We start from the raw sequence: 91,179 nt of genomic DNA on the forward strand, positions 1-91,179 counted from the left end.
GACAAACCCGGTGAAGTGGGGCCGATCACCACCATCGAGTCACTGAAGGCGAAAGGCCATCCGGTGGCGTACGTCGGTGACGTCGTGGGCACCGGCTCCTCTCGAAAGTCCGCCACCAACTCGGTGTTGTGGTTCATGGGCGATGACATCCCCAACGTGCCCAACAAGCGTGCCGGAGGCTTCTGCCTCGGCGGTAAGATTGCGCCGATCTTCTTCAATACCATGGAAGACGCCGGTGCGCTGCCGGTGGAGCTGGACGTCAGCCAGATGAACATGGGCGATGTGGTTGAGATCTACCCCTATGAAGGAGTGGCCAAGAACGCCGACACCGGTGCAGAGTTGTGCCGGTTTGAACTCAAGACCGACGTGCTGCTGGACGAAGTCCGCGCTGGCGGCCGTATTCCGCTGATCATCGGTCGCGGCCTGACCGATCGTGCTCGTGAGGCCTTGAGCCTGGGCAGCAGCGACGTATTCCGCCGTCCCGCCGACGTGGCCGAAAGTGGCAAAGGTTACACCCTGGCGCAGAAGATGGTGGGTAAGGCCTGTGGCGTTACCGGTGTGCGTCCCGGCCAGTACTGTGAGCCGAAGATGACCACCGTGGGATCTCAGGATACCACCGGTCCCATGACCCGGGATGAGCTGAAAGACTTGGCCTGCCTCGGCTTCTCTGCCGATCTGACCATGCAGTCGTTCTGTCATACTGCCGCCTACCCCAAGCCGGTGGATGTGACCACCCACGCGACCCTGCCGGACTTCATCATGAACCGTGGCGGCGTGTCCCTGCGTCCCGGTGACGGTGTGATTCACTCCTGGCTGAACCGAATGCTGCTGCCGGACACGGTTGGTACTGGTGGCGACTCCCACACCCGCTTCCCGCTGGGGATCTCCTTCCCGGCCGGTTCCGGACTGGTGGCCTTCGCAGCCGCGACCGGTGTGATGCCTCTGGACATGCCGGAGTCGGTGTTGGTGCGCTTCAAGGGCGAGATGAAGCCAGGCATTACCCTGCGCGATCTGGTGCACGCCATCCCTTATTACGCCATTCAGCAAGGCCTGCTGACCGTAGAGAAGCAGGGCAAGAAGAACATCTTCTCCGGCCGGGTGCTGGAGATTGAGGGCCTGAATGACCTCACCGTCGAGCAGGCGTTTGAGCTGTCCGATGCGTCCGCCGAGCGCTCTGCCGCCGGTTGTACCATCAAGTTGTCTGAAGACTCCATTGCCGAGTACCTGAACTCCAACATCGTGATGCTGAAGTGGATGATTGCTGAAGGTTACGGTGACCGCCGGACCATTGAGCGCCGCATCCAGGCGATGGAGAAGTGGCTGGCGAACCCTGAGCTGATGCAGGCGGACGCCGACGCCGAATACGCCGAAGTGATCGAGATCGATCTGGCGGAGATCAACGAGCCGATCCTGTGTGCGCCGAACGATCCGGATGACGCCCGTCTGTTGTCCGAGGTGCAGGGTGAAACCATCGATGAGGTGTTCATCGGTTCCTGCATGACCAACATCGGTCATTTCCGCGCCGCCGGTAAGTTGCTGGACAAGTTCAAAGGCAGCCTGCCGACCCGCCTGTGGGTGGCGCCGCCGACCAAGATGGATCAGCAGCAGCTGGTGGATGAGGGTTACTACGGCATCTATGGCCGTGTCGGCGCCCGCACCGAACTGCCCGGCTGTTCCCTGTGCATGGGTAACCAGGCCCGGGTCGCGGAAGGTGCCTCGGTGGTGTCCACTTCCACCCGTAACTTCCCCAACCGTCTGGGCACCGGTGCCAATGTGTTCCTGGCGTCGGCGGAGCTGGCGGCGGTGGCGTCCATTCTGGGTAAGCTGCCGACCGTGGCGGAGTATCTTGAGTATGCCAAAGAGATCGACGCTCAGGCGGCCGATACCTACCGTTACCTGAACTTCCACAAGATGGAGCAGTACACCAAGCCAGCCGGTGAGGTGATCATTCAGGCTGCGGTCTGACTGAGCGGGGGCAATGGGCCCCCTTAAACAAAAAGCCCTGCAACAGCAGGGCTTTTTTGATCAGGGCTGAAGGACCATGGTGCCGGCCTCAGGGGTTGGTCTGCAGCTCGGCAGTGACCTTCTTGTGCAGCGTATCCAGCAGCTGGTCTTCATAGGCAAAGCGCTCTTCCATCGCCTGGCCGAGCCGGGACAGCTCCTCATCCAGCTCCAGCATGCGCTCATCCTCAGACGTCAGCTTGGAACCGAATTTATCGTTGAAATCCAGGGCTACGTCGGTACTTCTGGCGATCTGCGGTACCAGGCAACTGGCGGCCTGACGACGGTCATCGCTGTGTTTTTCACACTCGGATACCACCCGATCGTAGACTTCGAAATGGCCCTCGGACACGTAGTCCACCAGCATGTTGCAGAAGCTGTGTACCCCTTCTGGTTCAGGCAGGGAACTGTCTTTGTTGTCATAAGGGGGCAGGTTTGCCAGTTTGAAGTAGTGGATCAGCAGCGTACGGCGATTATGGAGCCATTGATCGATGAGCTTGTTCTTGCCGCCCCATTCGTCTTCAGCGCGTTGCAGTCTGGTGAGCATGGCCTATCCCTCTTGTTCTTCAATCCCGTTGATTCAAATTTAAGTAATTGAACGCATGTTTATCAATGTTTTTTTGCGGAATGAGACAGATTCATCACTTTAGAGGAAGAACAAAAAGCGGATATTGGTGGGATTGAGGACATAAAAAACCCCACAGCAAAGCTATGGGGTCCAAGATATGGTCTTTCAGGGCTCGCTTATCACGAGCTTCTGCGTTATTTGCTAGCGCGCTAATTTTATACCAAAGCCAGATTGCCGACGCAATACCTTGTTACGAATAAGTTCCCATTGAATTTGAGTCACAGTTCAAATTTTTTGCCATTAATTTTGAGAAATCGCTCACGCGGACAGGCCCATAATCCGTGCTCATGATGCTACAATACCGGCACTTTTATAACGCTTGCGTGTTAGGGATGAGCGAAATGTCCGAGTTGAAAAACGATCGTTATCTGCGTGCGCTTCTGCGCCAGCCCGTTGATAAAACCCCAGTATGGATGATGCGCCAGGCAGGCCGTTATCTGCCAGAGTACCGCGCCACCCGTGCCGAAGCCGGTGACTTCATGTCCCTGTGCCGCAACGCCGAACTGGCCTGTGAAGTGACTCTGCAACCACTGCGCCGTTACCCTCTGGATGCCGCCATCCTGTTCTCCGATATCCTGACCGTTCCCGATGCCATGGGTCTGGGTCTGTACTTCGAACAGGGTGAAGGGCCTCGCTTCCAGACCCTGTGCGACAGCAAAGCAGTTATCGAAAAGCTGCCGGTACCGGATCCTGAAGGGGAATTGAAGTACGTGATGGACGCGGTTCGCACCATCCGTCGTGAACTGAAAGGCGAAGTACCGCTGATCGGTTTCTCCGGCAGCCCGTGGACTCTGGCCACTTACATGGTTGAAGGCGGTAGCTCTAAAGACTTCGCCAAGATCAAGAAGATGGCCTTTGCTGAGCCGGCCACACTGCATATGTTGCTGGACAAGCTGGCCGACTCGGTCATCCTGTACCTGAACGCCCAGATCAAAGCCGGTGCCCAGGCGGTACAGATCTTCGATACCTGGGGCGGTGCCCTGTCTGGCCCGGCCTACCGCGAGTTCTCCCTGCACTACATGCACAAGATTGTCGACGGCCTGATCCGTGAACACGATGGTCGTAAGGTGCCGGTTGTGTTGTTCACCAAGGGCGGTGGTCAGTGGCTGGAAGACATCGCGGCCACCGGCTGTGATGCTGTGGGTTGTGACTGGACCGTAGACATGAAGTCAGCCCGTGAGCGGGTTGGCAACCAGGTGGCCCTGCAGGGCAACATGGATCCGTCCTGGTTGTATGCGCCAGCGGATAAGATTCGTGGCGAAGTCAGCCGTATCCTGGAAGAGTTTGGTCCTCACAACGGCCACGTCTTCAACCTGGGCCACGGTATTCACCAGCACGTGGATCCAGAAAACGCCGGTGCCTTCATTCGCGCCGTGCACGAGCTGTCCGAACCTTACCATAAGTAAGCGTTTGCCAAGACAGTCGAAGCCCAGCCATCGTGCTGGGCTTTTTTGTGCCTGTTTCACAGGCTGTTGCAAAAAGCCAAAAAGGACTTTATTTATCGGTTGAGATGATCAATGATGCAAACAGATGTTTGTATAGCGGACAAAAGTTTATGACCGATCGGGAACAACAGATTCTGGCCATTCTTCGTCAGGACCCCATGATTCCACAGCAGGATCTGGCGGATCGCCTTGGCATCAGCCGCAGCGCGGTTGCCGGACACATCATGAACCTGACCCGTAAGGGCGAAATTCAGGGGAAGGGTTACATCCTGGCCCCGGAGCGCTACGCGGTGGTGATTGGCGGCGCCAATATGGATCTCTGCGGCCGGGCAGACAACCCGCTGGTGAGCGGTGACTCCAACCCGGGTCAGCTGACCTGCAGCGCCGGCGGTGTGGGTCGCAACATCGCCGATAACCTGGGGCGCCTCGGCAGCCGGGTTCAGTTTATCGGTGCCCTCGGCGATGACAGTTGGGGCGAACAGCTCAAGCAGGCGTGCCGGGAAGCCGGCGTGGGCGTGGATCACAGCCTTACCGTTGGCGGTGCTACCACCTGCAGCTATCTGTCCATTCATGACCCGGATGGTGAGATGCAGCTGGCACTGAACGACATGTCGCTGATCGAGAGCCTCAATGCCGATCAACTGGCCAAACGGGAAGGGGTACTGAATCGCGCCTCGGCCCTGGTGGTGGATGCCAATCTCGGCGCCAGCGCCCTGGATTACCTGTTTCACTGCCATGGTGATAAGCCGATACTGGTGGATCCGGTGTCGACGGTGAAAGCTTCTCGGCTGGCGCCCTACCTGTCAAAAATTCACACCCTTAAGCCCAACCGCCTGGAAGCGGAGCTGTTGTCCGGCCAACCGCTGAAGCGGCTGGAAGATCTGCCGAACGTGGCTCGGGCGCTGCACGAGCAAGGGGTCACCCGGTTGCTGATCAGCCTCGGCAGCGAGGGCGCTTACTCCAGCTGTGAGAACGGCAGTCGCCTGATCCCGGCATCGGCCACCCAGGTCAACAACGTCACCGGCGCCGGTGATGCCCTGATGGCGGGACTGGCCCACGGACACCTGAATCAATGGCAATGGGACCGCAGTGTCGACTTTGCCCTCGGAGCCGCCCGCCTGGCGCTGGCTGCCGAAAAAACCATCAACTCAACCATGTCAGAGCAGTCGGTCACCCGCCTGCTAGAGGAAGCAAAATGATGTTAGAGCAATATCTGGATATTCAACCTGAAGTGGCTGCGGCCCTGGCCAATAACCAAGCTGTCGTCGCTCTGGAATCGACCATTATTTCTCACGGCATGCCTTATCCCCGCAACGTGGATACCGCGCTGGAAGTGGAGCAGGCGATCCGTGATCAGGGCGCGGTTCCGGCCACCATCGCCATCATCGAAGGCCGCCTCAAGGTGGGTCTGGATGAAGCTCAGATCCGTCATCTGGGTCAAGCCGGCCAGGCCGTTGCCAAGGTCAGCCGTCGTGACATTCCATTCGTTGTTGCGGCGAAAAAAGACGGTGCCACCACCGTGGCGGCGACCATGATTCTGGCTGCCATGGCGGGCATCAAGGTGTTTGCTACCGGTGGTATCGGCGGCGTACACCGCGGTGCGCAGGAGACATTCGACATCTCCGCCGACCTGCAGGAGTTGGCGCACACCGATGTGGCCGTGGTCTGTGCCGGTGCCAAGTCAATTCTGGACCTGGGCCTGACCCGTGAATACCTGGAAACTCAGGGGGTTCCGGTTGTGGGCTACCAGACCGACAGCCTGCCGGCGTTCTACACCCGCGAAAGCGAGCACAGCATCGATTACCGCCTGGATACGCCGGAGCAGATCGCATCGGCGCTGAAAGCCAAGTGGGCCTTGGGCCTCAATGGTGGCGTGGTGGTGACCAATCCGATTCCTGAGCAGTACGCCATGGCGCCGGAGCTGATCACCGAAGCCATTGAAACTGCGCTGAAAGAAGCGGAAGAGCAGGGCATCGCCGGTAAGGCGTCCACCCCGTTCCTGTTGGCGCGAGTGTGCGAACTGACCGGTGGCAACAGCCTCGATTCCAACATCCAGCTGGTGCTGAACAACGCCCGCCTGGGTGCGCAGATTGCGGCGTCTTACTGCAAGTAAGCCCGATCGTCGGGGCGGCGTTCGCCGCCCCGTTCTCTCTTCCCTTCAAACGTCAGTCGTGCTGAGCCAATGCGGCTCTGACCCGATGTTGTAACTCCGGTACCACCTCCTGCTCAAACCAGGGATTGCGTCTCAGCCACAGGTTGTTGCGCGGCGAAGGGTGAGGCAGCGGCAGACGTCCCTGATCCAGATGATCACGCCATTGGCGCACGTTGTCGGTCAGCGAGCGGAACTGTTCGAGGTAATGGCGCTGAGCGTATTGCCCCACCAGCAGAGTCAGCCGAACTTGTGGCAGTCGCTGCAGCACTTGGCGGTGCCATTGCGGCGCGCAGCGCGGATCCGGTGGGTTGTCACCGCTTTTGCCCCGGCCGGGGTAGCAAAATCCCATGGGGACGATGGCCACATCGCCAGGATGGTAGAACTGCTCCGGAGTCAGATTCAGCCATTGCCGCAACCGCTGGCCGCTGGGATCGTCCCAGGGAATGCCGCTGTGATGCACTTTCAGGCCCGGCGCCTGGCCGATGATCAGCAGCCGGGCGCTGCCGGAGAACTGCACCACCGGCCGTGGACCCAGTGGCAGTTGCGCCTGACACAGGCGACAGTCTCGAATCTCATTGACCAGAGGGTCATCGCTCAACCGTATCGGAACAGTGTGTGGAGTATCAGAAAACATATTGAATTTGCATTTCCCATTTAAAAGGAAACCGAATTTCGGTAACTTGGGTGGCATTCGAGATTCACAGCGGGCAATGCACCACTGCGTCAATGAGCATTACCAAGCGCTTCATACTACAACTCGGTGCCATCGCCTTGCCGATCCTCATCTTTATCGGCAGCTCGCTCTACTGGCAACTGGAAAGCGGATTGTCGTCGATGACGACGGATCTGCACAGTCGCACCCTCGCCAATGTCGTCAACGAGTTGGAATCGGATCTGCGGGATCAGATTCAGAACATCAACGACGTGGCCCTGGCTCAGCAACCCTTGCAAAACCAACTGCTGTCACAGCAACGTCAGCTGGGACGAGTGCTGCTGGTGATGAACCATCACGGTGAACTCAGGTTGCTGTTACCTGAGAATAGCCGACCCAATGGCATTGAGCAGAGCACACTGGAACGCTTTCAGTCGATATTCACCGTCGGCAGTTTCCAGTTTGAACGCAGTGGGGTGATGCCGGTTGCCCATCAATTTTATAGCGTCAGTGTGATTCCAGTACAAAATAAATTGTGGCGCGGTATGGCCCTGGTACAGGAATTGACCCCGGCCAAGCTCAAGGCGCTCGGCAATGCCAGTGAGCTGATTGGCAGCATCAGTGTTATGCCGGAGTCGCAGTTGGGACGCACCATCAGCATTCCCATCGCCACGTTTTCCGGAGAGCCGTTACGGTTGTCGGCGACCTTCCATCACTGGCAGGCGATGCAGAAGAACCAGCTGTTGCTGTCGTTGATGACGATGTTTGTCCTCGCCATTGTGCTGATGTTGGCGGTGATGGTGTTCCACCTGTGGCGGCAGCTGATCGCACCGGCCCAGGAGTTGTCGACCCTGCTCAAGCAGCATCAGGCCAATAAGGATTGGCACCGGCCGGTGGTGATGAAAGGCTCCGGTGCCACCAAGGGGCTGAGCCGGCTGATCAACAGCTTGACCATGGAGATTGCCAACAGCCACCTGTTTTATCACACCGCCCTCAATGCGGTGTCCGATGCCGCCATCATGGTGGACCGTCATGGGCGGGTGACTCAACTCAGCCCGGTGGCGGAGCTGCTGCTGGGCCTGAAGACGGACCAGGTCCGGCACAAGCAGTTGGCGGACATCATGCCCGGTAACTCCGGGGCTCAACTCGACGCCATGCTGGTGGCCCTGCTCAATGGCAGCCAGGTTCACGAAGAGGGGCGGGTGCAGCTGGCCAAGGCGCAGTTGGCCAAGATGGTGGATTTCAGCATCACTCGCGTCGATGACCGCAGCGGCAGTTGCCTCGGGGCGGTGGTGACCCTCAAAGACATCACTCGCTCGGAGCTGCTGAAACGAGAGCTGAAGCGCAAGGCCCAGTATGACGTGGTCACCGGCCTGTTTAACCGCCAGAGCTTCGATCAGCACCTGGCACAGCTTGAAAGTGACGACGGTCAGCACGCGATCTGCTACATGGATCTGGCCCGCTTTAAACTGATCAACGACAGCTGTGGCCACGAAGCCGGCGATCGCATGCTCAAGGACGTGTCCGATGCCATGCAGCGTTGCCTGCGCAAGAGCGACTTCCTGGCTCGCATCGGCGGCGATGAGTTCGCCCTGATCCTGACCAACACCACGGCACTGGAAGCGGCCCGTCAGCTGAAGATCCTGATGGACAAGGTGCGCGGCATTACCCTGTACTGGGATTCTGGCAGCTACACCGTCGGCCTGCATATCGGTGTGGCGTTCCACCGTGGCGAAGACAGCAGCCCCCGGGAGGTGTTCAAGGACGCCGAGCTGGCCTGCCAGGCGGCGAAGAGCAAGGGTGACAGCCAGATTCACTTCTTCGATTCCCTGGATCAGGATCTGGCACATCAGCGTAATGCCCCAGCCTGGGCAATGAAGATCAACGAGGCGATTCTCAACGACAACCTGGTGCTGTTCTTCCAGCCCATCGAGGCGATCTCCCATAAGACCCACAAGCGGCGGATGGAGATTCTGCTGCGGATTCGGGAGGAGAACGGCAGCATTCTGGCGCCGGCGCAGTTCATCGCCGCGGCCGAGCGCTTTAACCTGATGCCGACCGTGGATCGGGCGGTGGTGCGAAAAGCCTTTGAGTGGCTGGCCCGTCACCCCGAACTGTGGGATACCCAGGTGATGTCGGTGAACCTGTCCGGCACCAGCCTCTCCAGCGATGGTCTGGTGGATTACATCGACGAGCTGGTGAAAAGCCTCAATATTCCGACCCATTGCATCTGTTTTGAGGTGACCGAAACCGCCGCCATCTCCAACGAGAGTCGGGCGCTGGACATTCTGCATGCCCTGCGTCGCCGTGGCTTCGCGTTTGCTTTGGATGACTTCGGTTCCGGCTTTGCCTCCTACGGCTACCTGCGCCAGTTGCCGGTGGATTACGTTAAGATCGACGGCTGTTTCGTGCGTAACCTGGCCACCAACGCCAAGGACTACGCCATCGTCAAATCGATTCATGATGTGTGCCGGGTCATCGGCATCGAGACCGTGGCCGAGTTCGTCGAGGACCAGGATACCCTGGATCAGCTCAATGCCATCGGCGTTAACTACGCTCAGGGCTATGGCATCGGTCGTCCAAAAGACCTGGAAACCTACCAACCGGATCTGCCTCCCCCAGAGGAGGCGATTCAGGCCTGAGTCCGGCAGGAAGCCGGGGCCTTAACCACAAGGAGAGTGTGATGCACGCGGTAAAAGACAAGGTGGTGATTGTCACCGGTGCCTCCGAAGGGATCGGCCGGGCGCTGGCGATGCAGTTGTCTGCCGCCGGGGCCAGGTTGATGCTGGCGGCCCGCAACCAGCAGCGGCTGCAGGCGCTGGCCGAGCAACTGCCCGGCGAGGCCGAGGTGTGTCCCTGTGACGTGGCGCAGCCGCAGCAGTGCCAGCAACTGGTGGCGCAGACCCTGGCGCACTTTGGCCGCCTCGACATCCTGGTCAATAACGCCGGTATCACCATGTGGAGTCGCTTCGATGACAGCGACGACCTGGAGGTGTTTGAACGGCTGATGCGGGTGAATTACCTGGGGGCGGTCTACCTGACACACGCCGCCTTGCCAGCCCTGAAACAAAGCCGAGGCAGTGTGGTGGCGGTGGCCTCCCTGGCCGGCCTGACCGGGGTTCCTTGTCGCAGTGGCTACGCCGCTTCCAAGCACGCCATGGTGGGTTTTTTCGATTCACTGCGCATTGAGCTGAAGGATCAAGGGGTGGACGTGACCGTGATCTGTCCCGACTTTGTGGTGTCACAGATTCACAAGCGGGCCATCGGCGCCGACGGCCAGCCTCTGGGGCAGTCGCCGATGCAGGAGTCGAAAATCATGACCGCCGAGCAGTGCGCCCAGTTGTGCCTGACCGCCATTGGCAACCGCGATCGCCTGCTGATCACCTCGCTGCGGGGCAAGCTGGGGCGCTGGCTACGGCTGCTGGCCCCGGGGCTGATCGACCGCATTGCCGACCGGGCGATTCGACAGCGGCATTAATCTAGCTCCCCACCTCTATGGCAAGTGCGGCAAAGGCCAAACCGTTGTTAAGTGAGTGAAGCCCGATAGGCACCCAAAGTGAGCCGGTTTTATGCCGACTCCAGCCTAGAATCAGCCCAAACAGAAAGAGGTGGAACATTCCCACAATGGTGTATTGGCTATGTACCAAGGCCCAGGTCGCGGAGGTGAGCGATATGCTCAGCCAGGGGCGTTGCCATTGCTGCTGCAAGGCTTGCCAGAGGAATTGACGGTAAAATAACTCCTCAGCCAGAGGGGCGAGGATAACGAGGCCCAGAAACACCAACAATACATGGACATTGATTGTATGTTGCTCCATCCATTGGAGATCTTCCGTTGCTATGGGTAGCAGGAGCAGGCTTGCTCTAAGAAGAACCACATAACCTAGCAGTGAGCCGCAGAACTTAAGGCTGACTTTGGGAGTTATCAAAGCTGCTGCAGCAAGCCAGTTGGAGTAGTAGCGTCGAAAGACGGACAGAAGCACTGTAATCCAAATTAGCTGTGCCGCGATGTTGGCGACGTAAGTCGCTAGGGTGATGCCAGTAAAATGAACGGTGGCGGCGCTTAGAATAGCAATCAGTATCGTGCAGAAAACCCATACGCCAAAGACATAGTACAGCGGCAACTTAAATTCGGAGTTTGACATCTCTTGGCTAATGGCCTGGTTCACCTGTTACTTCCTTGAGTGACCTTAGCCGCCCAGTATCCATACACCTGCGCATGGGAGCAATGCTGAGAGGAATCCCCATATTGTGAGTGGTTAAAAGTTAACCGTCGCCAGTTCCCTCATCCTCTGCTACAATCCGCGCCCGGTACGCATTAAGGTGGCAGCATGATCCCAAAACCCAAAACCAAACTGTTCGACTACCCCAAATACTGGGCAGAGTCTTACGGGCCGGCGCCCTTTATGCCGACCTCCCGTGAGGAGATGGAGGCCCTGGGTTGGGACAGCTGCGACATCATCGTGATCACCGGCGATGCCTATGTGGATCACCCCTCCTTCGGCATGGGAATTGTCGGTCGGATGCTGGAAGCCCAGGGGTTTCGGGTCGGCATCATCGATCAGCCGGATTGGCACAGCAAAGACGACTTCATGAAGCTGGGTAAGCCGAATCTGTTCTTTGCCGTCGGGGCCGGCAACATGGACTCGATGATCAACCACTACACCGCCGATCGCCGCCTGCGTCATGACGACGCCTATACCCCGGATAACGTCCATGGTAAGCGCCCGGATCGGGCGGTGGTGGTCTACACCCAGCGTTGCAAAGAGGCCTATAAAGAGGTGCCGGTGACCATCGGCAGCATCGAGGCCAGCCTGCGCCGCATTGCCCATTACGACTACTGGCAGGATAAGGTGCGCCGCGCCATCCTGTTTGATGCTAAAGCCGACCTGCTGATCTACGGCAACGCCGAGCGCCCCATCATCGAAGTGGCCCATCGGCTGGCGGCGGGGGAGTCGATTCAGCAGATGCGCAACATTCGTGGTACCGGCTTCCTGACCAAGGAGCCGCTGCCAGGCTGGACCGGGCTGGACTCCACCACTCTGGACACCCCGGGAAAGATTGACCCCATTCCCAACCCCTATGGCGCCGATGACATGGGCTGTGAGCTCGGCAGCGGCAGTGCTGCGGTGGCGCCGTCGCAGCAGCAGGCCCAGGCGGTGGTGGTGCAACCGGCCAAGCCCAAGCCCTGGGACAAGCAGTACATCCTGTTGCCGGCATTCGACCAGGTGCGGGCCGACAAGGTGCTGTACGCCCACAGTTCGCGGGTGTTTCACCAGGAAACCAACCCCGGTTGTGCCCGGGCATTGATGCAGCGCCATGGCGATCGTTTTATCTGGCTCAATCCGCCGGCCATTCCGCTGGAGACCGATGAGATGGACTGGGTGTTTGGTTTGCCCTATCAGCGGGTGCCTCACCCTAAGTACGCCGGTCGCAAGATTCCGGCGTACGACATGATCAAGACCTCCATCAACATCATGCGCGGCTGTTATGGCGGCTGTTCGTTCTGCTCCATTACCGAGCATGAGGGCCGAATCATTCAGAGCCGCTCTCACGAGTCCATCGTCAATGAGATTGAGGAGATCAAGCAGAAGGTGCCCGGTTTTACCGGGGTGATCTCCGATCTCGGTGGTCCCACCGCCAACATGTATGGCCTGAGGTGCAAAAGCCCCAAGGCGGAGTCCACCTGTCGCCGTTTGTCCTGCATCTACCCGGACATTTGCGGCCACATGGACACCGACCACACACCCACCATCGAGTTGTATCGTAAGGCCCGCAAGGTAAAAGGGATTAAAAAGATCCTGATCGCCTCCGGGGTGCGGTATGACCTGGCGGTGGAGGATCCCCGTTACGTCAAGGAGCTGGTGACCCATCATGTGGGTGGCTACCTGAAGATTGCGCCGGAGCATACCGAAGAGGGGCCGTTGTCGAAGATGCTTAAACCGGGCATGGGCAGCTACTACCGCTTCAAGCAGTTGTTTGAACAGTACTCCGCCGAGGCGGGTAAGAAACAGTACCTGATCCCCTACTTTATCTCCGCCCACCCTGGGACCACCGATAAGGATATGGTCAACCTGGCGCTGTGGCTGAAGGCCAACAACTTCAAGTTGGATCAGGTGCAGAACTTCTACCCGTCACCGCTGGCGAACGCCACCGCCATCTGGCATACCGAGCACGACTCCATGCGCAAGGTCAGCTACAAGGGTGACAAGGTACCGGTGGCCAAAGGCGGTCGCCAACGTCGTCTGCACAAGGCGATTCTGCGCTATCACGATCCTGCCAACTGGCCGCTGATTCGGGAAGGGCTGCGGGCCAATGGGCTGGCGAAGTTGATTGGCAATGGGCCTAATTGTCTGGTGCCGGCAGAGGGCCGTGACGGCCAGCGCGGTCAGCAGGGAAAAGGCAAGCCGGCGTTGTCCAGGCACACTGGCCTCAAGCAATTTGATAAGCCGCGACGGGCCGCCAAAGGCGGCGGTCAGGGAGCCAAGAGCGCAGGGGAGGGGCGTCCCGGCCAGAGCAAGCCAACGGGGCGTCCTCAGGGCAACCGCACCGGCAGTAAGCCGGCCAACCGTGGGGGCGGCCGCCCGAAACCCTCGCGTCAGGGTCGCTAGACTCAAACGGACAACGGTCGCCGAGGGGCGACCGTTGTTGTATCGGCAGATCGGTTAGCGGTTGTAGCGGTCGATCATCAGGGTGACGCTGCTGCCGTTGTGGGTGTGGCAGGTACCGGCATCGTATTCCCGTTCCAGGGTAAATTCACACTCCCCCAGTTCCGGGGCACTGAGGCTGAGCCGGGTCGCCAGTTCATCGACGCTGATCACCAACTCCAGATGACCGGCGCTGCCGCGATCCAGTTTCAGGTAGTAGGGTTTGACCAGAGTTACCTGAATCTGCTGTGCGTGCAGCAGATTGCCGTCAGGGCCGTGAATGCCGTACAGCAGTTTCACCTGTGGCGAGGTGCTGTCGTAGGCCGCGGCCATGCTGCTGAGCAGCAGGGTGATGGCGAGCAGTAGTGTGCGCATAGGCAGTTTCCATTGGCAATGTAGCCTAAGCATAGGTGCCCGCCGTCCAGCTCGCCAATGGCCTAGCCTGTCCGGGAGGGGTTTATTCGAGGTGCGGCGGGATTACTCGGGAGGCCGATTCCGACCTTTGCCGGTTGCGGGAGTCTCCGCCCTGATGAGGCGATGGTGTCGGGGAGCTGGCGGGAGGATGTTTCAGAGCCTGAGCGGCAATGGCGCTCGTTGCCATGGTTCTGTCAGCTTGGGGAGCAGCCGCGGATTCCGCGGCCACAGCATCAGGCCAGGGCCAGCAGCAGGCCACCAATGGACAACGCCGCCTTGGCGTATTGACCGGCGGTGTAGGTGGGATCGTCAATCTCTTCGATGACGTCCGGGTGATCCATGCCCAGTGCACCGTAGGTGAAGCTGGTCACCTCGTCCACATTGCTGCCTTTGTCGGCTGCCGCCGGGGCTGGGGTGGTCGCGGCGGCCGGGGAGGCGTTAACCTGCGTGGCTGTGGATTCCGCGGCCTGGGGTTGTGGCCGTGCCGTTTTCGGCGTCAGGGACTGATACGCCTGAAGCGATGCTTGAGAACCAACCTGCACGAACGACACTCCTTTACTCTGACCAAATTTGGGCAACTTCAGCTACTGTACAGGTTATCGGTTTGAAATGCTGTGACTTTAGCAATCTTTGCATTGTCAGTATCGCTTTGGGGATAAATCAGCTCAGTTGCTAAGTAATAGCCGGTAATCGCAGTTTTGGGATCCCAAAACGTGCCCCAAATCACCCAAAAACGCACCCGATTAACGCTTGGGTAACGGTTTGGCTTCAAAGTGTGTGCATTTTCGCATCCAATTGGTTACCGTCTTGGTCGCTTTTGCTGCATGGATCACGGTTCGTTTTTTCGCCGTGTTTGCAACCGAGGTTGTCACGGTCTGTGGTTAGCCCGGCCAGTATCGTGTCCCTACCCAATAAAGGGTCCAATCAATGATGATGATTGAAAGGGATATGATGATGAACTCTCCAAAATTTAAGGTCGCAACCCTAGCGACCATGCTCACCCTGGCCTTGACGGGCTGTAGTGGTGACGACGGCAGTGACGGTGCCCCCGGTACTCCCGGTGAAGACGGCAAACCCGGACTGATCATTGCTGACAGTGCCAAGAGCCTGGCAGTGACCGTGGATCAGATCCTGGTGGCCGACGAGTCTAAGCTGACCTTTACCGTTCGTAATGAAGAAGATCTGCCGGTGGTTGGTCTGGATAAATTTGGCTTTATCCTCAGTGGACTGGAGCAGGGCAAAAACGGCGATGCCGATGCCTGGAAACTGCTGTCTTCCGAGGGATGCCCCGCCAGCAAGTACTCCAAGTGTGGCACTTTGGAAGACAACAAAGATGGCAGCTACAGCTATCTGTTTGACAAAGATGTAACCACTGAAGAGGCGTTTACTCTGGCCGATGACAAGACGCTGCGCCTGGTGGTTCGGGTTGGCGGTGAACAGGTGGGCGTGTCCGATGTGCCGTACATCAATGACGTTCATGACTTCCGTCTCGATGGCAATGCCGTGGCCTACACCAAGAATGTCGCCACGGTAGAGAACTGCGCCGGTTGTCACGATGACATCGCCATGCACGGTGGCAAGTACACCGAGGTGGAAACCTGCGTTGCCTGCCACGCCGATAACAAAGTGGGCGACGATGCGTTGTTTACCAACCTGGCCCACAAGGTTCACGTTGGGGTGATCGCCGCGCCAGTGGGCGGGTGTGACAACTGCCACATGGCCACCGATGGTGCGACCGACTTTGCCAACTGGAAACAGGTCCCAACCGCAGAATCTTGCTCGACCTGTCACGCCGATGTGGATTTTGAAACCGGCGCCAATCACGTCGGCGGGCCGCGAGAGGACAACAGTGCCTGTGCCGTGTGCCACTCCGAGTCGATGATCGAGATGAATCACCTGTCCACCTACAAGGGCCAGACCTCTCGTCGTGAGAACGTCCACCTGACGGTGACGGATGCCAAGATGGTGGCGGCGCCACAGGCACAGGAAAACATCGATGCCGGCCTGGATACCGCCAACACTGGCTATGTGCAACTGACCGTCGACATTCGTGACAAAGACGGCCAGAGCATGAACCTGCAGCTGGATAAGGCCGATTTCTTCTACTACTCCGAGTTTTACATCAACTGGGGTGGCCATGATATGGCCATGGAGCGCGGTAAGATTCTGCGGGTGTTTACCAATAAGGAGCTGTACCCGGGTTACGTGGATAAGCCTATCGTACTCAACTACGAAAACGGTGAAACCACCTTTGAGATTGGTCCGTTCGAGATGACCGATGCCTTCGATGGTGACTTGAGCGCCAGCTACGGCATGGTGACGCCGCGGATCTGGTTCTGCATGGATGAGACCGGCACCACCATCCAGTCTTGTTCTGAAACGGCCAGTGTCTGGGGTCAAGGTGCGGCGGGCTACAACTGGCTGCACTTCTTTGACGACCAGGGCATGCTTAACGAGCGTCCTCGCCGCCAGGTGGTGACCAATGAGAAGTGTGGTTCTTGCCACGGTACCACCACTCGCGAAAGCGACGGCATGGTACAGATGACCCTGAACTGCCGCAGCTGCCACCCGGTAACCAAGACCGATTCCGAGTTCTTCGGCACCACTTGTGCCTCCGGTTCGCTGGACAAAGACGGTGATGGCAGCCTGGACGAACAGGTAATGCTGAAAAACCTGATGCCTCGGGGCGAGCGTGACTGGACCACGGCGTCTAACGCCGGCGAAGAGTGTCTGGCCTGCCACAACGCCAACAACCCGCCGACTCAGGTGATCCGTGATTCCCACACTAAGCAAGGCGATGCGGACTACGTTGAGCAGCTGACCATGAGCCACCCGGATCATAAGGTCTGGATTCACGCCATGCACGCCAACAACCGCGCCAACCAGGGCGGCGAAGGCTGGGTTCGTAACGTCGAGTACTCCGCCGATCTGGCCAACTGCGTTAAGTGTCACGAGGGTGACAGCTTCGATACCAAGTACCTGGTCGGCCGTAAGCCTCTGGCACTGGATCTGGACTACATGGACACCTACGACGGCCTGGATCCGGCCGATGGCAAAGACACCAGCGGCAACAAGCGTTACGCCGTCGATGCCAAAGCCGATGCCTACGTGTCTCCGACTGCGGCCGTGTGCCTGAGTTGTCACGGTAAGCGTGCCCCTGAAGCCGGTGAAGATCGCCGTCAGGTACGCAAAGACGTGGTGGCCCACATGAAGCAAAACGGAGCCCAATTCGGCGTCACCGAAGGTGAGTACACCGGCGAGGAATCCTGCGCCGTGTGTCACGACCTGGGTAACCTGAAGACGGTCCATGGCCTGAACTAAGGCCTTTGGGCGGCCGTTGCCGGTCGCCCAGTTTTCCCTGTACTGCGATACTGGCCCGGGCTTCATCACCCGGGCCTTTTTTGCTCCGCCGAAAGAGTTTCGAAATTCAGAACTGCATCATGCTAAATCTGAAACAGAGCCCGTATGATTGGGCTGTGCGGCGGTTACCGTACGGTATCCCGGTGGTGAACACGGGGTTAGAGAGGATTGAATTGAAGTTATCCAAGCATCTGACTATCGACGAAGAGCGTCGCGAGCTTATTGATCATAAGCTGAATCAGACGCATCCCTTGTCCTTTGCCGAGTTGGCTATCCTGACGCTGTTGCTGCAGGAGCACGGCGGTGTGGTCGACAAACAGACCCTGACCGATGCCGGCTGGCCCGGACGGGTGGTGGCCCAGTCGTCACTGACGCAGTGTGTCAGTACTCTGAGGCGCAAGTTGGCCGGGCACCCGGAGGTTGAACTAAAAACCATTCCCCGCTATGGCTATAGCTTGTGCTGCACACAGGCGGCACCTGCTGAGGTGGCTCCGTCTCCGGAGCCTCGGCGACCGCAGTTGAATCAGGCCCAGCCGGGGCGAGCCCGTCCACGCTGGCGATGGCTGACCCTGCCTGCGGTGCTGATTCTGGTGGCCTTTTTGCACTTGAGTGGCACATTGACCCAGATCACCGACTGGGTATTGCTGATGAATCAGCCCGGTGTGGCGGAGATCGAAGCGGATCGGATGCGGGTTGGTTCCCACCCTAACCAGGTGCATCGGGTGGTGTTTGAAGATGAAACTGCGGTGGAGCAGGTGTCGCCGCAGCAGTTTATCGCCAACTGGCAGCGTGCCGATGAGATGCTGCCGGAGGTGCGTCCACAGCAGAGCTACCTGAAACAGAGCGCCGATTTTGACTCCATCGCCCTGTGCGCCGATTACGACGGCCAGTGCCGGGATCGGCAACCGCTGAACCTGGTGCGTCGCCATGATCAGCAGCCGCCGCTGGATCTGAAGTGGCTGCAGGAAACCAAGTTGCGCATGGAGCAGGTGACCTACAACAAGATTCTGCTGGATCGATTCGATGGCCCGACAGAGGGCATGTTGGAAGACGTCTACCGGGCCGATGTTTATTACTACGGCGACAGCGATAACGTGGTCCGTGGGGATCTGCGCTTTTCGGTGTTGTATCAGTCTGATAATCACGGCCAACTGCTGGTGGCGGCCTGTTTTACCGATGCGGTCAACAAAGAGATCAGCATGCGTTACGAGTTCTCTGGTCCGTTCCGGGTACAGCAACGCACCGTTGACGGCAAAGCGGTGAAGCGGTTTCTGATCGACGTCGACAACCAGAACTTCCGTCGACCCGAGCAGTTATCTGAAGAGGGGGCGGTGATCTACCGTGAGATTCAGCGGGCGGTGCTGTCGAAGAAGCAGATGACCCTGCACCAGCTGTATGAAGACGATCAGAGCGGCGTTTGGAGCCTGCCGCTGTGGGGTGAGACCGTGGTCTGGGCCCACCGCGCCAAGCTGACGCTGTAATCGACCGCAGCATGAAAAAAGGGCCCTCTGGCCCTTTTTTTTGGTCGGCGTAAGTCTCAGTCCCGAATCACCTTGATGTCGGTGAACCCTTTCTGACGAATGTAGGTGTCGCGGAAGTTGCGGACGGTTTTTTTGTCGCGGGTGGACATCTTCACCGCCTGCTCCATGTTGAGGTAATCACTGGTGTCGATTCCCTCGGCGGCGGCCACGGCTTCAAAGGCGTCGTGGTACTGGTCATTGGCGTAGCCGATGCTCTTATTCACTCCCTTGAAGGTGTAGTTGATGGTCAGGGCCATTACTGTTTCTCCTTCAGGCGGATACCATCGTTATCAATGCTGATTCTGCCGGATTTAAACAGGCCGCCGATGGTGCGTTTGTACATCTTCTTGCTGACTTTATACAGCCGCTTGATCGCCTCAGGATCCGCCTTATCCCCTAGCGGGCTGAAACCGTTGTTGCGCTGCAGGTGATCCAGCACCTGCTGGCTCAGTTGGTCCAGCGCTTCGTTGACCGGTGGATTCAGAGTCAGATCGATGCCGCCGTCCTCGCGTACCCACTTAACGTAGCCTTTCATCCGTTGACCCACCCGGGCGTCTTTAAACAACTCATTGTGGTACAGGATGCCCCAGTAGCTGTCGTTGACGATGGCCTTAAAGCCCAGATCGGTGTTGTTGGTCAGCATCAGGTCGACCTCCTGCATCTTGCGGAAGCGGCCGGGGCGCTCAGACACAAAGCGATCCAGTTTGCTGGAGGCGGCCAGACGTTCGGTGTGGCGATCCTGATAGACGTACACCACGTAGTGGCGGCCCTTTTCCATTGGCACTTTTTGCTGGTTATAAGGCACCAGCAGGTCTTTATCCAGCCCCCAGTCCATAAAGGCGCCGGCGTTGTTGATGTCCACCACCTGCAACAGGGCAAACTCGCCCAGGCAGGCTTTGGCCTTCTGAGTGGTGGCGATCAGCTGATCGTTGGAATCGAAATAGATGAACACCTCGATCTCGGTGCCGACAGCCGCGCCTTCGGGCACGAACTTGTTGGGAAGCAGGATGTTGCCAAAGCTATCGCCGTCAAGAAAGACGCCGTAATCGCTGAGGCGAACGACTTTGAGCCGATTGTACTGACCAATTTTAACCATGGTGATGTAACTGTCCGAATAATGCCAAAGGCGCGCAGCGTCGGTATGACCTGCCAGCGACGGGCCGCGTTCAGCCAGTGGTGGCGTCGCGGGGAGGAAGATCTGCGCCAGAATGGCACTGATTATATCAAACTGGTGGGGGATGTGCGCGGTTGAGGTCGCCACCCAGGCCGGATGGCACCGGCCTGGACAGGATGATGAAGTTGGCGGGGCTGGCTGGTTACAGCTTGATGCCCTCGACATGGAGATCGATCTGCACCTCGGCAGATTGAGGGCCCAGATCCATGGGAATGCCAAACTCCTTCATGGTCAGGGTGGTGCTGCCGGCGAAACCGACGCGTTCACCGCCCCAGGGGTCCTTGCCTTCGCCAATCTTGGTGACGTCGATGGCGATGGGCTTGGTGACACCGCGTAGAGTGAAGTCGCCATACAGGGTGCCGGACATATCGTCCTTAGCCTTGTAAGAGGTGCTGTTGAAGGTCGCTTTCGGATAGGTGCTGACCTCCAGGAAATCTTCTCCTCGAATGTGCTTGTCCCGTTCGGCGTGGTTGGAGTTCACGCTCTTGGTGTCGATGCTGACCCGAAAGGCACTGGGTTGGGTGCCGTCGTAGCTGAAGCTGCCGTTGAAGGTGTCGAAGCGACCGATGACCCAACTGTAGCCCAGGTGATTGATTTTAAAGTTGACCGAGGCATGAGCGCCCTTGGTGTCGATGGCATAGTCGTCGGCCAGGGCCAGGTTGCTTAGGGTCAGAGTGGCGCCCAGTAGGGCGGCGTTGATCAGTTTCATAGTGTTGCTCTCTCTTTAGTTTGCGGTGAAATCATTCGACCCAGGGTGTTGTCCCGGTCGAGGAATTGGTGTTTTACGGCCGCCAGTCCGTGTCCGGCGGCCAGGACGATCAGGCTCCAGGCGGCGTAGGCGTGCACGGTGCCGGCGAGCTCTTCCTGCTGTGGCAGGCCATGGATCAGCGCCGGAATGCTGAACCAATTGAAGATGTCGATGGCACGGCCATCGGCGGTGGAGATCAGATAGCCGGATACCATCAGCGTCAGCAGCAGCAGGTAGATGGCGCCGTGACCCAGTTTGGCGGCAACCTGGGTGGCCCGGCCCTGACCGGCGGGGGCGTTAGGCGATGGATTGCTGAAGCGCCACCACAGTCGGAACAGGGTCGCCAGCAGTAACAGCATGCCCAGGCTCTTATGGATCAGCGGCGCTTCCCGGTACCAGGGGTGGTAATAGGTCAGTTCCACCATGTACAGCCCCAGGCCAAACAGGCCGAACACCGCCAGAGCCGACAGCCAGTGCAGGGCGATGGTGATCCAGCCGTAGCGGTCTTGTGTATTGCGTAACATCACACTGTCTCCGTAATTTGAGTGTTGGCTGTCATTTTAATTGCATCAAAGAGAATGAAAATTGCAAAAATGCGGCCAAAACGTTCGATTTTGTTGGTTTTGTCTTGCGTCGTGGTGACGGTCGGAGTAGGGTGTTGAATATTGTATGCAAAGTGGGTGAGTCAACTATGTGGGGAAAATCAGGGCGTTGGGCGGTAGGACTGATGCTGACATCGACATTGGTCTGGGCTGAACCGGGGCCGACGTCAGCGACGGTCGATCAGGTATTGAGTCAGCAACATCGCTGCAGTGCGACGCTGCTGCTGCGTTCGCAGGCCCTGACTCGCGAGCAGCAGCATCAGGCTTGTGAGCGACTCCTGGTACAGGAGGCGCGCTTTCATCAGTTATTTGGCACCGAAGGTTCACCGGTTGCCGATGATCACAACCTGGCCATGCGGGCCAACGTCTACCGCGATCGCGACAGCTATGTGGCCCATGTAACGAAGCACTTCGATGTCCCCAGTGATAATGGCGGCATGTACCTTGAGGGCGCGCCGTCTCAGCCAGGCAATCAGGCAGAGTTTGTGGCCTACCAGAAACAGGGGGTGATCTGGAACCTCAACCATGAATACGTCCACTATCTGGATGGGCGTTTCAACTTGTACGGGGATTTCTGCATGAACCTGCACGATGACCACAGTGCCCCGGAGTATTGCCCGCAGCCGACGCCGCCGCTGCCGCATCTGGTGTGGTGGAGTGAAGGCGTGGCCGAATACATTGCCAAGGGGCAGAACAACCCCAAGGCACTGGCGCTGGCAGGTGAGGGAGGCTACAGCCTCAGCGAGTTGTTTAACACCAGTTATAACGTCAATGGCGGCAGCGACAGGGTCTACCGCTGGGGCTACCTGGCGGTGCGGTATATGATGGAACAGCAGCGCCCTCGGGTGGAACAGATGCTGACCCTGACCCGCCGTGGAGATTATTTGGGTTATCAGCAACTGGTGGCGGAATGGGGTCAGCAAATGGATCCGGATTTTGAGCGCTGGCTGATTGAGCTCGGGCGCATAACGAATTAATTCACAAAAGATTTATCTTAGTTTGCGCCGAGGCCGATGGAAATGTGACCCAGTTAATGGCAGTGGCGCGTGTGGCGCGGCATGCTGGGTTCAGGCAGATAAGATGGCGTGAAGGAGGGCAGGCATGGAGTCGGCGTTGACCGTGGTGTTGTTGTTGGTGGTGGCTACCGGTGCGGTGGCGTTTTTCGTGGTTCCCCGAAAGCGAAAGCACCGGGACATTACCCCGGTTTCCAATCGCAGTCGTAAAAAGCGCGCCCGCAAGAAGCACCACGCCTGAAAAAGGCCGCATTAGCGGCCTTTTCTGTGTTCGAACGGGTTATTGCTGTTCCCGGGCGATGGCGCGATAGGCGATGTCGCTGCGGCTAAAGGCGCCGTCCCAGTGAACCTGGCGGGCCAATTCGTAGGCCCGCTGCTGGGCGTCGGTTACCGTGGCGCCCAGGGCGGTGGCACACAGCACCCGGCCGCCGTTGGTCACTACCTGGCCGTCGACGCTGGCGGTTCCGGCATGGAACACCTTCTGGCCTTCGGCTTCCTGCTGTGGCAGTCCGCCAATGACGTCGCCTTTACGATAGTCGCCCGGGTAACCGCCGGCGGCCAGCACAATGCCTACCGCAGCACGGGGATCGTAGTCGGCGCGCAAGCCTTCTAACTCGCCCTTGCTGCCGGCCAGGCACAACTGCACCAGATCCGATTGCATGCGCATCATGATCGGTTGAGTTTCCGGGTCGCCAAAGCGGCAGTTGTATTCAATGACCTTGGGAGTGCCGTCGGCAGCGATCATCAGCCCGGCGTACAGGAACCCCTGATAGGGGTGCCCTTCGGCTTTCATTCCTTCCACCGTTGGCAGGATCACCTCATTCATGATGCGGTCATGAATCTCGGCCGTAACCACGGGGGCCGGAGAGTACGCCCCCATGCCGCCGGTGTTGGGGCCGGTATCACCATCACCGACCCGCTTGTGATCCTGGCTGGTGGCCATGGGCAAGACGTGATTGCCGTCTACCATCACGATGAATGAGGCTTCTTCGCCCTCGAGGAACTCCTCGATCACCACCCGGTGGCCGGCGTCACCGAAGGCGTTGCCTGCCAGCATGTCTTTTACTGCGGCTTCGGCTTCCTCCAGGGTCATGGCGACGATCACCCCTTTACCGGCGGCCAGGCCGTCGGCTTTGACCACGATGGGAGCTCCGTGCTGGCGCAGGTAAGCCAGTGCCGGTTCCACTTCGGTGAAGTTCTGGTAGCTGCCGGTGGGAATCTGGTGGCGGGCCAGGAAGTCCTTGGTAAACGCCTTGGACCCCTCCAGTTGGGCCGCGGCCGCGGTGGGGCCGAAGATGGCCAGACCGGCGGCGTTAAAGGCATCGACGACGCCTTCCACCAGCGGGGCTTCCGGGCCAACAATGGTCAGGGCCACATCGTGATCACGGGCAAAGGCCACCAAGGCTTCATTGCCGCTGACGGCGACGTTTTCCAGCTTCGGTTCCAGGGCGGTACCGGCGTTGCCCGGTGCCACATAGACGGTGTCGACTTCGGCAGACTGGGCGGCCTTCCAGGCCAGGGCGTGTTCGCGGCCACCACCACCAATTACGAGTACTTTCATGGTGCAATCCTTTAGTGTTTGAAGTGGCGCTGGCCGGTGAAGATCATCACCATGCCATGCTCATTGGCCGCATCGATGACTTCCTGGTCCCGCATCGAACCACCGGGTTGAATCACACACTTGATGCCGGCTTCGGCGGCGGCATCGATGCCGTCACGGAACGGGAAGAAGGCGTCGGAGGCCATCACTGACCCGGGCACTTCCAGCCCTTCGTCGGCGGCCTTGATGCCGGCGATCTTGGCGGAGTAGACCCGGCTCATCTGGCCGGCGCCGACGCCGATGGTCATGCCGCCTTTGGCGTAAACAATGGCATTGGACTTAACAAACTTGGCCACCTTCCAGCAGAACAGGGCGTCTTTCAGTTGCTCGGCGCTGGGCTTGGCATCGGAGACCACCGACAGGTCGGTTTCGCTGACCATGCCCTGGTCGCGATCCTGCACCAGGATGCCGCCGTTGACGCGTTTAATGTCGAACTCGGTGGTGCGGGCCTGCCACTGGCCGCACGCCAGCAGGCGGACGTTCTGCTTGGCAGCCACGATGGCCTTGGCGTCTTCGCTGATGGACGGGGCGATGATGACCTCGACAAATTGACGGTCGACAATGGCCTGAGCGGTTTCGCCATCCAGTTCGCGGTTAAAGGCGATGATGCCACCAAAGGCCGAGGTGGGGTCGGTCTTGAAGGCACGCTCGTAAGCCTGAAGCGGGCTTTCACCCAGGGCGACGCCACAGGGGTTGGCGTGCTTGACGATGACGCAGGCGGGCTGGTCAAACTCTTTCACACACTCCAATGCGGCATCGGTGTCGGCGATGTTGTTGTAGGACAACGCCTTGCCCTGAAGCTGCACGGCACTGGCCACCGAGGCTTCCTGCAACTGTTTTTCGACATAGAAGGCGGCGTCCTGATGGCTGTTTTCGCCATAGCGCATGTCCTGTTTCTTTTCGAACTGCATATTGAAGGTACGGGGGAACTTGGAGTCGGCATCGCCCTCGGTGTTGTCGCCATAGCTGGGCACCATGGTGCCAAAGTAGTTGGCGATCATGCCATCGTAGGCGGCGGTGTGTTCAAAGGCGGCGATGGCCAGATCGAAGCGGGTGGCGAGACTCAGACCGTTGTGGTTGGCGTCCATCTCGGCGATGACCCGATCGTAGTCATGGGCGTTCACCACAATGGTGACGTCTTTGTGATTCTTGGCGGCGGAGCGAACCATGGTTGGGCCACCAATGTCGATGTTTTCGACCGCATCGGCCAGGGTGCATCCGGCTTTGGCGACGGTGTCTGCAAAGGGATAGAGGTTGACCACCACCATGTCGATGGGGTTAATACCGTGGCTGTCCATCACCGCATCGTCCTGTTCGCGTCGGCCAAGGATGCCGCCGTGAACTTTGGGATGCAGGGTTTTGACGCGGCCATCCATCATCTCCGGGAAGCCGGTGTAGTCGGACACTTCAGTCACAGGCAGGCCGGCGTCGGCGATCAACCGGGCGGTGCCGCCGGTAGACAGCAGTTCCACGCCGCGCTCGGTCAGGGCCCGGGCGAAGTCGACCATGCCGGTTTTATCGGACACACTCAGCAGAGCGCGACGAATTGGACGTGCAGATTCCATGGGTACAGATCCTTTATGTAGGGTTAGCTCGTTGCCTCGGGGCAACGTTATTATGGGAAGATATTTCGCTAAACCGTCACCGAACGCCTTGGCGAAATACCCTCGTCAGGACCCTGTTATACCCTGCAGTCTGTGGCGCGCATTGTACGTGAAAATGCTCACAAAATCAGGTCTTATCCCGAAGTATCGTTCGCACATAAGAAAAGAGCGTTCCAATATAATAAAAAACATTTGACCTTTGACCTAACTCCAAGGTTTATACTGGCTGCCATAGAGTAAGCGGGAGTGAATCATGTACAAGATTGGTGAGCTGGCAGCGGCCTGTAAAGTAAAGCCAGATACATTAAGGTTTTATGAGAAGAATGGCCTGTTAAATCCAGCGAATCGCTCTGACAAGGGCTATCGCATCTACAGCGATGACGATGCTCAGCAGTTGCGCTTCATCCTACGGGCCAAGGCGATGGGCTTTAGCCTGTCGGACATCAGGGAGCTGTTGAATATCGAAGCCAGCCGCTCTGATTGGGCCTGCGCCGATGTCAAAGGGATGGTGGAAGCCAAGGCGCTGGAGCTGCAAACCAAGATTGATGAAATGACTCGCCTGCGTGATTCCCTGCAAGAGTTAGCGGATGCCTGTTGTGGTGGCCCGGAAAGCGCCATTCATTGCTCGATCCTCGACACTCTGGAGACCAAATGATGTTGTTGTTAGAGAATTTCCTCGATCTGTTTCTGGACTCGGCACCCTGGCTGTTGCTGGGGCTGTTCCTGGCGGGGATGCTGAAGATGTTCGTGCCGATGGAATGGATGAACCGTCAACTGGGCGGCCATGGATTCAAGACCACCCTCAAGGCGGCGGTCTTTGGTGCGCCGCTGCCGTTGTGTTCCTGCGGTGTGATCCCCGCCGCCGTCGGTCTGCGTCGCTCTGGTGCCTCGAAGAGCGCCACCACGTCGTTTCTGGTGTCCACTCCGGAAACCGGAGTGGACTCGGTGTCGGTGTCTTACGTGCTGCTTGGGCCCTTTATGGCGGTGGTTCGCCCCATTGCCGCCATTACCTCGGCCATAGTGGCGGGCCTGCTGGTGGGCAAAGACGATGAGCCCGACGCTAAGCCGCAATTGAAGATGACGCCGCTGCAGTCGGCCCCGGCGATGATGGCGGCGCCAGCCGCTGGTTTCAAGCCCGCTTCCAAGGCTCAGAGCAGTTGCTGTGGCAGCAAGCCGGAACCTCAGGCTCAGAGCAGTTGCTGTGGCAGTAAGCCCGAGCCTAAGCCTCAGAGCGGTTGTTGCAGCACTAAACCAGAGCCCAAGCCTCAGAGCAGTTGTTGCGGCTCTAAACCGGCGGCCAACGCCGATGCCGGTTGTTGCAGTGCCCAGTCTGAGCCCAAGGCCACGGACTCGGTGATGAGTCGAATGTGGCAGGGCGTTGTGTACGCCAGCACCGATCTGGTGAAAGACACCACGGTGTGGTTGCTCATCGGCCTGTTCTTTGCGGCACTGGTGAATACCTTTGTGCCACCCCAGTATCTGGCCCAGTGGGGCGATGGCATCCTGGCGATGTCGCTGATGGTGCTGGTGTCTGTGCCCATGTACATTTGTGCCACCGCGTCGACGCCCATTGCGGCGGGGCTGTTGCTGGCCGGCGTGTCGCCCGGGGCCGTACTGGTGTTCATGATGGCCGGCCCGGCCACCAACATCGCCACCCTTGGGGTGGTGCGTAAAGAGTTAGGTGCTCGGGCCCTGTGGGGCTATCTGGGCGGTGTCATCGGTACCGCCATGGTGTTTGGTTTCGTGGTGAATTTCCTGGTCAGCCAGTACGGATTTACCGTGACCCCCTTGGTGGGGGAGGAGCATCGCATGTTGCCTGAGCCACTGGTGTATGGCAGTGCCCTGCTGCTGGCGGTATTGATGTTCAAAACCCTGACCCAGACCGTTAAGCGGCGACTGATGCCGGCCCCTCAGGGTTAAGACTGCACCGATTCAGAGTAAGACAACGCCGCCTCGCGGCGTTTTTTTTTGCAATGGCCGGGGCGGTTGAGGTTGGCGATCGGCGATGGGCCGGGAGCCTGTCCTTGTCCTGACTCAAAGCGTGGCGCCGAGGGTGTGGTAGACTTTCTTTCTATAGACAGTTGGATTTGCTGTCTTTTTTGGCAGTGGGTGCGTTGAAAGTGGTTTGCACGTACCTGTTGAATCACCCTTCGGCACCGGATGTGGGGTCGGAATTCGGAGAGAAGCATGAGTGCGTTATTGGTATTGGTGACGGCCCTGGCCGTTGAACCCGGCTTGGACGGGGTAGAGAACGGGGTTGAGTACGTGTGCAGCAACGGCGACAACGAGCGCCGTATTCAGGTGATCTATCCAAAAGGGGCGCCTCTGCCCTGTGAAGTGCACTACATCAAAGGCAGTGACAGCAAGGTGCTGTGGCGGGCCAACAATGAGCCTGGTTATTGTGACGCCCGGGCGGCGGAGTTTGCCGAGAAACAAAAAGCGATGTATTTCCCCTGCACTCAGAATCAGTGATGGAGTGCCTTCATCAGCCTGAACCAGGCCGGCGCAGTGCGCCGGTTTTTTTTATCTCGAGTTGGGTGCCGGCCGATTGCCGAGGGAGTGGGGCCTTTGGGAACATCTTTTTTCACATCGGGCACAGACTGTGACGGTTTTTGCCCTCTGGGACAAAAATGAGAGGTTGAAATCGATGGAAAATCGTGCTGGCAAGGGCTGGGCGGAGTGTATGGCGAAGTTTGGGGTGAGCGGCATGAGGTGCCTGACTCTATAAAAGGCGGTTAAAGTCAGTCATCCCTGTATATAAATAACGGAAACAGTGGTAACTAAATCACCACTGAGTGATGTGTCTCGATTATTTGCCGATGAAAAACTGTCGCCAGTTACATTTTTTCATCGACAGTTACCAACACCGATGTTTGTGTGATCTGGATCGGCGCTAAAATAGTGGCTACCCAGCAGTGATGTGTATGCCTGAAATATGATTTACCTTTTTATTATTTAAGTCCTGTTTAATTAATTCCAGTCTATTTCTACAAAGCCCTTTGTTGTCACCTTTATATCGTAGGCTTATGACATCTGCCGGTCTGAGTTATAGCTTCGATCATCGGTTTTGATGTGGTTCTGGCCTGAAAGTTCACCCTCCGATGCCACTCAATCTCTCTAATTTAACACTCTCTGCACTTTGAGGTGCATTTGTGATCGCGGGCGCCTTTCTGTGTCGCATTGTGAGATTGATCCTGTTGGTGTCGTTGTTGGGGTGGGCTTCGTCGATGTTTTGTTGGGGTTTTGCGATCGCGATCGCGGCAGGGGTGGCCGGGTGAAGCCAGGGTGGGTGAGCCCTTGTTAAATTCCGCGGTGAATTGTTTCAGTCTGCGCGTGGCGAACGATGTGAGTTTGTGAGCTTGATTGGTGCGCTATTTACTTGTTGGCGCCGACTGCAACAACCGACACGAATGACTAACCCGGTGGCCCTTGATACGACGCCGGGCAACCCCTTCACCTTTATAAGGGAAACTGAGATGTTTGTTTCAAAAATTAAAAATGCTGCGTTAGTTGCCTCTCTTGCCGCTTTGGCTACCCCTGCAATGGCCGCTTATGAAATTCAACTTAATGATAATGATAAATTGATTTTCGGCGGTTACATTAAAGTCGATGCCCGTTATGTTGACGGTGATGTGGCTTATAAAGATCAGTGGACCGGTGGTGGTACTGGCCTTGCCGAGAGCGCTTCTCAATTCCGTATTTTTGCCAACGAAACCCGCTTTAATACCAAGTACATCCACGGTGACCTGACCGGTTTCATCGAGATGGATTTCTTCGGTGGCGGCGGTAACGAAATTATCTCCAACTCCATCAACCCTCGTCTGCGTCACGCCTTCATCCAGTACCAGAACGTATTGGCCGGTCAGACCTGGACCACTTTCATGAACACCAGTGCCATTGGTGAAACCGCCGATTTCGGCAGCACCATGATGGGCATCTCGTTCTTGCGTCAGGGCCAATTGCGTTACAGCAACGGTGGTCTGCAGTTGTCACTGGAGAACCCAGAGAGCTTCGGTGGCGATACCGCCAATGACAAGTTGCCTGACGTGATCGCCAAGTACACCTTCAAGGGTGACTGGGGTAACGTCTCCATTGCTGCGGTAGGTCGCCAGCTGAATACTGACGGCGGCAATACCGAGACCGCCATCGGCGGCTCCATTGCCGGTCGCATTCACACCTTCGGCAAAGACGATCTGCGCTTCCAGTACCACCAGGGCGAACTGGGCCGCTACGTGGGTACTGCCGCGGTCAAGGACCTGGTGGGTGAAAAGGTAGAAGATACCACCGCCTATAACGTGGCTTACCGTCACTTCTGGACCGAGTCCCTTCGTTCCACTCTGATCTACGGTCACATCGAAGGTGATGTGTCCGGCAACGAGACCAGCCAGTGGGGCGTTAACCTGTTCAAGAACCTGACGCCGGAGCTGTCGGTGGGCATGGAAGTGGGTAACTACTCCATCGATCACGAAGACAAAGACTCCTTCTACGGTCAGTTCTCCATGCGCTACGCGCTGTAAGGATAAACGGGTGGCCGGGAAACCGGCCGCCGTGTTAGAGGTGTGCACTCAGGACCGAGAGGCAATCAGCATGGCCGTCCCCACTAACGGGGCATCGACTGAGGGTCGTTCGGGCACAAAAAAAGCCAGTCGCTTGGCGACTGGCCTTTTAATGACAACTGCTAGCGCAGCGTCATTAGAAGCGGTAGCGCAGACCTACGGTGAATACGCTGTCGTCGATGTCTTCAGCACCTTTCACGGAAGCATCGTAGTAGGCGTAGTGGCCGTAAACGTAAGCCGCTTTGCTCAGAGTGTAGTCACCACCGATGGTGTAGTTGGTGACGTCTTCAACGGTACCGGCGTTGGTGGCATCGTCGTTGGCTTTCTTAGCGAAAGTACCCATGCCGCCGTCGTCGAAGCCGTACTGGGCTTTCAGCATGAAGTTACCCAGAGGGTACTTGGCGGAAACGGTGTAACCGGTGGCGTCGATGCTGGAATCGGCAGTCTTTTCGCTGTCCTGGTAGATGGCGGCCAGAGCCAGTTCGCCAACCTTAACCTGACCGGTGATACGGTAAGCAGTCAGGCCCTTGATGCCGTCAACGTAGCCGGCACCAACGAAGAACTTGGCCTTCTTCAGCGTCTTGTCGCCGTAGCCAACCATCAGGGCGAAGTTGTCGCCTTCTTCGACTTTATCAGTACCAGGAATATCATTGGTATTGTTGTCGTCTTCCAGGATGTAGGTGGCTTTACCAGAGAACAGACCCATGCTTGGCAGGGTGTAGGTGATGCCGTCGGCAACACGATCCTGACCAGGCAGGATCATGGTGATGTCGGCGTTCAGGTTACCGAATGCATCGGCGCCGCCTTCGGAGCCTTTAAAGGCGGTGTCGTTACGACCGAAGACCACTTCACCGAAACCACCGGCCAGACCCAGGTAGGTGTTACGAGAAGAGAAGGTGTCGGCATCGTTGTCGGTACCGTTAACACCGAATTCGGCCTTGTAGACCAGCTTCAGTGCGCTGTTGATCTCGTGAGCGCCTTTGATACCGATGTTGGAAGAGTTGTTTTCCAGCACGGTGCCTTTGTCGTTGGAGGTACCCTGTACGGTGTAACCGGTGTCGGAATCGGCTACGGAGATGTTCAGGTCACCATAGAAAGTAGGCATTTCTGCCATAGCACCAAAAGAAGCTGCTGCGAAGATGGAAGCAACTGAAAGGGCTAGCGTCCGTTTTTGCATGATCATTTTACTCCTGACGATCAATGAATACCCGACCCTAAATTCACATCGCGGCAACATTTAATCCCGCAGAGTAATGAAAGATCAGGCTTTTTAATTATTTTGCGCCAACGATTCTGGCAGGAAGCGTGTGACATGCAACCGTCTTGGGTGGCGTTTTTTGAGTTGGCGCACGTTTTTGGGTGAAAAAGTTGTGAATCTTGCTCAGCATCAACAAACGACCATTTAATTCATTGAATCAATGAAACTATCTGGTTATGGTTATCGGTTCCTCTCTGTGAAAATCTGCGTCTGCATCGGCTCGCTCCGATTGCCCTGTTATACTGCCTGCCTCTGTTTCTGGAATTTCAGCAATGAACGACGATTACCTTCAGCGATTCGGTGGAATCGGCCGCCTCTATGGAGCCGCGGCACTGCAACATTTTTCCCAGGCCCATGTATGTGTGGTGGGCATCGGTGGCGTCGGCACCTGGGTGGCCGAGGCCCTGGCCCGCAGCGGCATCGGTGAACTGACCCTGATCGATCTCGATGACATCTGCATCACCAACAGCAATCGCCAGTGTCATGCGTTAACCCAGACCATTGGTCAGTCCAAGGTGGCGGTGATGGCCCAACGCATCCGTGACATCAACCCGGACTGCAAGGTCAATGAGGTGGAGGAGTTTGTCGACAGCGACAACCTGTTTGAGCTGATTGACGATGGGCTGGATTACCTGGTGGATTGCATCGACAGCGTCAAGGCCAAGGCGGCGTTGATTGCCCATTGCAAGCGGCGCAAGATCAAACTGGTGACCGTGGGCGGCGCCGGTGGCCAGATGGATCCCACTCGGGTTCAGGTGGCGGACTTGGCCAAAACCTATCAGGATCCCCTGGCGGCCAAGGTGCGTAACCTGCTGCGGCGTGACTACAACTTCAGCAAGAATCCGAAACGCCGCTTTCAGGTGGAGTGTGTGTTTTCGGATGAGCAACTGAAATACCCCGGTGCCGACGGTCAGATCTGTCTGGCCAAAGGTGCTGCCGAGGGCCCCAAGGCGATGGATTGTGCCAGTGGCTTTGGGGCGGTCACGCCACTGACCGGTACCTTTGGGTTTGTGGCGGCCAGCCGGGTGTTGATAAAACTGGCGGAAAGGGCCAATCGCGAAGCCTGACGCCAAGGCGGTTTGTCGGGGAGACCCGCCGCCACATATACTTAAACAAGGACATAGAGATCAGGGAGGTGGCATGCTGGGGCGCAGAGGCAGATTCGGATTTATGCTGCTGTTGCTGTGCGGTGCGCCCGGTTGGAGCGTCGCCGCCGGCAGCTCCCCTGAGTCGCAAGAGCAGCCGCAAGAGCAGCCGCAAGAGCAGCCGCAAGAGCAGCCGGAGCCGGAATCCGAGGCGGATCGGCCACAGCTGGATCAACAGCTGCGCTGGTTCGATAAGGCCCACACCCTGTTGTCCGGTTCGGCGCAATCTTCGGCGCTGTGGTTTGATGACTTTTTCGGTCCCAGTGACGATGCCGATCAGGCCAGCAGTCATTTTCGGCTGCGATTGCAGCAGGAGTTTGTCGAGCGCGAAGAGGACGAGTTAAGGCTGAGGGTCTCGGCGTCCTACTACCTGCCAAAAACCTCGAAACGCCTGAAGTTGTTATTGGAGTCTGATGAGCAGGATGACCTGTCCCAGGTCAGTGACAGCCTCGGGGCCGACGTCGACGCCACCACTCGGGCGGCGCTGCGCTGGATTCCGATCAATCTCGACTCCTGGGATTTGTCGGTGGATCTGGGGGCATCGCTCTCTTCGGGACTGACCCCCTTCCTTAGAAGCCGGGCGCGCTACTTTGAGTCCATCGATGACAATACCCTGCTGAAACTGTCTCAGGAGGTGCGGGTGGAATCGGACGATGGCTGGAGCGAAACCTCGCGGCTCAACCTGGAGCGGGTCTATGACGATCATGCCTACCGATGGCAAAATCGTGCCCGCTTCGGCGAGGAAACCGAAGGGTTGGAGTGGGTGACGTCACTGAGTCGCGTGCAGTGGTTGGACGACAAAACCGCCTTTTCCACCTTTATTGCCGCTTCCGGAGCGACCCGGGATGACGGCGACGAGAGTGAGATTCGGCGGCTGGGTTTCACCTTTCGGCGGAATTTTGCCCGTGACTGGCTGTACTATGAGATCGAGCCACAGCTGACCTGGCCCCGAAAATACGATTTCGACACCAACATTGAGCTGCAATTGACGCTGGAGGCGCAGTTCGGTGAACGGCGCCACTGAGGGTTACTGCCGTTGCCGTGCCAGTATGGCGCTGACCAGGGCACTCAGGCCGTTGGCCCGGGAAGGGCTCAGGTGTGCCGACAGCCCCAGGGTGTCAAACCAACCTTCCAGATCCAGCTGAGCCAGTTGCGCCGAGCTCTTGTGGTTGCAGGCACTGAGGATCAGTACCAGTAACCCCTTGATGATTCTCGATTCGCTGTCGGCCAGGAAGTGGTGGATGCCCTGCTCGTCCTGATGGTGATACAGCCAGGCGGCACTTTCGCAGCCGGAGACCTTGGCAGACGGTTGCTGCCAGCGGGGCTCCAGCACCGGCATGCGGCTGCCCAGCTTCATGATGATTCGGTAACGGCCCTGCCAGTGACTCTGGGCCATCAACTCCTTATCCAACTCCGCCTGATCGATCTCAGCCCCCAGGGGGGAGTCGATAAACTGCTGCACGCCGGGCTTAGTCATTTAAAAACTCCGTAATCTCTCGCAACGCCGCGACAAAGGCGTCCACTTCCGCTTCGGTATTGTAAAGGGCAAATGAAACCCGACAACTGCCTTTCAGCCCCAGAGCCTGCATTAACGGTTGACAGCAATGGTGACCGCAGCGCACGGCGATACCGGCCTGATCCAGTAAAATGCCGATGTCCTGATGGTGTTCGCCGTCCACTCGAAAGGAGAGGGCGCCCAGGTTGTCGCCGTCGGCGGCGATGGCTTCGACGCCGTCCAGTGCGTACAAGCCCGCTTTGGCCCGGTTCATCAGCGCCCGTTCGTGGCGGGCAACGGCGTCGGTATCCAGAGACTGGATGAAGCTGAGGGCGGCGCCAAGGCCGATGGCTTCGGCGATGGCCGGAGTGCCGGCTTCAAATTTGTACGGCAACTGGTTGAAGCGACTGCCCTCAAAGCTGACGGTATCGATCATCTCGCCGCCGTATTGGTAGGGCGGCATCTGCTGCAGCAGTTGCTGACGCCCCCATAACACGCCGATGCCGGTGGGGCCGTAACACTTGTGTCCGGAAAAGGCGTAGAAGTCGCACCCCAAGGCCTGCACATCCACCGGCAAGTGGGCCACCGCCTGGGCGCCATCGACAATGGTGATGGCCCCTACGGCTTTGGCGGCGGGGAGCATCCGCTGCAGTGGCGCCTGTTTGCCCAGGGCATTGCTGACCTGAGTCAGGCTGACCACCTTGGTGCGGGGGCCAAGCAGGGATTCATAGGCGTTCAGATCCAGATCGCCGTTTGGAGTCAGCGGAATGGGCACCAGTTTGGCTCCGGTCTGAATTGCCATCTGTTGCCATGGGACGATGCAGGCGTGGTGGGCCCAGGTATCCATCAGAATTTCATCGCCGGGTTGCAAAAGGTGGCTGCCCAGGGAGCGCGCCAGCAGGTTCATCGCTTCGGTCGTACCCCGGGTGAAGATCACCTCTTCTCGTGCTGGTGCATTGAGGAACTCGGTCACGGTGTCGCGGGCGCTTTCGAAGTCGCGGGTGGCCAGATCCGACAATCGGTGTGCGCCGCGATGCACGTTGGCATTGTGACGCCGATAAAAGTGGTTCATGGCATCGAGAACGGCCAGCGGTTTTTGGGTGGTGGCGGCGTTGTCGAGGTAGATCAGTCCGGGCTGAGCCAGGGCCGGGAACTGCTCCCTGAGCCGCGACAAGGAAGGGGTCATGGTCACTCCGAAGGCGAATGTTGGCGGCGAAGGATGACGAATCTCCGCCCCGCTTTCAACTCTGTGCAGCATAGGATATCAGGTTTGCGGTGATCGAACCTTTTTCAATAGCCTTGGTTAATTGATTGTTATCAATGTTGAAACGGTGTGGATCTCTCTGGTCGGAGCTGCTTAAATGACCTTTGGCTCACTGGGGAGGTGGGCGTGACAACAAGGATGACGATAATGAAAAAAACACCTTTATGGATAGCCATGTCGCTGGCGTCCGGCCTGCTGGTCAGCGGCTGCAGTAATGACGATGACCGCCAAGACAACGTTACGCCCGAGCCTGAGCCTCAGGTGACGGTGTTTGCCCCCGATGGCAAACTGGACGCCCGTATTCGCCGCACCACCTACGGGGTGCCCCACATCGAAGCCGATAACATCGAAAGCCTGGCCTTTGGCTCGGGTTATGCCCAGGCTCAGGATCACCTGTGTTTGCTGGCTGATGGGGTGATCAAGGCCAACAGCGAGCGCTCCAAGTACTTTGGGCCTCATAAGAGCATCGATTTCGCCACCGGTCTTCCGCTTGAGGAGGACAACCAGAATCTGGTTAATGACTTCGGCTACAAAGCCCTGGGGGTTCGCGAAGCCGCAGTAAACGCGATGCCGACTCTGGGTGAGCGTTCACGGGCGATGTTGTCCGGCTTTGCCGCCGGCTACAACCTGTATCTGGCGGATCTGGCTAGTGGCGCCGTGACCACGCCGAACCTGCCTTGTGCCGGTCAGCCCTGGGTGAAGCCGATCACCGACGTCGACATGCTCACCTACCTGTTTTCCATTGCTCTGTTGCCGGGTGCGGCCAACTTCCTGGATTTGATCTTCTTTGCCAATCCGGGGGACGGCGACGAGTACCTGCCGCGGCCCGCGGCGACCGCCCTCAATAGCCCGGCATCTAAAGCGATGCTGGCGGACGTACGCACCAAGGCGTTGGCGCGATCGCAGACGCTGACCACCCCGCAGGTTAACCCCATGGACATGGGCTCCAACGGCTGGGGACTGGGGGCCGAGGTGACCGACAACGGCAAAGGGATGGTGCTGGGCAACCCTCACTTTCCCCATACCGGCCAGCTGCGCTTCTGGCAGTCACACCTGACCATTCCCGGCTTCCTCGATGTGATGGGGGGATCGCTGGTGGGGATGCCCGGCGCGGTGAACATCGGCTTTAACCACAACCTGGCCTGGACCCACACCTTCTCCACCGCCGAACACTTCATCATGTACAACCTGGCGTTGAAACCGGGGGATCGCCTCACTTATCTGTTTGACGAGCAAGAGATGGCCATTACCCCTCGTACCTACACGGTGGAGGTCAACATCGGCGGCGGAGTGACGATTCCGCTGGAGAAAGAGGTGTATCTGACGGCCAAGGGGCCGATGGTGGAAGCACCACCTCAGCTGGCTCCCTTTGGTTGGGACGACAGCCAGGCGTTCTTCATTCAGGATGCCAATATGGCCAACACCGATGTACTCGAGCACTGGTCGGCCATGAACTTCGCCACCAACTTGGAGCAATTCCAGCAGGCGTTCAAGGACTTCGACGGAGTGATCTTCAACAACACCATGTACGCCGATGATCAAGGTAACGCCTTCTACATCGATGACTCCACTGTTCCCGGGCTTAGCAGTGATGCCGAAAATGCCATCTGGCTGAGCCCGGACATTCGTGCCGCCAGAGAGAGTGCCGGTTTTACCATTCTGCCCGGCGATGACTCCATGTTTGCCTTTGACGCTCCGGTGGCTTACGACCAGGCGCCGAAACTGCTGCGTCAGGATTTCGTTCAGAACTCCAATAACTCCTACTGGATCACCAATCCGGCTTCCCCCATTGAGAACGTATCGCCGCTGTACGGCGACCGCAGGGTAGAGCAGAGCCTGAGAACTCGAATGGCGTTGACCTTGATGAACGACGCCCGCGGTGACGATGGCAAGTTCAGCCGCCAGGAGGTGGAAGCGGCGTTGATGTCCAACCGGGCTTATCTGGCCGAATTGGTGTTGCCACAGTTGCTGGAGCAGTGTGAGGCCCAGGGCAGCACCCCGGTGGTGGTCAGCGACAGCCTCAGCGTCGATGTCTCCCCCGCCTGTGCCGCGTTAGCCAAGTGGAATGGGGCCCAGAATCAGGACAGCGTTGCCGGTGCCCTGCTGAGGGAGTTCGGCTATCGCTTCGACAGCGAGGCCCACCTGGATGTGCCTTTTGTGTACACGGATCCGCTCAATACCCCGAATACGCTGGCGGCCGACGGTTCCGCACTGGTGGCGTTAGCGGCAGCCAGTGCCACCCTGACCGACAACGGCTTTGCCCTGGATGCGCCGCTGGGCAGCATGCAGTTCGTGGAAAAGTCGATGCCTGACGGCAGCGCTTCTGGTGCTCGTTTCCCCTGGGCCGGAGCCAACAACCGTGAGGGCGGTTTCAATGTGTTTGCCTACTCCAATGAAGCCAACGATGACACCCTGCTGCCACAGCATGCCTATCCAGCTGCAGTGGACGCGGTCACTGGTGCGCCGACGGCGTCTGAATTGACGACCGAAGGCTACCATGTGCGTTACGGCTCCAGTTGGATGATGGTGGTGGGCTTTGAGGAGCAGGGGCCACAGGCGCGGGGATTGCTGACTTACTCCGAGTCTAATAACGCCCTGTCTCCCCATTGGAACGATCAGACTCAGTACTACTCGCAGAACACCGCCCTGCGGCCGTTGCTGTTTACCGAGTCCGCCATTGCTGCCGAGACGCTGTCGGACATCAGCATTCAATTGCAGAAGTAACTCGGTGAAATCGACATTCAGGGCCTCTCGATGAGGCCCTTTTTTTGGCTCACTGAACGGCGTTATTTCCCACGGCGTTGTTTCCCACGGCGTTGTGCGACCCGGTTCACGAACCTGACTTCCCGCCGCCCTGTTTGCAGAATTCCGCTCGACCTGATCAAAACATTTGGCTATTTTGCCAAGTGTTGAATCTATTTATCTGGATGAGCGTATGTTATCGACCACTCCCGACTGTGACCGCCTGCATCAGCGTGCGGCGGTGCTCAAGGCTCTGGCCCACCCGACCCGGCTGTGGCTGGTGGAGCAACTGCAGCAGCAAGAGCGCTGTGTGTGTGAGCTGATGGAGGAGGTGGATGCCGACATCTCAACGGTTTCCAAGCACCTGGCTGTGTTAAAGCAGGTAGGGCTGGTGGCCGTGCGCCGACAGGGCAAACAGCGCTACTACCGGCTGACAACCCCCTGTCTGATGTCGATGTTCCACTGCATCGAACGGGTTATCGATCATCGCTCGCCACTCACCAAGCAAGAGGAAGCATCATGAAAGTTGAAGTACTGGGATCCGGTTGTAAGAAGTGCAATACCCTGGCAGAGCTGATTGTTGAGCGGGCTCAAGCCCTGGCGATTGGCATTGAGTTGGTCAAGGTCAGCGACATGGCGGTGATTCTGGAGTATGGCGTAATGTCCACGCCGGCCATTGTCATCGACGGTGAAGTGAAAGTCAGTGGCGGTTCGCCGACGGCGGCCGAGATCGACGCCCTGTTGCAAGCACGCTAAGCCGTCGGCAAGAGGTGGCAGTTATGAGAGTGATCCAAGCATTGCTGGTGGTGGCATTGTTGTCCGGTTCGGCATGGTGGGCCTGGACTCAGACCCAGCCGACGTCGGTTGCGGCCGCGGCGGTGGCGTCTCCGAACTACCAATTGGGGCCGAATCAGCATCTGACGGTGTACTACTTCCATGGCAGCGCCCGTTGCACCTCCTGCGTGACCATCGAGCAGCTCACCCGCGAGGCGGTGGAGCAGGGGTGGCCTGAATTGGTGCAGCAAGGTCAGGTGGAGTTGCGCAGCATCAACGTCGATCTGGCGGAGAATCGGCACTACATCGATGACTTCCAATTGGTGACTCGCTCGGTGGTGGTGTCTCTGGCGCAATCGGGGACTGAGCCAAGGTGGCGCCGGCTGGACTCGGTGTGGCAGCTGTTCAACAACCGCCAGGCCTTCTTTCAGTACCTGTACGGCGAAACCGGTCTGTTGGTGACCGGAGCGCCATCATGACCGCATTGATGCTGGCGGCATTGAGTGCACTGTGGTTGGGGGTTTTGACCTCGGTCTCCCCCTGTCCACTGGCGACCAACGTCGCCGCGGTATCCTACCTGAGCCGTCAGGTATCCAGTCCCCGCAGGGCGGTGCATCAAGGGCTGGCCTATGGCCTGGGGCGAACCCTGAGTTACCTGGCCTTGGCGGCACTGCTGTTGGGCGGCGCCTTGTCGGCACCGGGATTGTCACAGTTTCTGCAGTCCAACATGAACATGATGTTGGGCCCGGTGATGGTGCTGGTGGGAGTGGTGTTGCTGAACTGGCTGCGGCTACCGCTGCCGTCCATGGGGTTGTCTGAGTCTCTGCAGCGGCGCCTGAGTCAGGGTGGCTTGCCGGGGGCGATGGCACTGGGAGCCTTGTTTGCTTTGTCGTTTTGCCCCACTTCAGCGGCGCTGTTTTTTGCCTCATTGCTGCCGTTGGCCATGGCCCATCAGTCGGTGCTGATGCTGCCGGGCATGTACGGTATTGGCACCGCTCTGCCGGTGCTGGGGTTTGCCATGATGGTGAGCCTGGGCACGTTGCAACTGGCGGCGGTTCACCAGCGTATTGCTCGGGCGGAGTTGCTGTTGCGGCGGCTGTCCGGGCTGCTGTTCCTTGGGGCCGGTTTGTATTACTGCTGGGTGTATTTAACCCCACTGATAGGGTGAATGATGTTGTCACTGTTTACTGAGTTAGCGGATTGGCTGGTGTACCAACTGCTGGGGCTGTCTGAACAGACCCGGCTGGGCCAGGCACTGCACTTTTTTGTTGAGGACACCAGCAAGATATTGGTGTTGTTACTGGTGATGATCTACGCCATCGCCCTGGTACGCGCTTCGCTGGATGTGGAGCGGGTCCGCCAGTACCTGGCGGGTAAGAGCCGCTTCAGCGGCTACGTGCTGGGTTCGAGTTTTGGCGCCATTACCCCGTTCTGTTCCTGCTCCAGCATTCCGGTGTTTCTCGGCTTTACCTCCGCCGGCATTCCGGTGGGCATCACCATGGCATTTCTGCTGACCTCGCCGTTGATCAATGAGGTGGCGGTATTGTTGTTACTGAGCCTGTTGGGCTGGAAGTTAACCCTGCTGTACGTGGTTATCGGCCTGGTGATCGGCATGCTGGGAGGCTGGATTCTGGACAGCCTCAAGGCGGAGCGTTGGTTGCAGCCTCTGGCGGCGAAAGCCTATGCCATGGGGCAGGACCAGCCTCAATCCCAGCCGGTTCAGCCTCAGTCCAGGCCCTCAATGACGCTGGCTCAGCGCCATGAGTTCGCCACCTCAGAGACGCGAGAGATCGTCGGCCGGGTATGGAAATGGGTGATCATTGGCGTCGGCATCGGCGCCGGGCTGCATGGCTTTGTTCCGGCGGGCTGGCTGCAGGCCAACCTGGGGGACGGCCAGTGGTGGTCGGTGCCATCGGCGGTGCTGCTGGGGATTCCACTGTACGCCAATGCCACCGGGGTGATTCCGGTGATGGAGAGCCTGCTGCTGCAAGGGGTGCCGCTGGGCACCACCCTGGCGTTCTGCATGAGTACGGTGGCGGCCAGTTTTCCGGAGTTTGTGATGCTGAAGCAGGTGATGCAGTGGCGGTTGCTGGCGCTGTTGATGCTGATGCTGCTGACCGCGTTTACCCTGATGGGGTGGCTGCTGAATCTGGCGTAGCCGTGGCGGCGACCTGGTACAGTTCCGGGTGAAGAAACGGAGCCAGCAGCATGCACAGGGTGTCGCTGTAGACGCGGGTTCGGTCCACCAGGTTGTTGGTGAGTATGCCCATGGCACCGCCTTTCTGGCGAATGTTGTGGTCGTTGAACAGTTCGTCCATCAGTGGCCCCAGTTCTTCGCCCTGTTCCAGTCGTTGACTGATGACCTCCGGTAGGGGCAACAGCCCGGTGCGACCGATCTGAGTATGTTGGCCATCGCTGATGGCCACATAGGCAAAGGTGAAACCCTGACCGTGGATGCGGTCATAGCCGCCTTCGAACGACACATACAGATCCGCCGCCATCGCCTTGGTGGCATCGAGGCGGTTTATGGCGCCGACCCGGGTTTCGGTTTCACCCAAGGGTTGCTCATCCACGCCGGAGGGGACACTGACCCCTTGAACCTGCCACTGGCAATCCGGGTAAGCCGCTTGCAGGGCTTGGGTGGCCGCGTTGACTTTCACCGGGTTGCGGGAGGCAACAATGAGAGTTTTTTGTACTATTTGGGTCATCGTCGATGCCGTCAAAGAGGGAATGTGACACAATAGTCGACAATCTAATCAGTGACTTCAAGTATTATGATCTACCTTCTGTATTTACTTCTTGGTGCGTTTGCCGGCGTGTTGTCCGGCTTGTTTGGCATTGGTGGTGGGCTGGTGATCGTACCGGTGTTGCTGACCACTTTTAAACTACTGAACTTCGATCCTCAACTGACCATTCACATGGCCCTGGGCACCTCCCTGGCCACCATCATTGTCACCTCGATGAACTCCATGTGGGCCCATCATCGTAAAGGCGGAGTGGATTGGAAAGTGGTGCTGACCATGGCGCCGGGCATTGTGGTGGCCGCCTATCTCGGCGGGTTTGTGGCGCACCTGCTGGACGCCACCGTGCTGGCGTACTGTTTTACCGGCTTCATTACCCTGGTGGCCATCAAGATGTGGTTCGGTCTCAAACCCAAGGGCCAGCAACCGTTTCCCGGTGTGGTCGGCCTGAGCATTTCCGGCATCGGCATCGGTTTTCTGTCAGCCATCTTCGGCATCGGCGGCGGGACCATCAGCGTGCCTTTGTTGTCGCGGTTTGGACTGGAGATGCGCAAAGCGGTGGGAATCTCATCGGCTCTGGGGTTGCCCATTGCCCTGACCGGTGCCCTCAGTTACGCCATCAGTGGTTGGAATGCGCCGGGTCTGCCGGAGATGAGTCTGGGCTACGTGTATCTGCCAGCCTTCATCGGCATCGTGCTCACCAGTTCGGTGTTTTCCCGGGTGGGCGCTAACCTGGCCCACAAGCTGGATCCTCGGTTGATGCAAAAGAGCTTTGCCCTGCTGCTGGTGATCATTGCGATAAAGACTTTGCTGACCAGTTAGTGGTTGGTGTAAATGTTGTAACTTTATTACATATGAAAGTTTGAGACTGGGCCGCTGTGGCCCAGTTTTTTTATCTGATCGAATTACCTTCGTCACAAGAGTAACCTGATTCACCCGTTATTTAACGGCCTTATCGCCATTTTAACCCTTCAATTACAATCAAATTAGCCATATTCATGCGGGCATGCGAAAGATCAATGCTGTGAGCTCGCTCACATCAGAAAATCATGTTTGAGAAGTGAATCACATTTAGTTTGTAATAAATCTATATATTTGCCCTCGCTAACTCGAACACTCATAGGTGATTTTTCATGCAGAACCAAAACACTGCAACTGCCACTGCGACCAATACCAAAGCGGTGGGCTATACCAAACAAGACCTGACCTGGTCACTGTCCATGTTCGGCACCGCGGTTGGTGCCGGCGTCCTGTTCCTGCCGATTCGCGCCGGCCTGGAAGGCTTCTGGCCTCTGATCGTCATCGCGATGCTGGTGGGGCCAATGACTTACCTGTCTCACCGTGCCCTGGCGCGTTTCGTCCTGTCCTCCAAACGCAAAGACGCCGACATCACCGATGTGGTGGAGGAGCACTTCGGTAAGAGTGCCGGCCTGTTGATTACTTTCCTGTACTTCTTCGCCATCTACCCCATTGTGTTGATTTACGGTAATGCCATTACCAACACCATCGACAGCTTCATGGTCAACCAGTTGGGCCTGGAGTCCATGCCTCGCTGGATTCTGTCTGGTGCGCTGGTGGCGATGATGATGGGCGTGATGATTCTGGGTCGTCGCCTGATGCTGAAAGCCACAGAATTGCTGGTGTACCCTCTGGTATTCATCCTGTTTGCCATGTCCATCTACCTGATCCCGGACTGGTCCACCGCCGCCATGAGCACCGATAACATCCCGGCCATGGGCGACCTGCTGACCGTGGTCTACCTGACCATTCCGATGCTGATCTTCTCCTTTAACCACAGCCCGGCGGTTTCCTCCATGGCGTTGGCGCAGCGGGAAGCGCACGGTGACGATGCGGTTGCCAAGTCCGACATGATTCTTAAGCGTGCGTCTATGATGCTGCTGGGCTTCGTGATGTTCTTCGTCTTCAGCTGTGTACTGGCGCTGTCTCCGGAACAACTGATGGAAGCCAAGGCTCAGAACCTGCCGGTATTGAGCTACCTGGCCAACGAATACGACTCGCCGCTGATTTCGGTCATCGGTCCCCTGGTGGCGTTCCTGGCGATCTTCTCCTCTTTCTTTGGCCACTACCTGGGTGCCAAAGAGGGTCTGGCTGGCATCGTGAAGAAAGCGGCACCGAAGGCGGTTGAGAGCATGGGTGAGAAGACCTTTGACAAGGCTCTGGTTGCGTTCTTCTTCTTCTCCGTATGGGGCGTGGCCATCATCAACCCATCGGTACTGGGCATGATTGAGTCCCTGGGAGCGCCGTTCATCGCTGCCATCCTGTTCCTGATGCCGATGTACGCCATCAAGAAGGTGCCATCCATGAAGAAGTACGACGGTGCACTGTCCAACATCTTCGTCACAGTCATGGGCTTGGTGGCCATCTCTGCCATCGTTAAAGACCTGATTTAATCAGCGTCCCCTGACTCTGCAAGCCGGAGTCGCAAGACTCCGGCTTTCTTATTTTTACAGAGGTTTTCTTCATGTTCAGTGTTTTCGATATCTTTAAAATTGGTGTAGGCCCATCAAGCTCCCACACTGTGGGACCCATGAAGGCCGCCAAGCAGTTTATTGATGAACTGCGTGCCATGGATAAACTGCGTGAGGTGACTCGCATCAGTGTCGATATCTATGGCTCTTTGTCTCTGACCGGCAAAGGCCACCATACGGATATCGCGATCATTATGGGTCTGGCGGGCAACAGCCCGGAAACCGTCGATATCGATGGTATTGCTGATTTCATTCAGCGGGTTGAGCAAACCGAACGTTTGCCAGTCGGCATGCATTGCCATGTGGTGGATTTCCCCCGAGAGGCGGTGACCTTCCACAACCACGCGCTGGACCTGCACGAGAACGGCATGAGCATTCATGCCTTCATCGGTGAAGAGACCGCCTTGTCGAAGACCTACTACTCCACTGGCGGCGGCTTCATTGTCGACGAAGAGAATTTTGGTAAACCCGCTTCCAACCTGAAGCCGGTACCGTACTCCTTTACCGATGCCGAAGAGATGTTGAGGCAGTGCCGCGAGACCGGCATGAGCATCTCGGCACTGATGATGGAGAACGAGAAGGCCTACCACAGCGAAGCCGACATCCAGGAAGGCTTTGGCCGAGTATGGAACGTCATGCGCGAGTCCATCGAGCGTGGCTGTGGTACCGAAGGCCTGCTGGCCGGGCCACTGAAGGTACCGCGTCGGGCGGCGGCACTGCATCGGCAGCTGATCGCCAATGAGCGCAACAGCAACGATCCCATGAGCATCATCGATTGGGTCAACATGTTTGCCCTGGCGGCCTCGGAAGAGAATGCCGCCGGAGGCCGGGTGGTGACCGCCCCCACCAATGGTGCCGCCGGTATCATTCCTGCGGTGTTGGCGTACTACGATAAGTTCATTGAACGTGTGGATGCCCAACAATACAGCAAGTTCTATCTGGCGGCCGGTGCCATCGGTGCCCTGTACCAGATGAACGCCTCCATCTCCGGCGCCGAAGTTGGCTGTCAGGGTGAAGTGGGGGTGGCCTGTTCCATGGCGGCGGCCGGTCTGGCTGAGCTCATGGGCGCCAGCCCGTCTCAGGTGTGTGTGGCGGCAGAGATCGCCATGGAGCACAACCTGGGACTGACTTGCGATCCGGTGGCGGGCCAGGTGCAGGTTCCCTGCATCGAGCGTAACGCCATTGCCTCGGTGAAGGCGGTCAACGCCACCCGAATGGCGATGCGTCGTAATTCGGATCCCTGTGTGTCTCTGGATAAGGTGATTGCCACCATGTATGAGACCGGTAAGGACATGCATCCGAAGTACCGCGAAACTTCCCAGGGGGGATTGGCGATCAAAGTTCTGAACGTTTGCTAGCGCCAGTGAACGCTCACCAAGCCGGCTTTCGAGCCGGCTTTTTTGTGCTGGCTTATCGTTGGCTCAGTATCAGCAACTGGTGATCGCTGCTGGCGTCCATGCTGGCAATGATCGACGCAGGCAACCGCCGCTGCAGTTCCCGAAACCAGGCATCGGCCCGGTGCCCACCCAGGCGTAATTCGATCAGGCAGCGACGCTCGCGGCAGATGGGGGCATGGGAGAAGGCCTGATCCATCGGTCTCGGAATGGCCTGGTTTAGCCACTGAGGCTGAGCCCAGTCTCCCCATTCCTGATCAGCGTAAAAGTGCTGCCAGCTGCGGCGGTGAGCCGGGTTGCTGTCCTCGATGGGAAAGGCGGGGTGCAAGCGCTGAAATCGGCTCGGAGTGCCCTGACGGTCGTCGGCCTGATAGACCCAGCCTTGCCAGACAAATTGGGGGCCCATGCGTTGGTACTGAGCCAGCAGCGCCTGACGGTCGATGGCCTCAACCGGGAACGGCTGGTTGCCGTCGTGGTGCAATGAGGATTGGGTCCACATCAGGGTGTCGCCATAGGTCGTAAGAACGTCCATGGCAGGGGCAGAATCGGGTTTCCACAACAGCAGAGCCGCCAACAGCGGCGTCAGCCAGATCAGGGTTATCAGGCTCTGGGATCGCATCTCTCACTCCTTGAGAATGGTCACCCCTATTGTAGGAAGGGCGGACTAGGACTTGGTGTTTTTTCCAGCAATAAAGGCGGGGACATTGTCTGCCGCCATCGGCCTTCCCAGTTGAAAACCCTGACCGAAGTGGCAACCCATGTTGCGCAGGATCTCAATCTGTCGAATGTCATCGATGCCTTCGGCGTTGACCTTCATGTTGAGGGCGTTGGCCAGATGGACAATGGCCTGAACCACATCCCTGGCCCGCTGTTCGGTGTGTACCTGGCAGGTAAAGCTGCGATCGATCTTGACGATGTCCAGTGGCAGGCGATGCAGGTAGTTCAGAGAGGAGTAGCCGGTGCCGAAATCGTCCATGGCCAGGCGCACTCCCAGGCGCCGGATCTGTTTCAGCACTATCGAGGCCTGCTCATGCTGGCCCAACAGCGAACGTTCGGTGATCTCCAGTCGCAGCGACTCCGGCGGTAAGCGGGTCTCTTTCAGGATCGAGTTGATCACATCCAGGCTGTTCTGGCGCGAGAACCACTCGGAACAGAGGTTGACGCTGACACTGATGCGCGCCATGCGAGGGTACTTGCGTTGCCAGTCGGCGAACTGCTGACAGGTTTTCTGCAGTACCAGCCGATCCAACTCCAGGATCTGGCGGGTCTCTTCCATCACCTCGATGAATTGAGCGGGCAGCTGCAGCCCCTTGCTGGGGTGGCGCCAGCGCACCAGTGCCTCAAAGCCCACCAGTTGCTCATTGTCCAGACGCCACACCGGTTGATAGTGAATCTCAAACTGATCCTGTTCGATGGCCCGGGCCAGCTCGGTCTCCAGTCGCAGTCGCACCTGTGCCGCCTGGCGCATGGTGCCGGTAAAGACCACCGGCTGGCGGCCACCCTTGGCCTTGGATTGGTACATGGCAACGTCGGCATCCCGCAGGATCTCCTGAGGGCTGTTGTAGGCGTCGTCACAGTAGGCGATGCCGATGCTGCCACCGCTGTAGATCTCTTCGTTATTGATCAGGAACGGCTGCGACAGCATCTTGTGAATTCGCTGGGCGGTGATCATCGCATCCTGACTGTCATGCAGGTTGTCCAGCAACACGGCAAATTCGTCGCCGCCTAAACGGGCCACGGTGTCACTGCCCCGCAGGCAACGCTTGAGCCGGGTCGACACCTGCATCAGCAACGCGTCGCCGGTGAGATGGCCGAGGCTGTCATTGACCATCTTGAAGCGATCCAGATCCAGGTAGATCAAGGCGTAGTTAAAGTCGGCGCAGCGCTTTCTCTGGGCAAACAACTGGTCCAGACGTTCCAGCAACAGTGCCCGGTTGGGCAAGCCGGTGAGGTGATCATGAAGGTTGTCGTGGCGAAGCTGGCTCTCGATGCGTCGCCGTTCGGCGATCTCGTGTTGCAGGGCCTGGGTGCGCTCGTTGACCGCCCCTTCCAGTGCCTGCTGGGTTTCTGACAGGCTGCGGTGGGCCTGTTGAATGATGATCACGTTGGCGATGTGCTGCGCCAGATAGGACAGCATCTGCAGATCGTCATCGCTGTAGCGGCCGACCTGATGGTAATCCTGTATCACCACCGCGCCGATGACGTTATCGTCGTTGATCAGCGGCGCGCCCATCCAGGACTGGGCGCAGTGGCCGATTTCATGGGCCAGGCCCTCATCAATCAGTGCCTGGCGTTGCTGGTAATCCAGCAGCAGCGGCTCGGCCCGTTGCAGCAGGTACTCGGTGAGGCCGTTTCCCAGGGGCCGGCGCTTATGCAGTTTGTGCTGGAACTCATCCACCATGTAGGGGAACTGCAACTGACGGCGTTCCTGGTCCATCAGGGCGACGTAAAAGTTATTGCAGGGAAGCAGGCGCTTAAATTGCTGATGAAATTGTTGGCACAGTTGATCCAGGGGCAACAGTTGCCGGCTGAGGCTGGCGATCTGATGCTGAACCGATAACAGGGTTTTTTGCTGCGCCAGTTGCCGATCCACCTGTTGCTGCTGTTGTCGCAGCTGTTGCAGTTGTTGGCGGACCGAACGGGTGTGCAGGGCCTGCTTCAGCAAGCCGGAAAACTGTTTCAGCAGCCGTTGGTCCTGCTCGCTGTAGCGATGTTTGTCGGTGCAAAATACCACGATGGCACCGCTGCCATTGTCGGCGTCACACCAGGGCACGCCGAGCCAGGCCTGGGGCTTGGGGGGCGTCAACTGGACCTGCTTATTCATCTGCCGGGCCACCAGTTCGGCCTGGGACAGATTCAACGGGCTGCGCCCTTTCATCAGGTAGTTCACCAGGCCGTCTTCAGCCAACAGGCTGTGGGAGTCCAGATCACTGCCCTTGTACCTCAGCTGTGGGGGCTCGCCTTCGATAAGCAGAAAATGGGGCGCGTGCAGTTGTTGCTGCAGCCATTGATGCAGGATGGCAAACAGCGGCTCCGATGGTTGTTCCGGCACACTCAGCTGAGCCAATGCTGCGATCATCGGCGCATTGTCTGCGGTGGAGGGGAGCGGCGAGAGCGAAGTCAGCATCGGCGTTGTAGTGAAGATCTTAAAGCTATCATTATTTTGCGCCCATGATGCCACTTTCTCCTTAATGTTGCCAAGCGAATGAGCGACTAAACTTTAAACAACATTCTCGCTAACTTCGACGGGGGGGAGATGCCTCTTCATTTTTGCGGTTGGTGCGCGCGTCCGACGCCTCATCAGCCGGGGGCGGTGTGTCACCGCCTGCATCTGGTCATGACGTTGATGACCCTGGGAGGATGGAGTTTTGTCTGGGCCTACCTGGATTGCACTGCCTGTCGTTGTCAACGTTGCGGGCTGGGGTGCGGCTTACCCTTGCTGGGGTTTGCCGGGGCCTATTATCTCAGTTTGGCCGAGCGCCGACGTAGCTCCCTGGCGCAGTGGCGTCCGTAAAACCCTGATCCTGGTCAGTGACCGCCACCGGGATGAATTTTGATCACGTTTGTGTCCATTTGAGCAGTCCTCGAAGGGGATTTTTTGCTAGAATCCTTCGCGGTTTTACCCTCCCTACATAAAGAACGAACCGATAGGAATTCTATGTCTACCTCCCGCAATCCCTTGGCCGGTATCTGGTGCAAGTGGTCATCTGTGCCCCTGTGGTTGAAAATTCTCACTGGCATGCTGCTCGGCATTGCCACTGGCGTTGCCATGGGCGAATCTGCCGAATACCTCAAGCCCATTGGCTCCCTGTTTGTGAATACCATCAAGATGCTGATCGTACCTTTGGTATTTTGTTCGCTGATTGTCGGGGTGACCTCGATGCAGGACACTCAGAAGATGGGTCGCATCGGTTTGAAGTCCTTTGTGTTTTATTTGGGAACCACCTCCATCGCCATCACCATCGGATTGGCGCTGGGTTACCTGCTTGAGCCCGGTGCCGGAGTGCAGATAGCCGGTTCCATGGAAGCGGGCGCCAATCTGGCCAAAGAGGCGCCCAGCCTGGCCGAGACACTGGTGAACATGATCCCCACCAATCCCATTGCCGCATTGGCTCAGGGCAAAATTCTGCAGGTGATCGTGTTTGCTGTGGCGCTGGGCATTGCCCTGGTGTTGATTGGCGATCATGGTAAACCTGCCATCAAGTTGTTTGAGTCCCTGGCTGAAGCGATGTACAAGCTCACCGACATGGTGATGAACCTGGCTCCCTATGGGGTGTTCGCCTTGATGGCCTGGGTGGCCGGAAAGTACGGCCTGGATGTGTTGCTGCCGCTGTTGAAAGTGATCATCGCCGTGTACCTGGGCTGTGCCCTGCACATCTTCGGCTTCTACAGCTTGGTGCTGGCTGGCTTGTCCCGCATCAGCCCGATTCATTTCTTCCGCACCATCTCAGAAGCGATGGCGGTGGCTTACACTATGTCCAGCTCGGCCGGAACCCTGCCGGCCTCGATGAAGTGTGCTAAGAAACTTGGCGTCAACAAAAGTATCTCCAGTTTTGTGCTGCCGCTGGGCACCACCATTAACATGGATGGTACGGCTCTGTACCAGGGTGTCTGTGCCCTGTTCGTGGCGCAGTTGTTTGGCATCGACCTGACTTGGGTCCAGTACCTGACCATCATCGTTACCGCGACCCTGGCCTCTATCGGTACTGCCGGGGTGCCGGGTGCCGGCCTGGTGATGCTGACTCTGGTGTTGACCACCGTTGGCTTGCCTCTGGAAGGGGTGGCGTTGGTGGCGGGCATTGACCGGGTGCTTGATATGGCCCGCACCGTGGTCAATGTGTCCGGTGACCTGGTGGCGACCACTGTCGTGGCTCACTCCGAAGGGGAGATTGGCGAAGCGACCGAGGTTGAGGCCGACGCCGAAGCCGCTCGCGTTTAAGCGGCGTCGCAGTCACAACAACCCAGCCAATTGGCTGGGTTGTTTGGTTTTAGGGCCGTTCTATGGTTGCCTTGCCAATGATGGGATCAGGGCGCTCGATAGGATCAGGCCGGCTCCGAGCAAGGCGGGTGTGTCGGGCTGCTCCGAAAACCACCAGTAGCCGAACGCCATGGCGTAGAGGATTTTGGCGTACTCGACATTGGCAATGACATTGGCGGGTGCCAGCTTGTAGGCGCTGACGCCGAGCCACTGTGCCAACGAGGACAGGAGGCCGACGCCCAGTAACATCATCCACTGCGCAGGCGTCGGCCACTGCCACTGAAGCAGCGCCGGAATCAGGGCCAACAGGCCGACAAAGACTGCTTGGTAGGCCAGCAGTGTCAGCCTGGGTTCGGTTTGCGCGATACGGCGGACACAGACAACGGCGACCGCAGCGCCGATTGCCCCTGCCAGTCCGGTGGCGGTATAAACCAGTGCCGTTCCCTCGAAATCGGGCTTAACCACCAGCATGACTCCGGCAAACCCGATCAGCAGGGTTAGCCATCGGTGGCGAGACACGGCCTCTTTCAGCCACAGACGGGCAATCAGGGCCACAAACAGCACCTGGGTGAAGCCAAGAGCCGTGGCATTGGCCAGCGGCAGGTGACCCAGGGTCAGAAAACCCAGAGACAGGGCGGTAAAGGCGCCGCCGATACGGGCGACATGCAATCCCAGGTGGCGTGGTGTCAGCAGGCTGTCCAGGGCGTTCAACATGGCGGGCGCCAGCAAAGTCATCAACACCAGTTGCCGGACGAACAGGATCTGCAATACCCCCATGGTTTGCTCGCTCAGTACGCGAACCAGTACCCCGACGACCACAAACAGTGCCGTGGAGAGCAATGCCAGGCCGATGCCCTTGTGGGCATCAGACTGGGGGGAAAGCCGTTGATGAGTAAGTTGAAGCAGCGCCGCAGAGGCAGAGAGGAAGGGAGCCATGACAGACCTCAGTGATGAATGAGGCCGGCAGTCTGAACCCGCACGTTGTAGACAGGTCAAGGGCGGGGTTGGCGGCGGTGTTCAATCCTGGCTGCGTTGGCGAATGGCGCGGATTTCGTCTTCATCGATGTTCAGCGACTCCAGAAACTGTTGGTGGCCTTGCGGCTCCATGCGTTCAAATTGTCGGTGCCAGTTACGCATCTCCCGCTCGCCCATGCCGGCGGCTTGCATGATGTGGGTCCAGCGCGATTTGGTCAGTCCCTGTGGCTGCAACAACTGTGGCGTTTCCAGCAGGGTCATGATGGCCCGCTGCTGTTGTCGCAACACCTGAATCTCCCGCTCCAGCGCCGTAAATTGATCCTGCAGAGTTTGCTGTCGGTTGGCGGCGTCCGGTTGTGCCAATAACGGTGCCAGTTTGGCCACCGGCAGGCCAAAGGAGCGGTAGGCCAGAATTTGTTCCAGGCGCGCAATCTCCTTGTCACCGTACCAGCGGTAACCGTTACCACTGCGACTGGCGGGGGACAACAATCCCTGCCGTTCGTAATACAGCACCGCGGTACGGGACAAGCCGAATCGCGTTGCCAGTTGAGAAACCGTGAGCATGGCTGCCTCCAAATGTCAGTGTAACGACCAGTATTAACCCTATACCAATAGACGGGTCAATGAAGAGTCTCGTCTTGAATGCTGGAAAATAGAGTATTTAGTTCAGTTATTTATTTGTTAACCCCAGGTGAAATCGACCTGTAATCACTCGTTATGTAAACAATCTCTAATGTCTTTTTTTCTAACAAAAGCTGAGATGCAAACTTTTGAATAATAGTAATTAAGTTCATCGTGTTTGCGGCTTGCATGGGTCATTTTCGGCCCACAATGCCCTGTTTAAATTGGGGGTATTTTGACGGTCTGGGCGAGGGCGCTGTCGCAGCCGGTTTTGTAAATTGCAGTTTGGATTTGAATCATGATAACTAGGCAAAGTGATGGTTTTGTCACGGTTTTGATGGGTGTGGAGTAACGCCTTTCACCGCGGCGGAACCCGGTTATACCAATAACAATGATGTAGATGGAGAAGCTGTATGGGACGACTCGGATTGATGGGCAAGATGCTGCTGCTGGCTTCGGTGCCTTTGGTGATGACCATGGTGGTAGTGACTGCCAGCTCCGTCTATTTTAAATCGCAGACACTGGAGCAGCAGGTTGCGACCTTTACCAAGGATCTGCGTCAGGAAAAGATCAAGCAGGTTCAGGATGCGGTGACCATCGCCATCAGTACCGTGCGTAATCAGATTGCCGCACACCCCGGTGAGGCGCCGCTGGCGGTGGTTAAGGATGCCCTGGCGGGCATCGAATTCGGTGACGGGGGGTATTTCTTTGTCTACAACATGGAGGGGACAGTGCAGTTTCATGGTCTAAAGCCACAGACCGTGGGGCAAAACCAGTTGCACCTGACCGATCCCAATGGCACCCCCTTCATTGCCAACCTGGTGGCGGCAGCGAAGCGGGGCGGGGATACGGCGTCTTACTTCTATCAGAAACCCGGTGCCACCGGCCTGGTCGAGAAGATCAGTTACGTTAAGCCCTTGACTGAGTACGGTTGGTTCCTGGGTACCGGTGTGTACGTGGACGAGATCGAGGCGGCCGTGGCGTTGTTTCGCAGCGAAGCACAGGCCATGGCGGAGGAGGAGACCCTGATCAACACCCTGGTGTCGCTGGGGATCATGGTGCTGGCGGTGGTGGCCATCGTGGCGGTCTCCAGAAAGACCGTCGAGCCAGTCAATCAGATGCTGGCCAATTTGAGGGAGATTGCCCAGGGCGAGGGCGATCTGACCAAGCGCTTACAGGTAAAGGGCGACGATGAGATTGCCCAGTTAGGACTGGCCTTCAATCAGTTTACCTCCAAACTGCAAGACACCATTCGTGAGGTGGCGGAGGCCACGGTGCAGGTGGGGCAGGCGGTGGACAACATCAACCAGCAAACCGGCACCATAACCCGTCAGTTGTCGGTGCATAACGATGAGACCGAACAGGTGGTGACGGCGGTCACCGAGATGAGCACGGCCGCCGCCGAGATTGCCGGTAACGCCAACCAGGTGGCGGAAGCGACTCAGGCGGCCGCCGACGATGCCGATACCGCACAAGACAAGCTGGGGCACTCGGTCAGTGCCATCAACACCCTGGTGGGAGAGGTGGACCTGGCGGCTCAGCACATCGACCGCCTCAACGCCCAGTCCACCCGAATTCACAGCGTGCTCGGGGTGATTGGCGACATCGCCGAGCAAACCAACCTGCTGGCGTTGAACGCCGCCATTGAGGCGGCCCGGGCCGGCGATCAGGGCCGCGGATTTGCGGTGGTGGCCGACGAAGTGCGCGGCCTGGCCAGCCGCACTCAGACCAGCACGCTGGAGATCAAAGAGATGCTGGATGAGTTGCATCAGTCGGTGGCCAAGGCGGTGTCCACCATGGACAACAGCCAGAGTAACTGCGAAACCACCGTCAGTGCCTCGGGAGAGATCACCACCAGCCTGACGGCGGTGTCGGGGGCGGTAAACGAGATCAACGACATGACCAGCCAGATCGCCACTGCCGCCACCGAGCAGAGTTCGGTGACCGAGGAGATCAACCGCAACATGGTGTCGATTCGGGACATCGTCACCGAGCTGGTGTACGCCAGTGACGAGTCGGCGCAGATCTCCGAGCAGCTTGGGGCCTCGGGCCGTAAGCTGAGTCAGCTGGTGGGGCAGTTCAAGGTGTGAGCCTGAACGTCAGCCATAAAAAAACCTGGCCGTGGCCAGGTTTTTTTGCGGGCAAGCGAGGTTACAGACCCAGCTTCTTCTCCAGGTAGTGGATGTTGGTGCCACCGTGCTGGAAGTTTTCGTCAGCCATGATTCGCTGCTGCAGCGGAACGTTGGTCTTGATGCCGTCCACCACCAGCTCACGCAGGGCGTTTTTCATGCGGGCGATGGCGATGTCGCGGTTTTCCCCATAGGTGATCAGCTTGCCGATCATGGAGTCGTAGTGCGGCGGCACCTTGTAGCCGGCGTAGATGTGGGAGTCCCAGCGAATCCCCATGCCACCCGGTGGGTGGAAGCGTTCGATGTTGCCCGGAGACGGAATAAAGCTGTCCGGATCCTCGGCATTGATGCGGCATTCGACCGCATGGCCACGAACAATCACCTGCTCCTGAGTGATCGACAAAGGTTGGCCGGCGGCGATGCGCAGCTGCTCTTTGATCAGATCCACGCCGGTGACCATCTCGGTAACCGGGTGCTCCACCTGAATTCGGGTGTTCATCTCGATGAAGTAGAATTCGCCGTTTTCATACAGGAACTCAAAGGTGCCGGCACCACGGTAGTTGATGTCGATGCAGGCTTTGGCGCAGCGCTCACCGATGAATTTACGCATCTCTTCGGTGATGCCCGGAGCCGGCGCTTCTTCAACCACTTTCTGGTGACGGCGCTGCATGGAGCAGTCGCGCTCGGCCAGGTGGATGGCGTTGCCCTGACCGTCGGCCAGAACCTGAACCTCGATATGGCGGGGGTTTTCCAGGAATTTTTCCATGTAAACCATGCTATTACCGAAGAAGCTGCCCGCTTCTGATTGGGTAATGGCAATGGCTTCCAGCAGTTCACTTTCCTGACGGACCACTCGCATGCCGCGACCACCACCACCACCGGCGGCTTTGATGATCACCGGGTAGCCGATGCGCTTGGCGATCTGAATGTTGGTTTTGGCATCGTCGCCCAGAGGGCCATCGGAACCGGGAACGCAGGGAACGCCGGCCTTTTTCATTGCGGTAATGGCCGACACCTTGTCGCCCATCAGGCGAATCACTTCCGGTGACGGGCCAATAAAGATGTAGCCACTCTTTTCTACCTGCTCGGCAAAATCGGCGTTTTCGGCCAGAAAACCATAGCCGGGGTGAATGGCGATGGCATCGGTCACTTCGGCGGCAGAGATGATGGCCGGAATGTCCAGATAGCTTTCGGTTGCCGGGGCACGACCGATGCAGATGGTTTCATCGGCCAGCAGCACGTGTTTCAGATCCCGATCGGCGGTGGAGTGCACCGCCACGGTTTTGATCCCGAGTTCGCGACAGGCGCGCAGAATTCGCAGAGCGATTTCACCGCGGTTCGCAATAACCACTTTGTCCAACATGGCGAATTCCTTACTCGATGATGAACAGAGGTTCGTCGAACTCTACGGAGTCGCCGTTTTCGATCAGGACCTGCTTCACCACACCGGCTTTATCGGACTCAATCTGGTTCATCATCTTCATCGCTTCAATGATGCACAGGGTGTCGCCGGCAGCAACGGTATCGCCCACTTCGACGAACGGCTTGGCGGCCGGGCTGGCGGCGCGGTAGAAGGTACCGACCATGGGCGATTTTACCGCGTGGCCATCGGTAGCGGCCGGGGCGGCGGCTGCCGGGGCGGCAGCGGCTGCGACCGGAGCGGCGGCAACCGGTGCCGGCGCTGGCTCAGCCACCGCGTAGGTGGCTGGGGCCACAGGGGCGTTGCCAGTACGACAGATGCGTACGGATTCTTCACCTTCGGAGATTTCCAGCTCGGCAATACCGGATTCCTGCACCAGTTCGATCAATTTTTTGATTTTACGAATATCCATAAGGGTTCTCTTTTTAAGCTCTGTACGTACTAGCCAGCACGATTCAAATAGTTAACCGCACTTTGCAGTGCAAATTGATAACCGTCCGCACCCAGTCCGCAAATCACTCCAACGGCGACGTCGGAAAAGTAGGAGTGATGACGAAATGCCTCCCGGGCATGGACGTTAGATAGGTGTACTTCGATAAAGGGCGTGGATACCGACAACAACGCGTCCCGCAGGGCAACACTGGTGTGGGTAAAGGCAGCAGGATTGATGATGATAAAATCCACCTCGGTTTGGTGAATGGCATCGATCAGTTCCGCCTCGGAGTTGCTCTGGATATGACTCAGGCTAAGCTGATGATTTTCGGCGGATTTGGTCAGACCAGTTACGATGTCATTCAGGGTTTGCTGCCCGTAATGACCCGGCTCCCGGCGACCCAACATGTTCAAATTTGGGCCATTTACCAGCAATATCCGCTTTTGCTTCGCCATTTTGCGCCTATCCTCTGCGAAAAAGTATCTAACTTCGGACAATGTTAATAAGAGCCAAAGTAGCTTACTTAGTTCCGCCCTAGAAAGTGGTTTTTTCCCATTATAACGACATCAATGAAAATGGCAGCATTTTACTGGTCTAATCACGTGAGATTGCCACAGTGTTTCTCTGGTTCAAGGCGATTATTCTGGCTCAGTCGTTGCCCGGTGCGCGGCGCATCTGCTTGCGCTGGCTGTGCTGCTTTTTGTTGTCGAGGCGTTTGCGGACACTGGAACGGGTCGGGCGGGTTGCGTGGCGGGTTTTGGGGCGAAATGCGGCGGCAACCAACAGGGTTCGCAGACGCTCCAGGGCGTCCTGACGATTCATCTCCTGGCTGCGATGTTGCTGTGCCTTAATCAAGATCTTGCCACCGGCAGTGATGTTGGCGTGGGAGCGGTTGTCCAGAGCCTGTTTATAGCTGTCTGGCAATACCTTGGAGTGACGATAATCGAACACCAGTTGAATCGCCGTGGACACTTTATTGACATGCTGTCCCCCTGGCCCGGATGCCCTGATGGCTTGAAATTCAAGCTCGTACGCTGGGATGGTGAGGCGGTTGGAGATCACTAGCATGGGGCACGACACGGTTGAGGGCGAAGTATCAGTATACCAGTTTGCGCTGGCCACAGGGTTTCAGCCGCAAAAAAGGCAGCAATGAGATGCTGCCTGTTTGAATGGCGGAGTGGTTAGCGGGCAGATCAGTCTGCCAACAGGGCCGTCACCGCCCCATTGCCGATATAGGCTTGATACGCGACCTGTTGATCGTCTTGTTGAATGGTAAATTGTGGCTTTTGGGCGAAGGCCTTAGCGTCCTTCAGGTGATAAGGAATGTCGGCGTTCAGGTTGTAGTTGGATTGGCCGTCGGCGGTAAACACCACATAGATGGGCTTAGAGACCACGGTTTCGTGCAGGTTGCGGTGCCCGATATAGGGGTTGGCGTAACGTAGGGTGACCACTTGCTTACCCGCGTCCAGACTGAGATTGCTGGCATGGACGGAAACCGGCTGGCCATTGACGTCGGTGGCGTAGAAACCCTTTGGCAGTTGCAGAGAGGTTGCGGATGCAGTGGCAGACAACACCAGAGCTGCGGCCAGAGTGGCCAGAGGCAGTTTGCGCATATTGATACTCCTTCCTTCATTCAGCGCCTGTGGCCCTGCCGGGAAACCCCGCAGGAACCGGAGCGTCGCCCCGGGGCCAGTGACAATCCGGTCATTGGCCGTCGCCGGGAGGGGGTATTATGTAACGAATCCCCCTTTACGACTTTGCTTATGTTTTACCATTAGGTTGCATAAAAGTGAACTCTTGCCCGAGTATATCCGGCAAATCAAATGTTAAATCTATACAAAATGCTGCCAGGTGGCGATTAAAAGGTAGGATCTATAAAATCCGTTGTGCTGGGTCGCAGCACTGCGGGTGACTGAGCAGGAAAAAAGTGACATTGTTCTAAATTTTAACATTTTCTGTTACTTTCATCGCCTAATTCGCTGGGGGATAATCAACAGCGCCACCGTTTTAAGGGAACTCAGAGTGAAGGCATTACGGATCCTCGCCGGACATCAGGCCCGGGAGCAGATTGCGCAGCACGGTTTGCAGCCGGCTTTGTTTGATCGCTTTATTGCCGCCAGCGGCGGCCCTAAGTGGCTGCCATTGGCCGCCCTGGACCGTCATCTGCTGACTCGGTGGGTGCCACAGGCGCAGCCGATGGAGCTGTTGGGTACCTCCTCCGGAGGCTGGCGCTGTGCCGCCCTGTGTCATCCCCAGCCGGAGGCGGCTCATCGGCGTCTGCAGCAGGCGTACATCAATCAGCGTTATGAGCAGTACCCGAGCGAGCAGGAGGTTCGGGACAACTGCCTTGGCATCATCGAGGCTTTGGTGGCCGAAGTCGGATTAGCGGCGCTGTTGGCTCAGCCGACGCGAACCTTGAATCTCATCGCCTGCCGCTGGAAAGGGATGCGCAATCACAGCCGTCCCCGACAGATGGCGAATCTGGGCCTGACGGCACTGGTGAATCTGATCAGCCGCTCCGGCCTGGAGTTGCTGTGGGAGCGCTGGTTGTTCTCGGCCGGTGGTGCAGCGTTTGAGCCTCTGGGCGGGCTGACCACTCACCCGGCCAGGCTGACGCCCGCCAACCTGGAAGCGGCTCTGCTGGCCACCGGCAGCATTCCAATGCTGTCGCCGGGCGAACTGGATATCGATGGTGCTCGACCCGGGCGCTACATGGACGGCGGCATCACCGATTACCACCTGGATTTTCCAGTGCTCGGCCAGGGAAAGTTGGTGCTGTACCCCCATTTTAACCCCTTTGTACTGCCGGGTTGGTTCGACAAATCCTTATCCTGGCGCCGTGCCGGGACCAATCTCAGTAATGTGGTGCTACTGGTGCCAAGCCCCGAGTTTGTCGCCAGTCTGCCTGGGGCGCGAATTCCGGATCGGGGCGATTTTAAGCGTTATGATAATGAGCAGCGCATCGCGTTGTGGAATCGCTGCTGTCAGCAGGGACAGGCCCTGGTGAATGGGTTTCAGCAGGCGGTGGCCGAGGGGCAGCGGGTTGAAATCGAAAAATTAGATTAACGGAAGCGAAGATTACCATTTTAAATCTAAATGATAATTGTTATTATTTGGTCATTCGCCATTATCTCAATGAGGCCATGACCATGATTAAAACCCTGAGCTTTGCCGTAATGCACTTTTCCATCGCTTTTACCCTGGTGTACTTGCTGACCGGAAGCTGGACGCTGGGCGGGGTGGTGGCCATCGTCGAACCCCTGGTGAACACCGTGGCGTTTTATTTCCATGACAAGTTCTGGAAACGGCTGGAGTTGCGCCGGCAGGGGACAACCCTGCTGACCGCCTGAATATCGTCCCAGCATTCGAAACCCAACCGCCCTAAACAGGGTCTAAACTAGTGAGAGACCAGCGGGCACCGGCTTTTGGTTTCTGTTAGTTTTCAAACCTCCGGCGCTCGAGTATGCCCCCTGTGGTTGGCTGGGAGTTTGGTATGCGTCGAATCATCGTGGCACTGTTACCCATCGATAGTCCGGTATTGCCCCAGGGGCGCCGCGAGCTGAGGATGGTTACGCCCGGCCAAAGCCGGGTGGTCGCCGAACATTTTCGCAACCAGTTACCTCTGGTGGCTTGCGTGCAGCGTGAGCAGGGCCACCCGCTGCCCTGTTATCCCATCGCCTCCGTAGTTGAGATTCTCGACTTTCACCAGCTGGAAGACGGTTGTTTGAGCGTGGTGGTGGAAGGTCGGCGCAAGTTTACCGTATCCCAGGCTTGGGCCGAGCCAGACGGGGTGTGGATGGGGCAGGGGTTTGTGATGAACAATTGGCCCTCCCTGCCGATGTCGCCACGATTCGAGCTGCTTAGCGAGGCGTTGTTGAGGCTGTTTGATGCTCGGCCCGAACTCGGCGAACTGTACGCCGATAAGCGTCTAAGCGATGCCTGTTGGGTCGGCCAGCGGTGGCTGGAGATTCTGCCGTTGCTGGAGCAGGATACTCAGGAGTTGCTGCAGTCGCCGGATTGTCACCGAACCCTGAATTTCATCCTGTCGCTGATCATTAAGCCGGAGCTGTATTCATTTCCTTCCCGATAGCGTCGCTGTAACCCTTCAGGCGCAAGTTTATAACTCTTTGCCAAACTTTACGTTTCCAAAAGGCACCTATACCAATGGATCGTGTCTACTAGTAGCAGGCTTATCCACTTTTATGGGAACGGAACACAATGAAACACTGGCTTGTCTCTCTGCCGGCTTTGGCGTTACTTCTTGGTTGCAGCAGTTCGACGGAACGGCTGCCGCCCCAGGAGTATTTCTCTTTTGAACAGGGGCAGGACGGGTATCTGCATTTCTCGCTGTTCATCGAAGGCATGGGGGGCAAGGGAGAGCGTCAGGCTGCCCGAAGTGGTGCTAAGCGAGGTGGCAAAGGGGGCGGCGGTCGAAATGGCGGCGATCAGCCACCGCCGGATTCTCAATCCGATCGTCAACATGATCAGCTGGCATTAACCGGTCGGTTGGCCGAACGGGTGGATCACCACCTGAAGCTCAATGGCTTGTGCGATCAGGGCTATGAGATTGTCGAACAGCGGCGCTTGTCTCAGGGCGTCGCGATACTGGGAGAGTGTCGATTATGATTCGATTACGATGGACCATGGTGTTTGTCATTGTGCTGGCCCTGGCAGCCAGCGCCCGGCTGTTAAGCCAGGCGCTGATGTGGTTGGGTTAGAGCACCCCATCCAGGTGTGAGGCGAAGCGAGCGGCTTTCATAAAGCCGGTGACCCGCTGCTGGGTCAACTCCTGCCCCTGGGCGTCAAAGAACAGAATCGTTGGCAGACCCAGTACCTGGTAGTGTTCCTGAACCGCGATGTCGATGGCGTCATTGGCAGTCATGTCCGCCTGCAGCAGCACCATCTGGTCGGTGCGGGCCACCACTTCCGGCTCCGGGAAGGTGTATTTTTCAAACTCTTTGCAGGCGATGCACCAGTCGGCGTACAGATCCAACATCACGGTTTTACCCGCGGCATTGGCCTTGGCCACCTCCCGATCGATGTCTTCCAGACTCTTAACTCGAATAAACTCGGTGCTGTGATGGGCGCTGCTGCCTGGGGTGGCTTGCAGCTGGGTAACCACACCATAGCCGCCATAGCCGATGGCACCCAGCAGGGCTACCGCCAACACCGCATAGCGTCCGGTCTGCATCAGACTGAAGCGGGTTTTGCGGTTCTCGTGCAACAGGTAGGCCACAAAGGCCACGCCCCAGACGGCCCACAGCAGGTCGGCCACCAGGCCGGTCCAGATTCGGGTCAGCATCATGATGGACACGGCGATCAGCAGGAAGCCAAAGGTGTGCTTGATGATGTCCATCCAGGCACCTGCCTTGGGCAGCAACTTGCCGCCGGAGGTGCCCAGCAACAGCAGCGGTGCCCCCATGCCCATCGACAGGGCGTACAACGCCAGGCCGCCCAGCATCAGGTCGCCGCTCTGGGCCACGTAGATTAGGGCCCCGGACAGCGGCGCGGTGGTGCAGGGAGAGGCCACCAGACCCGAGATCAGGCCCATGATCAGCACCCCAGTAAAGGAGCCCCCTTTCTGTGAATTGGAGGCCTGATTGAGGCGATTTTGTAGCGACGACGGCAGCTGCAGGTTGTAAACGCCAAACATCGACAGCGACAACACTACAAACAACACCGCCAGGCCGATGAGAATGGCCGGGTGTTGCAGTGCCGCCTGGTACTTGAGTCCGGCCGAAGCCACCACCAGTCCCAGGGCCGAGTAGGTAATGGCCATCCCCTGCACATAGGTCATGGACAGGGCAAACGCGCGCCCGGTGGACAGCTTGTCACCCTGGCCGGCGATGATGCCGGTGAGAATGGGGTACATGGGGAAGACGCACGGGGTAAACGCCAACAGGATGCCGAGGCCGAAGAAGGTCAGCAGCACCAGGCCCAGGTGGCCGTCGGACAGCAGCGCCGCCAGGCTGTCTTGCTCGGTGGCGGGCGCCGCCGGTGCCGTTTGGGCGGCTGCGGCAGGAATGATGATGCCGTTGTTGGCGGCCACCTCTGACAACAGAATGGTCTGGCGGGTTGGCGGGTAGCACAGTACCTTGTCCAGACAGCCCTGATAGGTGATGGTCAGTTCGGTGTTGTTGGCCGCCTTCTTAATCGGCACCTGCAGGGTGACTTGATCAAAATAGACCGGCTGCTCGCCAAAGAAATCATCGAAATGGGAAGTGGCCTCAGGGTAGAGCGGTTCACCGACCTCGACATTGCCTTCAACCTTTACCGTAAACCGCTCCTGATACAGGTAATACCCCTGTTCTGGCATCTCCCAGCTGAGTTCCAGGACATTGTCTTGCTGGGAAAAGTTAAACAGGTAAGCCTGATCCACCGGCAGAACCTGGGGCTCCTGGTTCAGGAAGGAAAAGTTGGCGGAAGCGGTTAGGCTCACGAGGAGCAGTGTCGCCAGGGCAAAGAGTCGCTTTGTCATTGTCAGTGTAATGTCCAATAATCGGTGTAGGGGCGGTTACCCGTACTTCGGGCAGCAGCCAGCGCATCTGCATTGTCAGTGCCATTATGGCCCGTTTGGGTGGGCTTACTGTAAAGGATCCACCCGGTGGCTGCATTGATAAATGTAACAGTGCATGAACGCCGACTTGAAAATAGACCGGGGAAACCCCATTTGAGTTTCTAACAACAACCGTATTTGTGAGGCCTGTGTGGTTTTTTATCTGTTTCTGCTGTTTGCCATCATGCCGATCATCGAGATTTCGGTACTGATTCAGGTTGGCACCGCCCTGGGGGCGCCGACCACCATCGCATTGGTGCTGATCACCGCCGCGGTGGGGGCGTCTCTGGTTCGCAGCCAGGGGCTGAGCACCCTGATGGAGGTGCGCAATCGCATGAACCGCGGGGAGCTGCCCGGTACTCAGATCATGGAAGCGATGCTGTTGGCGGTGGCGGGCGTATTGCTGGTGACCCCTGGCTTTGTGACCGACTTCTTGGGTCTGTTGGTACTGACTCCGCTGACTCGCAAGCGTTTGGCGACCTGGCTGTTGAGCCGGGTGCAGGTGCGCACCGTCCATAGTCAGGGGTTCGGCGCCGAGTTTCATCAGCAGCAAGGCCCGTTCCAGCAGTCTGATCCGTTCCAGCGGCCTCAGCAGCCCAAGGATCTGGATGGCAAGTCCACCATTGAAGGTGAGTATGAGCGTAAAGACTGATGAACAGCCTGCGGCTCAGTTTATCAGGTCATAGCCAACGGCCATCTTGTGGCTTGTCAGTGGTTTGTGGTCCACTGTGCCGGTCTCTTCGGTGGTGGTCATGGACAGGACAGCCATAGGCCGGAGTGAGACTGCACCTCTTTTTCGAGTACGTCACCTTGGGTCGAGTTAGCATTTGAACCGGACGTGACCAAAAAGCCGATACCCCAGGGTATCGGCTTTTTCTTTATGGCGATGGCGTTTATTGCGGCTGTGGGGCGGTGACCGAAGCGGGCTCACACACCTTGGTGGCCAGGTGGTAGCAGGCGACGCCCATCACCAGGTTGGCCAGACCTATGCCGGCAAAGGCGCCTTTGACGCCGAACAGCCAGCTGCCGATCATGGTCATGGGGATCAGCATCAGGAACAACCGCACCATGTTCAGGCTCAGGGCCGTCATCGGGCGGTGATAGGCATTGAGTGCCAGCACAAACAGGATAACCACGCCCAGAGTGCCGTAGGCCAGCGGCACAATCTGCAGGTACCAGATCAGATAGCCCTGCACGGTTAAGTCGTCACTGAACAGAGCGGCAATCTGGCCCAAAAACGGCAACACCAGCAGGTACAGCAGCAGCTGTGACACCAGCACGAAGCGAATGCTGCCCATCAGTGCCTCTTTGGCCCGGCGGTAGTGGCCGGCACCGAGATTCTGGGCAATAAAGGGCATCAGGGCACCGCACAGGGCCGTGACCACCACCAGCATCAGGGCCTCGATGCGGGTTCCGGCGCCAAAGGCGGCCACCGCCTTGGTATCGATGCGGGCCAGTATGGCCAGAATCAGTGCATTGGCCAGCGGATTGAGCAGATTGGAGATGGCGGCGGGGCGGGCAATGTGCAGCAGTCTGCGCCAGTGCTCCAGCAGGCGCTGGCAAGGGCGGGCCAGCAGCTTGTAACGCCAGCCGAGCATCCAGGCGGCCACCACAAAGGTGATGATCCACGACAGCACCGTGGCGATGGCCGCCCCTTGCATCTCCAGTCGTGGAAACGGTCCGATGCCGAAGATCAGCAGCGGATCCAGAATGGCATTGACGATGGCGGCCACGGCGGTGACGATGGCCGGGGTTCGAGTGTTGCCGGTCGCCCGCAGAGCCTGATTGCCCACCATCGGCAGCACCAGCAGACCGATGCCGAAATACCACACCAGCATATAGTCATTGATCAGCGGCAACATGGTGTCGCCGGCGCCCAGCAAAGTGAACAGCGGCCGGATGGTCATGGCGCCGGCTGCGGCGATGACCATCACGATCAATCCGGCCAGCATCAGGCCGTGGGTCAGAAAGCTGCGCGCCTGAGGCAGGTCGCCCTGACCGAGGAGCCGTCCCATGTTGGCGCTCATGCCCGCGCCCATGCCCAGGGCAATGGAGGAGATCACCATGGTCACCGGAAAGGTCATGCTGATGGCGGCCAGAGGCTCGGTACCCAGTTGACTGATGAAGTAGGTGTCGGTCAGATGGTAGAACAGCAGGCTGAGCACCCCCAGCAAATTAGGCACACTCATGCGCAGCAGAGTTCTGCCGATGGGAGCGGTTAATAGGCCGTGCGTGTTATACATCCGGTAGGTCACATTCGTTGCGGTGGCGCGGGTTGGTCGGGGGCCTATGGTACCGTCCCCGGCCGAACGGCGCAAAGCGGGGCGAGCAAAATTCAGACATCGGTTGAAACTTTTTTCGCGCCGACGGCAGCCTGGTTTGTCGATGACGGGAAAAAAATCTCCACCCGCCCCTTGTGTTTTTTCCGCCGCCGCCCCATATACAGAATCAGAACGCAGCTAAGCTGCAGAGAAATCACAGATTTGATTTTAGACGGAACCTTTTAGGAGAGATCACAGATGAAGATTCGTCCATTGCATGACCGGGTAATCGTTAAGCGTACCGAGCTTGAGTCCAAGTCTGCAGGTGGCATTGTGCTGACCGGCAGCGCAGCCGAGAAATCCACCCGCGGTGAAGTCGTGGCTGTTGGTAATGGTCGCATTCTGGAAAACGGCGAAGTTAAGGCCCTGGACGTGAAGATTGGCGACGTTGTCATCTTTAACGAAGGCTACGGCGTAAAGACTGAGAAAGTGGACGGTGAAGAGGTCCTGATCATGTCTGAAGGCGACATCCTCGCCATCGTTGAATAAATTCACTCTGTAGAATCAAGATTTAGAAGGGAAAACGGAAATGGCAGCTAAAGACGTAAAATTTGGCAATGACGCTCGCGTAAAAATGCTGGCGGGTGTAAACGTACTGGCCGACGCAGTGAAAGTCACCCTGGGTCCAAAGGGCCGTAACGTGGTACTGGACAAGTCCTTCGGCGCCCCGACCATCACCAAAGACGGTGTGTCTGTGGCCAAGGAGATCGAACTGGAAGACAAGTTCGAAAACATGGGCGCCCAGATGGTGAAAGAGGTTGCCTCTAAAGCCAACGATGCCGCCGGTGACGGTACCACCACCGCCACCGTTCTGGCTCAGTCCATCGTCAACGAAGGCCTGAAGGCCGTTGCCGCCGGCATGAACCCAATGGATCTGAAGCGTGGCATCGACAAGGCGGTTGTGGCTGCCGTTGCCGAGCTGAAAGAGCTGGCCGTTGAGTGTAAAGATTCCAAGTCCATCGCTCAGGTGGGCACCATCTCCGCCAACTCCGACGTTGAGATTGGTGAGATCATCGCCACCGCCATGGAGAAAGTGGGTCAGGAAGGCGTTATCACCGTGGAAGAGGGTCAGGCTCTGGAGAACGAGCTGGACGTGGTTGAAGGCATGCAGTTTGACCGCGGCTACCTGTCCCCTTACTTCATCAACAACGCCGAAGCCGGCACCGTTGAGCTGGATTCTCCGTTCATCCTGCTGGTGGACAAGAAAATCTCCAACATCCGTGAGTTGCTGCCGATTCTGGAAGGCCTGACCAAAGCGGGTAAGCCGCTGCTGATCATCGCCGAAGACGTGGAAGGCGAAGCCCTGGCGACTCTGGTTGTAAACAACATGCGTGGCATCGTTAAAGTGGCTGCTGTTAAGGCGCCTGGTTTCGGTGACCGTCGCAAGGCGATGCTGCAGGACGTGGCCATCCTCACCGGTGGTACCGTGATCTCCGAAGAGATCGGCCTGGAGCTGGAAAAAGCCACCCTGGAAGATCTGGGCAGCGCCAAGCGCGTGGTGATCACCAAGGACAACACCACCATCATCGACGGTGTGGGTGAAGAGGAGCAGATTCAGGGCCGCGTCGGTCAGATCAAGGCTCAGATCGAAGAGTCCACCTCTGACTACGACAAAGAGAAGCTGCAGGAGCGCATGGCCAAGCTGGCCGGCGGTGTTGCGGTGATCAAGGTTGGCGCCGCCACCGAAGTTGAAATGAAAGAGAAGAAAGCCCGCGTTGAAGACGCCCTGCACGCAACCCGTGCGGCCGTTGAAGAGGGTGTGGTTGCCGGTGGTGGTACCGCCCTGGTTCGCGTGGCCTCCAAGCTGACCGAGCTGAAAGGCGACACCGAAGAGCAGAACGTCGGCATCAAGCTGGCTCTGCGCGCCATGGAATCCCCACTGCGCCAGATCGCTTACAACGCCGGTGAAGAGTCCTCGGTTGTGGCCAACAACGTTAAAGGCGGTGACGGTAACTACGGTTACAACGCCGGTAACGATACCTACGGCGACATGGTTGAGATGGGCATCCTGGATCCAACCAAGGTAACCCGCAGCGCCCTGCAGTTTGCTGCCTCTGTGGCCGGTCTGATGATCACCACCGAAGCCATGGTAACCGAACTGCCGCAAGACGCCGCACCAGCAGCCCCAGACATGGGCGGCATGGGTGGCATGGGCGGCATGGGCGGCATGATGTAATCCCCCGCTCTAGCAGCAACAAAAAACGCACGCTTCGGCGTGCGTTTTTTTATGCCTGAATCTCAGAGCCGGGTGACGTGCTCAGGCAGCCAATTTCTGCTGCAACAGGTGTTGCATGCTGCGGCGTTGGCTCTCGGTCCAGCGGTCCAGTCGCAGAAACAGCTGCCGGCCGTGGTGAGTCAGGCTCAGAGTGGTGGTGGCATCGATGCCCCTGGCTCGGGCCTGCAACCCGCCGTGGCCATAGGCCAGTTTCAGTCGCAGCAGATCGTGGCAATGCGCCGAGCTGAGGCACAGCGCCCGGCCCTGGTAGCAGGCACGTTGTATCGAGCGGTAGTGGGTGAGCAGGCACAACATCCTGGCCTGCTCGTGCTGACACAGTGCCTCAGTCATTGGCGCCCCCCTGGGACTGGGGGGGCGTCTGAGGCTGGCCGGAGTCGGCAGTGCCGAAAATGGGCCACAGGGCGCCAAAGGTGGCAAGGGTCAACAGTACGGCACCGGGCAGTGGAATCATAGTCAGCCTCCTCGAAGCAATTGTCGATCGAACCTGCGATCCCATTGTCGGTGGGCAGGCTTGATTGCTGCTGAATTTGGGCTGAATTGCCGCTGAACCTACGCTCAATACAGAAGTGGCGGCCAGTGTTTTGTTGATTGTCGATATCCGTTATCTAACCCCAGATCTAACTTATACCACCGCCGTGACCCGCCGCAAAGGCGGCATTTTTCCGGCTTTACTTTCACTTTTATGATCTCTAGCCTGCAATTGGCGATTGAGTTAAGTTGCTGATTTTTAAGATATTTATTATCTACAAATGCACTAATTCAATTACTGGATATGTGAATTCAAGAGTTAGGAGAGCAGTTGATGAAAGTAGACAGACGACAGGCAATGGGCAAGATTGTGGGGCTGGCGAGCATGGCCGTTGGCAGTTCGGCAGTGTCCTCGTCGATTTTTGCCGCCGAAGGTTGCCCGGTGGAAACCGGTTCTGGCCTGGGCAGTAACGGCATGGCGGATCTGGGGGCGCATCTGCTGGAGTACGTGGCGCTGGATCCTATGAGTGTGGCTCGCCGGGCCTACGAGGGCTACCGGCGTGGCGGCTGCATGTATGGGGTGTTCAATGCCCTGATTTCAGAGTTAGCGGATCGTGGTCACGGGGACGCCTGCCATTTTGCTGCCATCCCGACCAATCTGGCGGTGTATGGCGGAACGGGCGTAAAAGGGTGGGGAACCCTGTGCGGATGCGTGAATGCCGCTGCCATGGTGATCAACGTGCTTTCCGGCATCGATCAACAAGCGGTGATCAATGCCGTGTATCGCTATTACGAGAAAACGCCGATGCCCCGCGGCGATCAGGAGTTTTTGACCGCCATTGGCGCGCCGTTCTGGCGAACCAATGATGGCACGCCGCTGGGACCGGAGCTGATTGGCCAGTCGGTGGCCAATTCGGTACTGTGTCATACCTCGGTGTCTCACTGGTCCAGTACCAGTAAATTTGGTTCTGGTCATGATGCCAAGCTGGAACGCTGTGCCCAGGTAACGGCCGAGATCGCCTTCATCACCTCGGAGTTTCTGAATCAATCACTGAGCGGAAGGTTGGTAGCAGAAGGCCATGCTGAAAGTAATGATGAGTGCGGCGCCTGCCATCAGCCGACGGGTCGGGAGCCGGAGACCTACATCGGCCCGGATGTGAAGTCGAAGATGGAGTGTCAGACCTGTCACTCCTCCCATGAGCAACTGTCGGCACTGCCTAAGCATGCCGATGCCGGTGAATGCCAAGTGTGTCATAACTGAGGCGGGCTAGAATGCGTAACCAAATGATTATCGGGGCGTTGGCACTGTTGCTCAGTGGTTGTGGCTCCGACAGCAACAGCGGTGATGGTGGTGTCGAGGTGGATCCCAGTGTCACCTTGGATCAGGCTACCAGTATTGTGTTGACGGTGGACGCCGCCGAGCGCGACAGTCTCACTTTGAAGTTCCGCCTGGCCGATGAGGAGGGGGTGGCCATTACCGATGCCGGTCACAACCTGGAGATTGTTTACCTGGAGTTTCCTGGCGACTACGACTCGTCGTTTTCGATTCCCTGGCACCGGGCTCAGCAGTATCTGTGTGGTGACAATGGCAGCGGTTGCGCCGGCGAATTAAAGGAACTGCAACCCGGCTCCTACAAATTTACTCCCAGTATCGAGCCGGAGCCGGATCAGTGGTTGCCATACCTGAAGTTCATCATTCGGGTGAATGGCGCCCTGGCCAGCAATCCACCACAGCTGTTCGATTTTGATGATCAGTAGGGTGTCACTGAGCCGATCCTTTGGGGTCGGCTCGATGAGGGGGCCAAAGAGTGTGGTCTTGCTGGTCGCTCAGGCAGCGCTCAGGCGCTGTCCCAGGGTGGTCGCCAGTCGGGCGGCAAAGGCCTGATCGGCGCCGTGATGAGCTTGTAGGTAATACTTCAGTGGTTTTTGGGATTGGGTTTCATTGAGCCAGATGTCGGAGATGTTCATGCAGGTGAGTCCGGTGCGACTCTGTAGCGTTGATTGAAAGGCGGTGCCGGCAACCAGGCCGATGCTGTTGCTCTCCTCGACGTGATCGAGCAGCAAATCGATATCGGAAATCTTGAGGGCGATCGAGATGGACAGGTTCTTTTGGTCGGCGATGGCCTGCAATCTTTGTATTCTCATTTCGTCCATGGCGTAATTAGAGATCGCCAGCTTATAACGAAGAATTTGACCCAGGGTAATATCAGCGTTAAATATGGGATGTTCTTGGTTGGCAACGAGAAAGTACTTGCCTACTGCGGCAATTTCATAATGGGCGATGCCATCTGTTGGCGAGGGATTAATGGAAATACAATAATCAATATTTCGGTTTATTAATCGCTTCTGAGATTCCGCTGTCCAGGAGTGAATTTCAAATGCAAAGTGATTATTGCCTTCGCAGGTTAGCTCATTCAGACAACTCAGCAGCGGCCGGTGAAAATGCTCCTGAGCGCAGATGTTAATGCTACCTTGCTCGTTGTTAGACAGCTCCATGGTTCGAGCCAGTGCTTGGTAGTCTGCCACCAACTGCTTTGCCTGAGGGTAGAGGCGGTCGGCGATCCGGTTGGGTTTCATGCCATGCTGGTGACGGCTGAATAGTTCGTCATTAAAGGTCTTTCTGAGCATGGTCAGGGTACGGCTGACTTTGGGTTGAGTGGTGGCCAGGGTGATCGCCGCCGCCGTGCCACTTTTCTGTTCGTATAATTCAACAAAGACACTTAAGCTAAAGAAATCAAGATGATTGATTATTTTCATTAATAAACTCCAAATAAACGGCGGCGATGAATGTCATTATTCTATCGAATGCCATTATTTATTGAAATCCCGCAATCTAACAATTTGCGCAAATCGGGATTTAGGTTTATTTAGACGGGAATTGCATAATGGATTTGCTGTTTGTGCATATCCAGTGTTAATAAACTTTTTGGAAGGGAAACGTAGAAAGAATTACTCGAACTGAGGAGTGCAATCAGGCCTCAGGGGGTAGCAAACAGTGTGGAGTCACCACAATGCCCGCCAGCGGGGCATTGTGGTGACCAGTCCAGTTAGTTGCCCTGGCACTGACTCTCGCTGAGGGTTTGCTCTGAGTCGCCACACTCGGTTTTATGGGTACCGTTGCGGTAGTTGGTTTGTCGCTGCCATTGGCCGTCGTTGTTATGACTGGTCATGATCTGGGACGGCTGCGACGGCTGATCGCTGAATTCGTTTCTCACTCGAGACCAGTGATCCGCGCCGTGGCCTTGTTCGCTGTAGAAATCCGTGTCGATGGCATCGCGAACTGGACTCAGGTCTGCCGCGGTTACTGTATCGGTTACGCCAATCAGATCGGTAAAGCCACTGTCGTTGCCCGGGTTATAGGTGTGTTCGGTGTAGCTGAGCAGGGCACCGTCCTGGTAGTTTTTGGTGACCAGGGCCTGAGTCACCTCGCCGACAACCTGAGCGGCGTTACAAGATGGCCAGTCCGCCACTTCGGCGTAGAGGGTATTGCGCACGCCGGAAGAGTCTGCCGTCAGGGTTTCGAGCCACTCGCTGATGGCACAGTGATAGTTACTGGTGCCTTTCTCCAGGGTGAGAGTTTGCTCAATGTTGACGCCATCACGTTGGGTGGTCACCATGCTCTCTTTATTATGAAGCTGCAATTTGGTTTCCAGATCCTCAGACATTACATGAGTGATGGAATTAAAGTTACCACTGGATGTTTGTACCATTTCATATCGGTACCATTGATCGTCGTAGTTATTATTGTGGCTGTCCCAAATGCCAAGGAAAAATTCTACCCAAGCCAGTTCAGCGTTGGGGTATTGTTTTAATAGCGCCACCGTCTGTTCATAGGATTTCTGCAGTCCGGGAACCAAGTCCTGGGCCAATTGATGCAGGGCGTCGTTGTTGCTGGCGATGTAATCACTGTACAACTCATCCACGGTGACGTTGTAGCGGTTGGCCACCCGCCACTCCTGTTCCTGCAGCCGCTGGGCAATCTCTTCCCGCAGAGCCTGTTCTTTTAACAGGGAGTCACAGCTGAGTTCGCCACTTCGGTTGTCGGCCAACTCCTGTTCAACCTGGCTCCAGACCACGGAAGTCAGTGGCGTCAGGTTGAGCAGATCCTGATCGGTGCTCAGTGCGAATTGCGGCGGGAATACCATGGAGTAGGCTTCTTCGATGGGGGTATCGGGAAAGTCGGAGTCGATGGCGCCGACGGGCACGTCGACCACCACGGGCACGTACTGGGCGCATTGTTTGTAGATTTCGGGAACGGACAGATCGAACTCGCCCTGCGTCTCGGTGACGGCGCTGGGTTCGTTGCTGTCGAGCCGTTTGTTGAAGTTCAGGTCGAGAAAGACCGTGGCGCCGCTGATGTAACCATCAATGGCTTTGCCGCTGATACTCAGCGCCGGTGAAGCGCTTCCGCCACCGCCGCCGCACCCAGTTAAAGTGGCCGAAATTGCGCTTAATAGAAACAGTTTTGAACAAACTTTCATTGAGCAGTACCTGGAATTGAAAATAAAATAATGTTGATATTATGTTGTGTGATTAAAAATCAATTTTAGCGTCATGGTTTAATGTTTTAATTGATTTTAGAAGCTCTAACGAGTTAATCGGTTAGACTTTAATATTGTTGTAAATATTGTAATTTAGTGGCTGACAATAGGGTGTTGTAGTTTGTCGGTCAAGCAATTACGACGCTGTTTAGAGTTCTTGCTCATTATTAGGGTGTCCGCTTTTTAACTGAGGTCAGTGCGGCAGGATGAGGGCGGCCTAGGACCACTGATATCCGCTGCCGTTGGTCAGTGCCGATCGCACCGATCAGCAGGTCATTCTTAAGGAGATTGGAAGTTACCCGGCCGCGCGCCGATTCACCTGGCTTTCATGGCCTTGGCTGTCGAGCTCGTATTTCTGAACTGCTCCTTAACTGGGCGATCGGTTTCGCAATTATTTGCCGATGTGAATTGAATTTTTTTTGTTCAATTGGCTCTAATCATTGTGAATAGCGCAGTTTAAGTCCGAAAAGGGGATCGATATGAGAGTGTTTGCTTGGCTGATGGTGTTGGTCATGAGCCCTATGGTAAGCGCCGCCGACGGCGATGATCAGCAGTGGCCAACTCAAGATGGCCCGGTGACCGTGGTGTGGCAGAGCCCTGATGATTACCGAGACGTTCGAGCCAGTTCCGGCCGTCAGGATCGGTATGAGAACCATGTCTTCGCGACTCTGGGCAAGGAGTTTCAGAAGCGTCTGCAGCCGACTCTGGCGGAAGGGGAAACCCTGACCATTGTGGTTACCGACCTGGATCTGGCCGGCGATGTGCGGCCCTCATTCGGTGCCACTGCCAACGACATTCGCGTGGTCAAAAGCATCTACCCGCCGGGCATTAGCTTTCAGTGGACGCTGAACGATCGCGACGGCAAAGCGATCGCCTCGGATACGGTGGAGATTCGGGAGCTCAATTTCGAGAACACCGCATCCAGGATGCGGTACCAGAGCGAGGCCCTGCATTATGAATTGCGGATGATAGAGCGCTGGGTCGACAACGACCTGCCTGAGACCCTGGCCAGTCGTTGATAGCTGGAACCGTCGCACACCCTCAGCCGGAGTCAGACTCCGGCTTTTTTGTTGCTGCGGCTGTTGGGTTTAGGCTTTCAGGCTCTGCTTGAACTGAGCCAGGGTGCTGAGCAGCAGCTCCAGTTTTTTCACCAGTGGCGGCAGTTGTTGCGCCGACGGGGCCGCTTCAAAGACGTCGAATTCGCCGACAATCTCCTCCAGGTAGGGCATAAACCGAGTGGCATCGGCTTTAAAGCCCTGCTCGGCAGTAAAAATGCGTTTAAACTTTCCGTGGCCATCCTGTTGCAGCTTGTCCAGATGAGCGTCGGCATCCACTACCTGACGGTAGGCTTGCTGGAAGCTGGCTTTAAACTGGGCAATGACATTGGTGTACGGCATCGGGGGCCTCTGTAATTGGTGGAAATACATAAAGGGTGTCTGAGGTTGATTATCCAGTGAAATCGAAGTAAATGAAACCGTTTTGAGGCGGCTTCGGGCTGGTCTCGGGCGCACGGATAGTGCGATAGTGGCAGCGGCGGCCCCTTTGGCTGTCGACAACGTATAGAGAATGGGAGACGTGATGAAGCGGTTGCTGGGAGCGATATGGGCAGTCTGTGTGGCAGCGGCGGCGGTGGCGGCGCCAACGGACAAGCCGCCTTTTTTTCTGGTCAGTGGTGAACAGGGGCAGGCGTGGTTGCTGGGGTCGGTACACGTGGGGCAGCCGAATTTCTATCCCTTTGCCGAGGTGATCGAGCAAGCGTTTGCCGAGTCTGCGGTGCTGGCGCTGGAAGCCGATACCAATGATCCTCAGCTGCCGCAAAAGTTGCAGCCTTACCTGTTTGCCAAGCAGCCGTTACCGGCGCCATTGGCCAGTAAACTGAGCCAGTTTTGTCAGAGCCGGGCGATGCAATGCGATCCCGCTCTGGCGCCGTGGATCCTCAGTTCACAGTTACTGATGGCGGAGATGGCCAACTCCGGTTTCCATTCGGATCAGGGCGTCGAGCACTATTTTTCCAATCGTCTGGGCAGCAAGAGCCTGTGGGAACTGGAAGGGATGGCGTTGCAGTTGCGGGTGTTCGATGGTCTGTCCACAGACACTCAGCATGCCATGCTGGAGGGGGCGATGGAGCCCATGGACGTCGATGAGCTGATACAGGCCTGGCGCAGTGGCGATCAGAAAACCCTGGCGCGATTGACCTACGACGATATGGCCCAGGAGCCGGAAGCCTGGCAGGCGTTGATGGTGAACCGAAATCAGGGCATGGCCCGCACTCTGATTGATTGGCTGACTCAGGACGATCGTTTGTTTGTGGTGGTCGGAGCCGGTCATCTGGTCGGGGAGCAGAGTATTCCGGCTCTATTGAAACAGCAGGGACTGACGGTCACCAACTGCTGGCAGCAGGCCTGCGTGGCCACCGATTAAGCGGTGATTGTCTCCTGAATCCAGCGCCAGCCTGCTTCGGCGGCCTGTGAGTCGTAGTTGGGGCTGCGCGGGTTCATAAAGCCGTGACCGGCGGTGCTGATGTGTACCGAGGCGGGCCAGGCCAGCGCGGTGTCTTTGTCACCGAGGTCGTCCTGACACAGCAGCAGATGGCTGGTTACCGGCAGCGGTTGCTGCGGAAGTTCGCGGCCATAGATCAGCAGTACCCGTTGTACCTGAGGGAAGGTGCGGCGTTGCAGCAGTTGTGCAATGGCATTGGCGCCGGCGCTGAACCCCAGCAGGGTTACCGGCTCGGAATGGTCTTCCAGCCAGGCTTCCAGTTTGTCGACGTAGCCCGGCTTGCTGCAGCGGCACAGGAAATAGTCGTGGGCCTGCTGCTCGTCGGCAAAGGCAAACGGCTGGCCGGCATAGGGGTCCAGAAGCTGACAGTCGCCGGCCACGTCGTTGAGCCGCTCAAGGCTGGCTGTCAAAGTAGAGTGTTGGCCCCAGATATCGGTGACCCAAAGCAGAGACATGCGGTGTCCTCCAAGGTGTGTTGCCGCGATTGTACAAGAAAATGGCCACAGCGGGGATTCGGCGTTCGCCGCTGCGGCACTCAGTTCAGTTGCAGGTCGATGGGGGTCTTGCTGGTTCGTCCGCCGACTTCCCGCACCAGCCTGGGCACCAGAAACCCGGGCAGGGCATCGAGCATCTCGGCCATCAGTTGCCGTGCCCGGCTTTGGGCCAGGTCGTAGTGGGCGGCGCCGTCCACCTTGTCCAGCAGGTGCAAATAGTAAGGCAGGATGCCGGCGGCAAACAGGGATTCGCTCAGCGCAACCTGGGCGGCGACCGTATCGTTGATCCCTTTCAGCAGCACCGATTGATTCAGCAGGGTTACCCCGGCCTGCTGCAGGGGCTTAAGCCGGTTGGTCAGCGCCTCGCCGATCTCATTGGCATGATTGATGTGCAGTACCAGCACCGCCTTCAGGCGGGTGCCTGCCAGCAATTCAGTCAGTTGGGGAGTCAGGCGGGCGGGAATCACCACCGGCAACCGGCTGTGGATTCGCAGCCGGGTCAAGTTGGGGTTGGCTTGCAACCGCCGAACCAGCCGGGCCAGATGATCGTCTTTGGCCATCAACGGGTCGCCACCGGACAGGATCACCTCATTGAGATTGGTGTCCTGCTGCAGATATGCCAGGGCCTGATCCAGGGCCTGGCCGCCAAGCTGATTGTCCTGATAAGGAAAATGACGCCGAAAACAGTAACGGCAGTTTACCGCACAGCCGCCTTTGAGCATCAACAGCGCTCGGCTGCGGTACTTGTGCAGGATGCCGGGCACCGCCGCCTGTTGCTCCTGCAGCGGGTCGGGGCTGAATCCGGGGACGGTGTCGAACTCTTCGGACTGAGGCAGCACCTGCAGCAACAGTGGATCGCGGGGATTTCCCGGTTCCATGGCGGCCACAAAAGGGCGCGGTACCCGCATAGGAAACAGGCGCCGGGCGGCGATATGTTGCTCAAAATCAGCGGGGTCGAGATCCAGTGCCTGAAGCAGAAGTTTGGGATCTGTGTACGCTTGTGCCAACTCCTGTTGCCAGCAATCGTGCAAATTTAGGGGATTTCGGGTTATCATTTACCGTTAGACGTCAAAACGACCTGTTGGAAGAGAAAATAATGGCTTCTTACTCAACGAACGAATTTCGCTCCGGCCTTAAGATAATGCTGGATGGCGAGCCGTGCAACATCATTGAGAACGAGTTTGTAAAACCGGGTAAGGGCCAAGCCTTTAACCGGGTGAAAATTCGCAAATTACTGTCTGGCAAAGTCCTGGAGAAAACCTTCAAGTCTGGTGAATCCGTGACCGCAGCCGACGTAATGGATCATGAACTGGCCTACCTGTACAACGATGGCGAGTTCTGGCACTTCATGAACAACGACACTTTTGAGCAGGTTGCGGCGGACGCGAAAGCGGTAGCCGATGCGGAAAAGTGGCTGGTTGAGCAGGATGTGTGCACCATTACCGTGTGGGACGATAACCCGATTGTGGTGACTCCGCCTAACTTCGTTAGCCTGGAAGTCACCGAGACCGATCCGGGTCTTAAGGGTGACACTCAGGGAACCGGCGGCAAGCCTGCTACCCTGGCCACCGGCGCTGTCGTGCGCGTGCCGCTGTTCATTCAGATTGGCGAAGTGGTGAAAGTGGACACCCGTACCGGCGAATACGTCGAGCGCGTTCGCACCAAGTAACGCCGTGGTGCCAACCAGATCAGAAGCGGGCTCAGGCCCGCTTTTTTTGTTGTGGAGAGTGAGATGAGATTTCCATATTTACTGTTGTTGCTAGTGGCTGGGTGCCAGGCACCGATGACGCCGGAGCAGGCGGAGCTCCACCAGGCCCGCATGGCCAGACAGAGCGCCATCGAACAGCAAGCGCCTAAAATCTCAACCGGCCAGGGGCAACGCGAGGCCTTGGGGGCAGAGTGCGAGGCGACCGATGGCAGTCGTTGTGTGATCTGGGGAGAGTTGCCGGTGGGATCCGGCTGTCGTTGTGACGGCAAAGAGGGGATGGTGCGATGAGCTGGCAACCCAGTGCCGAGATTCGAATGCTGAAACGGCGCAGCAGCCTAATGGCCACCATTCGTGGCTTTTTTGAGTCCAGGGGCGTGCTGGAGGTGGAGACCCCGGCCCTGTCTCAGGCAGCGGTAACCGACGTGCACCTGCACAGCTTCAATACCCACTTTGTCGGCCCGGGAATGGCTGACGGTGTGGATCTGTATCTGGTGACGTCGCCGGAGTTTCATATGAAGCGCCTGCTGGCAGCGGGCAGCGGCCCTATCTTTCAGCTGGGTAAAAGTTTCCGTAATGAAGAGGCCGGCCGGTTTCATAACCCCGAGTTCACCATGTTGGAGTGGTACCGGCCCGGTTTTGATCATCACCGTTTGATGGATGAGATGGCGGCGTTGCTAGAGTTGGTGCTGGGCACGGCCAGTGCCGATCGCCTTACCTACCAACAAGCGTTCCTGGATCACGTCGGGGTCGATCCGCTGCAACGGGATTTGGCGGCGCTGCGTCACTGTTGTCATCAGCATGGCCTGGGGGATCTGGCTGAGCAGGAGCAGGAGGTGGACACCTTGCTGCAACTGCTGTTTTCGGTGGTGGTTGAGCCGGCTATCGGTCAGCAGCATCCGTGTTTCGTATACGATTTCCCTGCCTCACAAGCGGCGCTGGCCCGCATCAGCCAGCAAGATCCCAGGGTGGCGGAGCGGTTCGAGGTGTACTTCAAGGGCGTTGAGCTGGCCAACGGTTTTCATGAACTCAGCGACGGTGATGAGCAACTGGCTCGGTTTGAGCGGGATAATGCCTATCGCAGTCAGCATGGCTTGCCGATCCGTCCTATCGATATGCACCTTATCGAGGCGTTGCGGGCTGGCTTCCCCGATTGCGCCGGCGTGGCATTGGGGATCGATCGGCTGGTGATGTTGGCGTTGCAGGCCGAACACATTGATCAGGTGATCGCCTTCCCTGTCATCAAGGCGTAACCTGTTGACGGATAATGAGTAACACTTGTTTACGTTTTTTGCCCGCCTGGGTTAAAGGAATGTATCTTGCTGCCGGACGGGATTCCTTTTACCATTAGCGGTGAATTCGATTTTAGTGGATAGCATGAGTTACAGGACGACTCTGACAAAACTGATGATGCTTTGGGTACTGGTGCTGTCACTGGTTGGCCCGGCTCATGCTGTCCAGCATTTCGATCACCACAAGGATCTGGTTAACTGCGCCTGGTGTTTCCACGGTGATCAACACGGAAAGTCCCTGACGCCATCGCTGCCAACTTTGCCTGTAGTTTCCGGTATCGATTGGGTCCAAGACACCGATGTTGACGCTCCGGTTCTGGCACCGCGTCGCTGCAGCCAGATTCGCGCCCCCCCGCAGGCCTAAGTTCCACCTCGCCATAAATTCCAAATAATTTTTATCGCCCCCCCCCCGTGGGCGAGGCTTAGTGCAACTTAGGATAAAAAATGAAATTGAATGCTGTAATGGCAGGCTTGGTTGTAGCCTGTGCACACTCCGTGGCCGTAGCTGCCGAATCTCCAGCGATCAGTGTGATTCTGGATGGCTACTATCAGGACGGCGATCGCGCCCTGGGCGCCCGTGAAGATGGCTTTGGCCTGGGTGAAACCGAACTGGCGCTCAGTGGTGCCATCGACGACCAGTTCTATGGCAAGGCCACTGTGGTGCTGGCCACCGAAGGCCGCGACACCGAGGTGGAGTTGGAAGAGGCGTTTATTCAGACTCTGGCGCTGCCCGCTGGCTTCTCCATGCGAGCCGGCCGCTTTACCGCCGATCTGGGCTACCTCAACAATCAGCACCTGCACACCGATTCCTTCGTAGAGCGTCCGGCGGTGTACCGCGCCTTCCTGGGGGGCCACTACTTTGATGATGGCCTGCGTCTGAACTGGGTGGCTCCGACCGACGTGTACTGGACCCTGGGTCTGGAAGGTTTCAGTGGCGACAACCTGCAGGCGGAAGGTCTGGAAGACCCGAAATCCGTTGGCGTCTACCACCTGTACTCCAAATTCGGCGGTGACTGGGGAACCGATCACAGCTGGCAGCTGGGTCTGTCCTGGTTGCGTAACGAAAACGGCCAGGGTCACCTGGAGGAGCACGAGGAGGAGGAGCATGCCGAGGAAGAGGCTCATGCCGACCATGGCCACTCTCACAGTGCCAGCCTTACCGGCCGTGACCTGTATGTGGTGGATGCGGTGTATAAGTGGGCGCCTAACGGCAACTACAAGAACAACTTCCTGACCCTGTCCGGCGAATACCTGTACATGGACAAGCCGTTCGAACAGGCCGGTGGAGAAGAGAACATTCCGGGTAACTACGATGGTTGGTACCTGTCTGGTGTGTATCAGTTCAACCCTAAGTGGTCTGCGGGTCTGCGTTATGGCGAAGTCAGCTCTGCCATGGCCCATGAAGAGGAGCACGATGGCCATCACCATATCCACTTCGAAGATGGCAAGCTTAAGGAAACTGAGGCCATGGTGGCCTGGCATAACAGCCACTTCTCCACGATTCGTCTCCAGTACACCCATCAAAGCGATGATCTTTACGAGTCTGCCGATGACCACATCGTGACTCTGCAATTTGTCATGGCATTAGGAGCTCACGGTGCGCATCAGTTCTAAACTGTGGATGCCTGCCATGGCGGCGCTGCTTGCAGCGCCCCAGGTATGGGCCATGAATATCTTTACCTGTGAGCCGGAGTACGCGGCTCTGGCTCAGGAACTGGCGCCTGAGGCGTCGGTGTTCAGCGCCACGTCGGCGATGCAGGACCCCCATCATGTGCAGGCCAGACCCAGCCTGATTGCCAAGATGCGCCGGGCGGATCTGGTGATCTGCGCCGGGGCCGAGTTGGAGATCGGCTGGCTGCCGATGCTGCAGATGAAGGCCAATAACCCGGACGTTCGCGATGGTCAGCCTGGCATGTTCTATACCGCCTCGGTGGTCGATACTCTGGGCAAGCTGGATAAGGTGGATCGCAGCATGGGCGACGTCCATGCTGGTGGTAACCCGCATTTCCATTTTTCGCCGTCGAGAATGCAGACCATCGCCGAGGCGGTCACCGCCAAGCTGGTGGGACTGGATCCTGACAATCAGACCCAGTACCAACAGCGGCTGGCGGATTTCAGTCAGCGCTGGCAAACAGCCACCGCTGAGTGGGAGCGCCGCGCGGCACCGCTGAAAGGCAAAAAGGTGATCGCCTATCACTCCAGTTTCCAGTATCTGTTTGATTGGTTAGGGATGGAGCAGGTCGGTGATCTGGAGCCAAAGCCGGGCTTACCGCCGACGACGGGCCACCTGGCGCAGCTGCTGCAACAGGCCCAGACCACGCCTCTGATGGCGGTGATCTACACCGGTTATCAGGATGGCCGCGGTGCGCAGTGGCTGGGTGAACGGGCCGGGATTCCGGTGGTGCAATTGCCCTTCGGGCCGGGTGTCGATGGTGCAGAGGATCTGTTTCAGCTGTACGACACCAACCTGAATTTGCTGCTGGCTGCACTGGGCGCTGACGATGTTTGATCTCACCATGTTCAGCATTCTGCTGCCGGCCCTGGCGGCAGGATTGCTGGTGCTGGCCAGTCATGTGGTCATGGGGCGGCAGGTGCTGGCCCGGGGCATCATCTTTATCGACCTGGCCATTGCTCAGATCGCCGCCCTGGGAGCGGTCATCGCCTCCACGAATCATGAGCTGGCGCATCTGCCAGCGGTGAACCTGTGGATGCCGGCGGTGTTCGCCCTGTTAGGGGCTGGTGTGATTGCGCTGTTGGAGAAACACGCCAAGGGCGAACTGGAGGCGATGATCGGCTGCCTGTATGTGCTGTCGGCCGTGGCCGCCATGTTGGTACTGGCCAAGGATCCCCATGGCGGTGAGTTGCTGAAGCAGTTGCTGTCCGGTCAGATCCTATGGACTGACTGGGCGGCATTGAAACTGCCGGCACTGGCGACGGTGGGGGTGCTGGGGCTGCTGTGGTGGCGACCGTCACTGATGAGTGGCCGCGCCTTCTACCCGCTGTTCGCGGTGATGATTACTTTCTCGGTACAGCTGGTCGGGGTCTACCTGGTGTTCTCCAGTTTGATTCTACCGGCACTGGCGGTGAACCGCTTAAGCGGAGGCCGAGCTGTGATGTGGGGCTATGGCTGTGGCATCAGTGGCTATCTGCTGGGGCTGTGGCTGTCTGCGTCCTGGGATCTGCCGTCGGGCGCGACCATTGTCTGCACCCTGGCCGGTGTGTCTCTGGCGGTGCGGCTGTTGCTGAACCGCCGCACCCGGTTGAATGCCTCCGGACACGGCGTTAACGTGTAACCCCAATGACGGCGGTCAGGGATGACGGCCGTCGGTCACCAGGCTACTCCTCTTCGATCATCTGTGCCTGGTTGTAGTTTTGGATGCCGACCTTTTCAATCAGGTCCAGCTGGGTTTCCAGCCAGTCGACGTGCTCCTCCTCCTCCTCCAGAATGTCCTGCATCAGATCCCGGCTGACAAAGTCACGAATGGACTCGCAGTAGGCGATGCCTTCCCGAAGATCGGGAATGGCGTCCATCTCCAGGGCCAGATCGCACTCGAGCATCTCTTTGGTGTGTTCACCGATGCGCAGTTTTCCCAGGCTTTGCAGGTTTGGCAGGCCTTCAAGAAACAGAATTCGTTCTATCAATTTGTCGGCGTGTTTCATCTCGTCGATGGACTCGTGGTACTCCTTTTCGGCGATGCGATCCAGGCCCCAGTCCTTATACATTCGGGCATGGAGAAAATACTGGTTGATGGCGATCAGTTCGTTGAACAGAATCTTGTTCAGATGGGCTAAGGCTTTGGGGTCCGCTTTCATGATGGGCTCTTCTGCTGAGGGTAGAAATTAAGCATAGAAGAGCGGCCTGACCTGTCAAAGCAGGCAAGCGAGGGGGGCAAGGGCGTTATTGAGTCTTTGGGAATCAGGCCACTTCGTAGTAGCAGGGTTCCGTGTTCATCTGCGACTGAATTACCTCCAGGGTGGTTTGAATGCAACGACCGCATTCACTGCCCACACCGAGCTTTTGCTTCAGAGTCTTAACGTCCACAGCACCATCCGATACCGCTTGGCGAACTTGTTTTTCTGTAACGGCGTGGCAGATGCAAACGTACATGGTGCAGAGAACCTCATTAACGACTTTGCGGAAATTGTAAATGCTAATAATTCTCATGTCCAATTCGTTTTGGGTGTAAATTTGGCGCTAGTTAGGTTTTGTAGTTATAAAAATATGTGAGGTCGATCTATAAGAGTGAAAGGAACTGAATGATGAGTGTTGATAAAGAAGCTTTAAATCAATCTATTAGACGCTTTTTGAAGGAAGTAGGGATCAAATCCCATCAACAGCTGGAACAGCAGATCCTGGCTGCGGTGGAAGCGGGGCATACGGCAGCGACCATCGAGGTGTCGATGACGCTGTCGTTGCCGTCTCTGGATTACACCACCACCATCCGTGGTCAGTTGCCGGTGCGGGATCAGTAACCCCGTTGCCACTGAAACTGGTGCAGCAGAGGTCGGCCGTCGACAAAGCGATAATAGTTGTCGATGACCTGGTCACAGACCTGCTCCGGCAGGCTGACGGCGGCCACATGGGGGGTCACACTGATGCCTGGGTGATGCCAGAAAGGGTGGTCGGCGGGCAGAGGTTCTTGTTTGAACACGTCCAGGAACGCATGGGCGATGTGATTGGCATCGAGCGCCTGCAACAGGGCTGCTTCATCGATGGCACTGCCCCGACCGACATTAAACAACAGGCAACCTGCCGGCAGTTGCTGCAGTACGGTGGCTTCGAGCAGCCCTCGAGTTTCGGCGGTGTCCGGCAACACACTCACCAGCACCTGGGCCCGGTTTAGGGTGGCATTGGCGTCGTCGAAGCGGCAGACGGCATCAAACTCTTCTCTGGCTTCGCCGCTGCGGCTGACGCCCAGTACCGTCATGCCGAAGGCGCGGGCGACGGTGGCGATGTGTCGAGCGATGTCGCCGGTGCCCAGGGTGACCAGAGTGGTGCCGGCCAGGCTGGCGTAGGGCTGGGGCTGCCACTGCCGTTGTCGTTGTTGCCGGGCCAACTGCGGCAGATGCCTTAGGTGGCTGAGCAGGTGGCCAAATACGTATTCGCTCATCAGCGGGCCGAACAGACGGCGAACGTGGGTAAGGCAATAGTCCTTCGGTAGCCCCGGCGCCAGCAGGGCATTGACACCGGCATAGGTGCTGGCCAGCCAGGCCGGTGCTGGCAAGCTGGCCAGTTGTTCAGCGGCCAGCGCCGGATCCGCCAACCAGATGTCGGCCTGTGCCACCTCGGTCGCAAAGGTCATTCCAGGTAGGTGAGCGTTCGCTAACAGCTCGCGGTAACGTTCATTTTGATTGGTCAGCAGTGCCAACGACGGCATAGTGATGGACTCCTCGAATAGCTCAGGACCAGACGTATCCCGGTGCGACGGTGTGTGAACCCAGAGTGGCCCTGGCTTGATCCGGCAGGTTGGAGAAGACGCCATCCACCCCTTGTCGCTGCAGTTCCAGCATATCTTCCGCTTCATCGACGGTATAGACAAATACCTTCAGGCCCCGGCGCTTGGCATCGGCAATGAACTCGGGTTCGGCAAAATTAACGTCGATGTGGACTGAATAGGCGCCCATCTCTTCGGCAAATCGTGCATAGCCCAGGGGGCAACTGGCGGTCAGAGCGCCGATTTTCAACTCCGGCTGCTGTTGCTTCAGGCGCATCAGCTTGGGGTGGTTAAAGGAGGAGATCAGAAACTGCTGAGGTTGGTAGCCCAGATGCCGTTGCGCCTGGGACAACAACTCAATCAGGGGCTGATTGGTGTTGCGGCCCTTGAGTTCAATGTTGAGATCGCAACGACCATTGATGCATTCCAGCACCTGCCACAAGGTCGGCACCCGCTGTCCCTGACCGGCATCCAGATTGGCCAGAGCGGCCAGGGTGGACTGGTGCACCAGCCCATGGCCATCGGTATGGCGCTGCAGCCAGCGGTCGTGAATCACCACCAACTGGTCTTCCACCCGGTGGACGTCGAGTTCGATGGCGCAGGCACCCAGCTCGATGGCCTTTTCCATCGCCGCCAGGGTGTTTTCCGGTGCCAGCCCACTGGCGCCACGGTGTGCAATGATGAGCATAATCGGTCCTTGCAGACGAAGTTATCGAATCAGATTGCCACTGTTGTCGACCATTTCAGCCTTACTTTTCAGTTGAATTTCCATCTGAGGGTAAGCCATATCCACCTTGGATTCACGGAACTTCTTGATGATCAACTGGTGCAGTCGATGACGCAGTGGCCAGCGTTTGCCCATCTCATCGGTGTAGACGCGAATCTCGTAGTCCTGAGTGTGGGAACCAAAGCCTGCGAAGTAGATCTCGGGTTCCGGTTGCGCCAGCGCATGGGGGGTCTCTTTGACCGCCTGATGCAGCAAGGCCTCGACCAGGGCTGGGTCACTGTCGCGGGAGACGCCGACCTTGATGGTGACCCGGGTAATGGCGTCGGACAGCGACCAGTTGATCAGCTGTTCGGTAATGAACGCCTTGTTGGGCACGATGATCTCTTTGCAGTCCCAGTCGACGATGGTGGTGGCCCGGGTCTGAATCTTGGAGACGTTGCCGGTCAGATCGCGAATGGTGACGGTATCGCCGATGCGAATCGGTTTTTCAAACAGGATGATCAGGCCGGAGATGAAGTTAGCGAAAATCTCCTGCAGGCCAAAGCCCAGACCTACCGACAGCGCCGCCACCAGCCATTGCAGTTTGCTCCAGGCCAGCCCCAGAGTGGAGAAGGCGGAGATGGTGCCGATCAGCAACACCATGTAGCGGCTGATGGTGGTGATGGCAAAGCCGGTGCCGGGAGACAGTTCCAGCCGCTGCAGGATCACCAGTTCCAGCATGCCGGGCAGGTTGCGGGCGGTCATCAGGGTAAAGCCCAGAATCAGGCCGCCGGCCAGTATTGATTGCAGGGTTATGGGCACCGCTTGTTCGATGCCGCCGATCACCTCGTTGCTGGTCCACAGCACAATGCCGTCCAATGAGCTAAACACCGCCGGGTGCGTCTGGCTCCAGACCCCCAGCAGCGTCAGGATAAACGCCAGAATCATCAGTGACCGTACTAGCCCCAGGGATTGGGTGGAGATGGTATCCAGATCGATCTGGGGATCTTCCAGCGGCTCCAGGGGGTCATTGCCCGGCTCGTTGCGTTCCTTCTCACGCTGGGCCAACACTTCAGCCCGCTTGGCTTTGGCCCGCTCAAAGGCCAGGCGACGACGCTGAATCAACATCCAGCGTTTGATCATCAGGTGGGCCAGCATAAAGCCGATGGCCAACAGCACCGTCAGTTGCACCTGGGTCAGCACCGAAAAGGCGGTGAAGTAATAGCCCTGCACGGTCAGAACCAATGCCACCAGTGGCACCAGAATCAGGGCCAGCCACACCAGCCGCTCCAACAGGTGTTGATTGGGACGGGTCTTGGTGTGGTAGATGTGGTACTCATCGACAATTTTAATCAGCTTCCAATAGGCGTACGCCAGCACGGCGCAGAACAGCAGGAACGCCGCCCGGCCCAGGCTGTTGCTCAACAGGGGCACTTCGCTCTCCTGGCAGAAGCGCACCAGCATCAATAAGGGGGCCGAGGTAAACAGCAGCTGTTTGAAAAAGGCGATGTTGCGCTGCACCAGCGGCGGATGACGCCGAAAATGGGCGATGAACAGACCATCAGGTCGACTCAGTTGGTGGAACAGCCAGAACAGGTACAGCAGCAGCACCCCCGCCAACAAGCCGGACCCGATGGCATGGGTAAAGGGCAGCTGCACCTGTTGCTGCAGCTTCCAGGCGGCGGCAATCAGCGGCGCCGGAATGATCAGGCTGTAGGCCATGGCGGCCATCAACGACTTGAAAGAGGCGCTGAAGCGATCGTGGGTCACGTTGCCGACGTAGCGAGCCTGGTGCTGGCGCAACTGGGCATAGGGACCACGCAACAGATCCTGCAGCACCAGGGTCAGCACCATGGCCACCAGCCAGACCGACCACCAGTCGTTGTTGTCATCGATGGCCCGCGACAGCTCCTGCCAGCGATCGGTGGTCAGCAGCCAGTGCACGCTGCCGATGACCTGGGAAAACCAGCTGGTGTCGATGGATTGGGCGTTGGGCAACCAGAACATGCGTTCGCTGATCAGCTGCACCAGCTTGTCTTCCAGTTGCTCCGCTTCGTGTCGCAGTTGATTCAGCCGCGACAGCTCAACAACCTGCTGTTCCAGCGCCGACTGCAGCTGGTTGAGTAGGGTCAGTTGCTGTTGCCATAGCGGTGCGCGCTCATCGGTGGGGTACTGCCGAAGCTGATATTCCATGTCCGCCTGGCGTTGCTCGATGTCAAATTTTTGCACCCGTGAGCGGCTGATGTCGTGATCCAGTACCGGCGATTGCTGTTGACGCTCCAGTTGCCGCAGTCGCTTGAGCAGGCTGGCGCCGAAGGTGGCGTCTCGGGTCATCCACTCAAACTGCTCTTTGATCTCTTTTAAGCGCTGTCTCTGTTTCTGGTAATGCTGCTCGAGCAGTTGCTGCTGCTGCACCAGGGTCTCGGTGGTGGTGTTGACCGAGGCCAGCTGGCGGGCGAGGTTGGCATTGGTGTCGTTCAACTGCTGCAAGGCCGGATTGCTGCTAACGGCCTGGGAGCTGTCGTTGAGGGCCCGTTCACTCTGCTGCCGTCGCTGCTGATTGGCTTGCTGGTTCAGGGCCTCAATCAGTCGCTCCTGGGCCAGCAGCTGAGCCCGGACCAGTTGTTGGCGCAGCTGGGTCAGTTTCAGCTCCAGCGGTCGGCTTTGCTGCTCCAGGTTGAGGCTTTGCTGCCACTGCTGCAGGTACTCCAGCCGTTCGGGCATCACATTTGGGGTGTCACTGGCCAGTTGCTGCTGCCCTTCCGCCTGCTGAAGTTCCAGCTTAATCGCGTCGAGGCGATGCCGTAACTGATCCACCTTGTCGCCAAGGGCATCGAAACTGCTCTTAAACTCTTGCAGCAGGTTATGGGCCAGCGACAGCTGTTGAGACAGTGGCTGAGTCGGGTCGACCTGTGGCTGGGCCGGGGATTGCAACTGAGACAGGATCTGTTGCTGCAGCACCGCAAAATCGTCCAGCTGACGCTGGAAGCCATGGGCTCGCTGAATCTCCACTGCGGTCGCTTGTTGCCACTGGGCCGGAGTCAGGGGTTGGGAACTGTCGCTGGCCGGGGTCAGCTTTTTTTCCAGGGAAAACGGGGCCGCGGTTACCGATGAGATAACCAGCAGGGTGAAACAGAAACTGAGTATGCGCCACATGATCGATTTAAGGGAGTTTGCAGGGCTGTAAGGGCTGCCCCAATGGTAGCCGACAACGACGGGTGTGAATACTGATTTTGCGCCTATTTTTGATTCTTGGCCGTGCTTTGCAGATGGGTTTCCAATAGTGCGGTGCAGACCACCAGCGTGCCACCGAGCAGGGTCTGCCAGTTGGGCCACTGGGCCAGCAGCAGCGCCGCCAGGGAGACGCCGTACAGCGGTTGCAGGCAGCCGACCAAGCCAACGGTTTTGGCGCTCAGATGGCGAAGGGACTGAGACATCAGGGCGTGGGGTAAGGCGGTAAACACCACCGCCAGTAACAGCAACAGCCCCAGATCGCCGCCGGGCAGTGACAGCGGCTGCTGACTGACAAAGGGCAGCAGCATCAGTGCCGCTACGCCGGTCTGATAGGCCATGGTCGTGGGGCCGTCATAGCCGCTGAAATAGCGTTTTTGCAGCAGGTTGCGGGCGGTAAACAGCGCCGCCGAAACCGTACCCAGCAATACGCCGGTGGTGACGTCGTTGTCCAGAGACGGGGCGGGGATCAACAAGGCGATGCCCGCCAGCACCACCACACCGCTGAGCAGGTCGCGACGGTGAATGCGCTGGCGATTGAGCAAGGGTTCGGCGATGACGGTCATCACCGGGTAGGTGAAAAAGGCGATCATGCCGATGGCCACATTGGAGAACTGCATGGCGGCAAAATAGGTCACCCAATGCAGGCCGACGATGACGCCCAGGCCAATGACGATGCCGTAGTCCTGCCATTGTCGCAGTTTGAGGTGGCCACGGCGTCGGCTGACGAACAGGCTCAGTACCACCGAGGCGATGGCCGCTCGAAACGCCGTAATGTCGGTGGCGGGAAGTGGTAATAGATTGGAAAACAGGGCGGTGCCGCCGAACAGCAGTACCGCCAGGTGCAGTTGCAGCAGGGGCGTCATTAACGCAGGGTGGCCATGGGCTGCCCCAGTCGAGTGGTGGCTCCGGGTTCGAAGTCGTCGTCGAACTGCGCCAGCATCTCTTTGCCAAACAGGGCGATGATGGTGCTGCCCAGTTTGAAGCGTCCGAGTTCATCACCTTTGTTGAGCACGATGGCGTTGTCACCCTCGGCCGGATAGTCCCAGCTGAACACATGGGGGCCGGTAGGGGGCGTAACGGTGCCAGCCCAGACCGTTTCAATGCTGGCCACGATGGTGGCGCCCACCAGCACCATGGCCATGGGACCGTGGTCGGTATCAAAGATGGTAACCACCCGCTCATTACGGGCAAACAACCCAGGGACGTGGGCGGTGGTCAGCGGGTTGACCGAAAACAGATCGCCTGGCACGTAGATCATCTTGCGCAAGGTGCCGGTCATCGGCATGTGAATGCGATGGTAGTCGGTGGGCGACAGGTACACGGTGGTGAACTGGCCGTCGTGGAACTTGGCTTCGTCTTCACTGGTGCCGGCCAGCAGGGTTTGCAGGCTGTAATCGTGGCCCTTGGCCTGGAACAGGCGGCCGCCCTCGATGGGACCAGCCTGGCTGACGGCGCCGTCTACGGGCTGGACAACGACCTTATCGCCTTCGGCAATCGGTCTAAGTCCGGGCTTCAACTCCCGGGTAAAGAAGTCATTAAAGGTTTTGAACGCCTTGGGGTCGCTGTGAAGCGCTTCATCCATGTTGATGTTGTAGCGCTTGATGAACCAGTTAATGAATGCCTGAGTCAGCGGGCCGGCTTCGGAGGCGGCAAAGCTGCCCACCAGCCTTGATACGGCGTGCTTTGGCAGAATGTACTGGAGGTTTACTTTCAATTTGTCCAGAGACACGGTAGTTCCTTTGTTATTTTCGGTCCAGGGGATCGCTGCTTTGACGCGTGGGGCGATCGGTGGCCATGGTCTCAATGATTCTGTGGTAATTACTGAATCGCTGTTGACTGATTTTTCCTTGTTCTACGGCCTGTTGCAAGGCGCAGCCAGGATCATTTTGGTGCTTACAGTCTCGAAAGCGACAGCTGCCCATCCATTCTCGAAACTCTTTAAAGCCCCAGGTCACCCGCTCGGTGTCCAGATGCCACAGGGCAAATTCCCGAACTCCCGGCGAGTCGATGAGATCGCCACCACCGGGGAAGTGGATCAGTTTGGCGGTGGTGGTGGTGTGCTGGCCCAGGCCGCTGACCTCTGAGATTTCACCCACATCCAGTTCGGTTTCCGGCATCAACGCATTGATTAGGGAGGATTTTCCTACTCCGGACTGGCCAACAAAAATGCTGACGGTGTCTTTCAGTTGTTCCCGGAATGCCTCTACGCCTTCGCCGGTGTGGCTGGAGAGCAGAAAGATCGGATAACCGATCGCCCGATACGGCGCCAGTACCTGATCCACCTCTTGCCGGCCGGCGTCGTCCAACAGATCGATCTTATTGAGCACCAGTACCGGTGGAATGCCGGTGTCTTCGGCAGCCACCAGGTAGCGATCGATGATCTGGCTGGACAGATCCGGGCGCACCGAAGAGACGATGTAGATCTGATCGATGTTGGCGGCCACCACTTTAACACCGTCGTAGTAATCCGGCCGGGTCAGGGCGGTGCGGCGGGGGTGAACCGCTTCAACGACACCACTGATCCCCTGCAGGTGCTCCTTGCCCTGGCGCCACTCAACCTCATCACCGGTCACCAGGCTGGTGATGGTTCGGCGCAGGTTACAGCGGTGAACCGTGCCATCTTCGGCTTCGATATCGGCATGCTGGCCATAGCGGCTGATGACCCGGCCGATCATCTGGGTGCCCAGTTGGTCGCTGTCCCACTCCGGTTCCTGTCGCTTCAGTCGCTTTTGCTGATTCGCCCTAACCCGGCGAATCTGCCCTTTTGTCAGTTTCTTTTTGCCTTTGCTCACGCGTATTTTTAACCTTGCTCACGCCAGAGTCGTGATCTCACTAAGTTGGCCGAGGGTGAAGTAAAACGGGTATCATACTACTAATAGCATCAAAAATACTGGAATTGAGGTAAATAGCCTATGTCATCGGACCCGAGTAATCTGATCTGGATCGACCTTGAGATGACCGGACTGGATCCGGAGCAGCATTGCATCATTGAGATAGCCACCATAGTGACCGATGCTCAATTGAATGTGCTGGCGGAGGGCCCGGTGATCGCCATTCATCAGCCGGACTCTGAATTGGCGAAGATGGATCAATGGTGCACCGACACTCATGGCAATAGCGGTCTGACCAAGCGGGTGCAGCAGAGCCCCATTACCGTTGAAGAGGCGGAGCGTCAGACCCTCGAGTTTCTGCAGCAATGGGTACCGGCAGGCGTGTCCCCCATCTGTGGCAACAGCGTCGGCCAGGATCGCCGTTTCCTGTATCGCTATATGCCGTTGCTGGAACAGTATTTCCATTATCGCTACCTGGATGTCAGCACGGTGAAGGAGTTGACGCGCCGCTGGAAACCGGAGGTGTTGAAGGGCTTCACTAAGCAGGGAACCCACCTGGCGTTGGATGACATTCGTGAATCCATTGCCGAGTTGGCTTATTATCGAAGCGAAGTTTTTAAAATTTGACCACTTAAACCAAATTTATTTGTCGGGGGTTGCAGCGTGGCGATTTTCGCTTATAATGCGCCCTCGTTTCCTGACGCAAGTGGGGAAACAAAGTGAGGCGACACTAGCTCAGTGTGGTATAGAAGGTAGTGCAACCTACTTTGATACGCACAGAGTCAGTTAGCAACACAAGTGAGGCGACACTAGCTCAGCTGGTAGAGCGCAACCTTGCCAAGGTTGAGGTCACGAGTTCGAACCTCGTGTGTCGCTCCAAATTTTCTGCG

General features: G+C 57.7%; 89 protein-coding genes, 1 tRNA gene and 1 pseudogene (1 of these 91 only partly in view). 50 read left to right on the forward strand and 41 right to left on the reverse strand.

Features of this window, described 5'->3' with window-relative positions; all coding sequences use genetic code 11:
• A protein-coding gene (gene acnB, locus H598_RS0102160; RefSeq protein ID WP_028111543.1) for a bifunctional aconitate hydratase 2/2-methylisocitrate dehydratase crosses the window boundary here: on the forward strand, positions 1–1,965 show its 3' portion. The gene continues 633 nt to the left of window position 1, outside the view; 1,965 of the gene's 2,598 nt are visible here — the last part of the coding sequence; its start codon lies beyond the left edge, outside the window; it ends in the stop codon at positions 1,963–1,965.
• 88 nt (positions 1,966–2,053) lie between these two features.
• Here acnB and H598_RS0102165 read toward each other — a convergent pair whose 3' ends face one another.
• The gene (locus tag H598_RS0102165) at positions 2,054–2,548 is read right to left on the reverse strand and encodes an Rsd/AlgQ family anti-sigma factor (protein ID WP_028111544.1); all 495 of its coding nucleotides are present in this window, start codon (positions 2,546–2,548) and stop codon (positions 2,054–2,056) included.
• Between the two features lie 422 nt (positions 2,549–2,970).
• Here H598_RS0102165 and hemE point away from each other — a divergent pair, with 422 nt between their 5' ends.
• The 3 genes from hemE (at position 2,971) to H598_RS0102180 (ending at position 6,187) form a co-directional block, all read left to right on the forward strand.
• Positions 2,971–4,035 (forward strand): uroporphyrinogen decarboxylase, encoded by a 1,065-nt coding sequence (gene hemE, locus H598_RS0102170; RefSeq protein ID WP_028111545.1) that lies wholly within the window; start codon positions 2,971–2,973, stop codon positions 4,033–4,035.
• Between the two features lie 149 nt (positions 4,036–4,184).
• Positions 4,185–5,273 (forward strand): PfkB family carbohydrate kinase, encoded by a 1,089-nt coding sequence (locus tag H598_RS0102175; RefSeq protein WP_028111546.1) that lies wholly within the window; start codon positions 4,185–4,187, stop codon positions 5,271–5,273.
• Positions 5,273–6,187, forward strand: coding sequence for a pseudouridine-5'-phosphate glycosidase (locus tag H598_RS0102180; RefSeq protein WP_028111547.1), 915 nt, complete (start codon positions 5,273–5,275; stop codon positions 6,185–6,187). The genes H598_RS0102175 and H598_RS0102180 overlap by 1 nt, the downstream gene beginning before the upstream one ends.
• A 52-nt stretch (positions 6,188–6,239) precedes the next feature.
• Here the strand turns inward: H598_RS0102180 and H598_RS0102185 are convergent, their stop codons facing one another.
• The gene (locus tag H598_RS0102185) at positions 6,240–6,824 is read right to left on the reverse strand and encodes a uracil-DNA glycosylase family protein (protein ID WP_035414956.1); all 585 of its coding nucleotides are present in this window, start codon (positions 6,822–6,824) and stop codon (positions 6,240–6,242) included.
• Between the two features lie 128 nt (positions 6,825–6,952).
• Here H598_RS0102185 and H598_RS23035 point away from each other — a divergent pair, with 128 nt between their 5' ends.
• Complete coding sequence (locus H598_RS23035; RefSeq protein ID WP_051252271.1) at positions 6,953–9,520, forward strand: putative bifunctional diguanylate cyclase/phosphodiesterase; 2,568 nt, start codon at positions 6,953–6,955, stop codon at positions 9,518–9,520.
• Positions 9,521–9,561: 41 nt separating this feature from the next.
• Complete coding sequence (locus H598_RS0102195; protein ID WP_028111549.1) at positions 9,562–10,356, forward strand: SDR family oxidoreductase; 795 nt, start codon at positions 9,562–9,564, stop codon at positions 10,354–10,356.
• Position 10,357: 1 nt separating this feature from the next.
• On the opposite strand, the gene H598_RS25365 is transcribed toward H598_RS0102195, so the two are convergent.
• Positions 10,358–11,044, reverse strand: coding sequence for a CPBP family intramembrane glutamic endopeptidase (locus tag H598_RS25365; protein ID WP_028111550.1), 687 nt, complete (start codon positions 11,042–11,044; stop codon positions 10,358–10,360).
• Positions 11,045–11,206: 162 nt separating this feature from the next.
• On the opposite strand from H598_RS25365, the gene H598_RS23045 reads away from it, so the two are divergent.
• Complete coding sequence (locus H598_RS23045; protein ID WP_051252273.1) at positions 11,207–13,486, forward strand: YgiQ family radical SAM protein; 2,280 nt, start codon at positions 11,207–11,209, stop codon at positions 13,484–13,486.
• Between the two features lie 54 nt (positions 13,487–13,540).
• On the opposite strand, the gene H598_RS0102210 is transcribed toward H598_RS23045, so the two are convergent.
• Both H598_RS0102210 and H598_RS0102215 read right to left on the reverse strand, forming a co-directional pair.
• Entirely contained in the window at positions 13,541–13,897 is a 357-nt protein-coding gene (locus H598_RS0102210) for a hypothetical protein (RefSeq protein ID WP_028111551.1), read from the reverse strand.
• Between the two features lie 272 nt (positions 13,898–14,169).
• Positions 14,170–14,478, reverse strand: a complete 309-nt coding sequence (locus tag H598_RS0102215) for a hypothetical protein (RefSeq protein ID WP_051252275.1) — start codon at positions 14,476–14,478, stop codon at positions 14,170–14,172.
• Between the two features lie 385 nt (positions 14,479–14,863).
• Here H598_RS0102215 and H598_RS0102220 point away from each other — a divergent pair, with 385 nt between their 5' ends.
• Both H598_RS0102220 and H598_RS0102225 read left to right on the forward strand, forming a co-directional pair.
• Positions 14,864–17,257 carry a multiheme c-type cytochrome gene (locus tag H598_RS0102220; protein ID WP_156896900.1) on the forward strand — a complete coding sequence of 798 codons (2,394 nt, stop codon included), beginning with the start codon at positions 14,864–14,866 and terminating at the stop codon, positions 17,255–17,257.
• Between the two features lie 212 nt (positions 17,258–17,469).
• Positions 17,470–18,777: a winged helix-turn-helix domain-containing protein gene (locus tag H598_RS0102225; RefSeq protein WP_028111554.1), complete on the forward strand. Its 1,308-nt coding sequence runs from the start codon at positions 17,470–17,472 to the stop codon at positions 18,775–18,777.
• Between the two features lie 56 nt (positions 18,778–18,833).
• Here the strand turns inward: H598_RS0102225 and H598_RS0102230 are convergent, their stop codons facing one another.
• The 4 genes from H598_RS0102230 to H598_RS0102250 are packed head-to-tail and all read right to left on the reverse strand — an operon-like array spanning position 18,834 to position 21,262.
• On the reverse strand, positions 18,834–19,073 hold the full coding sequence (locus tag H598_RS0102230; protein WP_028111555.1) for a DUF2960 family protein: 240 nt from the start codon (positions 19,071–19,073) through the stop codon (positions 18,834–18,836).
• Positions 19,073–20,077, reverse strand: coding sequence for a CvfB family protein (locus tag H598_RS0102235; protein WP_245595540.1), 1,005 nt, complete (start codon positions 20,075–20,077; stop codon positions 19,073–19,075). The genes H598_RS0102230 and H598_RS0102235 overlap by 1 nt, the downstream gene beginning before the upstream one ends.
• A 55-nt stretch (positions 20,078–20,132) precedes the next feature.
• A complete protein-coding gene (locus H598_RS0102245) occupies positions 20,133–20,699 on the reverse strand; it encodes a YceI family protein (protein WP_028111557.1) in 567 nt (188 codons plus the stop codon).
• Positions 20,696–21,262, reverse strand: a complete 567-nt coding sequence (locus tag H598_RS0102250; RefSeq protein ID WP_035414959.1) for a cytochrome b — start codon at positions 21,260–21,262, stop codon at positions 20,696–20,698. The genes H598_RS0102245 and H598_RS0102250 overlap by 4 nt, the downstream gene beginning before the upstream one ends.
• A 203-nt stretch (positions 21,263–21,465) precedes the next feature.
• On the opposite strand from H598_RS0102250, the gene H598_RS0102255 reads away from it, so the two are divergent.
• Positions 21,466–22,317 carry a collagenase gene (locus tag H598_RS0102255; RefSeq protein ID WP_051252277.1) on the forward strand — a complete coding sequence of 284 codons (852 nt, stop codon included), beginning with the start codon at positions 21,466–21,468 and terminating at the stop codon, positions 22,315–22,317.
• 124 nt (positions 22,318–22,441) lie between these two features.
• A complete protein-coding gene (locus H598_RS26305) occupies positions 22,442–22,594 on the forward strand; it encodes a hypothetical protein (protein WP_156896901.1) in 153 nt (50 codons plus the stop codon).
• Between the two features lie 39 nt (positions 22,595–22,633).
• Here H598_RS26305 and purD read toward each other — a convergent pair whose 3' ends face one another.
• Together purD and purH are read right to left on the reverse strand one after the other, a co-directional pair.
• Positions 22,634–23,914 (reverse strand): phosphoribosylamine--glycine ligase, encoded by a 1,281-nt coding sequence (purD, locus tag H598_RS0102265; RefSeq protein ID WP_028111560.1) that lies wholly within the window; start codon positions 23,912–23,914, stop codon positions 22,634–22,636.
• 11 nt (positions 23,915–23,925) lie between these two features.
• Positions 23,926–25,518 carry a bifunctional phosphoribosylaminoimidazolecarboxamide formyltransferase/IMP cyclohydrolase gene (gene purH, locus H598_RS0102270; protein ID WP_028111561.1) on the reverse strand — a complete coding sequence of 531 codons (1,593 nt, stop codon included), beginning with the start codon at positions 25,516–25,518 and terminating at the stop codon, positions 23,926–23,928.
• A gap of 292 nt (positions 25,519–25,810) precedes the next feature.
• On the opposite strand from purH, the pseudogene zntR reads away from it, so the two are divergent.
• The 4 genes and pseudogenes from zntR to H598_RS0102290 all read left to right on the forward strand — a co-directional run.
• Positions 25,811–26,206: pseudogene (gene zntR, locus H598_RS0102275) on the forward strand (Zn(2+)-responsive transcriptional regulator); the annotation flags it as partial.
• A gap of 8 nt (positions 26,207–26,214) precedes the next feature.
• Positions 26,215–27,477, forward strand: coding sequence for an SO_0444 family Cu/Zn efflux transporter (locus H598_RS0102280; protein WP_035415104.1), 1,263 nt, complete (start codon positions 26,215–26,217; stop codon positions 27,475–27,477).
• 267 nt (positions 27,478–27,744) lie between these two features.
• Positions 27,745–28,029 carry a hypothetical protein gene (locus H598_RS0102285; RefSeq protein ID WP_028111564.1) on the forward strand — a complete coding sequence of 95 codons (285 nt, stop codon included), beginning with the start codon at positions 27,745–27,747 and terminating at the stop codon, positions 28,027–28,029.
• A gap of 1,004 nt (positions 28,030–29,033) precedes the next feature.
• Complete coding sequence (locus H598_RS0102290; protein WP_028111565.1) at positions 29,034–30,074, forward strand: DcaP family trimeric outer membrane transporter; 1,041 nt, start codon at positions 29,034–29,036, stop codon at positions 30,072–30,074.
• Positions 30,075–30,249: 175 nt separating this feature from the next.
• Here the strand turns inward: H598_RS0102290 and H598_RS0102295 are convergent, their stop codons facing one another.
• Positions 30,250–31,350 carry a porin gene (locus H598_RS0102295; protein ID WP_084144281.1) on the reverse strand — a complete coding sequence of 367 codons (1,101 nt, stop codon included), beginning with the start codon at positions 31,348–31,350 and terminating at the stop codon, positions 30,250–30,252.
• A gap of 293 nt (positions 31,351–31,643) precedes the next feature.
• On the opposite strand from H598_RS0102295, the gene tcdA reads away from it, so the two are divergent.
• Both tcdA and H598_RS25370 read left to right on the forward strand, forming a co-directional pair.
• Positions 31,644–32,438, forward strand: coding sequence for a tRNA cyclic N6-threonylcarbamoyladenosine(37) synthase TcdA (gene tcdA, locus H598_RS0102300; RefSeq protein ID WP_028111567.1), 795 nt, complete (start codon positions 31,644–31,646; stop codon positions 32,436–32,438).
• A 73-nt stretch (positions 32,439–32,511) separates the two neighbouring features.
• Complete coding sequence (locus tag H598_RS25370; RefSeq protein ID WP_051252282.1) at positions 32,512–33,540, forward strand: hypothetical protein; 1,029 nt, start codon at positions 32,512–32,514, stop codon at positions 33,538–33,540.
• 3 nt (positions 33,541–33,543) lie between these two features.
• Here the strand turns inward: H598_RS25370 and H598_RS0102315 are convergent, their stop codons facing one another.
• The gene (locus H598_RS0102315; RefSeq protein WP_035414975.1) at positions 33,544–33,993 is read right to left on the reverse strand and encodes a SufE family protein; all 450 of its coding nucleotides are present in this window, start codon (positions 33,991–33,993) and stop codon (positions 33,544–33,546) included.
• A complete protein-coding gene (locus H598_RS0102320; protein WP_028111570.1) occupies positions 33,986–35,197 on the reverse strand; it encodes an aminotransferase class V-fold PLP-dependent enzyme in 1,212 nt (403 codons plus the stop codon). The genes H598_RS0102315 and H598_RS0102320 overlap by 8 nt, the downstream gene beginning before the upstream one ends.
• A gap of 225 nt (positions 35,198–35,422) precedes the next feature.
• Between H598_RS0102320 and H598_RS0102325 the strand changes: the two genes are divergently transcribed.
• From H598_RS0102325 to H598_RS0102350, 6 genes are all read left to right on the forward strand, one after another.
• On the forward strand, positions 35,423–37,999 hold the full coding sequence (locus tag H598_RS0102325; protein ID WP_028111571.1) for an acylase: 2,577 nt from the start codon (positions 35,423–35,425) through the stop codon (positions 37,997–37,999).
• Between the two features lie 211 nt (positions 38,000–38,210).
• Positions 38,211–38,540 carry an ArsR/SmtB family transcription factor gene (locus H598_RS0102330; RefSeq protein ID WP_035414978.1) on the forward strand — a complete coding sequence of 110 codons (330 nt, stop codon included), beginning with the start codon at positions 38,211–38,213 and terminating at the stop codon, positions 38,538–38,540.
• Positions 38,537–38,773, forward strand: coding sequence for a thioredoxin family protein (locus tag H598_RS0102335; protein WP_035414980.1), 237 nt, complete (start codon positions 38,537–38,539; stop codon positions 38,771–38,773). The genes H598_RS0102330 and H598_RS0102335 overlap by 4 nt, the downstream gene beginning before the upstream one ends.
• A 23-nt stretch (positions 38,774–38,796) precedes the next feature.
• Positions 38,797–39,270: a nitrophenyl compound nitroreductase subunit ArsF family protein gene (locus H598_RS25375; RefSeq protein ID WP_051252284.1), complete on the forward strand. Its 474-nt coding sequence runs from the start codon at positions 38,797–38,799 to the stop codon at positions 39,268–39,270.
• Positions 39,267–39,959: an aromatic aminobenezylarsenical efflux permease ArsG family transporter gene (locus H598_RS0102345; RefSeq protein WP_028111574.1), complete on the forward strand. Its 693-nt coding sequence runs from the start codon at positions 39,267–39,269 to the stop codon at positions 39,957–39,959. The genes H598_RS25375 and H598_RS0102345 overlap by 4 nt, the downstream gene beginning before the upstream one ends.
• 3 nt (positions 39,960–39,962) lie before the next feature.
• Positions 39,963–40,949, forward strand: coding sequence for a permease (locus tag H598_RS0102350; protein ID WP_028111575.1), 987 nt, complete (start codon positions 39,963–39,965; stop codon positions 40,947–40,949).
• On the opposite strand, the gene yjjX is transcribed toward H598_RS0102350, so the two are convergent.
• On the reverse strand, positions 40,915–41,499 hold the full coding sequence (gene yjjX / locus H598_RS23060; protein ID WP_051252286.1) for an inosine/xanthosine triphosphatase: 585 nt from the start codon (positions 41,497–41,499) through the stop codon (positions 40,915–40,917). The two genes, H598_RS0102350 and yjjX, sit on opposite strands and share 35 nt — an antisense overlap.
• A gap of 66 nt (positions 41,500–41,565) precedes the next feature.
• On the opposite strand from yjjX, the gene H598_RS0102360 reads away from it, so the two are divergent.
• The 3 genes from H598_RS0102360 to H598_RS0102370 all read left to right on the forward strand — a co-directional run bounded on the left by H598_RS0102360 (position 41,566) and on the right by H598_RS0102370 (position 45,379).
• Positions 41,566–42,354, forward strand: coding sequence for a sulfite exporter TauE/SafE family protein (locus H598_RS0102360; RefSeq protein ID WP_028111576.1), 789 nt, complete (start codon positions 41,566–41,568; stop codon positions 42,352–42,354).
• Between the two features lie 311 nt (positions 42,355–42,665).
• Positions 42,666–43,943 carry an aromatic amino acid transport family protein gene (locus tag H598_RS0102365; protein ID WP_028111577.1) on the forward strand — a complete coding sequence of 426 codons (1,278 nt, stop codon included), beginning with the start codon at positions 42,666–42,668 and terminating at the stop codon, positions 43,941–43,943.
• A 71-nt stretch (positions 43,944–44,014) separates the two neighbouring features.
• A complete protein-coding gene (locus H598_RS0102370) occupies positions 44,015–45,379 on the forward strand; it encodes an L-serine ammonia-lyase (protein ID WP_028111578.1) in 1,365 nt (454 codons plus the stop codon).
• A 52-nt stretch (positions 45,380–45,431) separates the two neighbouring features.
• On the opposite strand, the gene H598_RS0102375 is transcribed toward H598_RS0102370, so the two are convergent.
• Positions 45,432–46,034: a hypothetical protein gene (locus H598_RS0102375; protein ID WP_028111579.1), complete on the reverse strand. Its 603-nt coding sequence runs from the start codon at positions 46,032–46,034 to the stop codon at positions 45,432–45,434.
• A gap of 45 nt (positions 46,035–46,079) precedes the next feature.
• Positions 46,080–48,542, reverse strand: coding sequence for a putative bifunctional diguanylate cyclase/phosphodiesterase (locus tag H598_RS0102380; protein WP_084144282.1), 2,463 nt, complete (start codon positions 48,540–48,542; stop codon positions 46,080–46,082).
• Between the two features lie 129 nt (positions 48,543–48,671).
• On the opposite strand from H598_RS0102380, the gene H598_RS26310 reads away from it, so the two are divergent.
• Both H598_RS26310 and H598_RS0102385 read left to right on the forward strand, forming a co-directional pair.
• Positions 48,672–48,929 (forward strand): hypothetical protein, encoded by a 258-nt coding sequence (locus H598_RS26310; RefSeq protein ID WP_156896902.1) that lies wholly within the window; start codon positions 48,672–48,674, stop codon positions 48,927–48,929.
• Between the two features lie 144 nt (positions 48,930–49,073).
• Positions 49,074–50,354 carry a dicarboxylate/amino acid:cation symporter gene (locus H598_RS0102385; RefSeq protein WP_028111581.1) on the forward strand — a complete coding sequence of 427 codons (1,281 nt, stop codon included), beginning with the start codon at positions 49,074–49,076 and terminating at the stop codon, positions 50,352–50,354.
• A gap of 60 nt (positions 50,355–50,414) precedes the next feature.
• On the opposite strand, the gene H598_RS0102390 is transcribed toward H598_RS0102385, so the two are convergent.
• Together H598_RS0102390 and H598_RS0102395 are read right to left on the reverse strand one after the other, a co-directional pair.
• Entirely contained in the window at positions 50,415–51,329 is a 915-nt protein-coding gene (locus H598_RS0102390; RefSeq protein ID WP_028111582.1) for a DMT family transporter, read from the reverse strand.
• 81 nt (positions 51,330–51,410) lie between these two features.
• Positions 51,411–51,932, reverse strand: coding sequence for a MerR family transcriptional regulator (locus tag H598_RS0102395; RefSeq protein ID WP_028111583.1), 522 nt, complete (start codon positions 51,930–51,932; stop codon positions 51,411–51,413).
• Positions 51,933–52,402: 470 nt separating this feature from the next.
• Between H598_RS0102395 and H598_RS0102400 the strand changes: the two genes are divergently transcribed.
• Positions 52,403–54,079 (forward strand): methyl-accepting chemotaxis protein, encoded by a 1,677-nt coding sequence (locus H598_RS0102400; protein ID WP_028111584.1) that lies wholly within the window; start codon positions 52,403–52,405, stop codon positions 54,077–54,079.
• 61 nt (positions 54,080–54,140) lie between these two features.
• On the opposite strand, the gene accC is transcribed toward H598_RS0102400, so the two are convergent.
• The 5 genes from accC to H598_RS0102430 form a co-directional block, all read right to left on the reverse strand.
• On the reverse strand, positions 54,141–55,481 hold the full coding sequence (gene accC / locus H598_RS0102405) for an acetyl-CoA carboxylase biotin carboxylase subunit (protein WP_028111585.1): 1,341 nt from the start codon (positions 55,479–55,481) through the stop codon (positions 54,141–54,143).
• Between the two features lie 10 nt (positions 55,482–55,491).
• Positions 55,492–55,950, reverse strand: a complete 459-nt coding sequence (gene accB, locus H598_RS0102410; protein WP_028111586.1) for an acetyl-CoA carboxylase biotin carboxyl carrier protein — start codon at positions 55,948–55,950, stop codon at positions 55,492–55,494.
• 29 nt (positions 55,951–55,979) lie between these two features.
• Entirely contained in the window at positions 55,980–56,426 is a 447-nt protein-coding gene (gene aroQ / locus H598_RS0102415) for a type II 3-dehydroquinate dehydratase (protein WP_028111587.1), read from the reverse strand.
• 193 nt (positions 56,427–56,619) lie between these two features.
• The gene (arfB, locus tag H598_RS0102420) at positions 56,620–57,039 is read right to left on the reverse strand and encodes an alternative ribosome rescue aminoacyl-tRNA hydrolase ArfB (protein WP_028111588.1); all 420 of its coding nucleotides are present in this window, start codon (positions 57,037–57,039) and stop codon (positions 56,620–56,622) included.
• A gap of 125 nt (positions 57,040–57,164) precedes the next feature.
• Positions 57,165–57,584 carry a DUF2057 family protein gene (locus H598_RS0102430; protein ID WP_028111589.1) on the reverse strand — a complete coding sequence of 140 codons (420 nt, stop codon included), beginning with the start codon at positions 57,582–57,584 and terminating at the stop codon, positions 57,165–57,167.
• A gap of 409 nt (positions 57,585–57,993) precedes the next feature.
• Between H598_RS0102430 and H598_RS0102435 the strand changes: the two genes are divergently transcribed.
• The 4 genes from H598_RS0102435 (at position 57,994) to H598_RS0102450 (ending at position 60,597) form a co-directional block, all read left to right on the forward strand.
• Complete coding sequence (locus tag H598_RS0102435) at positions 57,994–59,037, forward strand: hypothetical protein (RefSeq protein ID WP_028111590.1); 1,044 nt, start codon at positions 57,994–57,996, stop codon at positions 59,035–59,037.
• A gap of 83 nt (positions 59,038–59,120) precedes the next feature.
• Positions 59,121–59,321, forward strand: a complete 201-nt coding sequence (locus H598_RS0102440) for a DUF2061 domain-containing protein (protein WP_028111591.1) — start codon at positions 59,121–59,123, stop codon at positions 59,319–59,321.
• 143 nt (positions 59,322–59,464) lie between these two features.
• On the forward strand, positions 59,465–60,061 hold the full coding sequence (locus tag H598_RS0102445) for an ATP-dependent protease (protein ID WP_028111592.1): 597 nt from the start codon (positions 59,465–59,467) through the stop codon (positions 60,059–60,061).
• Positions 60,062–60,189: 128 nt separating this feature from the next.
• On the forward strand, positions 60,190–60,597 hold the full coding sequence (locus tag H598_RS0102450; RefSeq protein WP_028111593.1) for a hypothetical protein: 408 nt from the start codon (positions 60,190–60,192) through the stop codon (positions 60,595–60,597).
• Between the two features lie 88 nt (positions 60,598–60,685).
• Here the strand turns inward: H598_RS0102450 and H598_RS0102460 are convergent, their stop codons facing one another.
• Positions 60,686–62,449: a protein-disulfide reductase DsbD gene (locus H598_RS0102460; RefSeq protein ID WP_035414986.1), complete on the reverse strand. Its 1,764-nt coding sequence runs from the start codon at positions 62,447–62,449 to the stop codon at positions 60,686–60,688.
• Between the two features lie 229 nt (positions 62,450–62,678).
• Between H598_RS0102460 and H598_RS0102465 the strand changes: the two genes are divergently transcribed.
• Entirely contained in the window at positions 62,679–63,179 is a 501-nt protein-coding gene (locus H598_RS0102465) for an FxsA family protein (RefSeq protein WP_028111595.1), read from the forward strand.
• A 241-nt stretch (positions 63,180–63,420) separates the two neighbouring features.
• Here the strand turns inward: H598_RS0102465 and H598_RS0102475 are convergent, their stop codons facing one another.
• Positions 63,421–64,770, reverse strand: a complete 1,350-nt coding sequence (locus H598_RS0102475) for an MATE family efflux transporter (RefSeq protein ID WP_028111596.1) — start codon at positions 64,768–64,770, stop codon at positions 63,421–63,423.
• Between the two features lie 276 nt (positions 64,771–65,046).
• On the opposite strand from H598_RS0102475, the gene H598_RS0102480 reads away from it, so the two are divergent.
• Both H598_RS0102480 and groL read left to right on the forward strand, forming a co-directional pair.
• Complete coding sequence (locus H598_RS0102480; RefSeq protein ID WP_028111597.1) at positions 65,047–65,337, forward strand: co-chaperone GroES; 291 nt, start codon at positions 65,047–65,049, stop codon at positions 65,335–65,337.
• 40 nt (positions 65,338–65,377) lie between these two features.
• Positions 65,378–67,024 (forward strand): chaperonin GroEL, encoded by a 1,647-nt coding sequence (gene groL / locus H598_RS0102485; RefSeq protein WP_028111598.1) that lies wholly within the window; start codon positions 65,378–65,380, stop codon positions 67,022–67,024.
• 81 nt (positions 67,025–67,105) lie between these two features.
• On the opposite strand, the gene H598_RS0102490 is transcribed toward groL, so the two are convergent.
• Both H598_RS0102490 and H598_RS27085 read right to left on the reverse strand, forming a co-directional pair.
• Entirely contained in the window at positions 67,106–67,414 is a 309-nt protein-coding gene (locus H598_RS0102490; RefSeq protein ID WP_028111599.1) for a hypothetical protein, read from the reverse strand.
• Entirely contained in the window at positions 67,407–67,535 is a 129-nt protein-coding gene (locus H598_RS27085; RefSeq protein ID WP_256471580.1) for a hypothetical protein, read from the reverse strand. The genes H598_RS0102490 and H598_RS27085 overlap by 8 nt, the downstream gene beginning before the upstream one ends.
• Before the next feature lie 351 nt (positions 67,536–67,886).
• On the opposite strand from H598_RS27085, the gene H598_RS0102500 reads away from it, so the two are divergent.
• Positions 67,887–68,813 (forward strand): C-GCAxxG-C-C family (seleno)protein, encoded by a 927-nt coding sequence (locus H598_RS0102500; protein WP_028111600.1) that lies wholly within the window; start codon positions 67,887–67,889, stop codon positions 68,811–68,813.
• An 11-nt stretch (positions 68,814–68,824) separates the two neighbouring features.
• Positions 68,825–69,310 (forward strand): hypothetical protein, encoded by a 486-nt coding sequence (locus tag H598_RS0102505; RefSeq protein ID WP_156896903.1) that lies wholly within the window; start codon positions 68,825–68,827, stop codon positions 69,308–69,310.
• Positions 69,311–69,379: 69 nt separating this feature from the next.
• Here H598_RS0102505 and H598_RS0102510 read toward each other — a convergent pair whose 3' ends face one another.
• Both H598_RS0102510 and H598_RS0102515 read right to left on the reverse strand, forming a co-directional pair.
• The gene (locus H598_RS0102510) at positions 69,380–70,309 is read right to left on the reverse strand and encodes a LysR family transcriptional regulator (RefSeq protein ID WP_028111602.1); all 930 of its coding nucleotides are present in this window, start codon (positions 70,307–70,309) and stop codon (positions 69,380–69,382) included.
• Between the two features lie 290 nt (positions 70,310–70,599).
• Positions 70,600–72,033 (reverse strand): hypothetical protein, encoded by a 1,434-nt coding sequence (locus H598_RS0102515; protein WP_028111603.1) that lies wholly within the window; start codon positions 72,031–72,033, stop codon positions 70,600–70,602.
• Positions 72,034–72,572: 539 nt separating this feature from the next.
• On the opposite strand from H598_RS0102515, the gene H598_RS23065 reads away from it, so the two are divergent.
• Positions 72,573–73,112: a DUF3016 domain-containing protein gene (locus tag H598_RS23065; RefSeq protein WP_051252288.1), complete on the forward strand. Its 540-nt coding sequence runs from the start codon at positions 72,573–72,575 to the stop codon at positions 73,110–73,112.
• A 69-nt stretch (positions 73,113–73,181) separates the two neighbouring features.
• Here the strand turns inward: H598_RS23065 and H598_RS0102525 are convergent, their stop codons facing one another.
• The gene (locus tag H598_RS0102525) at positions 73,182–73,490 is read right to left on the reverse strand and encodes a hypothetical protein (protein WP_028111604.1); all 309 of its coding nucleotides are present in this window, start codon (positions 73,488–73,490) and stop codon (positions 73,182–73,184) included.
• Between the two features lie 181 nt (positions 73,491–73,671).
• Between H598_RS0102525 and H598_RS0102530 the strand changes: the two genes are divergently transcribed.
• A complete protein-coding gene (locus tag H598_RS0102530; protein ID WP_028111605.1) occupies positions 73,672–74,514 on the forward strand; it encodes a TraB/GumN family protein in 843 nt (280 codons plus the stop codon).
• Here H598_RS0102530 and H598_RS0102535 read toward each other — a convergent pair.
• Together H598_RS0102535 and epmB are read right to left on the reverse strand one after the other, a co-directional pair.
• Entirely contained in the window at positions 74,511–75,047 is a 537-nt protein-coding gene (locus H598_RS0102535) for an alpha/beta hydrolase family protein (RefSeq protein ID WP_028111606.1), read from the reverse strand. The genes H598_RS0102530 and H598_RS0102535 overlap by 4 nt on opposite strands.
• A gap of 80 nt (positions 75,048–75,127) precedes the next feature.
• On the reverse strand, positions 75,128–76,141 hold the full coding sequence (epmB, locus tag H598_RS0102540; RefSeq protein ID WP_028111607.1) for an EF-P beta-lysylation protein EpmB: 1,014 nt from the start codon (positions 76,139–76,141) through the stop codon (positions 75,128–75,130).
• A gap of 41 nt (positions 76,142–76,182) precedes the next feature.
• On the opposite strand from epmB, the gene efp reads away from it, so the two are divergent.
• The 7 genes from efp to H598_RS0102575 all read left to right on the forward strand — a co-directional run bounded on the left by efp (position 76,183) and on the right by H598_RS0102575 (position 81,376).
• Entirely contained in the window at positions 76,183–76,755 is a 573-nt protein-coding gene (gene efp / locus H598_RS0102545; RefSeq protein WP_028111608.1) for an elongation factor P, read from the forward strand.
• A 63-nt stretch (positions 76,756–76,818) separates the two neighbouring features.
• On the forward strand, positions 76,819–77,082 hold the full coding sequence (locus H598_RS0102550) for a hypothetical protein (protein WP_028111609.1): 264 nt from the start codon (positions 76,819–76,821) through the stop codon (positions 77,080–77,082).
• Complete coding sequence (epmA, locus tag H598_RS0102555; RefSeq protein ID WP_028111610.1) at positions 77,079–78,044, forward strand: elongation factor P--(R)-beta-lysine ligase; 966 nt, start codon at positions 77,079–77,081, stop codon at positions 78,042–78,044. Before H598_RS0102550 ends, epmA begins: the two co-directional genes overlap by 4 nt.
• Before the next feature lie 124 nt (positions 78,045–78,168).
• Complete coding sequence (locus tag H598_RS26315) at positions 78,169–78,447, forward strand: hypothetical protein (protein WP_156896904.1); 279 nt, start codon at positions 78,169–78,171, stop codon at positions 78,445–78,447.
• Between the two features lie 80 nt (positions 78,448–78,527).
• On the forward strand, positions 78,528–79,697 hold the full coding sequence (locus H598_RS0102565) for a TonB-dependent receptor (protein ID WP_028111612.1): 1,170 nt from the start codon (positions 78,528–78,530) through the stop codon (positions 79,695–79,697).
• Positions 79,681–80,592, forward strand: coding sequence for a metal ABC transporter solute-binding protein, Zn/Mn family (locus tag H598_RS0102570; protein WP_028111613.1), 912 nt, complete (start codon positions 79,681–79,683; stop codon positions 80,590–80,592). Before H598_RS0102565 ends, H598_RS0102570 begins: the two co-directional genes overlap by 17 nt.
• The gene (locus H598_RS0102575) at positions 80,585–81,376 is read left to right on the forward strand and encodes a metal ABC transporter permease (RefSeq protein ID WP_028111614.1); all 792 of its coding nucleotides are present in this window, start codon (positions 80,585–80,587) and stop codon (positions 81,374–81,376) included. The genes H598_RS0102570 and H598_RS0102575 overlap by 8 nt, the downstream gene beginning before the upstream one ends.
• Positions 81,377–81,419: 43 nt before the next feature.
• Here H598_RS0102575 and bfr read toward each other — a convergent pair whose 3' ends face one another.
• On the reverse strand, positions 81,420–81,896 hold the full coding sequence (bfr, locus tag H598_RS0102580; protein ID WP_028111615.1) for a bacterioferritin: 477 nt from the start codon (positions 81,894–81,896) through the stop codon (positions 81,420–81,422).
• Between the two features lie 103 nt (positions 81,897–81,999).
• Complete coding sequence (locus H598_RS0102585) at positions 82,000–82,248, reverse strand: (2Fe-2S)-binding protein (RefSeq protein ID WP_342663219.1); 249 nt, start codon at positions 82,246–82,248, stop codon at positions 82,000–82,002.
• A gap of 95 nt (positions 82,249–82,343) precedes the next feature.
• On the opposite strand from H598_RS0102585, the gene H598_RS0102590 reads away from it, so the two are divergent.
• Complete coding sequence (locus H598_RS0102590; protein WP_035414993.1) at positions 82,344–82,556, forward strand: DUF6494 family protein; 213 nt, start codon at positions 82,344–82,346, stop codon at positions 82,554–82,556.
• Here the strand turns inward: H598_RS0102590 and H598_RS0102595 are convergent.
• The 6 genes from H598_RS0102595 to rsgA form a co-directional block, all read right to left on the reverse strand.
• Positions 82,550–83,461: a D-2-hydroxyacid dehydrogenase gene (locus H598_RS0102595; RefSeq protein ID WP_035414995.1), complete on the reverse strand. Its 912-nt coding sequence runs from the start codon at positions 83,459–83,461 to the stop codon at positions 82,550–82,552. The two genes, H598_RS0102590 and H598_RS0102595, sit on opposite strands and share 7 nt — an antisense overlap.
• 22 nt (positions 83,462–83,483) lie before the next feature.
• Positions 83,484–84,206, reverse strand: a complete 723-nt coding sequence (locus H598_RS0102600) for a glycerophosphodiester phosphodiesterase (protein WP_028111619.1) — start codon at positions 84,204–84,206, stop codon at positions 83,484–83,486.
• A gap of 21 nt (positions 84,207–84,227) precedes the next feature.
• Positions 84,228–87,380: a mechanosensitive ion channel domain-containing protein gene (locus H598_RS0102605; RefSeq protein ID WP_035414997.1), complete on the reverse strand. Its 3,153-nt coding sequence runs from the start codon at positions 87,378–87,380 to the stop codon at positions 84,228–84,230.
• Positions 87,381–87,463: 83 nt separating this feature from the next.
• The gene (locus H598_RS0102610; protein ID WP_028111621.1) at positions 87,464–88,321 is read right to left on the reverse strand and encodes a DMT family transporter; all 858 of its coding nucleotides are present in this window, start codon (positions 88,319–88,321) and stop codon (positions 87,464–87,466) included.
• Positions 88,321–89,181, reverse strand: a complete 861-nt coding sequence (asd, locus tag H598_RS0102615; protein WP_028111622.1) for an archaetidylserine decarboxylase — start codon at positions 89,179–89,181, stop codon at positions 88,321–88,323. The genes H598_RS0102610 and asd overlap by 1 nt, the downstream gene beginning before the upstream one ends.
• Before the next feature lie 19 nt (positions 89,182–89,200).
• On the reverse strand, positions 89,201–90,250 hold the full coding sequence (rsgA, locus tag H598_RS0102620) for a small ribosomal subunit biogenesis GTPase RsgA (protein WP_028111623.1): 1,050 nt from the start codon (positions 90,248–90,250) through the stop codon (positions 89,201–89,203).
• Between the two features lie 120 nt (positions 90,251–90,370).
• Here rsgA and orn point away from each other — a divergent pair, with 120 nt between their 5' ends.
• Both orn and H598_RS0102630 read left to right on the forward strand, forming a co-directional pair.
• Entirely contained in the window at positions 90,371–90,916 is a 546-nt protein-coding gene (orn, locus tag H598_RS0102625; protein WP_028111624.1) for an oligoribonuclease, read from the forward strand.
• Between the two features lie 176 nt (positions 90,917–91,092).
• A tRNA-Gly gene (locus H598_RS0102630) sits at positions 91,093–91,168 on the forward strand.
• Positions 91,169–91,179: the final 11 nt, after the last annotated feature.

Origin of the sequence: Ferrimonas kyonanensis DSM 18153 (assembly GCF_000425405.1) — a bacterium.
Classification (GTDB): Bacteria; Pseudomonadota; Gammaproteobacteria; order Enterobacterales; family Shewanellaceae; genus Ferrimonas; species Ferrimonas kyonanensis.

Coding starts and splice junctions, on each gene's coding strand:
- H598_RS0102165 (WP_028111544.1), bottom strand. CDS start 2,548: ATGCTCACCAGACTGCAACGCGCTGAAGACGAATGGGGCGGCAAGAAC.
- hemE (WP_028111545.1), top strand. CDS start 2,971: ATGTCCGAGTTGAAAAACGATCGTTATCTGCGTGCGCTTCTGCGCCAG.
- H598_RS0102175 (WP_028111546.1), top strand. CDS start 4,185: ATGACCGATCGGGAACAACAGATTCTGGCCATTCTTCGTCAGGACCCC.
- H598_RS0102180 (WP_028111547.1), top strand. CDS start 5,273: ATGTTAGAGCAATATCTGGATATTCAACCTGAAGTGGCTGCGGCCCTG.
- H598_RS23035 (WP_051252271.1), top strand. CDS start 6,953: ATGAGCATTACCAAGCGCTTCATACTACAACTCGGTGCCATCGCCTTG.
- H598_RS0102195 (WP_028111549.1), top strand. CDS start 9,562: ATGCACGCGGTAAAAGACAAGGTGGTGATTGTCACCGGTGCCTCCGAA.
- H598_RS23045 (WP_051252273.1), top strand. CDS start 11,207: ATGATCCCAAAACCCAAAACCAAACTGTTCGACTACCCCAAATACTGG.
- H598_RS0102210 (WP_028111551.1), bottom strand. CDS start 13,897: ATGCGCACACTACTGCTCGCCATCACCCTGCTGCTCAGCAGCATGGCC.
- H598_RS0102220 (WP_156896900.1), top strand. CDS start 14,864: ATGATGATGATTGAAAGGGATATGATGATGAACTCTCCAAAATTTAAG.
- H598_RS0102230 (WP_028111555.1), bottom strand. CDS start 19,073: ATGGCCCTGACCATCAACTACACCTTCAAGGGAGTGAATAAGAGCATC.
- H598_RS0102245 (WP_028111557.1), bottom strand. CDS start 20,699: ATGAAACTGATCAACGCCGCCCTACTGGGCGCCACTCTGACCCTAAGC.
- H598_RS0102250 (WP_035414959.1), bottom strand. CDS start 21,262: ATGTTACGCAATACACAAGACCGCTACGGCTGGATCACCATCGCCCTG.
- H598_RS0102255 (WP_051252277.1), top strand. CDS start 21,466: ATGCTGACATCGACATTGGTCTGGGCTGAACCGGGGCCGACGTCAGCG.
- H598_RS26305 (WP_156896901.1), top strand. CDS start 22,442: ATGGAGTCGGCGTTGACCGTGGTGTTGTTGTTGGTGGTGGCTACCGGT.
- purD (WP_028111560.1), bottom strand. CDS start 23,914: ATGAAAGTACTCGTAATTGGTGGTGGTGGCCGCGAACACGCCCTGGCC.
- purH (WP_028111561.1), bottom strand. CDS start 25,518: ATGGAATCTGCACGTCCAATTCGTCGCGCTCTGCTGAGTGTGTCCGAT.
- H598_RS0102285 (WP_028111564.1), top strand. CDS start 27,745: ATGAGTGCGTTATTGGTATTGGTGACGGCCCTGGCCGTTGAACCCGGC.
- H598_RS0102290 (WP_028111565.1), top strand. CDS start 29,034: ATGTTTGTTTCAAAAATTAAAAATGCTGCGTTAGTTGCCTCTCTTGCC.
- H598_RS0102295 (WP_084144281.1), bottom strand. CDS start 31,350: ATGTTGCCGCGATGTGAATTTAGGGTCGGGTATTCATTGATCGTCAGG.
- tcdA (WP_028111567.1), top strand. CDS start 31,644: ATGAACGACGATTACCTTCAGCGATTCGGTGGAATCGGCCGCCTCTAT.
- H598_RS25370 (WP_051252282.1), top strand. CDS start 32,512: ATGCTGGGGCGCAGAGGCAGATTCGGATTTATGCTGCTGTTGCTGTGC.
- H598_RS0102315 (WP_035414975.1), bottom strand. CDS start 33,993: ATGACTAAGCCCGGCGTGCAGCAGTTTATCGACTCCCCCCTGGGGGCT.
- H598_RS0102320 (WP_028111570.1), bottom strand. CDS start 35,197: ATGACCCCTTCCTTGTCGCGGCTCAGGGAGCAGTTCCCGGCCCTGGCT.
- H598_RS0102325 (WP_028111571.1), top strand. CDS start 35,423: ATGAAAAAAACACCTTTATGGATAGCCATGTCGCTGGCGTCCGGCCTG.
- H598_RS0102330 (WP_035414978.1), top strand. CDS start 38,211: ATGTTATCGACCACTCCCGACTGTGACCGCCTGCATCAGCGTGCGGCG.
- H598_RS0102335 (WP_035414980.1), top strand. CDS start 38,537: ATGAAAGTTGAAGTACTGGGATCCGGTTGTAAGAAGTGCAATACCCTG.
- H598_RS25375 (WP_051252284.1), top strand. CDS start 38,797: ATGAGAGTGATCCAAGCATTGCTGGTGGTGGCATTGTTGTCCGGTTCG.
- H598_RS0102345 (WP_028111574.1), top strand. CDS start 39,267: ATGACCGCATTGATGCTGGCGGCATTGAGTGCACTGTGGTTGGGGGTT.
- H598_RS0102350 (WP_028111575.1), top strand. CDS start 39,963: ATGTTGTCACTGTTTACTGAGTTAGCGGATTGGCTGGTGTACCAACTG.
- yjjX (WP_051252286.1), bottom strand. CDS start 41,499: ATGACCCAAATAGTACAAAAAACTCTCATTGTTGCCTCCCGCAACCCG.
- H598_RS0102360 (WP_028111576.1), top strand. CDS start 41,566: ATGATCTACCTTCTGTATTTACTTCTTGGTGCGTTTGCCGGCGTGTTG.
- H598_RS0102365 (WP_028111577.1), top strand. CDS start 42,666: ATGCAGAACCAAAACACTGCAACTGCCACTGCGACCAATACCAAAGCG.
- H598_RS0102370 (WP_028111578.1), top strand. CDS start 44,015: ATGTTCAGTGTTTTCGATATCTTTAAAATTGGTGTAGGCCCATCAAGC.
- H598_RS0102375 (WP_028111579.1), bottom strand. CDS start 46,034: ATGCGATCCCAGAGCCTGATAACCCTGATCTGGCTGACGCCGCTGTTG.
- H598_RS0102380 (WP_084144282.1), bottom strand. CDS start 48,542: ATGCTGACTTCGCTCTCGCCGCTCCCCTCCACCGCAGACAATGCGCCG.
- H598_RS26310 (WP_156896902.1), top strand. CDS start 48,672: ATGCCTCTTCATTTTTGCGGTTGGTGCGCGCGTCCGACGCCTCATCAG.
- H598_RS0102385 (WP_028111581.1), top strand. CDS start 49,074: ATGTCTACCTCCCGCAATCCCTTGGCCGGTATCTGGTGCAAGTGGTCA.
- H598_RS0102390 (WP_028111582.1), bottom strand. CDS start 51,329: ATGGCTCCCTTCCTCTCTGCCTCTGCGGCGCTGCTTCAACTTACTCAT.
- H598_RS0102395 (WP_028111583.1), bottom strand. CDS start 51,932: ATGCTCACGGTTTCTCAACTGGCAACGCGATTCGGCTTGTCCCGTACC.
- H598_RS0102400 (WP_028111584.1), top strand. CDS start 52,403: ATGGGACGACTCGGATTGATGGGCAAGATGCTGCTGCTGGCTTCGGTG.
- accC (WP_028111585.1), bottom strand. CDS start 55,481: ATGTTGGACAAAGTGGTTATTGCGAACCGCGGTGAAATCGCTCTGCGA.
- accB (WP_028111586.1), bottom strand. CDS start 55,950: ATGGATATTCGTAAAATCAAAAAATTGATCGAACTGGTGCAGGAATCC.
- aroQ (WP_028111587.1), bottom strand. CDS start 56,426: ATGGCGAAGCAAAAGCGGATATTGCTGGTAAATGGCCCAAATTTGAAC.
- arfB (WP_028111588.1), bottom strand. CDS start 57,039: ATGCTAGTGATCTCCAACCGCCTCACCATCCCAGCGTACGAGCTTGAA.
- H598_RS0102430 (WP_028111589.1), bottom strand. CDS start 57,584: ATGCGCAAACTGCCTCTGGCCACTCTGGCCGCAGCTCTGGTGTTGTCT.
- H598_RS0102440 (WP_028111591.1), top strand. CDS start 59,121: ATGATTAAAACCCTGAGCTTTGCCGTAATGCACTTTTCCATCGCTTTT.
- H598_RS0102445 (WP_028111592.1), top strand. CDS start 59,465: ATGCGTCGAATCATCGTGGCACTGTTACCCATCGATAGTCCGGTATTG.
- H598_RS0102450 (WP_028111593.1), top strand. CDS start 60,190: ATGAAACACTGGCTTGTCTCTCTGCCGGCTTTGGCGTTACTTCTTGGT.
- H598_RS0102460 (WP_035414986.1), bottom strand. CDS start 62,449: ATGACAAAGCGACTCTTTGCCCTGGCGACACTGCTCCTCGTGAGCCTA.
- H598_RS0102475 (WP_028111596.1), bottom strand. CDS start 64,770: ATGTATAACACGCACGGCCTATTAACCGCTCCCATCGGCAGAACTCTG.
- H598_RS0102480 (WP_028111597.1), top strand. CDS start 65,047: ATGAAGATTCGTCCATTGCATGACCGGGTAATCGTTAAGCGTACCGAG.
- groL (WP_028111598.1), top strand. CDS start 65,378: ATGGCAGCTAAAGACGTAAAATTTGGCAATGACGCTCGCGTAAAAATG.
- H598_RS0102490 (WP_028111599.1), bottom strand. CDS start 67,414: ATGACTGAGGCACTGTGTCAGCACGAGCAGGCCAGGATGTTGTGCCTG.
- H598_RS27085 (WP_256471580.1), bottom strand. CDS start 67,535: ATGATTCCACTGCCCGGTGCCGTACTGTTGACCCTTGCCACCTTTGGC.
- H598_RS0102500 (WP_028111600.1), top strand. CDS start 67,887: ATGAAAGTAGACAGACGACAGGCAATGGGCAAGATTGTGGGGCTGGCG.
- H598_RS0102505 (WP_156896903.1), top strand. CDS start 68,825: ATGCGTAACCAAATGATTATCGGGGCGTTGGCACTGTTGCTCAGTGGT.
- H598_RS0102510 (WP_028111602.1), bottom strand. CDS start 70,309: ATGAAAATAATCAATCATCTTGATTTCTTTAGCTTAAGTGTCTTTGTT.
- H598_RS0102515 (WP_028111603.1), bottom strand. CDS start 72,033: ATGAAAGTTTGTTCAAAACTGTTTCTATTAAGCGCAATTTCGGCCACT.
- H598_RS23065 (WP_051252288.1), top strand. CDS start 72,573: ATGAGAGTGTTTGCTTGGCTGATGGTGTTGGTCATGAGCCCTATGGTA.
- H598_RS0102525 (WP_028111604.1), bottom strand. CDS start 73,490: ATGCCGTACACCAATGTCATTGCCCAGTTTAAAGCCAGCTTCCAGCAA.
- H598_RS0102530 (WP_028111605.1), top strand. CDS start 73,672: ATGAAGCGGTTGCTGGGAGCGATATGGGCAGTCTGTGTGGCAGCGGCG.
- H598_RS0102535 (WP_028111606.1), bottom strand. CDS start 75,047: ATGTCTCTGCTTTGGGTCACCGATATCTGGGGCCAACACTCTACTTTG.
- epmB (WP_028111607.1), bottom strand. CDS start 76,141: ATGATAACCCGAAATCCCCTAAATTTGCACGATTGCTGGCAACAGGAG.
- efp (WP_028111608.1), top strand. CDS start 76,183: ATGGCTTCTTACTCAACGAACGAATTTCGCTCCGGCCTTAAGATAATG.
- H598_RS0102550 (WP_028111609.1), top strand. CDS start 76,819: ATGAGATTTCCATATTTACTGTTGTTGCTAGTGGCTGGGTGCCAGGCA.
- epmA (WP_028111610.1), top strand. CDS start 77,079: ATGAGCTGGCAACCCAGTGCCGAGATTCGAATGCTGAAACGGCGCAGC.
- H598_RS26315 (WP_156896904.1), top strand. CDS start 78,169: ATGAGTTACAGGACGACTCTGACAAAACTGATGATGCTTTGGGTACTG.
- H598_RS0102565 (WP_028111612.1), top strand. CDS start 78,528: ATGAAATTGAATGCTGTAATGGCAGGCTTGGTTGTAGCCTGTGCACAC.
- H598_RS0102575 (WP_028111614.1), top strand. CDS start 80,585: ATGTTTGATCTCACCATGTTCAGCATTCTGCTGCCGGCCCTGGCGGCA.
- bfr (WP_028111615.1), bottom strand. CDS start 81,896: ATGAAAGCGGACCCCAAAGCCTTAGCCCATCTGAACAAGATTCTGTTC.
- H598_RS0102585 (WP_342663219.1), bottom strand. CDS start 82,248: ATGAGAATTATTAGCATTTACAATTTCCGCAAAGTCGTTAATGAGGTT.
- H598_RS0102590 (WP_035414993.1), top strand. CDS start 82,344: ATGAGTGTTGATAAAGAAGCTTTAAATCAATCTATTAGACGCTTTTTG.
- H598_RS0102595 (WP_035414995.1), bottom strand. CDS start 83,461: ATGCCGTCGTTGGCACTGCTGACCAATCAAAATGAACGTTACCGCGAG.
- H598_RS0102600 (WP_028111619.1), bottom strand. CDS start 84,206: ATGCTCATCATTGCACACCGTGGCGCCAGTGGGCTGGCACCGGAAAAC.
- H598_RS0102605 (WP_035414997.1), bottom strand. CDS start 87,380: ATGTGGCGCATACTCAGTTTCTGTTTCACCCTGCTGGTTATCTCATCG.
- H598_RS0102610 (WP_028111621.1), bottom strand. CDS start 88,321: ATGACGCCCCTGCTGCAACTGCACCTGGCGGTACTGCTGTTCGGCGGC.
- orn (WP_028111624.1), top strand. CDS start 90,371: ATGTCATCGGACCCGAGTAATCTGATCTGGATCGACCTTGAGATGACC.